Annotated in this window: 81 protein-coding genes and 2 pseudogenes; 41 read left to right on the top strand and 42 right to left on the bottom strand. The window is 69.4% G+C overall.

What is annotated here, in order from left to right; all coding sequences use genetic code 11:
* The 9 genes and pseudogenes from ACJMNC_RS15215 to nadB form a co-directional block, all read right to left on the bottom strand.
* Positions 1-549, bottom strand: a pseudogene (locus tag ACJMNC_RS15215) (NAD(P)(+) transhydrogenase (Re/Si-specific) subunit alpha); the annotation flags it as partial.
* Between the two features lie 254 nt (positions 550-803).
* Positions 804-2288, bottom strand: a complete 1485-nt coding sequence (locus tag ACJMNC_RS15210) for an FAD-binding protein (protein ID WP_408948810.1) — start codon at positions 2286-2288, stop codon at positions 804-806.
* Positions 2289-2456: 168 nt separating this feature from the next.
* Positions 2457-2999 (bottom strand): hypothetical protein, encoded by a 543-nt coding sequence (locus ACJMNC_RS15205; RefSeq protein ID WP_408948809.1) that lies wholly within the window; start codon positions 2997-2999, stop codon positions 2457-2459.
* An 89-nt stretch (positions 3000-3088) separates the two neighbouring features.
* On the bottom strand, positions 3089-5374 hold the full coding sequence (locus tag ACJMNC_RS15200) for a heavy metal translocating P-type ATPase (protein ID WP_408948808.1): 2286 nt from the start codon (positions 5372-5374) through the stop codon (positions 3089-3091).
* Positions 5371-5568, bottom strand: a complete 198-nt coding sequence (locus ACJMNC_RS15195; RefSeq protein WP_408948807.1) for a hypothetical protein — start codon at positions 5566-5568, stop codon at positions 5371-5373. The genes ACJMNC_RS15200 and ACJMNC_RS15195 overlap by 4 nt, the downstream gene beginning before the upstream one ends.
* 70 nt (positions 5569-5638) lie before the next feature.
* On the bottom strand, positions 5639-5845 hold the full coding sequence (locus ACJMNC_RS15190) for a heavy-metal-associated domain-containing protein (RefSeq protein ID WP_408948806.1): 207 nt from the start codon (positions 5843-5845) through the stop codon (positions 5639-5641).
* A 29-nt stretch (positions 5846-5874) separates the two neighbouring features.
* Positions 5875-6198 (bottom strand): metal-sensitive transcriptional regulator, encoded by a 324-nt coding sequence (locus tag ACJMNC_RS15185; RefSeq protein ID WP_408948805.1) that lies wholly within the window; start codon positions 6196-6198, stop codon positions 5875-5877.
* A 477-nt stretch (positions 6199-6675) separates the two neighbouring features.
* A complete protein-coding gene (locus ACJMNC_RS15180; RefSeq protein ID WP_408948804.1) occupies positions 6676-7683 on the bottom strand; it encodes a hypothetical protein in 1008 nt (335 codons plus the stop codon).
* A 56-nt stretch (positions 7684-7739) separates the two neighbouring features.
* Positions 7740-9347 (bottom strand): L-aspartate oxidase, encoded by a 1608-nt coding sequence (gene nadB, locus ACJMNC_RS15175; protein ID WP_408948816.1) that lies wholly within the window; start codon positions 9345-9347, stop codon positions 7740-7742.
* Between the two features lie 132 nt (positions 9348-9479).
* Between nadB and ACJMNC_RS15170 the strand changes: the two genes are divergently transcribed.
* Positions 9480-10847 carry an ABC1 kinase family protein gene (locus ACJMNC_RS15170; RefSeq protein WP_408948803.1) on the top strand — a complete coding sequence of 456 codons (1368 nt, stop codon included), beginning with the start codon at positions 9480-9482 and terminating at the stop codon, positions 10845-10847.
* A gap of 108 nt (positions 10848-10955) precedes the next feature.
* A complete protein-coding gene (locus tag ACJMNC_RS15165) occupies positions 10956-12692 on the top strand; it encodes a DUF3068 domain-containing protein (protein WP_408948802.1) in 1737 nt (578 codons plus the stop codon).
* A 45-nt stretch (positions 12693-12737) separates the two neighbouring features.
* Here ACJMNC_RS15165 and ACJMNC_RS15160 read toward each other — a convergent pair whose 3' ends face one another.
* Entirely contained in the window at positions 12738-14405 is a 1668-nt protein-coding gene (locus ACJMNC_RS15160) for an FAD-binding dehydrogenase (RefSeq protein WP_408948801.1), read from the bottom strand.
* Positions 14406-14709: 304 nt separating this feature from the next.
* Here ACJMNC_RS15160 and ACJMNC_RS15155 point away from each other — a divergent pair, with 304 nt between their 5' ends.
* The 8 genes from ACJMNC_RS15155 to ACJMNC_RS15120 all read left to right on the top strand — a co-directional run bounded on the left by ACJMNC_RS15155 (position 14710) and on the right by ACJMNC_RS15120 (position 25048).
* Entirely contained in the window at positions 14710-15669 is a 960-nt protein-coding gene (locus tag ACJMNC_RS15155) for an alpha/beta hydrolase (protein ID WP_408948800.1), read from the top strand.
* A 195-nt stretch (positions 15670-15864) separates the two neighbouring features.
* On the top strand, positions 15865-16881 hold the full coding sequence (locus ACJMNC_RS15150) for a Dyp-type peroxidase (RefSeq protein WP_408948799.1): 1017 nt from the start codon (positions 15865-15867) through the stop codon (positions 16879-16881).
* 88 nt (positions 16882-16969) lie between these two features.
* Entirely contained in the window at positions 16970-17764 is a 795-nt protein-coding gene (locus ACJMNC_RS15145; RefSeq protein ID WP_408948798.1) for a family 1 encapsulin nanocompartment shell protein, read from the top strand.
* 58 nt (positions 17765-17822) lie between these two features.
* A complete protein-coding gene (locus tag ACJMNC_RS15140; RefSeq protein ID WP_408948797.1) occupies positions 17823-19556 on the top strand; it encodes an ABC transporter ATP-binding protein in 1734 nt (577 codons plus the stop codon).
* On the top strand, positions 19553-21475 hold the full coding sequence (locus tag ACJMNC_RS15135; RefSeq protein WP_408948796.1) for an ABC transporter ATP-binding protein: 1923 nt from the start codon (positions 19553-19555) through the stop codon (positions 21473-21475). Before ACJMNC_RS15140 ends, ACJMNC_RS15135 begins: the two co-directional genes overlap by 4 nt.
* A gap of 97 nt (positions 21476-21572) precedes the next feature.
* Positions 21573-24284, top strand: a complete 2712-nt coding sequence (locus ACJMNC_RS15130) for a multicopper oxidase domain-containing protein (protein ID WP_408948795.1) — start codon at positions 21573-21575, stop codon at positions 24282-24284.
* Positions 24285-24383: 99 nt separating this feature from the next.
* A complete protein-coding gene (locus tag ACJMNC_RS15125; protein ID WP_408948794.1) occupies positions 24384-24647 on the top strand; it encodes a type II toxin-antitoxin system Phd/YefM family antitoxin in 264 nt (87 codons plus the stop codon).
* Positions 24644-25048 (top strand): type II toxin-antitoxin system VapC family toxin, encoded by a 405-nt coding sequence (locus tag ACJMNC_RS15120; protein WP_408948793.1) that lies wholly within the window; start codon positions 24644-24646, stop codon positions 25046-25048. The genes ACJMNC_RS15125 and ACJMNC_RS15120 overlap by 4 nt, the downstream gene beginning before the upstream one ends.
* A gap of 20 nt (positions 25049-25068) precedes the next feature.
* On the opposite strand, the gene ACJMNC_RS15115 is transcribed toward ACJMNC_RS15120, so the two are convergent.
* The gene (locus ACJMNC_RS15115) at positions 25069-25596 is read right to left on the bottom strand and encodes a DUF1697 domain-containing protein (protein ID WP_408948792.1); all 528 of its coding nucleotides are present in this window, start codon (positions 25594-25596) and stop codon (positions 25069-25071) included.
* Positions 25597-25654: 58 nt separating this feature from the next.
* Here ACJMNC_RS15115 and rnhA point away from each other — a divergent pair, with 58 nt between their 5' ends.
* Entirely contained in the window at positions 25655-26095 is a 441-nt protein-coding gene (rnhA, locus tag ACJMNC_RS15110) for a ribonuclease HI (protein WP_408948791.1), read from the top strand.
* A 31-nt stretch (positions 26096-26126) separates the two neighbouring features.
* On the opposite strand, the gene ACJMNC_RS15105 is transcribed toward rnhA, so the two are convergent.
* Complete coding sequence (locus ACJMNC_RS15105; RefSeq protein WP_408948790.1) at positions 26127-28133, bottom strand: YhgE/Pip family protein; 2007 nt, start codon at positions 28131-28133, stop codon at positions 26127-26129.
* A 1-nt stretch (position 28134) separates the two neighbouring features.
* Positions 28135-28866 (bottom strand): hypothetical protein, encoded by a 732-nt coding sequence (locus tag ACJMNC_RS15100; protein ID WP_408948789.1) that lies wholly within the window; start codon positions 28864-28866, stop codon positions 28135-28137.
* A 185-nt stretch (positions 28867-29051) separates the two neighbouring features.
* Between ACJMNC_RS15100 and ACJMNC_RS15095 the strand changes: the two genes are divergently transcribed.
* The 3 genes from ACJMNC_RS15095 (at position 29052) to ACJMNC_RS15085 (ending at position 32543) form a co-directional block, all read left to right on the top strand.
* Positions 29052-30218, top strand: a complete 1167-nt coding sequence (locus ACJMNC_RS15095) for an acyl-CoA dehydrogenase family protein (protein WP_408948788.1) — start codon at positions 29052-29054, stop codon at positions 30216-30218.
* Between the two features lie 62 nt (positions 30219-30280).
* Positions 30281-31027, top strand: a complete 747-nt coding sequence (gene fabG, locus ACJMNC_RS15090) for a 3-oxoacyl-ACP reductase FabG (protein ID WP_408948787.1) — start codon at positions 30281-30283, stop codon at positions 31025-31027.
* 61 nt (positions 31028-31088) lie between these two features.
* Positions 31089-32543 carry a hypothetical protein gene (locus ACJMNC_RS15085; protein ID WP_408948786.1) on the top strand — a complete coding sequence of 485 codons (1455 nt, stop codon included), beginning with the start codon at positions 31089-31091 and terminating at the stop codon, positions 32541-32543.
* A 13-nt stretch (positions 32544-32556) separates the two neighbouring features.
* Here the strand turns inward: ACJMNC_RS15085 and ACJMNC_RS15080 are convergent, their stop codons facing one another.
* Positions 32557-32988 (bottom strand): DUF5313 family protein, encoded by a 432-nt coding sequence (locus ACJMNC_RS15080; RefSeq protein ID WP_408948785.1) that lies wholly within the window; start codon positions 32986-32988, stop codon positions 32557-32559.
* 100 nt (positions 32989-33088) lie between these two features.
* Between ACJMNC_RS15080 and ACJMNC_RS15075 the strand changes: the two genes are divergently transcribed.
* Positions 33089-33559 carry a MarR family winged helix-turn-helix transcriptional regulator gene (locus ACJMNC_RS15075; protein ID WP_408948784.1) on the top strand — a complete coding sequence of 157 codons (471 nt, stop codon included), beginning with the start codon at positions 33089-33091 and terminating at the stop codon, positions 33557-33559.
* 64 nt (positions 33560-33623) lie between these two features.
* On the opposite strand, the gene ACJMNC_RS15070 is transcribed toward ACJMNC_RS15075, so the two are convergent.
* From ACJMNC_RS15070 to ACJMNC_RS15060, 3 genes are all read right to left on the bottom strand, one after another.
* Positions 33624-34511 (bottom strand): SGNH/GDSL hydrolase family protein, encoded by an 888-nt coding sequence (locus ACJMNC_RS15070; protein ID WP_408948783.1) that lies wholly within the window; start codon positions 34509-34511, stop codon positions 33624-33626.
* Between the two features lie 46 nt (positions 34512-34557).
* The gene (locus tag ACJMNC_RS15065; protein WP_408948782.1) at positions 34558-35778 is read right to left on the bottom strand and encodes an acetyl-CoA C-acetyltransferase; all 1221 of its coding nucleotides are present in this window, start codon (positions 35776-35778) and stop codon (positions 34558-34560) included.
* A 388-nt stretch (positions 35779-36166) separates the two neighbouring features.
* Positions 36167-36535, bottom strand: a complete 369-nt coding sequence (locus ACJMNC_RS15060) for a hypothetical protein (protein ID WP_408948781.1) — start codon at positions 36533-36535, stop codon at positions 36167-36169.
* Positions 36536-36774: 239 nt separating this feature from the next.
* On the opposite strand from ACJMNC_RS15060, the gene ACJMNC_RS15055 reads away from it, so the two are divergent.
* From ACJMNC_RS15055 to ACJMNC_RS15045, 3 genes are all read left to right on the top strand, one after another.
* Positions 36775-37965, top strand: coding sequence for an acyl-CoA dehydrogenase family protein (locus tag ACJMNC_RS15055; RefSeq protein WP_408948780.1), 1191 nt, complete (start codon positions 36775-36777; stop codon positions 37963-37965).
* Positions 37966-37996: 31 nt separating this feature from the next.
* Positions 37997-38341, top strand: a complete 345-nt coding sequence (locus ACJMNC_RS15050) for a YidH family protein (protein WP_408948779.1) — start codon at positions 37997-37999, stop codon at positions 38339-38341.
* A gap of 224 nt (positions 38342-38565) precedes the next feature.
* Positions 38566-40266: an FAD-binding dehydrogenase gene (locus ACJMNC_RS15045; RefSeq protein ID WP_408948815.1), complete on the top strand. Its 1701-nt coding sequence runs from the start codon at positions 38566-38568 to the stop codon at positions 40264-40266.
* Here the strand turns inward: ACJMNC_RS15045 and ACJMNC_RS15040 are convergent.
* Entirely contained in the window at positions 40259-41086 is an 828-nt protein-coding gene (locus tag ACJMNC_RS15040; RefSeq protein ID WP_408948778.1) for a TetR family transcriptional regulator, read from the bottom strand. The two genes, ACJMNC_RS15045 and ACJMNC_RS15040, sit on opposite strands and share 8 nt — an antisense overlap.
* Before the next feature lie 240 nt (positions 41087-41326).
* Here ACJMNC_RS15040 and ACJMNC_RS15035 point away from each other — a divergent pair, with 240 nt between their 5' ends.
* Together ACJMNC_RS15035 and ACJMNC_RS15030 are read left to right on the top strand one after the other, a co-directional pair.
* Complete coding sequence (locus tag ACJMNC_RS15035) at positions 41327-42181, top strand: SDR family oxidoreductase (RefSeq protein WP_408948777.1); 855 nt, start codon at positions 41327-41329, stop codon at positions 42179-42181.
* Positions 42178-43320, top strand: a complete 1143-nt coding sequence (locus ACJMNC_RS15030) for an acyl-CoA dehydrogenase family protein (RefSeq protein WP_408948776.1) — start codon at positions 42178-42180, stop codon at positions 43318-43320. The genes ACJMNC_RS15035 and ACJMNC_RS15030 overlap by 4 nt, the downstream gene beginning before the upstream one ends.
* A gap of 25 nt (positions 43321-43345) precedes the next feature.
* On the opposite strand, the gene ACJMNC_RS15025 is transcribed toward ACJMNC_RS15030, so the two are convergent.
* Together ACJMNC_RS15025 and ACJMNC_RS15020 are read right to left on the bottom strand one after the other, a co-directional pair.
* Entirely contained in the window at positions 43346-44170 is an 825-nt protein-coding gene (locus ACJMNC_RS15025) for an SDR family NAD(P)-dependent oxidoreductase (RefSeq protein ID WP_408948775.1), read from the bottom strand.
* 62 nt (positions 44171-44232) lie between these two features.
* Positions 44233-45894: a class I adenylate-forming enzyme family protein gene (locus ACJMNC_RS15020; RefSeq protein WP_408948774.1), complete on the bottom strand. Its 1662-nt coding sequence runs from the start codon at positions 45892-45894 to the stop codon at positions 44233-44235.
* Between the two features lie 78 nt (positions 45895-45972).
* On the opposite strand from ACJMNC_RS15020, the gene ACJMNC_RS15015 reads away from it, so the two are divergent.
* From ACJMNC_RS15015 to ACJMNC_RS14990, 6 genes are all read left to right on the top strand, one after another.
* A complete protein-coding gene (locus tag ACJMNC_RS15015) occupies positions 45973-46818 on the top strand; it encodes a TetR family transcriptional regulator (RefSeq protein ID WP_408948773.1) in 846 nt (281 codons plus the stop codon).
* A 176-nt stretch (positions 46819-46994) separates the two neighbouring features.
* Complete coding sequence (locus tag ACJMNC_RS15010; RefSeq protein WP_408948772.1) at positions 46995-47951, top strand: cyclase family protein; 957 nt, start codon at positions 46995-46997, stop codon at positions 47949-47951.
* A complete protein-coding gene (locus tag ACJMNC_RS15005) occupies positions 47948-49609 on the top strand; it encodes an AMP-binding protein (protein ID WP_408948771.1) in 1662 nt (553 codons plus the stop codon). Before ACJMNC_RS15010 ends, ACJMNC_RS15005 begins: the two co-directional genes overlap by 4 nt.
* 340 nt (positions 49610-49949) lie before the next feature.
* Positions 49950-50180 carry a hypothetical protein gene (locus ACJMNC_RS15000; protein WP_408948770.1) on the top strand — a complete coding sequence of 77 codons (231 nt, stop codon included), beginning with the start codon at positions 49950-49952 and terminating at the stop codon, positions 50178-50180.
* Complete coding sequence (locus ACJMNC_RS14995; RefSeq protein ID WP_408948769.1) at positions 50171-50893, top strand: hypothetical protein; 723 nt, start codon at positions 50171-50173, stop codon at positions 50891-50893. The genes ACJMNC_RS15000 and ACJMNC_RS14995 overlap by 10 nt, the downstream gene beginning before the upstream one ends.
* Complete coding sequence (locus ACJMNC_RS14990; RefSeq protein ID WP_408948768.1) at positions 50890-51435, top strand: hypothetical protein; 546 nt, start codon at positions 50890-50892, stop codon at positions 51433-51435. Before ACJMNC_RS14995 ends, ACJMNC_RS14990 begins: the two co-directional genes overlap by 4 nt.
* A 258-nt stretch (positions 51436-51693) precedes the next feature.
* Here the strand turns inward: ACJMNC_RS14990 and dnaB are convergent, their stop codons facing one another.
* Positions 51694-53910 (bottom strand): replicative DNA helicase, encoded by a 2217-nt coding sequence (gene dnaB, locus ACJMNC_RS14985; RefSeq protein ID WP_408948767.1) that lies wholly within the window; start codon positions 53908-53910, stop codon positions 51694-51696.
* A gap of 432 nt (positions 53911-54342) precedes the next feature.
* On the opposite strand from dnaB, the gene ACJMNC_RS14980 reads away from it, so the two are divergent.
* Positions 54343-54924 (top strand): hypothetical protein, encoded by a 582-nt coding sequence (locus ACJMNC_RS14980; RefSeq protein ID WP_408948766.1) that lies wholly within the window; start codon positions 54343-54345, stop codon positions 54922-54924.
* 130 nt (positions 54925-55054) lie between these two features.
* Here the strand turns inward: ACJMNC_RS14980 and rplI are convergent, their stop codons facing one another.
* From rplI to rpsF, 4 genes are all read right to left on the bottom strand, one after another.
* Positions 55055-55507, bottom strand: coding sequence for a 50S ribosomal protein L9 (gene rplI / locus ACJMNC_RS14975; protein ID WP_408948765.1), 453 nt, complete (start codon positions 55505-55507; stop codon positions 55055-55057).
* Positions 55508-55526: 19 nt separating this feature from the next.
* Positions 55527-55784, bottom strand: a complete 258-nt coding sequence (gene rpsR / locus ACJMNC_RS14970; RefSeq protein WP_408948764.1) for a 30S ribosomal protein S18 — start codon at positions 55782-55784, stop codon at positions 55527-55529.
* A 42-nt stretch (positions 55785-55826) separates the two neighbouring features.
* Positions 55827-56369, bottom strand: a complete 543-nt coding sequence (locus ACJMNC_RS14965) for a single-stranded DNA-binding protein (RefSeq protein ID WP_408948763.1) — start codon at positions 56367-56369, stop codon at positions 55827-55829.
* A gap of 128 nt (positions 56370-56497) precedes the next feature.
* The gene (gene rpsF / locus ACJMNC_RS14960) at positions 56498-56779 is read right to left on the bottom strand and encodes a 30S ribosomal protein S6 (RefSeq protein ID WP_408948762.1); all 282 of its coding nucleotides are present in this window, start codon (positions 56777-56779) and stop codon (positions 56498-56500) included.
* 137 nt (positions 56780-56916) lie between these two features.
* On the opposite strand from rpsF, the gene ACJMNC_RS14955 reads away from it, so the two are divergent.
* Positions 56917-58968, top strand: coding sequence for a GNAT family N-acetyltransferase (locus ACJMNC_RS14955; protein ID WP_408948761.1), 2052 nt, complete (start codon positions 56917-56919; stop codon positions 58966-58968).
* Positions 58969-59337: 369 nt separating this feature from the next.
* Here ACJMNC_RS14955 and ACJMNC_RS14950 read toward each other — a convergent pair whose 3' ends face one another.
* From ACJMNC_RS14950 to ACJMNC_RS14940, 3 genes are all read right to left on the bottom strand, one after another.
* Positions 59338-61053, bottom strand: coding sequence for a glycosyltransferase family 87 protein (locus ACJMNC_RS14950; RefSeq protein ID WP_408948760.1), 1716 nt, complete (start codon positions 61051-61053; stop codon positions 59338-59340).
* 7 nt (positions 61054-61060) lie between these two features.
* Positions 61061-63385, bottom strand: a complete 2325-nt coding sequence (locus ACJMNC_RS14945; protein ID WP_408948759.1) for a transglycosylase domain-containing protein — start codon at positions 63383-63385, stop codon at positions 61061-61063.
* 92 nt (positions 63386-63477) lie between these two features.
* Positions 63478-63867 carry a DUF5318 family protein gene (locus tag ACJMNC_RS14940; RefSeq protein WP_408948758.1) on the bottom strand — a complete coding sequence of 130 codons (390 nt, stop codon included), beginning with the start codon at positions 63865-63867 and terminating at the stop codon, positions 63478-63480.
* A 149-nt stretch (positions 63868-64016) separates the two neighbouring features.
* Between ACJMNC_RS14940 and ACJMNC_RS14935 the strand changes: the two genes are divergently transcribed.
* Positions 64017-64664 carry a PadR family transcriptional regulator gene (locus ACJMNC_RS14935; protein ID WP_408948757.1) on the top strand — a complete coding sequence of 216 codons (648 nt, stop codon included), beginning with the start codon at positions 64017-64019 and terminating at the stop codon, positions 64662-64664.
* Positions 64657-65751, top strand: a complete 1095-nt coding sequence (locus ACJMNC_RS14930) for an inositol-3-phosphate synthase (RefSeq protein ID WP_408948756.1) — start codon at positions 64657-64659, stop codon at positions 65749-65751. Before ACJMNC_RS14935 ends, ACJMNC_RS14930 begins: the two co-directional genes overlap by 8 nt.
* 180 nt (positions 65752-65931) lie before the next feature.
* On the opposite strand, the gene ACJMNC_RS14925 is transcribed toward ACJMNC_RS14930, so the two are convergent.
* Positions 65932-67488 (bottom strand): acetolactate synthase large subunit, encoded by a 1557-nt coding sequence (locus ACJMNC_RS14925; RefSeq protein WP_408948755.1) that lies wholly within the window; start codon positions 67486-67488, stop codon positions 65932-65934.
* Positions 67489-67499: 11 nt separating this feature from the next.
* Positions 67500-68900 (bottom strand): FAD-binding oxidoreductase, encoded by a 1401-nt coding sequence (locus ACJMNC_RS14920; RefSeq protein ID WP_408948754.1) that lies wholly within the window; start codon positions 68898-68900, stop codon positions 67500-67502.
* A 219-nt stretch (positions 68901-69119) separates the two neighbouring features.
* On the opposite strand from ACJMNC_RS14920, the gene ACJMNC_RS14915 reads away from it, so the two are divergent.
* Positions 69120-69968, top strand: coding sequence for a hypothetical protein (locus tag ACJMNC_RS14915; protein WP_408948753.1), 849 nt, complete (start codon positions 69120-69122; stop codon positions 69966-69968).
* A 30-nt stretch (positions 69969-69998) separates the two neighbouring features.
* Here the strand turns inward: ACJMNC_RS14915 and ACJMNC_RS14910 are convergent, their stop codons facing one another.
* From ACJMNC_RS14910 to ACJMNC_RS14900, 3 genes are all read right to left on the bottom strand, one after another.
* A complete protein-coding gene (locus ACJMNC_RS14910) occupies positions 69999-70403 on the bottom strand; it encodes a nuclear transport factor 2 family protein (RefSeq protein ID WP_408948752.1) in 405 nt (134 codons plus the stop codon).
* A gap of 86 nt (positions 70404-70489) precedes the next feature.
* Positions 70490-71398, bottom strand: coding sequence for a hypothetical protein (locus tag ACJMNC_RS14905; protein ID WP_408948751.1), 909 nt, complete (start codon positions 71396-71398; stop codon positions 70490-70492).
* Positions 71399-71454: 56 nt separating this feature from the next.
* Positions 71455-72456, bottom strand: coding sequence for a phosphotransferase family protein (locus ACJMNC_RS14900; RefSeq protein WP_408948750.1), 1002 nt, complete (start codon positions 72454-72456; stop codon positions 71455-71457).
* Between the two features lie 241 nt (positions 72457-72697).
* Here ACJMNC_RS14900 and ACJMNC_RS14895 point away from each other — a divergent pair, with 241 nt between their 5' ends.
* Positions 72698-73675, top strand: coding sequence for an NAD(P)H-dependent flavin oxidoreductase (locus ACJMNC_RS14895; RefSeq protein ID WP_408948749.1), 978 nt, complete (start codon positions 72698-72700; stop codon positions 73673-73675).
* On the opposite strand, the gene ACJMNC_RS14890 is transcribed toward ACJMNC_RS14895, so the two are convergent.
* Together ACJMNC_RS14890 and ACJMNC_RS14885 are read right to left on the bottom strand one after the other, a co-directional pair.
* Complete coding sequence (locus ACJMNC_RS14890; RefSeq protein ID WP_408948748.1) at positions 73676-74437, bottom strand: GntR family transcriptional regulator; 762 nt, start codon at positions 74435-74437, stop codon at positions 73676-73678. It lies immediately after the preceding gene.
* A 48-nt stretch (positions 74438-74485) separates the two neighbouring features.
* Positions 74486-75637, bottom strand: a complete 1152-nt coding sequence (locus ACJMNC_RS14885; protein WP_408948747.1) for an acyl-CoA dehydrogenase family protein — start codon at positions 75635-75637, stop codon at positions 74486-74488.
* A 157-nt stretch (positions 75638-75794) separates the two neighbouring features.
* On the opposite strand from ACJMNC_RS14885, the gene ACJMNC_RS14880 reads away from it, so the two are divergent.
* The 4 genes from ACJMNC_RS14880 (at position 75795) to ACJMNC_RS14865 (ending at position 79761) form a co-directional block, all read left to right on the top strand.
* On the top strand, positions 75795-76634 hold the full coding sequence (locus ACJMNC_RS14880) for an HpcH/HpaI aldolase/citrate lyase family protein (RefSeq protein WP_408948746.1): 840 nt from the start codon (positions 75795-75797) through the stop codon (positions 76632-76634).
* Positions 76631-77623 carry a MaoC family dehydratase gene (locus ACJMNC_RS14875; RefSeq protein WP_408948745.1) on the top strand — a complete coding sequence of 331 codons (993 nt, stop codon included), beginning with the start codon at positions 76631-76633 and terminating at the stop codon, positions 77621-77623. Before ACJMNC_RS14880 ends, ACJMNC_RS14875 begins: the two co-directional genes overlap by 4 nt.
* Positions 77624-77665: 42 nt before the next feature.
* The gene (locus tag ACJMNC_RS14870; protein ID WP_408948744.1) at positions 77666-78835 is read left to right on the top strand and encodes a CoA transferase; all 1170 of its coding nucleotides are present in this window, start codon (positions 77666-77668) and stop codon (positions 78833-78835) included.
* Positions 78836-79119: 284 nt separating this feature from the next.
* Complete coding sequence (locus ACJMNC_RS14865; RefSeq protein WP_408948743.1) at positions 79120-79761, top strand: TetR/AcrR family transcriptional regulator; 642 nt, start codon at positions 79120-79122, stop codon at positions 79759-79761.
* A gap of 22 nt (positions 79762-79783) precedes the next feature.
* On the opposite strand, the pseudogene ACJMNC_RS14860 reads toward ACJMNC_RS14865, so the two are convergent.
* Positions 79784-81016: pseudogene (locus ACJMNC_RS14860) on the bottom strand (FAD-dependent oxidoreductase); the annotation flags it as partial.
* Between the two features lie 461 nt (positions 81017-81477).
* Here ACJMNC_RS14860 and ACJMNC_RS14855 point away from each other — a divergent pair.
* Entirely contained in the window at positions 81478-82107 is a 630-nt protein-coding gene (locus tag ACJMNC_RS14855) for a TetR/AcrR family transcriptional regulator (RefSeq protein ID WP_408948742.1), read from the top strand.
* A 23-nt stretch (positions 82108-82130) separates the two neighbouring features.
* On the opposite strand, the gene ACJMNC_RS14850 is transcribed toward ACJMNC_RS14855, so the two are convergent.
* On the bottom strand, positions 82131-82445 hold the full coding sequence (locus tag ACJMNC_RS14850) for a DMT family transporter (RefSeq protein WP_408948741.1): 315 nt from the start codon (positions 82443-82445) through the stop codon (positions 82131-82133).
* Positions 82442-82834 carry a DMT family transporter gene (locus ACJMNC_RS14845; RefSeq protein ID WP_408948740.1) on the bottom strand — a complete coding sequence of 131 codons (393 nt, stop codon included), beginning with the start codon at positions 82832-82834 and terminating at the stop codon, positions 82442-82444. The genes ACJMNC_RS14850 and ACJMNC_RS14845 overlap by 4 nt, the downstream gene beginning before the upstream one ends.
* Before the next feature lie 134 nt (positions 82835-82968).
* Between ACJMNC_RS14845 and ACJMNC_RS14840 the strand changes: the two genes are divergently transcribed.
* Positions 82969-84165 (top strand): cation:proton antiporter, encoded by a 1197-nt coding sequence (locus tag ACJMNC_RS14840; RefSeq protein ID WP_408948739.1) that lies wholly within the window; start codon positions 82969-82971, stop codon positions 84163-84165.
* A gap of 42 nt (positions 84166-84207) precedes the next feature.
* On the top strand, positions 84208-85026 hold the full coding sequence (locus ACJMNC_RS14835; protein WP_408948738.1) for a class I SAM-dependent methyltransferase: 819 nt from the start codon (positions 84208-84210) through the stop codon (positions 85024-85026).
* A gap of 66 nt (positions 85027-85092) precedes the next feature.
* Here ACJMNC_RS14835 and argG read toward each other — a convergent pair whose 3' ends face one another.
* The 4 genes from argG to ACJMNC_RS14815 all read right to left on the bottom strand — a co-directional run bounded on the left by argG (position 85093) and on the right by ACJMNC_RS14815 (position 90383).
* Complete coding sequence (argG, locus tag ACJMNC_RS14830) at positions 85093-86508, bottom strand: argininosuccinate synthase (RefSeq protein WP_408948737.1); 1416 nt, start codon at positions 86506-86508, stop codon at positions 85093-85095.
* A 201-nt stretch (positions 86509-86709) separates the two neighbouring features.
* The gene (gene gndA / locus ACJMNC_RS14825) at positions 86710-88158 is read right to left on the bottom strand and encodes an NADP-dependent phosphogluconate dehydrogenase (protein ID WP_408948736.1); all 1449 of its coding nucleotides are present in this window, start codon (positions 88156-88158) and stop codon (positions 86710-86712) included.
* A gap of 209 nt (positions 88159-88367) precedes the next feature.
* Positions 88368-89669, bottom strand: a complete 1302-nt coding sequence (locus ACJMNC_RS14820) for a TrpB-like pyridoxal phosphate-dependent enzyme (RefSeq protein WP_408948735.1) — start codon at positions 89667-89669, stop codon at positions 88368-88370.
* 102 nt (positions 89670-89771) lie between these two features.
* Entirely contained in the window at positions 89772-90383 is a 612-nt protein-coding gene (locus ACJMNC_RS14815) for a DNA-3-methyladenine glycosylase I (RefSeq protein WP_408948734.1), read from the bottom strand.
* Positions 90384-90615: 232 nt separating this feature from the next.
* Here ACJMNC_RS14815 and ACJMNC_RS14810 point away from each other — a divergent pair, with 232 nt between their 5' ends.
* Together ACJMNC_RS14810 and ACJMNC_RS14805 are read left to right on the top strand one after the other, a co-directional pair.
* Entirely contained in the window at positions 90616-92082 is a 1467-nt protein-coding gene (locus tag ACJMNC_RS14810; protein WP_408948733.1) for a class I adenylate-forming enzyme family protein, read from the top strand.
* A gap of 68 nt (positions 92083-92150) precedes the next feature.
* The coding region (locus ACJMNC_RS14805) for a DUF3556 domain-containing protein (protein ID WP_408948732.1) at positions 92151-94233 on the top strand (2083 nt) is incomplete at its 3' end.

Here is a 94233-nt window from a genome sequence, read left to right as displayed (position 1 = left end):
GGCGCCGATCGCGGCGAGGCCGGCCACACCGGCGCCGACGACGAAGCCGCGGGCCGGCGGGATCTTGCCGGCCGCGGTCACCTGGCCGGTGAACATCCGGCCGAATTCGTGGGCGGCCTCGACGACGGCGCGATAGCCGGCGACGTTGGCCTGCGAGGACAGCACGTCCATCGACTGGGCGCGGGAGATACGCGGAACCGCGTCCATGGCCAGCGCGGTGACGCCCGCCTGCTCCAGCTTCTGCACCAGTTCGGGGTTGCGGCCGGGGGCCATCATCGAGATGACCGTCGCGCCGCGGCGCAGCAGACCGATCTCGGCATCGGTCGGCGCGTTGACCTTGATCACCACGTCGGCCGACCAGGTCTCCTGCGTGGTGCCGATGCGGGCACCGGCCTCGACGAAGGCCGCATCCGGCTGTTCGGCCCTGGCGCCGGCGTCGGATTCGACGATGACGTCGTAGCCGAGTTGCTGGAGCTGGCCGACCGTCTTGGCGGTCGCCGCGACGAGGGTCTCGCCGGCTTTCGATTCCCGGGGGATGCCGATCAGCATGTCACTGCCCCTCCCACCCTCATACTCACACCTTGATCTCGTGAAGGTCGCGCGAGTACGGCGTCGCAGTCAGACGATGCGCGGCAGCCAGCCTCGGGGAGGATTCCCGGTGCTGGGATGACGGGCAACGGCCGGTGCGTCGTCGAACTCGGCGCGCTTGCCGCGGGCCCGGACCTGACGGCGGGACCCGCTATGGAAAACGTGGCAAAAAGATAGCACGCGGCGTATCCGGCGCCGCGGGCGCGTTAGCTAGGTCACTCCGCATGGACCGCGGGCGTCGCCGACACAGCCGCGGCGGCGTGCCGCCCGGCCCGTCGACCGAAGTAGGAGCCTTCGCCGAGCTGCGTCCCGCTGGCGTAGCCCTTGCCGTCCTGGGCGATGTTCGCGGCGCAGGCGCCGACCGCGTACAGTCCGTCGATCACACTGCCGTCCTCGCGGCGCACCTGGCCGTCGAGCGTGGTGGCCATGCCGCCGATGGTGAAGCCGGCGTAGAGCGCCTTGCCCAGACTGAGGTTGAAGGCGGCCCAGGGGCCGGTGTCCTGCGCGGCGAGGAACTCCTCGCTCTTGTGGAAGTCCGGATCCTCGCCCTTGGCGGCGTAGTGGTTGTACCGGTCGAGCGTCGCGCCCAGCACCTGCGGGTCCAGGCCCAGATCGGCGGCCATCTCGTCGACGGTCTCCCAGCCGTCGATGAACTCGATGAGCGGCATCGTGGGCCGCTCCATGTGCGCCTCGTCGACGATCAGGTACGCGGCGTGGTCGGTCTGGTCCATCACGAAACCGGAGGTGCGCGAATGGTAGGAGTCCTCGGCGACGAAGCGCGTGCCCTCCTTGTTGACGATGATCCCGGTCAGCAGGATCGACGGCGGATAGACCGGGGCGGTGAGGAAGGCGCTGTCCATGTGCTTGAGCTGCGCGCCCACCGACGCGCCCATCCGGATTCCCAGACCGTCGTCGTAGGTGCTGCCGAGGGTGAACGGCTTCTCGGCGAGCTGCGGGGTGTACTGCGCCACCATGTCGGGGTTCATCACGAAGCCGCCGGCGCCGATGATCACCGAGTCCGCCCGGATACTGCCCTCGGTGCCGTCGGCGCTGCGCCAGCAGGCCCCCACCACGCGGTCGCCGTCGACGATCAGCTTCCGGCCGCCCACCTCGTAGCGGATCGGCACGTTCAGTTCGCCGAGCCGCTTGACCAGCAGCTCGATCACCATCCCGGCGCCGCCGGTGTCGCCGGGAACGGGCACCTTGTGCCCGCGCGGGGCTGGCACGGCGAGATCCTTGAACGGCCAGACCTTCTCGTTGCCGGTGTACATCAGCCCCTCGGTGTTGGGCTGGATCACGGCCTTCTCCGGGTAGTAGCTGCGCTCGAACTCGAAGCCGAGCGCTTCGAGCCAGTCGCAGTGCTCGACGGAGTCCTGGCAGTAGGCGTGGATCTTGTCCGGCTCCGGATCGCGGGAGACCGCGGTGATGTACTTCTCCATCTCCTCGGCGGTGTCGTGGTGGCCGGTGGCCCGCTGCACCACGGTCCCGCCGCCGAGATAGAAGTGTCCGCCGGCCATGCAGGTGGTGCCGCCGGCCGCCGCCGAGCGTTCCAGGACCAGCACCCTCGCCCCGGCCTCGGCCGCCTCGACGGCCGCACAGCAGCCACCCATCCCCGCGCCGAGCACGAGGACGTCGACGGTGTCGCTGAACTCCGCGACGTCGGACAGGTCAACGGTTTCCGGTAGATCCAGGCCACTCATGCGAGTCAGCCTAAACCACGAATAGAACATGTTCTAGTAAATCTGGAGCCCGATCTGGACAGCTGTCCATCCGATGTGCGGCGCGCGGCCCGGGATTCGCCGCGTTGTTTCGGGTTCGCTGCCTGAGCTCAGGCAGCGAACCCGAAACCAGGATGCGACAGCCGCCGGTCAGCGCCAGACCCAGAAGGCCACACCCTTCGCGTCGCCGATGAAGCCGTAGCCGAGGTAGACCCCGTTGGGCAGACGGCGCAGCTCGTCGTGCGCGAAGGCCAGCCCGGAGCGGCGGTAGTCCACCCGGATCACCTTCTTGCCGTCGATCACCGAGCGGGCGTAGTAGACGTCGGCCGGCAGGATCTCGCCGCCGAAGGCACGGTTGGTCAGCCAGCCCCGATGGAAGGTCTTGCCCGACCAGATCGCGGCGGCCGCCGCCGAGGCCGCGGCGTCCGGGCCGCCGACCGGCCGCACCTGCCCGCGGTAGACCCCGAGCGGAATCGTGCCGGCCTCCGCACGCCGGAAGAGTCCGGCGAACTGCGCGGACGTGCACGTCTCACGCAGCGCGTTCACGGTGGCGATCGGCGCGATGCGCGCCGTCGGATTCGGGATGCACGACGGCGCCGCCTGGGCGGGGGCGGCGATCACCCCGGCACCGAGCGTCGCCGCCGTCAGCCCCGCGGCCGCGGCCGCGCTCAGTCTGGTCTTCCAGCTGCTCATGACGGACCCCTCACTCGACTGTGTCCCACCTCACATCTCAGACTACGCCGCGGGAACGGCACACGGCAGGCCCCACGAGCACCCGGCCGTCAGCGCGGGAACGGCCTGAAGGCGCGCAGCCGCAGACTGTTGGCGACCACGAACACCGACGAGAACGCCATCGCCGCACCGGCGAGCATCGGGTTGAGCAGCGCCGCCGCCGCCAGCGGGATGGCCGCGACGTTGTAGGCGAAGGCCCAGAACAGGTTGCCCTTGATGGTGCTGAGGGTCTTGCGGGAGAGCTTGATGGCATCGCAGACCGCCCACAGGTCGCCGCTGACCAGGGTCAGATCGCTGGCCTCGATGGCCACGTCGGTGCCGGTGCCCATCGCCAGGCCCAGGTCGGCGCCGGCCAGTGCGGCGGCATCGTTCACCCCGTCGCCGACCATCGCCACCACACGCCCCTGCTTCTGGAGGCCGGCGATCGCGTCGATCTTGCCGTTCGGGGTGACATCGGCGATCACCTCGTCGATGCCCACCTGGGCGGCGACGTGCCGGGCGGCGCCCTCGTTGTCGCCGGTGAGCAGGATCGGGGTGAGTCCCATCTGCTTGAGCTGGGCGATCGCCGCCGCCGAGCTCGGCTTGATCTGGTCGGCGACCACGATCAGGCCGGCCACCGCGTCGTCGACGGTGACGATCACCGCGGTGGCACCGTCCTGCTGCGCGCGGGCCAGCTGCCCGCCGAGCTCGTCGCCGAGCGGCGAGGCCACATCGCGCGGGCCGCGCACGGCGACGGTCGCGCCGTCGATCCGGGCGGTGACGCCCGCCCCGGACAGGTTGCGGAAGTCGGTGACCGCCGGCAGCGCCAGCCCGCGTTCGCCGGCGTGGGCGCGCACGGCCACGCCGATCGGATGCTCCGAGCCGGACTCGACGGCCGCCGCGCGGGCGAGCACGTCGTCGGCGTCGTAGCCGTCGGCCGGGAGTACCTGCGTGACGGCCATGACCCCGGTGGTGACCGTGCCGGTCTTGTCCAGCGCGATGGTGTCGACACGGCGGGTGGACTCGAGCACCTCGGGCCCCTTGAGCAGGATGCCCAGCTGGGCGCCGCGGCCGGTGCCCACCATCAGCGCGGTGGGGGTGGCCAGTCCGAGCGCGCACGGGCAGGCGATCACCAGCACCGAGACGGCGGCGGTGAAGGCGAGTGCCGCGCCGCCGCCGACGCCCAGCCAGAAGCCGAGCACGCCCACGGCGATCGCGATGACGATCGGCACGAAGTACGCCGAGACCCGGTCGGCCAGCCGCTGCACGTCGGCCTTGCCCGCCTGGGCGTCGGCGACGAGCTTGGTGATCTGCGCCAGCGCGGTGTCCGAGCCGACTGCGGTGGCGCGCACCACCAGCCGACCGTCCGCGTTGACGGTGCCGCCGACCACCTGGTCGTCGACACCCACCTGCACCGGCACCGATTCACCGGTGATCATCGACTGGTCCACCGCGGAGTCGCCGGCCACGATGACGCCGTCGGTGGCGACCCGCTCACCCGGCCGGACGACGAACTCCTGGCCAACGGCCAGCCGGTCGATCGGCACCCGTCGTTCGATGCCGTCCTCGAGCAGAGTCACCTCTTTGGCGCCGACCCGGGCCAGCGCGCGCAGCGCATCGCCGGCCTTGAGCTTGGAGCGCTTCTCGAAGTAGCGTCCGGCCAACAGGAAGGTGGTCACACCGGCGGCGGCCTCGAGATAAATGTGTGAGGAGCCGTCGCCGCGGGACGCGATCAGGTCGAAGCCGTGGGTCATCCCCGGGGTGCCGGCCGCGCCCCAGAACAGGGCGTAGATCGACCAGCCGTAGGCGGCGATGGTGCCGACCGAGATGAGGGTGTCCATGGTGGTGGCGCCGTGGCGCAGGTTGATCCATGCGGCCCGGTGGAACGGCAGCGCACCCCAGACCACCACCGGCGAGGCCAGAGTCAGGCACAGCCACTGCCAGTTGGTGAACTGCCAGGCCGGGACCATCGACAGCGCGATCACCGGCACGGTGAGGAGGGCGGAGACGATCAGCCGCTGACGCAGGGCGGCCAGTTCGGTCTCGGCCCGGGTGGGCGCGGGCTCACCGTCGGCGTCCGGGCCGGCTTCGGGGACCTCCGGCGCCACCTCGGCGGCGTCGTAGCCGGCGGCCCGCACGGTCTCGATGAGGTCGGCGGGCGAGACCGCGTCGTCGAACAGCACGTGCGCCTGTTCGGTGGCGAAGTTGACGGTGGCCTCCACCCCGTCGAGCTTGTTGAGTTTGCGTTCGATCCGGTTGGCGCACGACGCGCAGGTCATGCCCATCAGGTCCAGATCCACCTGCTGCTGCCCGGCGGCGGTCGGATCCGCGGCGGGCTTATCGGCCGGGACAGTCATCGGTCGCCTCCCTCAGGTGTGTGCGAGTCGTCGTGCATCTGGTGGGTGCCGTGCGACGGGGCGTCGTCGACATCCCAGGGCCCCACCGCCCGGCCGATGCCGAACAGTGCCCCGAAGACCACCGCCAGGGCGGCGGTGAAGACCCCGATGCGGACCATCGGTCTGCTGGCGAGTTCCGCCGGCGTGCTGCTCATGAGATCGTTCTCCCCCTTCGGCCGGGACACGGCCGGGAGCGCTGCGGCGCCCGGCCGGCCCGGCGTGCGGTCAGGCCAGCGCGTAGCCGGCTTCGGTGACGGCGGCGGCGAGCTGCGCGCGGTCGAGCTCGGCCTCGCTGGTGATCACGACGGCGCCGCTGTCGACGTTCACGTCGACGCCGGTCACGCCCGGGATCTCGGAGACCTCCTCGCGGACCGAGGCGGCGCAGTGCCCGCAGGTCATGCCGGTGACGGTGACGGTGGCGGTGGTGCTCATGGCGATTCCTTCCGGTGTGCGGTGGCGGTTCAGCTCTTGACGAGCCGGGTGATGGCCTTCATGGCCTCGTCGATCTTCTCGGCGGCGGCCGCATCGCTCTCGCGCGCCGCCCCGACCACGCAGTGGCCGAGGTGATCGTCGAGCAGGCCGAGGCCGACGGCCTGCAGGGCGCGGGTCATGGACGAGAGCTGGGTGAGGATGTCGATGCAGTACTCCTCGTTCTCGACCATCCGCTGCAGTCCGCGGGCCTGGCCCTCGATCAGCTTCAGACGTCGGATGTACTGCTGTTTATCGGCGATGTAGCCGTGCCCGGCGTGCTGTTCGGCCGGGTCCTGATCGTCGTGCTCGCTCATATTTCGACCTCCTGACTTCCAGAGTGCGCCTCCATCGACGCCCTGTCAACCCATACCCCCTATAGGTATCAATCGGTAGTGCCGAATCCGCAGCGGGGGCGGTCAGGACGCGGACTGCAGATACTCGAGTACGGCGAGCACCCGGCGATGACCTGCGGCGTCGACCGGCAGACCGAACCGGAGGGACCCATCACCGCGACGAAGCCACTCCGGGGAAAGGTCAGCGAGACATCGTCGAGCGCGACGATCCGGGTGTCTGATTCCGCCGACCCGTACACCTTGGTCACCGACGCCAACCGTAGGGCTTCGTGTGCCGACTCCGCCCCGGATGCCTGCACCGTCATCGCCGTCATGAATTCGTTCCCGTCGTTGTGAAGTCTCGCTGACCTCTCTCACGCTAGGAGCGCCGGCCAATGGGAAACATGGCCCTGTGATGCGTCTTCCCGGTGGTGCCGGCACCACCATGACGGCACGGAATCAGTGCGGGTCGAGGCTTTCGGCGAGCTTCGACAGCGACTCGGCGACCTCGCGCAATGCCGCGCTGACCTCACGACGGGTCTCCGGATCGGCCTGCGGGTCCGCGGCCGCCGAAATCGACGGCGCCACCGCAGCGGCCGCGGCGGCGACGGCGGCCGCGGACGGTGCCGCATCGGCACGGTGCTCGATCAGCTGGTCCGCGGGGACGCGGTCGCGCTGGGATTCGGGCCGCCGCGGTTCCGGCTGCGCAGACACCGGCTGCTGTGCGTCCGGACGCGGCGCGTACTGCCAGTGGACGCCCGGATCCTGCGGATCCGAGGCCGGCGGCACGATCTCGATGAACGGGCCGCGCGGATCACCGGGAGCGATGGTCACCGACTCGGGTGGTGGCGGCGACGGCCTGGTCACCAGCGTCGGTTCGCTGGTCGGACGGCTGCGGTAGGTGATCGTCGACGTCTCATCGAGCGCCGGGGCCTGATACGGCGCCGACTGATACGACACGACCTGATGCGGCGCCGAGTGCGCCGGTGCGGGCTGGGGTGTCGCGGCGGGCTGCGCAGGCGGCGGGGAGTCCGGTGCCGGACGGTCCTCCGGCGCGGCGTGCTTCTTGCCCTTCTTCTTACCCATGGCAGGTCCTTCGTGAGCGCCCCTCTGCGCGGCGGGGGCGTCGTACCCGGCGCGGCCGGATCCGGCACCGTCGTAGACCGGACGGACCGGAGGCCGGTGGACCCCCGGATGACCGGCGAAGAGTTCACAGCGCCCGGCGCCCGGGCCGGTGCCGGGGCACGGCTCGAGTTCCCGGCAGGCCTGCGGCGCCCGCGCGTAGTCACCCCACAGCAGCCACGGCCGGCGGGCCACGCCCCCGCGTCCGCCGTCGGATGCGTGCATGCCGGGATGCCCCTGCCCGAGCTCACAGGCCACCAGCCAGGTGGCCGAGGGATCCATCCGCAGAGCAGCACGATCTGCGGGCCGGGCGACGATCGAAGACCAGCACCGGTCAACGCTCATAGCCACGCACCTCTCGTCGTCCCCACCACGTCCTCGTCCCCACCATGGTTTGCGCGTCAGTCTACGGTCGCCGCCCGCGCGCCGCTACCACCCGGCGTGGCATGAAAACCGGCGTCGTTCAAGCGGAACAGACGGGATTCTCCGACCGCTGCCGTCTGCGGATGATCCACCCGGTAATGGCACCCGCGCGACTCGGTGCGGGCGGCGGCCGCAACCACGACAGCCCGCGCCGCCAGGGTGAGCGCGGCGTCCTCGGCCGCCGCCGGATCGCTGGTCTCGCGCCGGGGCGCCGCCTCGAGCATCCGCGCCACCTCGGCCAGTCCGTCGGCACTGCGCCGCAGTGCGACCAGCCCCGACATGGCGTCCTGCAGGACCGTGCGTTCGGCGGCCGGTCTCGCGGTGGCCGACGGCGACGGCGGCTCGGCGACGGCGCGGCCGCGCCCGGACACCGCCACGGCCGCGGCCCGCCCACCCATCACGAGCCCCTCGAGCAGACTGTTCGACGCCAGGCGGTTGGCGCCGTGCAGGCCGGTGCGGGCCGTTTCACCGGCGGCCAGCAGCCCCGGCACGCTGGTGCGGGTGTGCACATCGGTCACCACGCCGCCGCACAGATAGTGCGCCCCGGGCACCACCGGCAGCAGGCCGTCGTCGATCGCCACACCGGAGGCGTTCACGCCTGCAAGCACCGTGGGGAACCGCTCTGCGAAGCGATCGACGGCGCCGATGTCGAGGTAGACGCAGGGCGCGCCGGTGCGCTCCATGGCGGCGGTGACCGCCCGGGCCACCACATCGCGCGGTGCGAGGTCGCCGAGCGGATGCACCCCGGCGGTGACCGACGCCCGGTCGGCGTCCACCAGCACCCCGCCCTCACCCCGTACCGCCTCGCTGATCAGGGTGCGCCGGCCGCGCGCGCCGGGGACGTAGAGCATGGTCGGGTGGAACTGGATGAACTCCAGATCGGCCACCACCGCGCCGGCGCGCAGGGCCAGGGCGATGCCGTCTCCGGTGGCCCCGGCCGGATTGGTGGTGGCGGCGTACACGTGCCCGAGCCCGCCGGCGGCCAGCAGCACGGTGGGTGCGGCCACCACCGCCGTCGCCCCGGCCGCATCGGTGTAGGCCACCCCGGCCGCGGTTCCGTCCACGGTCAGCACCTCCTGGACCAGCGCCTGATCGATCACCTCGATACCGGCCCGGTCCACGGCCAGCGACAGCGCCGCCTGCACCTGGGCGCCGGTGGCATCGCCGCCGGCGTGGATGATGCGGCGCACGGTGTGCCCGCCTTCGCGGGTGCGCAGGAAGCTCCCGTCGGCCCCGGTGTCGAATCGCGCCCCGGCGTCCACCAGCCGCTCGACCGCGGTCCAGCCGCCGGCGATGATCGACTCGGTGGGCCGGGGAAGGGTCAGACCGGCCCCGGCGACCACGGTGTCCTCGGTGTGCAGCGCCACCGAGTCCTCCGGGTTGTCCGGGTCCACCACGGCGATCCCGCCCTGCGCGTAAAAGGTGGCCGTGGACTGCTCGGTCCCGTGCGGGGCTTCGGGCCGCCAGCGCCGGCCCTTGTTCAGCACGGTCACCCGCAGGCCGGCTTCGGTGGCGGCGAGAGCGGCCGTCAGGCCCGCCACGCCGGCCCCGACGATCACCAGATCCACTCGCTGCTGCTGGTCCATGGTCACTCCCGCCATTGCAAAAGGCTTCTGCGCACACCGGTTATCGACCGGGGATCGAAAACCTGGCGCCCAGCGTAGTCCACCGTTCCGGGGCGATGATCGCGCGGCCGTAGCCGACTACACTGCGGAACGGTGACCACCAATACCCCTGCCGACCCCGGCCGGGCGCAGCTGCCGCCGGTGTCGCCGACGCACGAGGTGACCCGCTTCACCACCACCGCCGCCCATGCCGCCTTCGGCGTCGGACGATTTCTGGCCCACTCCGCCTCCGGCCTGCTGCGCGGGCAGACCCCGGACACCGCCGCCATGGCCCACGAGGTGCGGACCACCTTCGAACACCTCGGCCCCACCTACGTCAAACTCGGACAGCTGATCGCCTCGAGCCCCGGGGTGTTCAGCCGGACCCTCTCCGACGAATTCGAGTCGCTGCTCGACCGGGTGCCGCCGGCCCCGCCGGCTCAGATCCGGCAGGTGCTCATCGAGGAGCTCGGCGCGCCGCCGGAAGAGGTCTTCGCGCAGTTCGATCCGGAGCCGATCGCCTCCGCGTCGATCGCCCAGGTGCACACCGCCGTCCTGCCCACCGGCGAGAAGGTGGTGGTCAAGATCCAGCGGCCCGGCATCGCCGACCGGCTGGCCCCGGACGTCGCCCTGCTCGAACGTCTCGCCGGGCTGGCCGAGATCTCGTCCTACGGGCGGATGCTCAGCGCACGGCACGTGGTGGAGGACTTCGCCGACGGCCTCGACGCCGAACTCGACTTCCGCAACGAGGCGAGCACCATGGCCGAGTGGTTCGACTGCCTGCAGCCGGGCCCGTTCGGCGACCGGGTGCGGGTGCCCGAGGTGTACCACGAGTTCACCACCAGCCGGGTGATGACCATGGAGTACATCGACGCGATCCGCATCGACGATGTGGCCGCGGTCCGGGCCGCCGGCCACGACGGTGAGGCGCTCTGCCGGAATCTGCTGCTCTCGCTGCTCGATTCGGCGTTCCACGGCGGCCTCTTCCACGGCGACCTGCACGCCGGGAACGTGCTGGTGGACGAGCACGGCACGCTGGTGCTGCTGGACTTCGGCATCGTCGGCCGCTTCGACGCCCGCACCCGCCGCATCCTGCGCCAGCTGGTGGTGGACCTGATCGTCAAACAGGACTACGACTCGGCCGGCCGGGCCATCTTCCTGCTCGGTGCCGTACACAAGGGCGGCTCGACCGCCCAGGGCGGGGCCGACCTGAAGAAGGCCACCTCGTCGCTGGCCACCACCGAGATGGGCTCGATGAGCTACACCGACCTCGGCCGGCAGCTCGCCGCGGTCGCCAAGGCGCACGATGCCCGGCTGCCCCGCGAGCTGGTCCTGGTGGGCAAACAGCTGCTGTACGTGGAGAAGTACATGAAGCTGCTCGCGCCGCGCTGGAAGGCCGTCTCCGACCGGGAGATCTACGGCTACATGGCCGGAATCATGAAAGAGGCCCAGCGTGATCGCCGGGCCGATCAGCAGCGGTGAGCGCACGCCGGTGACGCGGCCCGGCTTCGTCGACCTCAGACGTCGCAACCGTCACACCTAATACCCTTGAAGACGCCCCGTCCACCGACCACCGGGAGAACCGATCCCATGAGACGTTTCTGGCTGGCGCTGCTGGCTTTCCTCGGCACCGCCTTCATCGCCGCGGCGATCGCGATCCCGACCTACCTGGTGCCCAAGCTCAAAGTGGTCCCGCTGGATCTGGACATCACCTCGGTGGCCAATACGGTCGACCCGGACGGCGGCAACGAGCGGTTTCCGGCGGTGGTCTTCGACCGCTGCTCGGTGGGTGAATCCAAGGCCCGCACCCTCGACGCGGATCTGACCCAGCAGCGCCGCTCGGTGATCGTCGAACCGTCGAACAGCGAGCAGGCCACGGTGCAGTCCGCGCAGACGGTGATGATCGACCGCACCCGCGACGCCGACGGCGAGGAGACCGAGCCCACCGCGGCCGCCGCGGACGAGGAGCGCGACTGCAACGACGCCCTGCTCAGCTCCACCATCGACCGCGTCTCGGTGAACCGGAAGACCTCCGCACCGAACGGCGAGGTGAGCAGCCTGCAGCTGGCGGCGGTCACCGGCGACGGAACGGTCGAGGACGTGTCCGTGCCGCTCGACGACCGTAAGGGCTTCCAGTACAAGTTCGGCTTCGACGTCAAGAAGAAGTCGTACTACTACTACGACCTGAACACCCGCAGTGACAATCCCGCCGAGTTCGTCGGCGAGGAGACCATCGACGGGCTGAAGGTGTACCACTTCGTCTCCGAGGTCCCCGAGACCGACCTCTCCGAACTGCCCGACGCCAACGACGACGCACCGCTGGGCACCATCTTGAACATGCCCGCCAAGTGGTGGGGAATCACCGGCAAGGGCGTCAAGCGCAACGACATGTATTCGCTGCATCGCTACGCGACGGCCACCCGCCACGTATACGTCGAGCCCGTCACCGGCACCATCGTCAACGGCCGCGAGGATCAGCACTTCTACTTCCGGTACCCGGATGCCGACGACGACTCCACCCCGAAGGCCGTCCGCGACTTCCGGATGGATGCGCTCAAGGCCACCTTCCAGTGGAGCGATCAGACCGTCTCCCAGCAGGTGGACCGCGCCGAGAAGTACGTGAACCTGCTCAAGTGGGGCGGACTGTACGTACCGATCATCCTCGGGGTGCTCGGCGCCGTGCTGCTGCTGACCTGGGCGCTGCTGATCTGGCGCGGACGCAAGACCACCGACGGCGACGACCCCGGCGACGACGGCGAGGAGAACGGCGACGGGCCGCGTGACGGGGGGCCGGCCGGTGGCGCCGACGGCCACGGCGACGACTTCTCGGACCTGCCCACCGAGGTCACCGATGCGCCGACCACCGAGTTCGACCCGGCCGGCGGCTACCCGTCGGCCGGCTACGGGACCCCGGGCTATGCCGTGGGCGGCGCCGCGGCGGGCGGCGCAGGCGCGGCCGGTTACGCCGGCGGACGGTATGCGGCCGGCGAGGCACCGAACCAGGACTACACGGATCAGGAGTACGCCGAGCAGGACTACGTCGATCCGGGCTACTACACCGAGCCCGCCGGCGGCACCGGCTACGCCGACGGCGGCACCGGCTACGCCGACGATCAGCTCACCGACGCCTACACCGAGCCGCTCGTCGATCCGCACGCCGCGTACCGCCGGCCGGTGTCACCACAGGAGTACACCGCGCCCGACGACTATCCGGAGACGACCACGGAGTACGTGACACCGTCGGAGTTCACCACCCCGCCGGAGTTCACCGAGCCGCACCAGGGCCGGCACTTCCGCCGCCCCGAGGACGAGCGCCCGCAGGACTGACCTGTGAGCGGTCCCGGCACCCGGCGCCGGGACCGCCCGCCCGGTTCACACCCGGCGGGCCACCGCCCGGCCGGCCGCCCGGCCGGAGAAGATGCAGCCGCCGAGGAAGGTTCCCTCGAGAGCGTTGTAGCCGTGGACGCCGCCACCGCCGAAACCGGCGGCCTCACCCGCGGCGTACAGCCCGTCGAAGGCGCCGCCGTCGGGCAGCATGACCTGTGAGTCCAGGTTGGTCTCGATCCCGCCGAGAGTCTTGCGGGTGAGGATGTTCAGCCGGACCGCGATCAGCGGACCGTGCTCGGGGTCGAGCAGCCGGTGCGGTTTGGCCACCCGCACCACCTTGTCGCCCAGGTAGTGCCGGGCGTTGCTGATGGCCATCAGCTGGGCGTCCTTGGAGTACGGATTCTCCACCTGGGTGTCGCGCGCCGAGATGACCCGTTCGAGCTGCTGCAGGTCGATGTGCCCGCCGCGCCCGATCTCGTTCATCCCGGCCACCAGGTCGGGCAGATTGTCGCGTACCACGAAGTCCACCCCGTGGTCGGCGAACGCCTTGACCGGGCCCGGCATCCCCTTCGCGAGCCGGCTCTTCGCCGCCACCCGCAGCGATTTCCCGGTCAGATCGGGATTCTGCTCGGACCCCGAGAGCGCGAACTCCTTCTCGATGATCGAGCGGGTCAGGATGAACCACGAATAGTCGAAGCCGGTCTCCAGGATCGCCTTCATGCTGGCGTTGGTGTCGAAGCCCGGGAAGTTGGGGGCGGGCAGCCGGCGGCCGTTGGCGTCCACCCACAGCGACGACGGCCCGGGGATGATCCGGATGGCGTGGTCGGGCCACACCGGATCCCAGTTGTGGATGCCTTCGGTGTAGTGCCACATGCGATCCCGATTGACCAGAGAGGCGCCAGCGCTCTCGGCGATGGCCAGCATCCGGCCGTCGACGTACGCCGGGACCCCGGCGATCATGTGCGCGGGCACCGGGCCGAGACGCTCGACCGGCCAGTTGTCGCGGACCATCTGGTGGTTGTGCCCGATACCGCCGGTGGTGACGATCACCGCGCCCGCGGTCAGCTCGAAGTCCCCGGCCCGGGCGCGCGAGCTGGCGACGCCGCGCGCGGTGTCGGAGGCCTCGAGCACCGTGCCGCGCACGCCGACGGCCACGCCGTCGTCGACGATGATCTCGTCGACCTGATGGCGGAAGCGGAACTCCACCAGTCCGTCGCGTTCGGCCTGCAGCACCGGTTCGGCGAAGACCCGCACCACCTCCGGCCCGGTGCCCCAGGCGATGTGGAAGCGGGGCACCGAGTTGCCGTGACCGTCGGCGAAGCCGCCGCCGCGTTCGGCCCAGCCGACCACCGGGGTGAACTTCATGCCCAGGCCGCGCAGATAGTCGCGCTTCTCGGTGGACGCGAAGTCCACGTAGGCCCGCGCCCACTGCCGCGGCCAGTAGTCCTCGTCCTCGCGGTCGAAACCGGCCGAACCGAGCCAGTCCTGCAGGGCCAGTTCCGGCGAGTCCTTGATGCCCAGCCTGCGCTGCTCGGGAGTGTCCACCAGGAACAGGCCGCCGAGCGACCAGAAGGCCTGTCCACCCAGGTTGTGGCGATTCTCCTGGTCGACGACGATCACCCGGCGGCCGGCCCGGGTGAGCTCGTAGGTGGCGACCAGTCCGGCCAGACCGGAACCGACCACGATCGCATCGGCCTGAGTCGTTGCGCCCACGGCATGTCCTTCCGCCTCACCGCACCGGGCCCGGATTTTCCGTCACCGAGGGTGAATGTTCCTTTTAGGGGGTTCCGGCCGCGCACCTGCAGCCTGCCGTCCAGCCTAGCCGCGGAAGAGGACTGCACTATCTTTTGCTCGTCCGTTATGGATCCGTTATTGTCCTTGACGAAGGAACCGCCGGGTACTTGTACTCTGTGGACGTTGCCGTAGTTGCGGCCGCTCCGGTCGGGGGCACGTCGGGACCATCGAATTGAACGAACGAGGCCGTCTGCGGCCGAGATCGCTGAAGGAAAAGACCTAAATGCTCTCCAGTGTCCGTAAACGCCTGATCGCAGGTGCCCTGGCCGTAGCCACCGCCGTCGGCGGCGCCACCCTGGTGGCACCCGACGCCGACGCCGCTCGCAACTGCAATGTCGAGCGCGTGTACTCCAAGTCGATGCACCGGTCCGTGCCGGTCTGCATCATCAGCGCCGGCGGCAAGAACAAGCCGACCCTGTACCTGCTCGACGGCCTGCGCGCCCCGAACAACAACAACGGCTGGCTGATCAACACCGACGTCTCCCGCTACATGCAGGGCAAGGGCACCAACGTCGCCATCCCGTTCGGCGGTGGCGGCAGCTTCTACACCGACTGGGAGCAGCGTGACCCGGTGCTGGGCGTGAACAAGTGGGAGACCTTCCTGACCCGTGAGCTCCCGGCCTACATGAAGAGCCGGCACGGCTCGGACAACCGCCGCAACGGCATCGCCGGCCTGTCGATGTCGGGCACCTCGGCGCTGAACCTGGCGTCGCGGCACCCGAGCTTCTACAAGGCCGTCGCCTCCTACAGCGGCTACCCGACGGTCACCATGCCCGGCTTCACGCAGGGCATCATGGCCTCGGTCGCCGAGATGGGCGGCAACCCGATGAACATGTGGGGCATCTACCCGGCCGGCCAGTGGGGCGCCAACGATCCGTTCCTCACCGCGGGCAACCTGGCCGGGAAGCGCGTGTACGTCTCGTCGGGCACCGGTGTGGGCAGCCGCTACGACTCGAGCCTGCAGCCGAGCAGCCCCAACTTCAACCCGGTGCACTTCGCGCAGATGGTGCCGCTGGAAGTGGCGGCGTCCACCTCCAGCCAGATGTACATCGCACGTCTGGCCACCGTCCCGGGCGTCAAGCTGACCACCAACATCTCGCCCGACGGCGCGCACTGGTGGGACTACTGGCAGGACCGCTTCAAGCAGTCGTGGCGGACCACCTTCCGTCCCGCGTTCTTCTGATCGCACCCCGCACCGCGGACTGAACTCCTTCAGGCCGGTCGCCCTCCCGGGCGGCCGGCCTGAAGTCTGTGGTCGGTGCGGCGTCGGCGGCTCCGCCGGGCGGTGACCTGTGCGGCTGCGCCGCGGCGAAGTGGCGGTCGCCGCAAGCTCTTTCACCCGGCGACCGGTGTCGCCGCCGACGGCTACAGTGGCAGCATGGGGACCGGACAGACCATCATCACCCGTAAGACCCGTTGCGCCATCTTCCTCACCCTGCTCATCGAGCCCGGCGGAGAGGGTGCGGTGCGCGACGGGCTCGCCGAGCTCCCCGGCCTGGTGACCGCGGTGGGATCGCGCGCGCCGGAGGCGGCGCTCACCGCCATCGCGGCCGTGGGCTCGGACGCCTGGGATCGGCTCTTCACCGGTCCCCGCCCCGCCGAACTGCGGCCGTTCACCGAACTCGTCGGCCAGACGCACACCGCCCCGGCCACCCCGGCCGATCTGCTGCTGCACATCAAGGCCGATCAGATGGACCTCTGCTACGAGGCGGGCCGCAAGATCACCGGCCTGTTCGGCGACGCGGTGCGCACCGCCGAGGAGGTGCACGGCTTCCGCTACTTCGATCTGCGTGATCTCATCGGCTTCGTCGACGGCACCGAGAACCCGGTCGGGCAGGAAGCGCTCGACGCGATTCTCGTCGGCGACGAGGACCGCGCCTTCGCCGGCGGCAGCTACGTGGTGATCCAGCGGTACATCACCGACTTCGCCGGCTGGGAGGCACTGACCGTCGAGGAGCAGGAGCGGGCCATCGGCCGCACCAAGCTCGAGAACATCGAGATGGACGATGAGACCAAGCCCGCCAATTCGCACATCGCCCTGAACGTGATCGAGGACGCGGACGGCAACGAGATCGACGTGGTGCGCGACAACATGCCCTACGGCGACATCGCCGGCTCCGGCGAGAAGGGCACCTTCTACATCGCCTACTCGCGCAGTCCGCAGGTCAGCGAGGACATGCTGCGCAACATGTTCATCGGCGACCCGCCCGGCAACCACGACCGGCTGCTCGACTTCACCACCGCCGTGACCGGAGCACAGTTCTTCGCTCCGCCGATGGAGTTCCTCGACGACCTGCCGCCGGCTCCGCCCGCCACGGCCGCGGCCCCCGCCGAGGACGACGTCCCGGCCGTCCGGCCCGCCGACGGCTCGCTGGGCATCGGCGCACTGCGCTGACCGGTCAGTCAGGCCACGGCGACCGACCCTCACATCCCCCTATCCCCGACCACCGACCGACCCGACAGGCACCTTCCGAGGAGAACCGATGAACAATCTGCACCGTGAACTGGCCCCCATCTCCGACGCCGCATGGGCGGAGATCGAGGAGGAGGCGAGCCGGTCCTTCAAACGCAACAGCGCCGCCCGCCGGCTGGTGGACGTCAAGGGGCCGCTGGGCCTGGACACCGACTCGGTGACGGTGGGCCACCGCGACAAGATCGATGCGCCTGCCGAGGGGATCCAGGCATTCCTGCGCAGCGCCCAGCCGCTGGTCGAGCTGAAGGTGCCGTTCACGGTCACCCGCGAGGCCATCGACAACGTCGACCGCGGCTCGTCGGATTCGGACTGGGATCCGGTGGTGCGGGCGGCCAGCGAACTGGCCCGGGCCGAGGACCGGGCAGTCTTCCACGGCTATCCGGCGGCCAAGATCAGCGGCATCATCGAATCCGCCGAGTCGCAGATCGACCTGCCCGACGAGGTCCGCGACTACCCGGAGGCCATCAGCTCGGCGATCAACCGGCTGCGGCTGGACTCGGTGGACGGGCCGTACTCGCTGGCGCTCTCGGCCGACCTGTACGGGAAGGTCAACGAGACCGTCAACGACGGTTACCCGGTGCGCGACCACGTCCGCCGGATCCTCACCGACGGCGACATCATCTGGGCGCCGGCCATCGACGACGCCGTGCTGCTGAGCACCCGCGGCGGCGACTTCGAGCTGACCATCGGTCAGGACGTGTCGATCGGCTACGACTCGCACGACGGCGACGCGGTGAACCTGTACTTCCTCGAGTCGTTCACCTACCTCAACTACACCGACGAGGCGGCCGTCGCGCTGCGCTGATCACGCCGACCACTCCGGGCGGGCGCCGTAACGGTGCCCGCCCGGTACTGTGTCGAGAGTGCTCGTCCGACTGATCCGCGCCTACGTCCTGAGGTATCGGGCAGCAGTGTCCGCGGTGATCGTCCTGCAGCTGATCGCGACCATCGCCATGCTGTATCTGCCCACTCTCAACGCCGACATCATCGACCGCGGCGTGGCCAAGGGCGATACCGGTTACATCCTGTCCACCGGCGGCATCATGCTGGCCATCTCGGCGGTGCAGCTGCTGGGCTCGGTGGCCGCCATGTACTTCGGCGCCCGTGCCGCGCTCGGCGGCGGCCGCGACATCCGGCACGATCTGCTGCACCGGGTCAACGACTTCTCCGCCCGCGAGGTGGGCCGGTTCGGTGCCCCCTCGCTGATCACCCGCACCACCAACGACGTCCAGCAGGTGCAGCTGCTGTCGGTGATGGCCATGTCGATCCTGGTGACCGCCCCGATCATGGGGCTCGGCGGGATCGTGATGGGTATGACGGTGGCGCTGCCGATCTCCTGGGTCCTGGCGGTGGCCGTACCGGTGCTCGGCGTGACGATGGGGCTGATCATCGCCCGGATGATTCCCGGCTTCCGGTCCATGCAGGAACGCATCGACGACGTCAACCGGGTACTGCGCGAACAGATCACCGGCATCCGGGTGGTGCGCGCCTTCATTCAGGAACGCCACGAGATCGCCCGCTTCGAGCGAGCCAACGACCGGCTCGCGGACGCCTCCCTGCGGGTCGGCCGGATGATGGCGCTGATGTTCCCGGTGGTCATGCTGATCACCAACCTGACCCTGATCGCGGTGCTCTGGTTCGGCGGACATCAGATCGCCGACGGCGACGTGGAGATCGGCGCACTGACTGCCATGATCAGCTACGTCATGCAGATCATGATGTCGGTGATGATGGCCTCCTTCCTGGCCATGATGGCCCCGCGCGCCGGAGTGTGCGCCGAACGCATCTGCGAGGTGCTCGACACCGAGACCTCGGTGACCGCCCCGGCCCAGCCGGTCCCGATCACCGGCGATCCGGCGGTGCTCGAGTTCACCGACGTCGGCTTCGCCTATCCCGGCGCCGACGAACCGGTGCTGTCCGGGATCTCGTTGCGCACCGCACCGGGGACGGTCACCGCGATCGTCGGCTCCACCGGCTCGGGCAAGACCACCCTGATCAATCTGATCCCGCGCCTGCTCGACGTGACGGCCGGCGCGATCACCATGGGCGGGGTGGATCTGCGCGATGCCGATCCGGCGCAGGTGCGCGCGCACATCGGTCTGGTGCCGCAGCGCGGCTACCTGTTCTCCGGCACCGTCGCCGACAATCTGCGGCAGGGTAAGGCCGACGCCACCGACGACGAGATCTGGGAGGCACTGTCGATCGCACAGGCCGCCGACTTCGTGCGCGCCATGCCCGACGGCCTGAACACCCCGATCGCGCAGGGCGGCACCACCGTCTCCGGTGGTCAGCGCCAACGCCTGGCGATCGCCCGGGCACTGATCCGGCGGCCGGCGGTGCTGGTCTTCGACGACTCCTTCTCGGCGCTGGACTCGGCCACCGACGCCCGGCTGCGGGCCGCACTCGCCCCGGCCACCGCGGGTTCGGCGATGGTCGTGGTGGCCCAACGGATCTCGACGATCACTCGGGCCGACCAGATCGTGGTGCTCGACCGCGGCCGGATCACCGGCCTGGGCACCCACGAGCAACTGCTCGACTCGTGCCCCACCTACGCCGAGATCGCCGAATCTCAGCTGGCGATCGGACAGACCTCGTGACCGCACCGGGGAATCCGGCGCTGCAGCGCGCCCACTCGTTCGGTCCCACCCTGCGCCGGCTGGTGGGGCAGCTGGGCCACTACCGCACCTTCATGATCGTGGTGCTCGGCTGTCTCGTCGGCTCGGTGACTCTGACCGCCCTGGCCCCGCGGGTGCTCGGCAACGCCACCGATCTGCTCTTCGACGGCGTCATCGGGTCGCAGCTCCCGGCCGGCCAGACCAGAGACCAGGTGGTCGAGGATCTGCGCGAACACGGTCAGGGAACCTTCGCCGACATGGTCTCGTCGATGGACGTCACCCCCGGCCAGGGTGTGGACTTCGACGCGGTGGCCCGGGTGCTGCTGACCGTGCTGGCGCTCTACCTCGGGTCGGCGCTACTCAGCTGGCTGGCCGCCTACCTGCTGAACAAAGTGGTCGTCGGCACCGTCACCCGGCTGCGGGCCCGGGTCGAGGAGAAGGTGCACCGGCTGCCGCTGTCGTACTACGACGCCTCGGCGCGCGGCGATCTGCTCAGCCGGGTGACCAACGACCTGGACAACCTCTCGCAGAGCCTGCAGCAGACCATCAGCCAGCTGCTGAACTCGATCATGATGGTGATCGCCATCCTGATCATGATGCTGACCATCTCCCCGCTGCTCTCGCTGATCGCGATCGCCACGGTACCGCTGGCCGTGATGGCGACCGCGGTCATCGCCAGACGCTCCAAACCGCACTTCGTGGGCCAGTGGACGTCGACGGGCGCCCTCAACGCGCAGATCGAGGAGGCCTTCACCGGGCATCAGCTGGTGCAGGCCTTCGGCCGCCGCGCCGAGGTCGAGGCGGTCTTCGACGACCAGAACGAGAAGCTGTTCGCCTCCAGCTGGAAGGCGCAGTTCGTCTCCGGGATCATCATGCCCACGATCATGTTCCTGGGGAACCTGAACTATGTGGCGGTCGCGGTGGTCGGCGGACTGCGGGTGGCGTCCGGGCAGCTCAGCCTGGGCGAGGTGCAGGCCTTCATCCAGTATTCGCGCCAGTTCACTCAGCCGCTCACCCAGATCGGCTCGATGTTCAACCTGATGCAGTCCGGGGTGGCCTCGGCCGAACGCATCTTCGAGGTGCTCGACGAGCCCGAGGAGTCCCCGGATCCGGCCGACCCGGAGTCGCCGGCCACCGACGAGGGGCACATCGTCTTCGACGACGTCTCCTTCCGGTACGTGGAGAGCCGGCCGCTGATCGAGCACCTGTCGCTGGCCGCGGAGCCGGGCCAGATGGTGGCCATCGTCGGCCCCACCGGCGCCGGCAAGACCACCCTGGTGAACCTGATCCTGCGTTTCTACGAGGTGAACTCGGGGACCGTCTACGTCGACGGCACCGACGCGGCCCGGATGACCCGCGACGATCTGCGCGACCGCACCGGCATGGTGCTGCAGGACTCCTGGCTGTTCGGCGGCACGATCTACGAGAACATCGCCTACGGCGACCCCGGTGCCAGCCGTGAGGAGGTGATCGAGGCGGCCCGGGTGAGCCATGTGGACCACTTCGTGCGGACCCTGCCCGACGGCTACGACACCGTGATCGACGACGAGGGCGGCGGGGTCAGCGCCGGCGAACGCCAGCTGATCACCATCGCCCGGGCCTTCCTGTCCCGGCCCACCATCCTGATCCTCGACGAGGCGACGAGTTCGGTGGACACCCGCACCGAGCTGCTGATCAGCAAGGCGATGGCCAATCTGCGGACCGACCGGACGAGTTTCGTGATCGCGCACCGGCTCTCGACGATCCGCGACGCCGACGTGATCGTGGTGATGGAGGACGGGCACATCGTCGAACAGGGTGACCACGATCAGCTTCTGGCCGCCCGCGGCGCCTACTTCCGGCTCTACAACGCCCAGTTCACCGCGGCACCGGACGAGGTCGCCGACATCACGTCCACCTGAGTCCCGCCCGTCCCCAGCCGAAGGCTGGGGTTCCGGACGAAGAACGTGACCAAAGGACCAGAGATTTATAGGAGTATTACTCCGTAAAATAGCGCGTGTGAGCCCCCAGTCCGCGTCCGGCCGTCCGGCTTCCTGGCATCGGCGGGCCGGCATGCCGGTCCGGCTGTGGATGGTGGTGTTGATCCTGACCGGCCTGGCGCACTGGGCGCTGCCGGACGCGCGCTGGCTGCTGGTGCACATCTTCACCATCGGCCTGGTGGCCAACTCGATCCTGCTCTGGTCGCAGACGCTGGCCGAACGCTTTCTCGGCTACCATCTTCCGCCGCAGCGCCGGCCGCTGCAGCTGGCCCGGATCTACGTCGTGAACCTCGGCCTGGTGGTGACCATCGCCGGCATGGTCGGCGCCTGGTGGCCGGTCACACTGGTCGGCGCCACGCTGATCGGCACCATGCTGGCCTGGCATGCCCTGGCCCTCGCCCGGCTGATCGTCCAGGCGCAGCGCCACCGCGCGGCCACCGGAGCCGGACCGGCCGAGAACGCGGTCAGCGTCTGGTTCTTCGTCGCCTCCGCGGCGATGCTGCCGTTCGGCGCGGCCTTCGGCGTGCTGATGGCCTACGGTTTCGCCGACCCGGAGCAGGCCGGTTTCCTGGTGACCCACCAGGCGCTCAACATCCTGGGTTTCCTGGGGCTGGCGGCGGCGGGCGTGCTGCTGGTGATGTTCCCGCGGCTGCTGGGCGAGACCCGGGCGCCCAACCGGCGGCGGCCGGTGGTGCTGGGCATCCTGCCCGCCGGTATCGCGGTGATCTGCGCCGGCGCCCTGACCGATCACCCGGCGGTGGCTGCGGCCGGTGTCGGCGTCTATCTGGTCGGCTGGCTGGTGATCGTGGGCCCCTTCGCCCGGATCGTCCTGCGCCACCCGCCGGACGGGTATGCACCGGCCTCCATCTGCGCCGCCCTGCTCTGGCTGATCGGCTCGCTCGGCGGCTACGCCGTGATGCTGCTGACCGGTCCGTTCGTCGCCGACCGGGTCACCGTGCTCACGGTCTGGTTCCTGGCCGGTTTCGCCGGGCAACTGCTCTTCGGGGTGATGAGCCATCTGCTTCCGACCATGATGGGCCCCTCGGCGGGCACCGTCGAGGGCGCGAACGCGGTCACCGCGGCCGGTAAGGCGGAGATGAATCGCTGGTGGCTGTGGCGGCTGCTGGTGATCAACGGCGGCCTGCTGCTGTGGCTGCTGCCGGTGGGCAGCTGGGGCAAGGTGGCGCTGTCGGCACTGGTGATGCTGGCGTACATCCTGTTCCTGCCGATCATGATCCGCAGCGCGCGGGCCGCGATGGCGGTCCGCAGGGACCTCGCCGCAGCCGGAACCGCATCCCACCCGGCGGGCGGACCCGACCCGGACGAACCAACTGCCGTCGACCAGGCTCCACGCTCCACCACACCGCAGCGCCCGGCCCGGCCGCAGCGCGGTCTGCAGGCCGTCGCCGCCGCCGCGGCACTGGCCCTGGTGCTGGCCGCGGGGACCGCCCTCGGCGGCGGGGGCGACGGCGCGGTGATCGATGCGGCCGGCTCGGCGGCACCCACCGGCCGCACCACCACCGTGGACGTCACGATCACCGGCATGCGGTTCACCCCGGACACCGTCACCGTCCCACGCGGGGACCGGCTGATCCTCAACGTGCACAACGGCAATCACCAGGTGCACGATCTGGTGCTCGCCTCCGGCCAGTCCACCGGCCGGATCGCCCCGGGCGCCGACGCGCGACTCGAGGTCGACGTGGTCGGCCGCGACATCGAGGGCTGGTGCTCGATTGTCGGGCACCGGCAGCGCGGCATGGTGCTGCACATCGTGACCGATGGAGACGAGGCGGGCGGGGACACTGCGGCGAGCGGCCACGACCACGGCGGCGGGCCGGCGACCGGCGCCACCGGATCCGTGGATCTGATGCGCGAGCCCGGCCGCGAATTCCGGGCCCGCGACCCGGAACTGGCGCCGGCCCCCGGCGGTTCCGTGCACCGGGTGCGCTTCGAGGTGACCGAGCAGCGCGGCGAGGTGGCGCCCGGGGTGAGGCAGACGCTCTGGACCTACAACGGAAAGGCGATGGGTCCCACGCTGCGCGGCCGGCTCGGCGACGTCTTCGAGGTGACGCTGATCAACCACGGCAGCATGTCGCATTCGATCGACTTCCACGCCGGGATGGTCAGTCCGGACACCAACATGCGCGACATCGCCCCCGGCGAGCAGCTGGTGTACCGGTTCCGCGCCGAGCACACCGGGATCTGGCTCTATCACTGCGCCACCGCACCGATGGCCGTGCACCTGGCCGGCGGGATGTTCGGCGCGGTGGTGATCGACCCGCCGGACCTGCCGGCGGTGGACGCCGAGTACCTGATGGTCCAGTCCGAGTTCTATCTCGGCGCCGACGGTGGTGAGACCGATGCCGGCAAAGTGCTGGCCGGCACCCCGGATCTGGTGGCGTTCAACGGCTTTGCGAATCAGTACGTGTACCGCCCACTGCACGCCGAGGTCGACGACCGGATCCGCTTCTGGGTGCTCGACGCCGGCCCCAACGCCCCCGTGTCGTTTCACGTGATCGGTGGTCAGTTCGACACCGTGTACTCCGAGGGCGCCTACCTGCTGCGCCCGGATGCGGCCCGCGGCGGTGCTCAGGCGCTGGCTCTGCAGCCCAGTCAGGGCGGCTTCGTGGAACTGACCTTCCGGGAGCCGGGCACCTACACCTTCCTCAACCACCGAATGGTCGACGGCGACCGCGGCGCCATGGGCACCATCGTCGTCGCTCCCCGCTGACTGGTCGGGTCCGCAGCTCACGTGTCTACAAAGTAGATACATGACGTATTCTGTCTACAGATGCAGTAGCCGCCCGGCGGCCGGTGAAAGGAGCAGCAGATGACAATGAGCATCTCTGTTGGAAAGCTGCGCCAGAATCCGACAGCCGCACTCGACGAGGTCGAATCCGGACACGAAGTGATTGTCACCCGCAACAACAAGGAAGTGGCCAAGCTGGTCCCCCTTCAGCGACGTGGCCCGGTCAGCGCTGACGCAGCAGCGGCCGTGTTCCGGGAGGCTCCCCTGGCCGACGGTTCCTGGAGTGAGGAGTTGAGGCAGATGCGGGACGAGGAACGCAGCGACCCCTGGACACCGGTCGAATGACGGCGGCGCTCCTCGACACGAGTATCCTCATCGCCCAGTTCTCCGGTGACGAAACACCACCCGACCTAACGGGATTCGACGACCTATTGGTCAGCTCGCTGTCGTACTCGGAGATGATGTTCGGTCTCGGCGCCGCGACCGACATCGACGTGTACCGCGAACGAGAGCGAAGACTGCGCAAGATCATCGAGGTATTCGGTGAAGGTCTGCCGTTCACGGACGACTGTGCGTTCCGAATCGATCAGATCACTCGGGACGTGGTGCGCTCCGGCAAAAATCCCCGCGGTCGCAGGATCGACCACATGATCGCGGCCGTAGCGATCGCCCATGACCTCACCGTGGTCACCCGCAATGCGTCCGACTTCCAGGAGATCGCCGGACTCCGTGTAGAAGTCCGTTAACGCGCGTTCCGCACGTCCGGTCAGGCCCGGGCGAGGTCGATGAGCGTGGCGACGGTCCGCAGATTCCGGGCGGTACCCGGCACTCCGAGCCCCTTCGCGATGACCGGGGCGGAGAGCCTGGTCGTGCCGGCGCCGCCCGGATAGTCCAGGTGCAGGTCCGCACCGATCACGGCGAGCTTCTCCCCCGCCCCGAAGTCGCGGGCGCAGAACTCGGCGGCCCGGTCCGGGTCCGGGACGCCGGAGAGGAAACAGATGTGCCCGGACACGGCCGGGGCGAAGGGATATGCGGCCAGGGCGGCGGCCAGCTGATCGGCGCTGCGGGAGATCACCTCCCGGAAGAAGCCGAACTCGTCCTGCACGGCCTGCTCGAGGGCGCGGTCGAAGGCGGCCGGATCGCCGGGCGGGACGCACAGCAGGTTGCCGGAGGCGATGTAGGTGCTCACCTCGGTGGCCCCGAGCCCGGCGGCCAGTTCCCGCAGCCGGGCCATCGGCAGTTTCGCCCCGCCCACGTTCACCGCGCGGAGCAGATGGATACGCGGTGTGCTCATGGCTCCAGTGTGCCCGCCGCTGCGGCCGCACACGCCCGGACCGGTAGCCTGGGACGCTGTGAGCGAGACGGTTGTGGAGATCTCCACCGACGGGGCGTGTTCGGGCAATCCCGGACCCGGCGGCTGGGGTGCGGTGCTGCGGTACGGGGACACCGAGAAGGAGCTGTCCGGGGCCGAACCGGACACCACCAACAACCGGATGGAGCTGACCGCCGCCATCGAGGCGCTCGCCGCCCTCACCCGGCCGTGCACGGTGATCCTCTACACCGACTCGTCCTATGTGCGCGACGGCATCACCAAGTGGGTGGCCGGCTGGCAGCGCAACGGCTGGAAGACCGCCGCCAAGAAGCCGGTGAAGAACGCCGACCTGTGGCAGCGCCTGATCGACGAGGAACGCCGCCACCAGGTGGAGTGGCGCTGGGTCAAGGGCCACAACGGGGACAAGTACAACGAGATCGCCGACACCCTGGCGACCACCGCGGCACGCTCGCTGCGCTGACCGGCGGCGGCCGCCCGGGCGGCGGGCCGGCTCAGACCTGGATCGGCGGGAACAGCTGCTCCATGGTGTACTGCCGGTTCCGTCTGGCGGCCAGACTGCTGACCAGCAGAGATACCGCCAGGATCCCGGCCAGAACGCCCACCGATATCCAGAACCGCGAGTCCACGCCGCCGCTGATCATCTGCCGCATGCCGGTCACCGCGTAGGCCATCGGATCGTAGGGATGCAGGATCTGGGCGGGTTTGGCCGTCGTCGGCACCGGATAGATGCCGCCCGATGCCACGATCTGCACCATCAGGAAGGCCAGTGACACCACCCGGCCCACGGCCACCCCGAAGACCGCGTTGAACATCTGTATGAGGGCCAGGAAGGTCGCGCCGATCAACAGCATGAACGCGGCCAGCCCCAGCGGATGCACCGCGCCCAGACCCACGCCGAAGTGCGCCACCAGGAACATGACGGTCACCTGAGCGAGCACGAGCAGCACGGCCGGCCAGTACGAGGAGAGCACCGAACGCAGCCCGCCCAGGCCGGTGATCACCGGCCGCGACTGCAGCGGCTTGATCAGCATCCAGATGATCATCGCGCCGATGAACAGCGCCAGGGGCAGGAAGAACGGCGCGAAGCCCGAGCCGAAGGTGGGGGCGGCGTTCTTGGTGACCGAGTTCAGTGCCACCGGCTGCGACAGATTGGCCGCGGTCTTCTCCCGCTGCTCGGTGTCGCCGAAGTCCGGGATCTGCTTGACGCCGTCGGCAAGCCCGTCGGCCAGCTGCTCCGATCCGGCGAGGAGCTTCGGGGTGCCGTCGGCGAGTTCCTTGGCGCCGTCGGACAGCTGCACGCTGCCGTCGGTGAGCTGGACCATGCCGCTGGCCAGCGTCGCCGACCCCTCCTTGAGCTGCTGTGCGCCCGAGACCAGCTGGTTCACCTCGCCGGCGAGACCGCCGCTGCGCAGCTGGGTGAGGGTGCTGCGCAACGGCGACTGCGGGTTCCCCAGCTGCGTCGACAGTTTCTGCGACTGCTGCTGCAGGCTCGAGATGCGCGCAGTGGTCCCCGGATCCAGGCCCTGGGTCTGCAGGACGCCGAGGACCGGCCGCAGCGCATCGGCCAGGGCGCGCTGATTGGGGTCGCCGCTGCCGCGCAGCGACGCGATCACTCCGGACAGGGTCTGGGCGGCCTGCGACTGCTGGTTCCCGGCGGCGCCGAGCGCGCCGAGGACACCGGACAGGTCGGTGCCCAGCCGGCCCAGGTCGTTCAGTTCGGCGTCGCTGATGTCGAGCGAGCCGACATCGGAGAGCAGCGGCATCAGCGGCCCGGTGGCGGCGGTGATGCCGTCGGCGAGCTGCGCGTTGCCGGCCGCGAGCTGCTGCGCACCGTCCCGCGCGGTCACCATGTTGGAGGCCAGTTCCTCCGACCCCGAGGCCAGTTTCTGGGCGCCCTCGTTGGCGGTCGCCAGATTGGTGGCCAGCAGTTCGGCACCGTCAGCGGCCGTCACCAGCCCCTTGCCCGCGCTCTGCAGACCCACCAGCACCTGATCCACCGCCTGGGATCCGATGTTCTCGTTCAGCGCCTCGGTGACCCGCTGCGCGGCCGTCGTGCCGATGACGGTGGCCAGGTAGCTGTTGGCGTCGTTGTAGGTGAAGACGATCTCCGCCTTGTGCGGGTCGTCGCTCATCGCCGAGGCGATGGACGACGAGAAGTCCTCGGGGATGGTGATGGTGAAGTAGTACTTGCCCGAGGCGAGACCGTCGGCGGCCTCGCCGGCATCGGTGCGATGCAGATCGAGCTCCTTGCTGGCGACCAGATTCGACACCACCTGGTCGCCCGCGTCGAGTTCCTGCCCCTGGGACTGCGCCCCGCGGTCCTCGTTGACCAGGGCCACCGGCAGCTTGTTCACCTCGTCGAACGGATTCCAGAACACCCACAGGTACATGGCGCCGTAGAGCAGCGGCAGCAGCACGATCGTGACGATGGCGATGCGCGGCATGGTGCCGCGCGAGTAACGCTTGAGCTCGGTGCCGAGCGACATTCCGGCCAGCATCTCAGCGGGTCCCTTCTCGATCTCCGGCGGCTTCCGACAGGTCTACGCTGATCTCCTCGCGAAAGCCCAGTGCCGGATCGACCTCGTTGACGGTGCACGTGATGACGGTCTGCTGCTGCCCCAGGGCGGCCAGCCGGCGCACCAGATGACGCTGGTTCTCTTCACTGGTCACCTGGTCGATGTTGCCGACGACCAGCAGCGGCGGCTGCCCGGTGTTGGCCAGCGCCACCCGCAGCAGCAGGCCGTCGAGCTCGCTCAGGTTCTCCACCCACTGGTGCAGATCCGGCAGCGGCAGGTCACCGAACACCGGCCGGCAGACGCGTTCGAGGTCGACCGGCCGGGCCTTGCGCACCAGCCGGTACCAGCGCTCATCCCAGCGCAGCTGCTCAGTCAGCAGATCCACCACCCGCACCGAGGTGTAGACGCTGTCCAGATCCTCGATGGCCGCGAGCGCCGAGATACCGAAGATCTGCTTGGCGGTGGTCGCGCCGAAGACCTCGAGGGTGCCGGTGCGGGTCTTCATCCGGCCGGCCAGGGTCATCTGCAGGGCGGTGCGGCCGGGACCGGCGGGGGCGCGCAGCACGGTCAGTCCGCCGGCGGCGACGGTCAGATCCAGCGGCCCGTAGACCGGGCCCCACGGCCCGCGCTGGCTGATGCCGCGGGCGATCACCGCCGCGGCGGGCGGCTCGGTGTGTTCGACGGCCGGGACGTCGGCCGAATTGTCCAGACTCATGTCTGGCAGCGTACTGCGCCCCGCGGTCAGTCGTCGGGTGCCGTGATGTCTTCGTCGTCGGTCACGGCGGCGAGGTCCGGCTCACCCGGACCCACGATCTCGGTGCGGACCGCAGCGGAATCCGCGCCGGGCTAACGTAGCCCGCGAAGACTGTGCAGCAGTGATTCCTGCCGAGGAGGGCGTCGATGTCGGAAGTCAGTGCCGAGGATTTCGCGGAGATCCTCGAGTCGGTACGGCAGTTCGTCCGCACCAAGGTGGTGCCGCGCGAACAGGAGATCGCCGACACCGATGCGATTCCCGACGATCTGCGCCGCGCCGCTGCCGACATGGGCCTGTTCGGCTACGCGATCGGGCAGCAGTGGGGCGGTCTGGGACTGGATCTGCGCCAGGACGTGGAGCTGGCGATGGAGTTCGGCTACACCAGCCTGGCGGTGCGGTCGATGTTCGGCACCAACAACGGCATCGCCGGCCAGGTGCTGGTGAACTTCGGGACGCCGGCCCAGCAGTCCGCCTGGCTCGAGTCGATCGCCGCCGGCCGGACCGTGGCCTCGTTCGCGCTCACCGAACCCGGCGCCGGTTCCGATCCGTCGGGGCTGCGGACCCGGGCGGTCCGCGACGGTGACGACTGGGTGATCGACGGCGACAAGCGGTTCATCACCAACGCCCCGATCGCCGACCTGTTCATCACCTTCGCCCGCACCCGGCCCAAGGACGAGAACGGCCCCGGCATCGCGGTCTTCCTGGTGCCCGCCGATGCGCCCGGCGTCACGGTGGCACCGCACGATCGGAAGATGGGCCAGGAGGGCGCCTGGACCGCAGATGTGAGCTTCAGCGGCGTGCGGGTGCCGGCCGACGCGCTGGTCGGCGGCTCCGAGGAGGTGGGCTACCGGGCGGCGATGACCTCGCTGGCGCGCGGCCGGGTGCACATCGCCGCGCTGGCCGTCGGGCAGGCGCAGCGGGTGCTCGACGAGTCGGTGGCCTATGCGGCGACCGCCACCCAGGGCGGGCAGCCGATCGGCGGCTTCCAGCTGGTGCAGGCGATGCTCGCCGATCAGCAGACCGGCGTGCTGGCCGGCCGGGCGATGGTCCGCGATGCGGCCGACGCGTACGTCTCCGGCCGGGACCGGCGTCTGGCCCCGTCGGCGACCAAACTGTTCTGCACCGAGATGGCCGGCCGGGTGGCCGATCTGGGTGTGCAGATCCACGGCGGCACCGGCTACATGCGCGGGGTTCCGGTCGAACGGATCTACCGCGACATCCGGCTGCTCCGGCTCTACGAGGGCACCAGCGAGATCCAGCGGCTCATCGTCGGCGGCGCGCTGGTGCGCGAGGCCGCGAAGAAGCTGTCCTGACCACCGCCGGCGGCGGACCATTCATCCTTCACGAACGTCATCCTTCACGAACGGAGAACACCATGACTCAGGGACTGCTGTCGGGCAAGACGGCGGTGATCACCGGCGGTGCACAGGGCATCGGCCTGGCGATCGCCGAACGGTTCGTCGCCGAGGGCGCCCGGGTGGTGCTCGGCGACGTGAACGAGGCGACGCTCGCCGACGCGGTGACCGCGCTGGGCGGATCCGCGTCGGCCGCCTCAGCGGTCTGCGACGTCACCGCCGCCGGACCGGTGCAGAACCTTCTCGACACCGCGGTGCGCACCTTCGGCTCCCTCGACGTGTGGGTGAACAACGCCGGAATCACCCGGGACGCCACCATGCGGAGGATGACCGAGGAGCAGTTCGACCAGGTGATCTCGGTGCACCTGAAGGGCACCTGGAACGGGACGCGGGCCGCGGCCGGGCATATGCGCGATCACGGCGGCGGCGCGATCGTGAACCTGTCGTCGATCTCCGGCAAGGTCGGCTTCGTGGGACAGACCAACTATTCGGCGGCCAAGGCCGGCATCGTCGGACTCACCAAGGCCGCCGCCAAGGAGGTGGCGCACGCCGGGGTGCGGGTCAATGCGATCGCGCCCGGTCTGATCCGCACCGCGATGACCGAGGCCATGCCCGAACGCATCTGGGATGCCAAGCTGGCCGAGATCCCGATGGGCCGGGCCGGTGAGCCCGCCGAGGTGGCGTCGGTGGCGGCCTTCCTCGCCTCGGACCTGTCCTCGTACATGACCGGCACGCTGCTCGAGGTGACCGGCGGACGGCACCTCTGACCCGGTGGCCTTCACCCTCGCCCAGGCCGGCGACGGTCATGTCGCACTGAATGACTCTCCCGTGCTGCGGGAGAGGTTCCGGCGATCGCTGGTGCTGGGGATGGCGGCGACGGGCGCGCTGCGGACAGTGCTGTTCGGCGCCGCGGCCGCGGTGGCGGTCGCCGTCCTGGTGGCCGGGTGGCCCGAGAGTCTGGAGCACGGCACGCGCCTCGTCATCGGCACCACCGTGCCGATGCTGTGCCTGGGGCTGGCGATCCAGGTCGGCGACGGTTTCGCGGAGCTGGCCGTTCGCGCGGTGGGGTCCTGCCGCCGGGCCGGGCCGCAGTCGCTGCGGCCGGTGGCCCCGCCGGAGCAGGTGCGCTCGGCCGATCGTTGCGTCTATCTGTGCTCGCTGGCGCTCGGGCTTCCGCTCGGCGCACTGATCGGGCTGGTCGTGGGGCGGCCACCGCTACTGCCGGCCGTCGGGATCGTCGTGCTCACCGCGCTCGTCGCGGCCCCCGCGGGCCGCTGGGGCCTGACCGACGCACGCCGGATCCGCTCCGGTCTGTCCGCCGCCCAGAACGCGACGGCCGCGCTGGCCGGCCTGCGCGAGTACGGCGAGGAGGCGACGGCGACGGTCACCGAGGTCCACCCCGGAGAGCGCGGGCTGGGCGCGCTGTCGGTGTTCGGCGTGCGGTGCACGGTGGACGGACCGCCGGCGGCCGGCGCGTGGGCGGGTGCGGTCGAGTTCGACTTCCTGGAGTATCCCCGCTGGGCGCCGGTGCCGGGCAGCCGATTCCGGCTGTGGATCGATCCGTCCGATCCCGGCGATCCGACGCGGGTGCTGATCGAACGCCGGTACAGCGCCGGACCCGGGACCGCCGGCCCGACGACCGCCGGCCCGACGACCGCCGGCCGGGCGGACGCCGACGGCGCGCGGGAACCGCCCTGGGCGCGCCTGCTCGACGGTCTGCCGCCGCGCACCGCGCTGATCCACCAGCTCGGTTCGGTGGTGGCGGTCACCGCGGTGCTGGCATCGCTGGTACTCGCCGGCGTGTGGGTGGCGCAGTTCGGCTGGCGTCCCGGGTGGATGCTGACGGCGCTGGCCGTCGTGCTGATCACCACGAGCGCCTGCGCCTGGTGGTGGCTGCGGGCCGGCCTCGCCCCGCGGCTGGTGATCGCCGAGACCGCTGCGCCGTGGTGGCGCTGGCCGGCGGTGATCGTCGGCGCGCTGGCCTGCGTCGCGGTGTTGTTCTTCGGGCTGGCGTGGGCCGACGACGTCGCCGCCCCCGATGCCGCACTGAGTTACTTCGGTTCGCTGTCTCTGGCGCTGTTGGTGCCGATCGCGATCGCGGCGGCCGGCTATGTGCTGGTCCGCTTCGACGAGGTCCCGGTGTACGCGGCGCTGGCCCGGAACCCGAAACACCTGCCGGCCGAGGAGATCCGGGAGGCGCTCACCTCGGCCGATCCGGGCGCCCTCGATCGGCTCGAACGCCGCCACGGTTTCCGCACCGGACCGCGGCATCTGCTCGATTGACCGGTCGACGTCCTCAGGCGGCCGGACTGCTGCCCGCGCCGGGAGCGCCGGCGTCCGCGGCATTGCCGCGCCGGGCCACGTAGACGGCCTCGTACTGCTTCTTCATCTTCTCCGCCTCCGCCTGCTGCTTGAAGGTGCGAGGGCTCGAGCCCAGTCCGTGTTTGATCAGCCGGCGCACCCGGTTCTGATTCATGTACGAGATGGAGAAGATCAGTGCCAGGCAGGCGCCGAGCAGCACCATCAAGGCGCGGATCCACCACGGCCCGGGAAAGGCGAAGTACAGAGTCAGGTAGATCGGCACGAAGCAGAACTGGGTGCGGAGCAGGTGCCGCGGGGTCGCGCCGCGCCCCATCAGATCGTTGGCCACCCAGTCGCGCTGGCTGTCGGGCAGTTTGGCGCCGTACGCATAGGCGATCCACTGGACGGGGTTCGGCCGGCTGCTCATCTGCATCTCCTGACAGAAATAGATCGTGCGCTACTTAATACTGCACAAGATATACCACGCTATTGAATAGTGCGCTATCTATCAGGTGTAAGATCCGGTCATGAGCCCGAACACAGTCGAGATCGACGGCAACCCCCTGCTGCTCGAACGGCAGGTGTGCTTCGCCCTAGCGGTGGCCAACCGCTCGGTACTCCGGATCTACCGGCGCCTGCTCGATCCGCTGGGCCTGACCCATCCGCAGTACCTGGTGATGCTCGCCCTCTGGGAGCACGCACCGTTGCCGGTCAAGGACATCGGGGCATTGCTGCAGCTCGACTCGGCCACCCTCTCACCGCTGCTCAAGCGCCTCGAGAGCAACGGCTTCATTCAGCGCCGCCGGCGCGACGACGACGAGCGCAGCGTCGACATCGCCCTCACCGAGGCGGGTGCGCAGCTGCGCACCCAGGCGCTGAAGATCCCCGGCCAGGTGGTCGCCGCACTCGGCGTGGAGCTGCCGGTGCTCGAGGAACTGCACGCCGTGCTCACCAAGGTCAATGCCGCTGCTCTCGCCGCGGAGGAACCCGCCGGCTGACCGGCCGGATACCGACCGAGACGGCATCGGCCGGGGCCGCCCCGTCGGTGCGTCGCCGGAGGCGTCAGGACAGCCGCAGCGCCTGACCGGCGACGGCGGCCATCTTGGCCGCACCGAGGGCATTCGGGTGCAGCGGCACCGGTTGCACCGTCGTCAGCGTCGGCTCCACCCAGCGCACGCCCTCCGGCGTGCAGGCATCGTGCCCCTTCGACGCGGCCGCCACGTCGACCACCTCGACGCCGGTCTCGGCCGCGGCCCGCGCCACGGCGTCGTTCAGTTCGGTCTGCAGCCGGTGGATGAAGGGTTTGTCGCCAGGCGAGGCCACCATCGCCGGGCAGGGCCGGGTGTCGTCGCCGACGATCATCGGGTAGTTCAGCACGGCCACCCGGGCGTTGGGCGCCGCGGCACGCACCGCCCGCATGGCCTTGACCAGGTCCGGGTAGGTCTGCGTACGGACGAGCTTGATCAGCTTCGCACCGGCCTGACGTTCACAGGGGTTGCCCCGCTGCCCGGACAGCACGCCGAGCGCGGTGCACTCGGCGATGGCGGTGGCGAACATGTCGCCGTCGTTGCCGCCGATCATGAAGGTCACCAGATCGGTCCGGTCGTTCAGCGCAGCCAGTTGCGGCTTGCTGGTCCCCGCCTGCGGATGGAAGAAGTCCTCGGTCTTGGCGCCGCCGCAGCTCACGTCGGTGAGCCGGTAGCGGTACTTCGCGGCGATCACATGCGCGGTGTTGCGCTGGGACTGCGAGCAGTTCGGCGAACCACCGGGAACCTGCGGGCTCACACCGCTGGCCGCCGAGAAGCTGTCCCCGAGGTTCACGTAGTTCACCGCGGGCCGGGCCTGCACCTGGGCCGGCGCGGCCACCGCACCGCCGACCAGTGCCGCCGCGGCGAGCACCGCACCGGCGACGCGCACCCGTCCACGCCCCCGACTGACAGAAATACGCATCACCATTTCCCCGCTTCCGTGTCGCAGTTCACATCCGGCGAGGACTCTACTCCGTCTCGTCGACCGCGCTGAACACCGCCGCCAGGCCCTGACCGCCGCCGATGCACATGGTCTCCACCGCGTAGCGGCCCCGGCGGCGTTCGAGCTCGCGCAGCATGGTCGCGAGGATCCGCACGCCGGTGGCGCCCACCGGATGGCCGAGCGAGATGCCCGAGCCGTTGACGTTGAGGCGGTCGACGTCGCCCGCACCGAGTCCCCACGCGGCGGCGCAGGCCAGGACCTGGGCCGCGAAGGCCTCGTTCACCTCAAGCAGGTCGACGTCGGCCATGGTCAGACCCGCCCGCTGCAGGGCGAGGTCGGTGGCCGGCACCGGGCCGATCCCCATCCTGGACGGCTCCACTGCCGCCACTGCCCAGGAGCGCAGCACGGCCAGTGGCCGCAGTCCCAGCCGGTCGGCGCGGTCGCGAGTGGTGACGATGCAGACCGCCGCGCCGTCGTTCTGGCCGCTCGAATTCCCGGCGGTGACGGTGGCGTGCGGGTCCACCCTGCGGCGCACCGGCGCCAGCGCGGCCAGCGAGGCGGCGGTGGCGTCGGGCCGCGGATGCTCGTCGCGGTCGCACACCACCTCGCCGCTGCGGCCGGTGACGGTCACCGGCACCAGTTCGTCGGCGAAGCGGCCCTGCTCGTGCGCGGCCACCGCGCGGAGATGCGAGTTCAGGGCCAGCTCGTCCTGCGCCTCGCGGGTGATGCCGTACTCGGCGCGCAGATTCTCGGCGGTCTCGATCATGCCGCCGTCTACCGGGCGATCCCGCCCGCCGGCGGTGATCCGGGCCCGGTTCAGCCGGTCGGCGAGTGCCGCATCCTTGCCGCGCAATCCGAAGCGCAGCCCCAGCGCGTAATGCTCGACCTGGCTCATGCTCTCCGCGCCGCCCGCCAGCACCAGTTCGGCGGCACCGGTCTGCACCCGCATGGCCGCGTCGATCACCGCCTGCAGACCCGAGCCGCAGCGCCGGTCCACCTGCACACCGGGAACCGAGACGTCCAGCCCGGCGTCGAGGGCCGCGATCCGTCCGAGCGCCGGCGCCTCGCCGTTGGGATAGCACTGTCCAAAGATCACGTCGTCGATGTCCGCTCCGGTGATGCCGGTGCGCCGGACCAGTTCGGCGACGACGGTGGCGGCCAGACCGGCCACCGGCACCGTCGACAGCATGCCGCCGAATCGCCCCACCGGGGTCCGCACGGGCTCACAGATCAGGGCCTCACGCACGCGTCTTCCTCCTCCTGCCGGGCCCGCTCGAGGGCCGTCCACACCGGTCGACGGTCGGCGTCGCCGGACTCACCGATCCGATCCTGCCCGTCGGGCGGGTCCGGCGCGGCGGTGTGCGCGAAATACGGGGTGAACGGGGCCGAAGGCCGAGACGCAGGGGATCCGGGATGTCAGGGAGCCGAGAAACAGGGGAGCCGAGAAACAGGGGAGCCGAGAAACAGGGGAGAAAAGTGAAGTGCCGCCGTGGAGTCGGGGGAGCCACGGCGGCACTTCGTGGTCGCCCAGGGAGACGGGCGACCAGTCTGGAAACGGACCAGTGTTCGGTTCCATTGTTCTATTGAATCACCCCGCCGCGCTGGGCGCTATGCCGGGATCAGTTGTCTACGTCTCAGGGCAGCGGCACCCAGGTGCCGAACAGCCAGAAGCCGTGCGGGGTGGGCGTTGTCCGGTGCTGCTGCCGCTTCGGCGCCGGCTGCTGCTTCTTCGGTGCGGGCTGCTGCTTCTTCGGTGCGGGCTGCTGCTTCCTCGGGGCGGGTTGCTGCCGCTTCGGTGCCGACTGCTGCTTCTTCGGTGCCGACTGCTGCTGCTTGGGCGCCGGCTGCTGCTGCTTCGGCTTGGCAGCCTGCTGACTCTGACCGGCGGGCTGGTCGGCCGAGGCGATGCCGGCGACCGCTCCGGCACCGGTCAGCACGGCACCGGCGGCGATCGCCCCCACGACACCTCGTTTGATCGCGGTCTTCGTCTCGCGCTTCTGCATTCTTCACTCCCCTGATCTCTCGCGGATAGTCGTGCCGGCAGGCGTCTGGGCGTCCCTGGGCGGAGCGCCGGCCTCCGACGAGCACTCACTCTGGTCGGCGAGGTTGCGAAAGACCTCCGGCTGCGCTGTCAGCGCGCTGTCAATCCGGCGAGTTTCCTGTGAAGCTGGTGGAGTGGACCAGAACCTGAAGCACGACGACGGCCCGGCCGCCGCCGGGGACATCGATACCGGAGTACGGCGTGCGCCGGCTGTGTGAGACCGCCGATCTCACCGAGCAGCAGCGGCAGATGCTCGCGACCGTGCGGGATTTCGTCGACCGCAGTGTGCTGCCGGTGGCCGGCGAGCTCGAGGCCGCCGACGAGTACCCCACCGAGATCGTGGCCGGCCTGCGGGAGCTCGGGATCTTCGGGCTCACCGTCGACGAGCACTACGGCGGACTCGGGGAGTCGCTGCTCACCTACGCACTCGTGGTCGAGGAGCTCTCGCGCGGCTGGATGAGCCTGAGCGGGATCGTCAACACCCACTTCATCGTCGCCTATCTGCTGGCCCAGCACGGCACTCCGGCGCAGCGCGAGCGATACCTGCCGCGGCTGGCGGCCGGCGAACTGACCGGCGCCTTCTCCATGTCCGAGCCGGCACTGGGTTCCGACGTCGCGGCGATCACCACCACCGCGGCGCCCGACGGCGACGACTACCTGATCACCGGCCAGAAGATGTGGGTCACCAACGGCGGCACCGCGAGTCTGGTCGCAGTGCTGGTGCGGACCCCGCAGGGTCACGACCGTCCGCACCGGAATCTGACCGCCTTCCTGGTGGAGAAGACGCCCGGCTTCGGCGAGGCGGCTCCGGGCCTGACGGTTCCCGGCAAGATCCACAAGATGGGTTACAAGGGGGTCGACACCACGGAGCTGATCTTCGACGGCTACCGCATCGGCGCCGGCGAGATCCTCGGCGGGCAGCCCGGCCGCGGCTTCTATCAGATGATGGACGGCGTGGAAGTGGGCCGGGTGAACGTCGCCGCCCGTGCCGTGGGGGTGGCTACCCGCGCCTTCGAGCTGGGGGTGTCGTACGCCCAGCAGCGAGAGACCTTCGGCAAGCCGATCGCCGACCATCAGGCGGTGCTCTTCCGGATCGCGGAGATGGGCACCAAGACCGAGGCGGCACACCAGATGGTGGTGCGCGCAGCCCGCGCCAAAGACTCCGGTGAGCGCAACGACCTGCAGGCCGGAATGGCCAAGTATCTGGCCGCCGAGTACTGCCATCAGGTGGTGGAGGACTCCTTCCGGATCCACGGCGGATACGGCTTCGCCGAGGGCTTCGAGATCGAGCGCCTCTACCGCGAGGCGCCGATGCTGCTGATCGGCGAGGGCACCGCCGACATCCAGCGGATGATCATCGGCCGCCGGCTGCTCGAGGAGTATCGGGCCTGAGAAGTACGGGAGCACCGACGAAGGAGCGACGATGACCACTGACGGCGAGGATCGGCCGCCCGGGGCGGTGGATGCCCGCTTCACCCTCGCCGCCGAGCGCACCATGCTGGCCTGGCTGAGGACGGCGCTGGGACTGATCGCGGCCGGCGTGGCAGTACTCCATTTGTTCGATCCGTTCGGGGCCGCCGGCACCCGGACCGCTCTGGGTGTGTCGCTGGTGGTCCTCGGAGCGCTCACCGCCGTCACCGGCTTCTATCGCTGGCGGCGCACCGAGCAGGCTCTCCGCTCGGGCGGCCCCATGCACTCGCCCTGGCCGATCGCCGTTCTCACCGGATTGCTGGTGGCCGTCGCGATCGGCTTCGCCGTCTTCTCCTGACCGCGCGGGCCGCAGAGGCACCAAGACGCCGGAATGGGCCACATGCCGGAAATATTCCGATACAGTGACGTATCCAAATGTCCCTTCGTCGCCGATTCGGAAGGCTGCCGGTGTCCGCACGCCCTCATCGCACAGGACCGACCACCCCGCTGACCCGTCGCCAGGCGCTGACCGCCGCGAGCGGCGTGTCGCTGGCGGCCGCGGCCGGCGGCCTGCTGCCGGGCATGCCCGGCTTCGCTTCGGCCGCGCCGAGCGAACACGCGGACGTGATCATCGTCGGCCACGGCCTGGCCGGCCTGGTGGCCGCCTGCGAGCTGACCGATGCCGGCCGCAAGGTGATGATCGTCGATCAGGAATCCGGGAAGAACCTCGGCGGGCAGGCCCACTGGAGCCTGGGAGGTCTGTTCTTCATCGACTCCCCGGAGCAACGGCTGATGGGCTTGCGCGATTCGCCTGAGCGAGCCCGGCGCGACTGGATGACCACCGCCGGTTTCGACCGGCAGCCGCACCGGCGCGGCAGTGAGGACTACTGGGCCTACCGGTGGGCGGAGGCGTATCTGGACTTCGCCGCCGGCGAGAAGCGATCGTGGCTGGCCGGCATGGGCATGGTCTGGATTCCCACCGTCGGCTGGGCCGAGCGCGGCGACGGACGGCCCGGCCATCCCGGCAACACCGTGCCCCGCTTCCATCTCACGCTGGGCACAGGCCCGGGCGTGGTCGAACCCTTCGTGCGCCGGATCCGGGCCGCCGCGGACCGCGGCCTGGTGACCTTCCGGTTCCGTCATCGGGTCGACGAGCTGGTCACCACCGGCGGTGCGGTCACCGGCATCCGCGGCACCCGGCTGGCACCGAGCACGGCGCCGCGCGGGGTCAAGAGCAACCGGACGGCCGTGGGCGACTTCGAGTTCCGGGCACCGTTGGTCCTGGTCGCCTCCGGCGGCATCGGCGGCAACCAGGAACTGGTGCGCCAGAACTGGCCCACCCGGCTCGGCAGCCCGCCGTCGTTCATGGTGACCGGCGTCCCCGCGCACGTCGACGGCCGGATGCTCGACATCACCGAGCGCGCCGGCGGGCGCATGGTGAACCGGGATCGCATGTGGCACTACACCGAAGGCATCCGCAACCATTCGTCGATCTGGCCCGGGCACGGGATCCGGGTGCTCGCGGCACCGTCGTCGATGTGGTTCGACGCGGCCGGCCGCCGCTTCGCCTCGCCGGGCATCCCCAGCTACGACACCCTCGGCACGCTCGAGCTCATCGCCCGCTCCGGCTACGAGTACTCGTGGTTCGTCCTGAACAAGCGGATCATCGAGAAGGAGTTCGTGCTCTCCGGCTCCGAGCAGAATCCGGAGCTCACGGCCAAGAATCTGCCGCTGTACCTGGCGAACCGGGCGATCGACGACGTCCCGAAGCCGGTGCAGGCATTCCTCGACAAGGGCCCCGACTTCGTCACCGCCCGCACGGTGGGCGAGCTGACCGCCAAGATGAACCGGCTCGCCGGCTCCGACCTGCTCGACGCGGCCTCGCTCAACCGGCAGATCAAGCACCGGGACCGGGAGTCGGGCAACCCGCGTTCCCGCGACGAGCAGATCCGCGGCATCCGCCGGTCCCTGGACTACCTCGGCGACTCGCTCATCCGCACCGTGCCGATGCATCGCATCCTCGATCCGGACGCCGGGCCGCTGATCGCGATCAAGATGAACATCCTCACCCGCAAGACCCTGGGCGGACTGCAGACCGACCTCTCCGGCCGGGTGCTCGGCAGCGACGGCAGTCCGGTCCCCGGCCTGATGGCCGCCGGCGAGGCGGCCGGTTTCGGCGGCGGCGGCGTGCACGGCTACCGTGCCCTGGAGGGAACGTTCCTGGGCGGCTGCCTGTTCAGCGGGCGGACCGCCGGCCGCGCGGCGGCCAAGGCGGTCAGGTAGCGGCGGACGGCGGGCGCTCCCGGCAGTCGACCAGCCGCAGCGCGAACTCGACGTACTCCGCGGCCACCGACTCGGGACTGAGCCGGCCGCCCGGACGCCACCAGTTGGACAAACCCGCACACATCGAGACCACCAGGCGCGCAGCATCTTCGGGCACCGCGGTGGCGAAGAGACCCGCACGGGTGCCGTCGATCACCATCGCGTCGACGATCCGCTGCTGCCGATCCCGGCGGGCGGCGACGGCCGCCCGGTTCTGCTCCTCCAGTGCCCGCACCTCGCTCACCCCGATGACACCGAGCTCCCGTCGATAGGTGTGAAAGAGCGCCAGATTCTCCACGGCGCAGCAGAATCGGCCGATCACGCCGGCCCCTTCCTGCGCTGCGGCGGCGATCCGCCACTCCAGATCGACCATGGTGACGTCGATGATCCGCATGAGAATCGACTGCTTGCTCTCGTAGTGGTCGTAGATGCCGGCGATGGAGACGCCGCTGCGCGCCGAGATCCGCCGCATGGAGGTGCCGTGGTAGCCCAGTTCGAGGAACTCTGCGAGCGCTGCCGCGAGGATCGCATCGAGTCGCAGCGGCTCGTACCGGCGCCAGTCGGGACCGGCCGCGCCCGCCGGTGCGCACCCCGGCCCGCCCGGCCCGGCCGCGGTCGGCGCCGGCGGGGTCTCGGCCGCCAGGATCTCGCCGGCCGTCGTCTGCAGCACGGCGGCCATCTGCTCCAGCCGCGGCACGGTGAGCTGCGCCTTGTCGTTCTCGATCTGGCTGATCGTCGCCGGACTCACGCCCAGGGCGGCCGCGAATCCACGCACGCTCATCCCTCGGGCCGTGCGTGCCGCTCGCACCCTCGCACCCGGCGACACCGCCTCGGTCACACCTCTCACGATGTTTAGTATAACTAAACTTATTGACTCACCGATCATATTTTGGCAGATTATTGGCCATACGGTCGGACGACCCAACCGATCGATCGTTTGTCGACGGTTATCGGCGACCACCGACGACCGGCATCGGACGCCGACCGTGAACGCACCGCTGCTCAGCGAGAAGGGACACCCATGACCACCACGACCGATGCGCTCCGCGGACGCACTCTGATCATGTCCGGCGGCAGCCGCGGGATCGGCGAGGCGATCGCGCTCGCCGCCGCCCGGGCCGGCGCGAACATCGCGCTCATCGCCAAGACCACCGAGCCCCATCCCAAACTGCCGGGCACCATCTACACCGCCGCGGAGGCCATCGAGAAGGCCGGCGGCCGGGCCCTGCCGATCGTCGGGGACATCCGCGACGATCAGCAGGTCGAGGAGGCGGTGGCCCGCACGGTCGCCGAGTTCGGCGGCATCGACATCGTCGTGAACAACGCCAGCGCCCTCGATCTCACGCCCAGCGAGAAGATCAGCATGAAGAAGTACGATCTCATGCAGGACATCAACGCCCGCGGCGCCTTCTCGCTGTCGGCGAAATCCATTCCGCACCTGCGGAAGTCGTCCCACGCACACATTCTGACCCTGTCCCCGCCGATCACCGTCGACCCCGAGTGGTTCGTCAAAGTCCCCACCGCCTACTCGATCTCCAAGTTCTCGATGTCACTGGTCACCGCGGGCTTGTCCGCCGAGCTCGCCGCCGACGGCATCGCCGCCAACTCGCTGTGGCCCCGCACCACCATCGCCACGGCCGCCGTCAGCAACGTGCTCGGCGAGCAGTTGGTCTCGCGCAGCCGGACCGTGGACATCATGGCCGACGCGGCGCTGTCGATCCTGAGCAAGCCCGCCGCGGCCGCCACCGGGCGTTTCTTCATCGACGAGGAGGTGCTCGCCGCGGACGGCGTCACCGATCTGTCCCGCTACCAGGTGGATCCGTCCGTCGCCATGCACGACCTCGAACTCGACTTCTGGATGGATTGGCCGGCATGAGCGTCGATCGTCTACTCCCCACCGACGAGGCCTACGACTTGATCGATCTCACCCGGGAGATCGCCGACAAGACGCTCGCCCCGATCGTCGACGAGCACGAGAAGAACGAGACCTATCCCGAGGGCGTCTTCGCCACGCTCGGCGAGGCCGGGCTGCTGAGCCTGCCGTATCCGGAGGAATGGGGTGGCGGCGGCCAGCCCTACGAGGTCTACCTGCAGGTGCTCGAGGAGATCGCGGCCCGCTGGGCCGCCGTCGGCGTGGCCGTCAGCGTGCACAGCCTGGCCTGCCATCCGCTGATGGCCTTCGGCACCGACGAGCAGAAGCAACGCTGGCTGCCGGAGATGCTCGGCGGCGCCACCATCGGCGCCTACAGCCTGTCCGAGCCGCAGGCCGGCTCCGACGCGGCCGCGCTGGCCTGCGCCGCCCGGCCGGCCGAGGGCGGCTACCGGATCACCGGCACCAAGGCGTGGATCACCCACGGCGGGGTGGCCGACTTCTACAACCTGTTCGCCCGCACCGGTGACGGCTCCAAGGGCATCTCGTGCTTCCTGGTTCCCGACGGCACCGAAGGACTCTCCTTCGGCAAGCCCGAGGAGAAGATGGGCCTCACTGCGGTGCCCACCACCTCGGCTTTCTACGACGATGCCTTCATCCCCGAGGAGCGGCGGATCGGCGCGGACGGCCAGGGACTGCAGATCGCCTTCAGCGCACTCGATTCCGGGCGCCTGGGCATCGCCGCCGTCGCCGTGGGCATCGCGCAGGCGGCTCTCGACGAGGCGGCCGCCTACGCCAATGAGCGCACCACCTTCGGCAGCGCGATCATCGACCATCAAGGGCTGGCCTTCCTGCTCGCCGACATGGCGGCCGCCGTCGACTCCGCGCGCGCCACCTACCTCGACGCCGCCCGCCGCCGGGATCGCGGCCTGCCCTACTCCCGGCAGGCGTCCACCGCGAAACTGATCGCCACCGATGCGGCCATGAAGGTCACCACCGATGCCGTGCAGGTCTTCGGCGGCTACGGCTACACCCGCGACTTCCGCGTCGAGCGTTTCATGCGGGAGGCCAAGATCACGCAGATCTTCGAGGGCACCAATCAGATTCAGCGGCTGGTGATCAGCCGGACGCTGCGCAACCGCTGAGGGGCGTCGGCCGGCCGGCGCAGATCTAGCGCTTCTTCTGCGATCTGTAGACGAAGCGTGCCACCTGCAGATACGAGATGCGTTCGGCGGCGCGCTTGCTGAGCCGGCCGAGTCCGTCGTAGAAGTGGGCGTCTTTGCCGATCACCACCCGGGTGCGGCCGCGCAGGGTGGTCTCGATCATCCTCCGGGCCGCGCGGCCGGCCGGCATCGCGAAGGTGCGCGCCACGACCTCCGGGGTGCCCAGCGTGTTCGCACTGGCCCGGACCAGCTCGGTCCAGACGGTGCCGGGCACTGCGGTGGTGACGCTGACCGCCGAACCCGCGTGCCGCAGATCCTGGCGAAGTCCGTAACCGAACTGCGCCACAGCGGCTTTGGAGGCACCGTAGATCGCGGCACCCGGGACGGGCACCATGGCGGCCAGGCTGGCGGTGTTCATGACGACCGCCCCGCCGGGCCGCCGCTCCAGCTCCGGGAGGAAGGACCGCACCATCGCGACGGTGCCGAAGAAGTTCACCTCCATGACGGTGCGCATCCGGGCCTCGTCGATCCCGGCCGCGGTCTCGAAGTCCTGGGCGATGCCGGCGATGTTGAACAGTCCGTCCACCTGGCCGTGCGCCGCGATCACCGCCGCGGGCAGCGCCGCGACAGCGCCCGCGTCGGTGACGTCGAGCCGGTGAGTCGAGAGCCGGCCGCCGACCGCGGCGGACTCGCTCAGTCGCTGCAGCGCCGCCTCGTCGAGGTCCACCGCCGCCACCCGCGCCTGACGCGCGAGCAGCTCGCGCACCACCTGTTCGCCGATACCGTTGGCGGCACCGGTCACCACGAACACCTTGCCTGCCGGCTGCATCATCGTCGTCTTCCCTCGTCCCCTCAATCAGACCGCACGTGCGTCGGCCTGATCGCACCGCGTCTTCAGCTCTCCCGCAGGTTCCGCCGCAGCAGCTTGCCGGTCGCCGAACGTGGCAGTGCGGCAACCAGTTCCACCTCGCGCGGGTACTTGTAGGCGGCGAGCCTTTCCCGGCCGAAGTCCACCAGGTCGGACTCGACCACGGTGGCGCCCTCCCGCAGCACCACGAAGGCCTTCACACTCTCGCCGCGATAGTCGTCGGGAATGGAGACCACCGCGGCCTCGAGGACCTCCGGGTGCCGCATCAGCGCCTGTTCCACCTCGTGCGGCCACACTTTGTAGCCGGCGGCGTTGATCAGATCCTTGCTGCGGTCGACCACGTAGAACCAGCCGTCGGCATCCATGAAGCCGACGTCCCCGGTGTGCAGATCGCCGCCGGCCAGCGCCTCGGCGGTGGCTTCGGGATCGTCCCAGTAGCCGGAGATGACCTGTGGGCCGGTGGTGATGAGCTCGCCGATCTCCCCGACCGGCAGATCCCGGCCGTCCTCGTCGACCACCCGGACCACCGTGTTGGACACCGGAACTCCCACCGACAGCACGCCGGTCTCGGCGTCGACCGGCGCCCGCCGGCCGGACGGGACCACGTGCGACGGCGAGGTGGTCTCGGTCTGCCCGTAGATGTTGTGGATGTAGCCGCCGAGCGCGGACTCGAGCCGCTCGGCCAGATCGGGGTCGATCGGGGCGCCGCCGGAGTAGCGCAGTCGCAGCGGCGCCATCTCCTCGGCTGTGATGTCGGAGTTGTCCGCGAGCCCGATGTAGGCGGTGATCGCCGCGACGGCGAAGGCCGGGCGCCACTCCCGGATGGCGTCGGCGATCACCGGCGGAAGGATCCGGTGGGTCAGGACCAGCGGCGAGCGCAGCAGTATCGACAGGGTGATCCCGCCCACCAGACCGGTCACGTGGAAGACCGGTGCCAGGGCGAGGACCGGTTCGCCCTCGCGCAGCCCGGTCCACTCCCGGTAGGTCTGCGTGTTGAAGCTCAGGTTGGCGTGGCTGATCTGTGCCGCCTTGGGAAAGCCGGTGGTGCCCGAGGTGCTCATCAGCACGGCGACGTCACCGGGGCCCACCCGGCGGCGGACCGGCGCCGTGGTACGGCGTCCGGCGATCAGGGCGGCGAGGTCGACGGTGTCGGCGGGCCGGTCCCGGACCAGCTCCGCGAAGACCCGCGGATCGTCGCGGGTCTGTCCGTCGAGGGCGGAGACGGTGAGGACGATCGGCACTGCCCATTGGGCGGCGGCCGCGTCGAGTTCGCCGGCCACGACGTCGCGGTAGAGGTCCTCGAGCACGAGCAGCGCACCCGGGGTGTACCGGCGCAGGACCCGGGCCAACTCGTCGGGTTCGCTCATCGGACTGACCGGCGCCGCGATCCCGCCGACCTTCCAGGCGGCGATCAGGCCGATCACGAAGGCCGGATCGTTCTGCAGGCACAACACCACCCGGCCGCCGGGCGGAAAGCCGCGCGCCAGCAGCAGCCCGGCCATCGCATCGGAGGCGGCGTCGAGCTGGCGCCAGGTGACGGTGCTGTCGAAGTAGCGGATCGCCGGCCGGTCGGGAACCGCGTCGACGGCGGCGTCGAACATGTGCAGGACCGTCGGGTACTCCACCCGCTGATGGGCGGGACGGTCGCCGTACTGCGCGAGCCAGGGGCGATCGTCGTAGGCGCTCACACCGGTTGCCCTCCTGCCCGTGGATCCGTGGTGTCCGGGATCGCCCGGGCGGCGTCCCCCGCCGGTACCGTGTTCAGTATGGCTGAACAGAACGGAACGGGGGCGGCGATTCGGCGGGCCCGGGCCGATGCCGGTTTGAGCCTACGCCAACTCGCTGCCGAGATCGGCGTGAGTGCGGGAACCATGAGCGCCATCGAGAACGGGAAGGTGGCGCTGACCGTCGAGAGGCTGCAGCAGATCGCCGACCGGCTCGGCACACCGCGCGCCCGGCTGCTCGAACCGCAGCAGGTACCCGAGCCCGCACCGCGGCGGGATGCCACCGGCCCGGGCCCGCGCGGCGGCGACTGGCGCCGGTTCGCCGCGCTGGATCTCGATCCGGGTCTGCGGGCGGCGGTGGAGGTGTTCACCGAGATCGGGTACCACGGCGCCACCATGCGGCAGGTCGCGGCCGCCGCCGACAGCAGCGTCGCCGGGATCTACCACTATCACCGCGGCAAGCAGCAGCTGCTGGCCACCTTGATGACGCGGACCGCCGACGACATGGAATGGCGGGTGACCAGCGCCGACGAAGAAGGAGGCCGGCCCGCGGAACGTTTCGCCCGGATGGTCGAGGCCCTGGCTCTGGCCCAGGCCGTGCGGCATGAGCTGGCCTTCATCTCGGCCACCGAACTGCGCAGCCTCGAGGAGCCGGAGCGGTCCCGGGTGGTGGCGGCGACCGAACGGATCCGGCAGCGGCTGGAGGCGGCAGCCGTGCAGGCGGCGGCCGACGGCGACTTCGGGGTGGCCGATCCGCGCGGCACCGCGCGCGTGGTCATCTCACTGTGCCTGGCGCTGCCGCACCGTCCCGACCGCGAGGAACTGGCCGATCCGCAGCGGGTGGCAGCCGAGTACGCCGAGCACGCGCTGTCGATGATGCGCGGCTGAAGTTCAGGGTGACTGAACACCGGGGTCGCACTCGACGACTCCGGTGAACCTTCTTCGCCGAACCCCTTGACGAATGTCGTCGGGGTTGTGATTCTGATCGCACTGAACAGCCCGAACGTTCGCTCGATCGCCGTTCAGTACCACTCTCGACCGCACCCGATCCCTGGAGGATTCCGATGACCAGTGCCCCCGATCTCACCGAGCTGCTCGCCGATTCGCCCAGCAACTGGGGCAAGTGGGGCCCCGACGATCAGGTCGGCAGCCTCAACTACCTCACCGCCGAGCAGGTACTCGCCGGCGCCGCCCTGATCCGTAAGGGCGAACTGTTCACGCTGCAGCGGTTGATCGGCGATCCGAAGGGCGACCCGGTGTGGCCCGGCCGCAGCCCCGCGACCCGCGAGGTGGTCTTCGACGAGTCGAGCTGGGACGAGGGCGGCGACGGACCGGCGTTCCCGGGCGGCCTGCACTACGCCGACGACAAGATCGACGCCTTCCTGCAGGGCTCCACGCAGTACGACGCCCTCGGCCACGTCTGGTACGACGGCAAGATCTGGAACGGCTACGACGCCCGCACCACCATCGGCAAACTCGAACAGGCCAGCGTCGAGCCCATCGCCGAGCGCGGGATCGCCGGCCGCGCGGTGCTGCTGGACATGGCCCGCTACTTCGGTGCCGATGCCCTGCCGGCACGGCAGACCTTCGATCACACCGACCTGGAGAAATGCGCTGAGGCCCAAGGGATCACGATCCGCCCGCGCGACATCCTGATCATTCGCACCAACCACCTCGAACTGTTCTTCCAGCAGGGCGAGGCGTTCTACGACGGCTTCTGCGAGCCGGGCCTGGTGTACTCCCCGGAGCTGGTGGAGTGGTTCCAGCGCATGGAGATCCCGAATCTGGTGACCGACACCATCGCCAACGAGGTGACCCACGACCCGAACAACGGTGTCGCACTGGTGCTGCACAACGCCCTGATGCGCAACCTGGGTGTCGCCTTCACCGAGATCTGCGATCTGGAGAAGCTCGCCGCCGACTGCGCGGAGGACAAGACGTACGAGTTCTTCTACGTCGCCGCACCGCTGAAGATCAACGGCGCCTCCGGCGCCCCGGTCAACCCGGTGGTGCTCAAGTGAGCTACGCCGACCGGCCGTGGCTGGCCCGCTATCCGGAGGGCAGCCCGGCAGACCTGGAGGTCGAATACCCAACCGCGCTGGCCGTCTTCGAGGCGTCGCTGGCGGCCGATCCGGATGCGCCGTTCCTGTACTACTTCGACTCCGCGCTCAGCTTCGCCGACGTCGACCGGGCGTCGACGGCACTGGCGGCGGCCCTGGTCGAGAACGGGTTCGCGCCGGGCGACCGGCTGGCGATCTATGTGCAGAACGATCCGTCGTTCGTCATCGGTCTGCTCGCCGCGTGGAAGGCCGGCGGCGCGGCGGTGGCGGTGAACCCGATGAACCGGCGTCGCGAGCTGACGTATCTGCTCGGCGACTCCAGGGCGACGGCGCTGCTGACCCTGGACGATCTGTACACGGATGTGGCCGAGGGGGTGATCGCCACCGGCGAGACGTCGGTGGACACGGTGATCACCACCTCCGCGCTGGACTTCCAGACCCGCGACGATCAGCGCCTGTTCGCCGGCACCACCCGCCTGCACCCGGACGGGACGCTCGACCTGGTGGAGCTGATCGAGAACTACGACGGAGGAGAGCTGCCGGCGCCGGCGCTCTCGGCCGACGACACCGCGGTGCTCACCTACACCTCCGGAACCACCGGAGAACCCAAGGGCGCCATGAACACTCACCGGAATCTGACGTTCAACGCGCAGACCTACCGGGAGTGGACGGGGCTGCGGCCCGGCGAGGGCGTGCTGGGCGTGGCCCCGCTGTTCCACATCACCGGCCTGGTGGGCCACATCATGACGGCCATGCTGGTGCGCGCACCGCTGACGCTGACCCACCGGTTCCAGCCGGAGGTGACGGTCGACGCGATCCGGGAACGCCGGCCGGTGTTCACGGTCGCGGCGATCACCGCGTTCAACGCCCTCTCGACGGCCGACGGTGCGAGCCCGGAGGACTTCGAGAGCCTGCGGATCCTGTACTCGGGCGGGGCGCCGATCGCCCCGGCGATGGGCGACCGCCTGGAGAAGATCTTCGGTGCCTACATCCACAACATCTACGGCCTCACCGAGACCGCATCGCCATCACACGGTGTGCCGCTGGGGGTGCGGGCGCCGGTCGACCCGGCCTCCGGGGCGCTGTCGGTGGGGGTGCCGGTGTTCAACACCGTCGTCCGGGTGATCGATGAGCAGGGCCGGGACGTTCCGGTCGGCGAGGTGGGCGAGTTCGCCACCTCCGGGCCGCAGGTCACCAAGGGCTACTGGAACAAACCGGAGAAGACGGCCGAGTCGCTGCCGGACGGCGAATTGCGTACCGGCGACGTCGGTTTCATGGACGCCGACGGCTGGTTCTACGTCGTCGACCGGAAGAAGGACATGATCAACGCCTCCGGCTACAAGGTGTGGCCGCGGGAGGTCGAAGACGTGCTCTACACCCATCCGGCGGTGCGGGAGGCGGCGGTGGTCGGTGTGCCCGACGAGTACCGCGGCGAGACCGTGAAGGCGTACGTCTCGCTCGCCGACGGTGCGTCGGCCACCGAGGAGGAGATCGTCGCCTTCTGCAAGGAGCAGATGGCTGCGTACAAGTATCCGCGGTCGGTCGAGATCATCGGCGACCTGCCCAAGACGGTCACCGGCAAGATCCTGCGGCGCGAACTCCGCGACGCGGCCGGCTGACCCGATAGACCCCGGCGGCGGGACTCATCCCCTCATCCCCCGGTCCCGCCGCCGGTTTCCACTCGGCTCTCCCACTCCCCCGCCTGAGCGCCGCTTCCCGAGACCGTTCGTCGTTCCCGAGACCGATCAGCCGGACTCGGGAACGACAAGCGGTCTCGGGAAGGAGAAGTATGCCGGACGCATCTGCGGCTATCGCCTCGAGCACTGTCCCGAGTACGCCGAAGAAGTGAGTGGACTACTACTTGCCACAGGATTCACGGTTCGAGCGGATCCTTCGCTGCTCCGCGGCAAAATTATCAGTCGCGACGGTGATGGCAATCTTCGATCAATTCCCCGGGGCGTGAAGGGGACGCTGCGTCCCGACATTATTATCACGCAGAGAATCAACGGACAGGAAACCATCGTCATGATTCTCGATCCGAATACCGGGAACAGCCGAATATCGAAGTCGTGGAGGTCCGGTTTGCAGAAACTCGTCTACGATACGAACGAGAAGATGGATGCCATTGTCGGTGCGATTCGGGTGAGCGGGTTCGTGGTGATTGAAAAAGGAGATCTGCCATGGGACTGACCGCGGCGGAATGGAAACAGGTCTCGGCCGCCGGCGTCGAGCTTCTCGGAGACGACTGGGTCGCTTTGGGTAGGGGGCGAAAGATCAACGTTTGGCGGGTCCCCGTCGACTGGTGGGCGCAGTACATCTACCACGAGAACTCGAGTTCGGGACGTTTCGTCGCCTGGGGTTGCCTCCTGGCAAAACCGATGAGCTATTCCCAGACCGGAGATAGCGGATATAACCTGAGTCGGATCAGCCGTGTCGCCAAACGAGATGTATACCGTTCAATGATTGATGTTCACGATCCCGAGGCATTGGTGAATTTCAGTAGTTTCGTCGAGACGGACAACTTTACAGAGGAACGGAACCTCGATCGAGGACTGGCGATCAGCGAGGAGAAATTCAACGGCTGGTGCGAGCGCGGGAAAGGTCACCCGTACTACGGGAATACGCGTCAACTCCTGGTTATGCGGCGCGTACTGACGGGATCGCGTTCACTCCCCGATTTGATCGCTGATCTGCGGTGGGTCGTCGAGGACGAGCACCTCGCAAACAGAAATGAGAAGAGTGCTGTGTTTTATCCAGCGTTGTTGGCCGCGTTGGAGGCGGCGGACCGGCCGGCGATGGAGGAGTTGCTTCTCGATATGCGACGCGAGAATCTTGTTGAACTCGGTGTACCCGACGAGTATGTGACTGATGTGACTGTTCCCGAACCGAAGGTGGCGTGGTGAGTACGTACGGACTGGTTGTTGTTGCCGATCTTCCCGACGAAGCGGCCGGCGAACGCATGGTCGAACAGATCCGGGCCGCACTGAACGCTGGCCCGGGCGGCGGCCCCGGCGACGACATCGACTACGAAATCGACCCGACCGAGTCGGGGGTGCGGGTCGGGGTGAACATCCAAGGCCAGGTCGCCGACCGACGGGAAGCAGAGTTCTTCACTGCACTACCCGACGGGCGTGCCGTGATCTGTGAAGACGGCGACGAATACGGCGTCGTCTTCCAGGTATGGCGCCTCGGCCCGGACGGCGGCCAGTGTCTTTATCGCGCCTATGTCCACGACCCGGACAGTGAACCCGAACCGGACACCGCCGCCCGCACGACGACCGGCCCACAGGCCGCCGCGGCCGCGACCGCCCTGTACGGCGTCGACGCGCAGCCGTTCCTCGACCTCGAAGCCGACCCCAGCCCCGTCAGCGACGAACTCGGCATCATCGGCACCCCCTTCGACTCCTGGATGAACCACCTCAACATCGACTGGCCCGAACCCTGACCCGGCCGCCGGCACCCGGCAGTCCTGACGCGCGTGACTGGCACGCATCCGAGACCGCGCCCGCCAGCCAGGTCGAGTCCGGTGATCAGCGGCTCCACAACACACCGAGCAATCGGCGCCTCGCTGTCGGTTCAACCTAAGCCACACTTCCGCGCTCCATATGCTCTGTGGGTCTCCGCGTGCATCTTTGAGATCGTCGACTTCAGCTCTTCATCGCGCACAGTCCCTTCCGCCGTAGAGGCAACGACGGCTAGCCGCTCAGCCGCGGGCCATGTCGACGAACTTGGAGAGGTGCAGTTGGTGGGCGACGGTGATCGTGGCCGTCGGGCCGTTACGGTGCTTGCCGACGATGATGTCGGCCTCGCCGGCGCGCGGATCGTCGCGTTCGAAGGCGTCGGGACGGTGCAGCAGGATCACCATGTCGGCGTCCTGCTCGAGTGAACCCGACTCACGCAGATCCGAGACCTGGGGCCGCTTGTCGGTGCGCTGCTCGGGGCCGCGGTTCAGCTGGCTGATCGCCACCACCGGGACCTCGAGTTCCTTGGCCAGCAGCTTGATCGAGCGGGAGAACTCGGAGACCTCCTGTTGACGGGACTCGACCTTCTTGCCCGAGGTCATCAGCTGCATGTAGTCGATCACCACCAGCTTGAGGTCGTGCCGCTGCTTGAGCCGGCGCGCCTTGGCCCGGATCTCCATCATGGTCAGGTTCGGCGAGTCGTCGATGAACAGCGGCGCATCGCTGATCTCGCCCATCCGCCGGGCCAGCCGGCTCCAGTCGTCGTCGCTCATGTTTCCCGAGCGCATGTCGCCGAGCTTGACCCGAGCCTCCGCCGACAGCAGACGCATGACGATCTCGGTCTTGCTCATCTCCAGCGAGAACATGGCGGAGGCCTGTCCGTTGTGCACGGAGGCCGAGCGCAGGAAGTCCATCGCCAGCGTCGAATTGTGGGTGGGCACCATCGCCTCACCGGCCAGGTACAGGTGGTCGCGGTTGTCCACCTGCACGCAGCGCACCGGCACCGAGGCCACATCGCGGACGGCCACTACCCGGCGCGGGTAGGCCGGCGCCCGCAGCTCCTTATGCCGCACCAGCTTCTCGTGGACGGTGAAGACGTCGTCCGGCGCGGCCATCCGCAGCCAGCCGGTCCGCTCACGCCGGAAGGTGTAGCCCAGGCTCGCGATAAGATCGGCGAGCACCTCGGACATGTGCCGGGTGGCCGACGGAATGGTGATCCAGCCGTCGTCGTCCACCCGTGCCCGGGCGTCGAGGATCCCGGACAGCAGTGCCCGCCGCTGCCGGACCGAGCCGCGCAGGTACTCCTCCGGGATCAGCCCCGCCAGATCGGCCATCAGGGTCATCACGTCGACGGTCCCCTCGGCCTCGATCCGCACGCCGATCTCCGGGTCGTCGAAGGCCATGCCGGCCAGCGCCGCCACCGTGTACGGGCCGTAGGCGAACTCGCGCTCGGGCAGCTCCATCGGCGCCGGGTTCGGCACCGTCGCCACCCCCACGACCGAGCGCAGCTGCTCGGTGGTCAGCACCCCGCGGGCGGTGTCGATGTCGACCGCCCACTGGTGGTCGCGGTCGGCCACCAGCCGCGCACCGTCGTCGAACTCGACCTCGTAGCAGGGCCGGTCGGTGAGCACCTCGGTGGCTGCGACCACCGTCGTGGGCCGCCCGTCGGCGCCGATCAGCCGATCGCCCACCGCCACCTTGCCCATCCGGGTCCAGCCGGTGGGGGTGGGCAGCGGCGTGTCCAGCGCCAGCGCCTTCCCCACGCCGGGGCGGGCGGCGACGATGATCATCTGCCCGGGGTGCAGCCCGTTGGTCAGCTTGTCCAGGTCGGCGAAGCCGGTGGGCACGCCCAGCGAGAGCCCGCCGCGCGAGGCGATGGAGTCGAGCTCGTCGAGCGTGGGCTGCATCAGTTCGTCGAGGATGACGTAGTCCTCGGATGCGCGGCGCTCGGTGACCTCGTAGATCTCCGCCTGCGCCCGGTCGACCACCTCGGCGACGTCCTGACCGTCCGAGCCGGCGTAGCCGTACTGCACGATCCGGGTGCCGGCCTGCACCAGACGGCGCAGGATGGCCTTCTCCGCCACGATCTCGGCGTAGTACCCGGCGTTGGCCGCCGTGGGCACCGTGGAGATCAGCGTGTGCAGATACGGCGCCCCGCCGACCTTGCGCAGTTCGCCCTTCCGCTCGAGTTCGGCGGCCACGGTCACCGCGTCGGCCGGCTCCCCGCGCCCGTACAGCTCCAGGATCGCGTCGTAGACGGCCTGGTGGGCGGGCTTGTAGAAGTCGTCCGGCTTGATGCGCTCGAGGACGTCGGCGATCGCGTCCTTCGACAGCAGCATGCCGCCGAGCACCGACTGCTCGGCCGCGGTGTCCTGCGGCGGCTGGCGGAGCGTCTCCTCGGGGGCGGGAGGAGGTTCCGGCAGAGACGCGTCGACGGTGCGGTCGCCCGTTTCGGTCACGCTCGGTCCCCTTCCCCGGCTCAAGGTGCCGCGCGGATGACGCGACGGCGAATTCGAATAACCCGAGAGGTTATGGCCCGCCACCGACAAGGACAACTGGAGCCTGTGGAGAAACCTGTAGACAAGATGTGGAGAATCAATGTTTCAACAGGTAACGGTGTGGAGAAGTCTGTGCACATACGACATTTTCTCAACTTTTTTCAGTATGTTCTCGCAGGTCAGAAGGGGTTTGCACAATCCACAGCCGAGAACTTGTTCCACGCTCGGCGTGTTGCGTTGCGCCACACCGCTCCGGGTGTCGAGCACGGCTTGAGGCTGCCCCCTACCCGGGAGTAGGGACCGCTTCGCCGACCACGGCCCAGCACGAGCAGAACGAGGGACAATTCGGCCGTTCGGGCCGCCCGGCACCACCGATCGTGTTGTCATGGACTCGTGTCTGCCATCGCCTCGAACCGACTCGCCCGCGTACTGACGGCGGTGGCCGCCGCAGCGCTGACCCTGGTCGGCGGTGCGCTCCTGCCGAGCACCGGGGCGGCCTCGGCCGCGCCCGCCGAACTGGACTTCGGCCGCTACACGCCGGTCAACCCGAACACCTTCCGGTCGCTGGCCTACGTCGACGACGGCCGGCACTTCTTCCGGGCCGGGAGTTTCCGCTGCCAGCTCGGCCCCAATCCGGGCGAGGTGGCCTGCCAGGGCAAGCCGGCCACCGCCCCGCCGCACACCACCGGCGTGGCCATCGTCGCCTCCCAGTCGGGCCCCTGGTGGGTGCCGCCCAATACCACGTTCCGGTGGGGTTCGCGGGCAGGCTTCCGCACCCCGGTTCTGCACGTGGGCGAGCGGGTGACCGTCGGCAACGTCGCCTGTGCGCGCCCGCGTTCGGGTGTGGTCTCGTGCGCCAGCCCCAACCGGGCGTTCATCATCGCCCGCGGGTGGCATAAGTTCTACTACCCCAAGGGCGCGACCGACCACAGCAAGAATCCGCCGGCCCGCTACCTGCCGAAGAGTCTGCGCTAGACCGGCCCACACCGCGCACGGTGGCACCTCCGGCGCGCCGCGGCACCGGCCCCAGCGGCCCCTGAAACCACTTTCGCCGGTCACCCCTGTTCAGGGGTGACCGGCGAAAGCAGTTGTGTCAGAAGACGACTCAGGCGGTAACGACCGCGAGAGCGACCTTGGCCTGCACCTGCGGGTGCAGCTTCACGACCACCGGGTACGAGCCGACGGCCTTGATGTGGCCCTTGGGCAGTTCCACGTTCCGCTTCTCCACGGACGGACCACCGGCGGCGCGGATCGCGCCGGCGACGTCGCCGGCGGTCACCGAACCGAACAGCTTGCCCGAATCGTGGGTCTTGACGGTCAGCGAGACCGACTCGAGGCCCTCGATGGCCTGCTTGAGCTCGTTGGCGTGGTCCAGGTCGCGCACGGCGCGGGCCTGCTGGGCCCGGCGAATGCCCTCGACCTGCTTCTCGGCGCCGCGGGTGGCGACGATCGCCAGGCCGCGGGGCAGCAGGAAGTTGCGGCCGTAGCCGTCACGCACCTCGACGGTGTCCCCGGCCTCGCCGAGGTTCTCGACAGCAGCAGTCAGGATCAGCTTCATGTCAGTGATTCCCTTCTGCTCAGCGGCCGGTCGAGGTGAAGGGCAGCAGGGCCACCTCACGCGAGTTCTTGACGGCCACCGCGATGTCCCGCTGGTGCTGGACGCAGTTGCCGGTCACCCGGCGCGAGCGGATCTTGCCGCGATCGGACAGGAAACGGCGCAGCAGCGCGGTGTCCTTGTAGTCGATCTCGGCGGCCTTCTTGTCCTTGCAGAAGGTGCAGGCCTTGGCCTTGGTGACCTTCTCGACGCGGGGCTTGCGCCCCTTTTGCTTTGCCATGTGTTTGCTCCAGTTAATGCTTCCGGGCCGGCGAGCCCGGTATCAGAAGGGTGGTTCGTCGTCGCCGCCGGCGAAACCGCCGGAGGCGGGCGGTGCGCTGCCCCACGGGTCGTCGGCCGGGGCGGCCTGGCGCGGCGCGGCGGCCGGGGCGCCCTGGCCCCCGCCGGCGTTGCCGCCCTGGTATCCGCCGCCGCCGAAGCCGCCGCCCCCGCCGCTGCCACCACGCGGAGTGCGGGTGACCTTGGCGGTGGCGTAGCGCAGCGAAGGACCGATCTCATCCACTTCCAGCTCCACCACGGTGCGACGCTCCCCTTCACGGGTTTCGTACGACCGCTGCTTGAGCTTGCCCTGCACCACCACACGGGTGCCCTTGGTGAGCGACTCGGTCACGTTCTCCGCCGCGTCCCGCCAGATGCTGCAACGCAGGAAGAGGGCTTCGCCGTCTTTCCATTCGTTGGTCTGACGATCGAAGGTGCGCGGGGTGGAGGCCACCGTGAAGTTGGCCACCGGAGCACCGGATGCGGTGAACCGCAGTTCCGGATCGGCGGTCAAGTTCCCGACGACGGTGATGATCGTGTCAGTCATGCCAGACTCCCTGCAATCGTGTGAGTGCACCGTCCATCCGGTGCGGCCTGCGGGTGGTTTCGATCTACCCTATCGGCCGCCACTGACGGGGCGCGCTCAGTTCAAGACTGTGGACGAGGTGCGCAGAATTACTTGCGCAGGACCTTGGTACGCAGCACCGACTCGTTCAGCTTCAGCTGACGGTCGAGCTCGTTCACCGTGTCCGGGGTCGCGTTCAGATCGACGACGGCGTAGATGCCCTCGCTGTTCTTGGCGATCTCGTAAGCAAGACGGCGCTTGCCCCAGATGTCGACGTTGTCGACCGATCCACCGTCCTTGCGGACCACGTTCAGGAACGTGTCCAGCGACGGGCCGACGGTACGCTCGTCCAGACTCGGGTCGAGGATGACCATCAATTCGTAATGACGCATGAGACCACATCACCTCCTATGGGCTATCGGCCACGGACGTTCCGCGGCAGGAGGGTCGCCTGCGTCGGCAACCCGTCCAAGATACATGAGCAGGCCCTGACCAGGGAAATCGCCGGGGCTGCCTCTAAAGTCGAACCATGCCCCCGGCCCCCTCCCCGGCGCGCGTGCGCCCGCGAATCCTGCAGCGCGGCGAGACCGCGCTGGTGCTGATCACCTCGCTGCTGTTCACCGCCGCCACGCTGACCTGGAGTTATCGGGTCAAAGCACTGTGCACCGGCGGTCCGTTCCATCCGGACGGACGCAGTTTCAACTTCCCCGTCGGCGATCCCCAGCAGATCATTCCCTGCTACTCGGACATCGTGCTGCTGTGGGTGGGCCGGGACATCGACAACCACGTCTTCCCGTACATCCACGGCGGTATCAACGAGCAGGGACATCTGTTCGGCGGTGTGGTCGAGTACCCGGTGCTGTCCGGACTGATGATGTGGGCCGGTGCGATCGGCGCGCACAACGATCAGCAGTTCTTCAACCACACCGTGTTGATGCTGATCCCGTTCGCGGTGGCGATCACCGTCATGCTGGCGCTGCTGACCCGCTGGTGGGTGCTGCTGTGGGCGGCCACCCCGCCGCTGGTGCTCTACGCCTTCCACAACTGGGAGCTGCCGGTGGTCTTCACCGCCGTGGCGGCCGTGGCGGTGCTCGCCTACGGCGGGAGCGTCCATCCCGCGACCGGGCGGCGACGATGGTCGCTGCGCACGTCGTCGATCATCGCCTCGGTGCTGCTGGCGATCGGCTTCTCGCTGAAGATCTATCCGGGCCTGTTCGTGGTGCCGCTGGCCCTGTACGTGCTCACCGGCGGATCGCCCTCGGAGGCGACGCTCGCCGCCCTGCGGGCCGGCCGGAGACGAGTGCTCGACTGGGCCGGCGCCGCCTGGGTGGTGGCCGCCGCCGTGCTCACCACCCTGGTGATCCAGGTGCCGTTCATGATCGCCGGATACCAGGGCTGGCGCGCGGCGCTGGAGTTCCAGGGCCAGCGCAAGGCCGACCTGGACACCAACTCGTTCTGGTACTGGAGTCTGCGGCTGCTGATGAACCGCGACACCTACAACACGGTGGTCGGAGTGCTCTCGCCGCTGCTCATCGCCGTCTCGCTGCTCACCGCGCTGTATCTGGCCTGGCGCCGGATGGGCGTGATCGGCCGATTCCCCTGGATCGGTGCGAGTTTCGCGATGCTGTCCGGGTTCATGCTCTTCCACAAGGTGCATTCGCCGCAGTACACGCTGTGGCTTCTGCCGTTCTTCGCGATCCTCGCGGTGCCGTGGCCGGCCGTGGCCGCCTACCTGGTGACCGACACCATCCTGGATCTGACGATCTTCCGGCTGCTCGGGATCAACACCTCCGGCGCGCCGATGAAGTGGTGGGTGATCTCGGGGGTGAACCTTGCGGTGTGGGTGCATGTGGTGCTGCTGGCCTACTTCGTGATCGCCGGCTCCCGGATGGCGCTGCGGGAGCCGCTGGGCTCGTATCTGCGCACCGCGCTGCCCGGTGACGGTCCACTCACCCGGCTGGCCGCGGCCGACGCCGCCCGCGCCGACGCCTGGCTGGGCCGGCCCGTGCTCTCCGGGTACAACGTGCTGCTGCGCCCACTCGAGCCCGCCGACGCGCAGGCGCTCGGCGCGCTGGCCGGTGACGCGCATGCGGAGATGAGCCGGTGGTCGCCGGGGGTGCCCGCAGGGACCGAGGAGGCGCTGGCATACATCGCCGCAGCCGCCGCCGACCCGGCCCGGGTGGCCTTCGCCGTCGTCGACGAACAGACCGGAGAACTGGTGGGCACCACCAGCTTCTACGACGTCGACGCCGCCGAGCAGACGCTCGCGATCGGCTACACCTTCTATACGCCGGCGGCGCAGGGCACCCGGATCAATCCGGCCGCCAAACTTCTGCTGCTCGACTACGCCTTCACCGGCTGCGATGCCGTGCGCGTGGTGTGGCACACACACGAGAACAACGACCGCTCCCGGGCGGCGATCGGCGCGCTCGGTGCGCGGTTCGAGGGACCGCTGCGCAAACACCGCCGGTTCACCGGCGGCTGGCGCACCACCGCACAGTTCGCGATGGTCGACGACGACTGGCCGCTCGCGCGCGGCGACCTGGAGTCGCGGGTCGGGACACGCAGCGTCCGTCCGTAGGCGGGGTGTCCGTCTTCGGCGGTCGAGTGCCCGGCGAGGCGCTAGCCGAGACGGGTGTATCGAGACCCGGCGCGGCACCGGCGGGGCCTCGATACACCGCCCTCGTTCCTCGGGCGGCACTCGGCCACCAAAGGAACGGAACGCCGGACAACAGGAACGGAACGCCGGACAACCAGAAGAGCACCGCACTCGGCCACCAAAGGAACGGAACGCCGGACAACAGGAACGGAACGCCGGGCAACCGGAAGAGCACCGCACTCGGCCACCAAAGGAACCGAACACCGGGCAACCAGAAGAGCACCGCACTCGGCCAGTGCGGAAGGCAACGCCGGGCACCGAAGAGGATTGTCGACCAGCCAGAAAGGCCGGTCAGCGAACGGCGGCGGCCGGGGAGGCGGTCAGCAGATCGTCGGCGGGCGGGACGTACTGGGGAGTGCGCGGCGCGCGCGGGCGCAGCATGTCGTACAGCACCACTGCGCACAGGCCCGCCACCACGACGGCGCGGACGATCACCGCGGCGTAGAACCAGTCATCGGGCAGCCATTTGCGGTCCTCGTCGAGGAACAGTCCCATCCGGGGCACCCACACCAGCGCGTCGACGACCATCCAGGCGATCAGCAGCCGCGGGTGGTTGCCCAGCGCCAGCACCGCCAGCGGCACCAGCCACAGCGAGTTCTCCGGCGACCACTCCTTGCCGACCAGCAGATAACCGGCGACCAGCAGGAACATCAGCTGCGCAGCGGTGGGCGTGCGCCGGGCCCGCAGCCCCGCATAGGCCACCCCGGCGACGACCGCGGCCAGCAACAGCAGCCACAGCGCGTTGAGCAGATCCGTCGACGGGCTCCAGCCGCCGAGCTCCTCGATGACGCGGTAGAGACTGTCGGGCTGGGCGCCGTTGCGCCACAGCTCCCGGTAGTACTCGCCCCAGCCGGTCGGATAGTTCAGCAGGATCGGCAGATTCACCACGGTCCAGGCGACCGCCCCGGTCACCACGGTGGTACCCCACTGCGCCACCCGCCGCTCGCGGACGCAGATCACGCCCAGCGCCACCACCAGCAGCAGCGGATACAGCGCCGACGCACAGGCCAGGCCCAGGAAGATCCCAGTGCCCAGCGGACGTCGCTCAGCCCAGCACAGCAACGCCAGCGCGACCAGCATCACCGGGATCACCTGGTACGCGGTGAACGCATGCACCATGGCCAGCGGCGACAGCGCCACCAGCGCGCCGAGCCACGGCCGGCGCCGGTCCGTGCGCATCGTCGCCCACACCGCGAGCAGCCAGAACACGGCCAGCAGCAGCGCGGCGATGTTGAAGAAGGCCACCACGTCGAGCGTGTCCGGGATCAGCGGGACCTGATCGGCCAGGTTCTGCCAGCCGCGCGCCAGCTGCGCGACGCCGTAGGCGAACATCCCCACCGCCACCGGCTCGGCCATCGACGAGCGCGTCTGTCCGTCGTTCTCGGTCCAGTACGTACGGAACGGCATGGTGCCGCGGGCCAGATCGCCCGGGGTGAGCCGGTTGGTCTGGTAGCCGGCCACCAGGTCGGTGTAGCAGAGCCCGTAGAACTGCCGCTGGTTGTCCCAGTTGAGCCGGACCTGCCCGGGCTGCCCCTCGACCGGTGCCTGCTGGATGCAGCCGGACTTGCCGAACCAGCTGAGCGACATCGCCAGCAGCGCCAGCAGCAGCACCACGCGCACCGGGGTCCAGGCGCGGCTGCGCCCGATCGCAGCGTGCCAGCCGATCGGTCCCCCGATCACGCCGCTCGCGGCCGCGGCCTGCGCGTTGACGCGGGTGGGCAACACCCGTTCGACGTCGATCTGCAGTTCGTCGTCCAGCGGGAGCGGGGACTCGTAGACCCGCTCACGGCCGGTCCGCGGATCGGTGAGCGTCGAGGTGATCACCGGCGGGGACTCGCTCGACGGCGCCGCGGCGTCCGGCTCGTCCCCCGCCCCGGTTCCAAGCGCCCCGGTTCCAGACTGCCCGGTCTCAGACGGCCCGGTCTCAGACGGCATCGCCTCCGGGGACGCCGCGGCGAACGGGGCCGTCGCGGCGTCCGCCGGATCGTCGGGCCGACTGGTGCTCACCCGGGTCCTAGGCGGCTGGGACCGGCGACTGATCGTCCGGGCCCATCAATTGGCCGCTCTCGCCTTCCGTGCCGTCGTCACCGGATCCGCCGCCGCTGTTGCCGCCGCCGTTGCCCGTGCCGTTGCCGTTTCCGTTGCCCGTGCCGTTGCCGTTTCCGTTGCCGCCGCCGTCACCCCATGGGATGGTCCAGCCCGGCGCGACGGTCACGTTGCCGTCGTCACCCTGCGTGGGCACCGGCACCCGCGGACGTTGCCGGGTGCGGGTGTTGGTCTGCGTCGGGTAGTCCTCGTAGGTGGTCACCGGCGGCGGCTCGTAGGGAACGCCGGCCTGTCCGCCGATCGGATCGGGATCCGGGAAGTTCTTGATCGGGTCACCCGCGAGCGCCTGATCCATGGCGGCCTTCCAGATCTGCGCGGGCAGACCGCTGCCGTAGATGGCGGCGCCGCCGTAGTTGCGCAGCGGCTCGTTGCCCTTCTCTGTGCCCACCCAGACGGCGGTGGACAGCTGCGGGGTGTAGCCGACCATCCACGCATACCGGTTGTTGCCGGTGTTGCCGAGCTGCGCGGTGCCGGTCTTGGAGGCCGACGGCCGGGCGCCGAGCGACGAGTCGTACAGCGAGTTGCCGTTGGAGTAGGCCGCGACCGGTTCGAGGGCGGCGGTCACGTTGTCGGCGACCGCGGCGGAGAAGACGCGCTTGCCCTTCTGCTTCTCCCGCTCGTAGCGCACCTCACCGGAGGAGGTCTCCACCTTCTGCACCAGGAACGGTTCACGGTAGATCCCCGAGGCGGCCAGGGTGGCGTACGCCGAGGCCAGGTCGAGCACCCGCGAGTCGTACTGGCCGAGGACCACACCGCCCTCACTGTGCCCGTTGGCATTGGCCAGCGTGTGCTGCACGTCGCCGAAGCTCTCGGCCACACCGGCCCGGTGGGCGGCGTCGGCCACGTCGTCGGCACCGTGCTTGAGGTCCATCATCAGCCGGTAGTAGACGGTGTTGAGCGACATCTTCATGGCGGTCGCCAGGTTGCAGGTGCCGCAGGATTCGCCCTCGGAGTTCTCCACCACCAGGCCCTGCGCGTTGGTGTACGGGTCCGACGAGTAGGTCTTGGACAGCGGGATGTCCTGCTCGAGGGCCGCGACCAGCGCGAACACCTTGAACACCGAGCCCGTCTGCAGACCCGTGGAGGCGTAGTCCCAGCCCTGACCGTCCTCGCCGCCGTAGTAGCCGACGATGCCGCCGGTGTTCGGGTCGATCGAGACAGACGCCGTGCGCAGATCGTCCGGTTCACCGGAGAGCTTGTCCCGGGAGGCGCTCACCAGCGCCTTCTGCACCTTCGGATCGATCGAGGTGGTGATGCGCAGACCGTCGGTGCGGATCTCCTGCTCGGTGATGCCCAGCTGGTCCAGCTCGGCGAGCACCTGCCGGCGGATGAGTCCGTTCGGCCCGCCCGCCGCACCGGTTTCGACGGCCTTGGGCTTGATGGTCTTGGGGAAGCCCTCGGGCACCCCGCCGTCGAGCACGGTCATCTCGTCGAATTCACTGCGCGGCAGTGCGCCGATCTTCACCATGCCGTCGAGGACGTAGGTCCAGCGCGCAATGGCCAGTTGCTCATCGACGGCCGGGTCGTAGAGCGACGGGCCGCGGATGATGCCGGCCAGCAGCGCGGACTGGGCGTCGTTGAGCGCCGGCTTGCCGTTCTTGGTGGGCTTGGTCAGGTCGATGTTGAAGTAGGCCTTCGCGGCGGCGGCGATGCCGTAGGCGCCGCGGCCGAAGTAGATGGTGTTCAGGTACGCGGTCATGATGTCTTCTTTGGCCCACTGCCGGGACATCTTGGTGGCGATCGCGAGTTCTTTGAACTTGCGCTTGTAGGAGACCTCGTCGCCGACCATCGCGTTCTTCACGTACTGCTGGGTGATGGTCGAACCGCCGCCGGCGTCGGTGCCGCGGAGTTTGCCGAGCGCGGCGCGGCCGAAGCCGGTGACCGAGAAACCGGAGTTCGAGTCGAAGTCGCGGTCCTCGGCGGCCTTGACGGCCTCGACCATCGAGGTGGGGATCTGGTCGTACTTGACGTCGATGCGGTTGCCCTCCGGCGGCACGACGCGGTCGATCACCCCGCCTTTGCTGTCGACGATGGTGGCCACCTGGTTCTGCTTGATGTCGCCCGGCGCGGGCACGGTGACGGTGAGATAGGTGATCAGGAAGGCGAGGACGCCGACGATCGCGACCAGCGGAACGATGCCGGCGGCCACTCCGGCCACCCACGCGATGATCTTGATGCGTCGACGCCGGGGCGCGCCCGGATCCTCGCCGGTCCGCTTAGTCTCGCTGGTCATCGTTCACCACTTCTCCCGCAGTCACACTGCTGACAACTCACTTGAAGGTCCTTAACAAGAGTGACGCACAGAGCCCGCATCGCCAACTGTGCTCACGCCTTGGCGGCACGGCGACGCGTCGCCGCAGGCGCCCTACCGGCAACGTACGAGGTGACCAATTGGTTCCACCGGCAGGTTCGGCACACCTCCACCACGTGCACGGTGAATTCGTCACACCGGCCGGCCAGGACTGCGATCTCGGCGTCGGTGCGGGCCGAACCCGCTGCCCGGCCGAGGTGCTCGCCGAAGACCCAGGACACCAGGGTGACCTGCTCCTTCCGGCAGACCGGGCAGGCCTCGTCGCCCACGGCGCCATGAAAACGCGCAGCTCGCAACAGGTAGCGATCGGCATCGCAGACCTGCTCGAGCGGGACGCGGCCGCTCCGTACGTCGGCCAGCCGCGAGCGCTTCACCAGCGCATAGTCCACGACCTGTCGGTACACGCCTTTCAGCGTAGTCGGGTGCCGGGCGGGCCGGTCCTGTGATGCAGATCAACCCTTCGCCCGGCCGCACTGGATCGACATCAGTTATATCGGTGCGATACATTTGCTGCTGCATCACGGCGAAGTAACGAGACGAGAGGAGTGCCGACGTGCTGGAACTGGCGATCCTCGGGCTCCTCCTCGAATCCCCGATGCACGGCTACGAGTTGCGCAAGCGGCTCACCGGACTGCTCGGCGCGTTCCGCGCGTTCTCGTACGGCTCGCTGTACCCGACGCTGCGTCGCATGCAGGCCGACGGACTGATCGCCGAGGACGAGTCGCCCGGTGCCGTCGGCACCAAGGTGCGGCGCGCCCGGCGCGTCTACCGGCTGACTCCGGCCGGTGAGGCCCGCTTCACCGAGCTGGTCGCCGACACCGGCCCGCAGACCTACACCGATGACGGCTTCGGCGTGCATCTGGCCTTTTTCAGCCGCACCCCCGCGGTGGCCCGGATGCGCATCCTCGAAGGCCGCCGGCGTCAGGTCGAGGAGCGCCGTGAATCGCTGCGCGATCTCCTCGGCCGGTCCACCAAGGCTTCAGACCACTACACCCGCCAGATGCACGAGCTCAGCCTCGAGTCGTCCGAGCGCGAGGTGCAGTGGCTGAACAAACTGATCGCCGACGAAGCGTCGGGATCGGTCCCAGAAGAACTCCCCGTCGCCGGCAGTCCCGCCGGCGACGGTGAAGAAGGAAAGAACCCGGCGGCACAGCATTCCGCCGTTCCGCCGCAACAAGAAGGAGAACCCGACCGTGGGTGACACCAATAAAGTGCGCGTGGCCATCGTTGGCGTGGGTAACTGCGCCTCATCCCTGGTCCAGGGCGTTCACTACTACAAGGATGCCGACGACAACGCCACCGTCCCCGGCCTGATGCACGTCAAGTTCGGCCCGTACCACGTCCGCGACGTCGAGTTCGTGGCCGCGTTCGACGTGGACGCCAAGAAGGTGGGCTTCGACCTCTCGGAGGCGATCAACGCCAGCGAGAACAACACCATCAAGATCGCCGACGTGCCCCCGCTGGACGTGACCGTCCAGCGCGGCCACACCCTCGACGGTCTGGGCAAGTACTACAAGGAGACCATCACCGAGGCCGACGGCGACGGTGTGGACGTGGTGCAGGCGCTCAAGGACAACCAGGTGGACGTCCTGGTCAGCTACCTTCCGGTGGGCTCGGAGCAGGCCGACAAGTTCTACGCGCAGTGTGCGATCGACGCGGGCGTGGCCTTCGTCAACGCCCTGCCGGTGTTCATCGCCTCGGACCCCGAGTGGGCCAAGAAGTTCGCCGACGCCGGCGTGCCGATCGTCGGCGACGACATCAAGAGCCAGGTGGGCGCCACCATCACCCACCGCGTGATGGCCAAGCTGTTCGAGGACCGCGGCGTCGAGCTCGACCGCACCTACCAGCTCAACGTCGGCGGCAACATGGACTTCAAGAACATGCTCGAGCGTGAGCGTCTGGAGTCGAAGAAGGTCTCCAAGACCCAGGCCGTGACCTCGATCCTGGACGGCCCGCTGGCCGGCAAGGTCTACGACAAGAATGTGCACATCGGCCCGTCGGACTACGTCCAGTGGCTCGACGACCGCAAGTGGGCCTACGTGCGCCTCGAGGGCCGTGCCTTCGGCGACGCCCCGCTGAACCTGGAGTACAAGCTCGAGGTCTGGGACTCCCCGAACTCGGCCGGCATCATCATCGATGCCGTGCGCGCGGCGAAGATCGCCAAGGACCGCGGCCTCGGCGGCCCGATCCTGCCGGCCTCGGCCTACCTGATGAAGAGCCCGCCGGAGCAGATCGCCGACGACAAGGCGCGCGCTCAGCTCGAGGCCTTCATCATCGGCGCCGAGTAGGAGCCCGAGCGACGGGCTGCGCCCGTCCCCGGCGCCTCGCCGATACTCCGACAACCCGCCCCGGACTCCTCCCGGGGCGGGTTGTCGCATCGCCGCGCTCGCTCGTCCGGAGACTTCGGCACAGTTGAGCGGATCTGGTGCACACTTCTGTGCCGAAGTTTTTCGGCCGAGCCGATCCGGTCAGAGCAGCGGCGGGATGCGGGCGTCGATCAGGTGGGGTCCGGGTGCGGCGACGGCCGCCGCGAACTGTTCGGCGAGCTCCTCGCAGGTGTTCGCGACGGTGGCCGGGACCCCGAATCCTTCGGCGATTCCGGCGAAGTCCATATCCGGGCGGGCCAGATCCAGCAGTTCGTTGGCCTTGGGTCCGCCGTTGCCGGCACCGGTGCGGGACAGTTCCAGCCGCAGGATCGCGTAGGCGTGGTTGTTCAGCAGCACCACGGTCACGTTCAGGTTCTCCCGCGCCATCGTCCACAGCGCGGAGATGGTGTAGGCGGCGCTGCCGTCGGCCTGCAGGGCGAGCACCGGCCGGTCCGGCTCGGCGACCGCCGCCCCGACGGCCACCGGCAGCCCCTGGCCGATGGCCCCGCCGGTCAGGGTGAGCACATCGTGTTTGGGCGAACCGGCGGTGGCGGCCGGCAGCAGCAGGCCCGAGGTGTTGGTCTCGTCGGAGATGATCGCGTTCTCGGGCAGCAGCGCCCCGATCACCTGCACCCAGTTGGCGGCGTCGAGCGGTCCCGACGGGAGCTCAGGCACCGCCGCCGGGGCCGGCCGGGGCTCGACGTCCGGGGCCACCAGCCCGGCCAGTTCCTCGAGAGCGGCCACCACGTCCACCCCGGTCTCGGCGAGAGTGTGCAGCTGCGCGCCCTCGGGCACCAGACTGCTGGCCTTGCCGGGGTAGGCGAAGAACGACACGGGGGCGGCGGCCCCGGCCACGATCAGATGCGCGGCCCCGTCGAGCTGAGCCTGCGCGGCCTCGGCCAGGTAGCCGAGCCGGTCCATCGCCGGCACCCCGGCGCCGCGCGTGTGCCGGACCGGGAAGGTCTCCACCAGCGGTGTGGCCCCGGTCGCGGCGGCGATGCGGTCGGCGGCCCGCTGTCCACGCTCCCCGGCGGCGGGGCCGCCGATCAGAAGTACCGCCCGTTCGCCGCTGCGCAGCATCTCGGCGATCTGCTGCACTGTCGCCCGATCCGGGGCGGTGGCCCCGGCGACGCCGGCCGGTGCGGCCGGCACACCGCCCTCGCTCCAGGAGATGTCGGCGGGCAGGATCAGGTTGGCCACCCGGCCCGGGGTGGCCTGAGCAGCGGCGACGGCCTCGGCGGTGTCGGTCCCGATGGTGGTGCCGTCGGAGATCCGGCGCACCCAGCCGTGGGTCCATTCGGCGAGCGGTTCGATATCGGATTCGAGCGGCGCGTCGTACTGCTTGTGATAGGTGGCGTGGTCGCCGATCACGTTGACCAGGGGTACGCGAGCTCTGCGGGCGTTGTGCAGATTCGCCAGCCCGTTGCCCAGGCCGGCACCGAGGTGCAGCAGCGTGGCCGCCGGCGTGCCGGTCATCCGGGCGTAGCCGTCGGCGGCCCCGGTGACCACCCCCTCGAACAGGCACAGCACGCCGCGCATCTCGGGGACGTCGTCCAGGGCGGCGACGAAGTGCATCTCGGAGGTACCGGGGTTGGCGAAACACACCCTCACGCCCGAGTCGAGCAGGGTGGTCATCAGCGCCTGGGCACCAGTGGTCATCGTGCGTCCCTTCAGTGGTGGTCCGGGAGGCTCAGCAGCGCCCCGGGGTTGAGGATGCCTGCCGGATCGAAGGCGCGTTTGACGGCGCTCATCAACTCCAGCACGGCGGGGTCTTCCAGATCGCGGTAGTGGCCGGCCTTGATCCGGCCGAGTCCGTGCTCGCCGGCGATGGCGCCGCCGAGTTCCACTGCGGCGGAGAAGATCTCGTGCAGCAGCTGGTGGCGTACGGCTTCGTCGGGGCAGAAGACGGCCAGATGAACATTGCCGTCGCCGGCATGCCCGCAGCCCACCACGCCGGCTCCCGCCCGCCCGGCGAGTTCCCGGGCCCGGTCGAGGAAGCCGGACATCTGGGCGCGCGGCACCACGGTGTCGATCACGTCGTCGGCCCCGGCCGCCTTGCCCATCCAGAAGGCCTTCTCCCTGGCCTCGATCAGGGTCCGCGCCGAAGGGCCTTCCAGGACGTACAGATCCAGCGCCCCGAGTGATTCGGCCAGCTCCCCAAGCAGTTGCACGTCGGCGTCGAGACGGTCGCGCTCCCGGCTTTCGAGCCCGACGACCAGGTAGGCCTGTGCGGCCTGCCGGACGTCCTCCGGAACCCCGAGGTCGAGGTTCTGTGCGGCACTGATGGCGGCGAGGGTGAAGGCGTCGATGTATTCGAGCAGGTCCGGGTCCACGCCGGTGCGCAGCACGGCCGGCACCGCGTCGGTGACCGCGCGCAGATCGGGGAATGGGACCAGCAGGGTGGCCGCATGCGCCAGGCGCGGGTACAGCCGCACGGTCACCTCGGTGGCCAGCGCGAGGGTGCCCTCGGAGCCGATGATGAGCTGGGTGAGGTCGTAACCGCTGGAGAGTTTGGTGATCTTGCCACCGAGGCGGATCAGCCGTCCGGTGGGCAGCGCCGCCTGCAGCCCCAGCACGTTGTGCCGGGTGACGCCGTACTTGACCGCGCGCATGCCGCCGGCGTTGGTGCCGACGTTGCCGCCCAGGCTCGCGCTCTGCTCCCCGGGGAAGACCTGGTACGCCAGGCCGTGTTCGGCGGTGGCGGCGTCGAGCCGGGCCAGGGTCACGCCGGGCTGGACCACCGCGACCTGGTTGGCCACGTCGATCTCGACGATGGAGTCCATCTTCTCGAAGGAGACCACCAGGCCGTCCGGCAACGGACGCGCGGCCCCGGACAGGCCGGTGCCGCTCCCGCGTGCGGTGACCGGCACCCCGGCCGACGAGGCGACCGCCAGCAGCGCCGCCACCTGCTCTGCCGTCTCCGGCCGGGCCACGAAGCGCGGGACGACCGGGTCGCCCACGAGGGCTTCGTCGTGGCTGTAGTCGGGACCGGCGTCCGTTCCGGTGAGTAGGTTCCCGGCGCCGACGACGGCGGCGAAGCTCTCGGCGATTCCGTCGGCTCCCTGGGACATCGGTCACCTCGCAGGTCATTGGGTACGGTCGTGTATCCGAACTGAACGTACGCCGACCCGCACGGCGGCGACCAGAGAATCTCGTCCCTCGTTACGGACCGATTCACCCGCGCGGCGCCTCCCGAACCGCCGAATCCTAAAGCCTATAGGTTAGTGTCGAGGTGGCCGCAGAACGTCGAGACGCCGGCGGCCGACGATGAACGCAGATCAGGTGAGACAGTGACAGCAGAGCAGACCCCCGTCCCGGTGCTCGATCCCGGGGACCCGATGATCGCCCGGATCGGCGCCGACTCGTCGTCACGCGTCCTGGGCGTGCGCTACCGCGGCCGGACCGCCGCCGGTGCGGCGGTCTGCGAACAGCAGATCACCGCCGCCCGCCTGGACCGGCACGGCTTCATCGGCATCGATTCGCTCGGCGTACTGATCGACGTCGCCGGCGGGGCGCCCACGTACGGTCTGATCTCCGCCGACGCCGAGAACGTGGTCGCCCGGCTGTCGGTGTCGCTGACGCCTGCGGTGGCCGGCCCGGCCACTGTGCTCGTCGCCGGTGAAACCCTCACCGTCGACAGCGTCCGGGGCAATGCGCTCGCCGCCGGGAAGATCTTTGCCGGCGGCGCCGTGATCGGTTCGGTCACCTGCCGGACCATGGCGGTCACCCGGTCGGCGGTCGCACCGCCGGTCGCCGGTCAGGCCGTCGCCGTCGACGATGCCCTCGACAACGGACTCGCGGCGACCGCACCCGCCGCGGACGGCACCGCACTGGCGACGCGCTGGCGGCCGCAGCCGTGGATGGACAACGGCATCGGCTCGGTGCAGGGCGGGGTGATTCTGGGCTGCGCTGCGGCGGTCGCCGACCAGGCCGCCGCACAGGCCTCGCCGCTGCGCCGGCAGGTGATCGATCTGTCGCTGGAGATCATGCGCTCACCGACTCTGTCCGAGACCGGCTACCGATGGGTCTCGACGGTGCTGCGCAGCGGACGCCGGCTGTCCGTGGTGGACTCGGTGCTCGTCGACGACGACGGTCACCGGTACGCCCAGTCGACGGCGACGGCGCTGACCCTCAACTGACCACTTTCCGTCCGCCCGGACGGGCCGGCGCTAGGACGCGTCCGAGGCCAACTGCAGACCCATCGCTCCGATCAGCGCACCGAGTCCCTTGTACGGCCGGACCAGGACGGTGAAGTCGACGATCCTGCCCTGCTCATTCCAGGTGATCACGTCCACGCCCTCCACATCGAGCCCGTCGACGACGGCGGTGAAGCCCAGGACGGCCGAGTCCTCGGCCGTCCACTGCCTGCCGTATTCGATCGTCGGCCCCAGCACCTGGATGGCTGCCCACAGATAGGCGAAGACCTTCTCCCGGCCGCGTTGCGGGGTGTGCACTGCCGGGGACTTGAACACCGCCGCGTCGTCGATCATCTCCCGGAGCCGATCGGGCTGCGGGTCGGCGACGAAGCCGTGCCAGCCGGCCACACCGGCCTGCACATCGATACCCGTACTCATCGGTTCTCCCGTCTTCCCGTCTGTCTGCCGTCTGTCGTACCAGCTCGGGGGCATCGAGGATGCGTAGATCTCGACCAGCCCTCAGATCAGACTGAGAGGCCCACCGGCACGGCGTCGACGATCTGATCCAGATACTCGGTCATCCCGTGGATCGTCTCGCCGCGCGGTGTGGTCCAGACGGTCGCGCCTTCGACGATTCGCGTGATGGCCCAGCCGTCTCCGTCACGCTTCCGGTTCCGCAGCGGAACACTGCTGTGAACGTCGCCCTCGAAAACCCATGCGCGATCCGCGCAGGACAGTGTGACCACGGTATTTCGCTGGTAATCCGACTCGTCTCGGCTGGTCGTGATCTCCACCGAATCGCACCGGATGAGCTCGCCGTCGTCGACGACGAATCCGCCACGGCGAGACGTACCGTCGGGATTTCCGAAGTAGGCCGCCATGAACGACACCGAGCCGCCGGTGCCGTGCGCCCAGCGGTAGAACCACGGCGCCTGCCACGACCGCGGCCCCCACGAGTGGTCCCGCAGTCCGTAACCGGCCACGGTCCTCGATTCACCGTCTATGGTCACATCGCCGGCCACTCGCATGGACTGCTCGTAGTGGTTCGGGGCGAAGGAACCCCCGTCGTCGTCAAAGGTCTCCGCGTACGGCGGACCGACCCGGGAGAAGGTCAATCGCGCAGTCACGCCGACGGTCGGGCTGGTCGACAGCGCCGCCTTCGGATCTGCCAGAGAATGGGGGTCTGCGAGCACGTTGACCTCCCCCTCGAAGGTCACTTCCAGTGACTCCATGGGCTCGAGAACCGTGACCGTCAGGCCACCGCTGCTGAGCCGGTCATTGCCGGTGATCGTCGGGCGGTCGTAGGAGAAGGCCACCCGCCCATCGGGCAGGTACAGGCAGACGGTGCGTTCCGCATGGCCTTCATTGGGCCTGTTCGCCAGACGCAGGAACCCGCCGAGTCCGGCATCGCCGTCGTAGAACTGGAAGTACATCGACTCGTTGAAGTTGGGCTCGTCGGTGACGTCGTGGGTGTAGTCGTCGTCGGGGGTCATGCGGCACTGCTCCTGAGGTGGATCTGCGACTGCTCGAGAAGTGCAGCCACACTGTTCTCTATGCTCTCGACGGTGATCCCACTGTGATCCTCGAACCGGCCTGAGCGGCGTCGATCGACCACCCCCTGCAAGAGGCTCGCCGCCCGCCAGGTGGTGAGCGCGCGGTAGAAGCCCAGACCGTCGAGGTACCTCGCCTCGATGCCCGTTGCGGCCGCATATCGCTCGATGAGCGCGCCTCGGTCCGGGAATCCGCCCGCCCGCGTCGGCGACGGCATGGCGATCGCCGGCTCGTCCGGTGCACGCCAGTCGTCGAGCAGCCAGGCCAGATCGACGAGCGGATCACCGACCGCAGCCAGCTCCCAGTCCAGAACTGCGCTGACCGCGCCGTTGCGGACGAGGAGATTCGAGAGCCGATAGTCTCCGTGGACGATGGCCGACGGCGGCTCCGGGGGCACCGAGCGATCGAGCCCGTCGCAGACCTCACGCCACAACGGATCGAGTGGGGACTGCGTGCCCACCCGGTCCCACATCTGCGCCGCCCGACGGATCTGGCGGCGGACATACGGCGTCGTCGAGGAGAGGTGCCCGAGCCCCACGGAAGCGGGGTCGAGCGTGTGCAGCCGGGCGAGCACATCGATGACATCCTCGCCGAGCGCCCGCCGAGTGTCCGGATCGAGCCCTTCCGCGTCGGCCTCGCTCTCCAGAACCACGCCGGGCATCTCGGTCATGACGTAGTAGAGGCGCCCGTTCGCCTCCGCCCGGTCTGCCACCACCTGCGGGACCGGCACGCCGGTGTTCCTCATCGCCTTGAGGAAGAGCACTTCGCGAGCCATGTCGTGAGCCGTCCCGCCCTCCCCGGGAGGAGGCTGCCGCAGCACCCAGGCACGCCCGGCCTCATCGGTCATGAGCGACGTCAGATTCGACTGCCCGATTCCGATGCGGCGCAGCGAGACCCCGCCCGAGACGTCGATACCGCTCTCACGCAGCAGGGCTGCCACCGTCTCCGGAGTGACCGGCTCGGCAGCGCTCTGTGACCGGACCATTCCGCCTCGCCTCTCGTCTCGCCGGGCAACGCATCGCCCGCCGGAGCGGGTCGATCCACCCGCAGCTCACGCTCAGTCGCGACATTCCCAGCGACAATTACTATTCGAACATAAATTAAATTTCTGTTAGCGTCAAGCCTCGGGAGGATCGCGCACCGATCCTCGGACACCCTTCACACCCACGAGGTCTACCGACATGACACTTCCCGACGTGCTCCGAACTCCACTCACCCTGCCGGTGATGGGCGCGCCGATGTTTCTCGCCTCCGGACCCGAGCTGGTGACCGCGCAGTGCCAGGCCGGAGTCATCGGCACCTTCCCCGCCCTGAACGCGCGGCCGGCGAGCCGCCTCGCCGAGTGGCTCGATCAGATCGACCGGGAGAACACCGCCTTCTCGGCCGCCCATCCCGACGCGATCGTGGCCCCGTTCGGCGTGAACCTGATCGTGCACAAGACGAACGACCGCCTCGAAGAGGACCTGGCGACCATCGTCGACCACCGGGTTCCGATCATCGTCACCTCGCTCGGGGTGAACACGGACGTGATCGAGGCCGTGCACTCGTACGGGGGGATCGTTCTGCACGACGTGGTCAACGACAGGTTCGCCCGCAAGGCCGTGGCCGCCGGCGCCGACGGGCTCATCGCCGTGGCCGCCGGCGCCGGCGGCCACGGCGGCAACATCTCCCCGTTCGCCCTGGTCCAGGAGATCCGTCAGTGGTTCGACGGCCCACTGCTGCTCTCGGGCGCCCTCGGTCACGGCCGGTCGATTCTCGCGGCGCTCGCCGCCGGCGCCGACCTCGCGTATGTGGGTTCGTCGTTCCTCGCCACCGAAGAGGCCACCGCAGTGCCCGAATACAAGGAGATGGTGATCGGTGCGACCGCCGCGGACATCGTCAACAGCGACAAGTTCACCGGGGTGCCCGCCAACTACCTGCGCGGGAGCATCGAGGCCGCGGGCATCGATCCTGCCTCGCTGAGCAGTCTGACACCGGGAGCGTTGACCGTCGACGGCGACGACGGCGCCGGCGGGCCCCGGCCGTGGCGGGACATCTGGGGATGCGGGCAGGGCGTCGCGACGTCGAACTCACTCACCACCGTGCGTGAACTGGTCTCCAGGCTGTCGCAGGAGTTCGAGAGCGCCTCGGACGAACTGGCCGCCCGGCTGCGCCGCTGATCAGGGCTCGCCGTGACGCGGCAGCGACTGGCGACGGAGGGTCACCCGGTAGGTGTACTGCTCCGGCAGGAAGTGGCTGACCGCCAGCTCGATCGCCCGATCGTTCGCATCGAAATACAGCCGGTCGACGCGCAGCACCGGTTCACCGACCGCGCAGCCCAGCGCGGCGGAGACCTCGGCATCGGCCCCGACCGCGGTGATCGACTGCGAGCAGGTCTCGATCGGCGAGTCGAGATGAGGTTCGAGAAGCCCGATCATGGTGTTCGGGCTGACCGCTCCGGCGTGCAGTTCACGTGCGCCCTCGACCAGTCGGCCGACGTCCTCCGGCCAGTAGACGGCGGTGATCACGAACGGCGTCCGGTCGTTGAAGCGACGCAGGATCAACCGGCACACCCGGTCGGTGTCCAGCCGCAGCCGCCCCGCCGCGGCCAGGTCCACCATGGTCGCCGGCGCCTGAGCGATCTCCATGTCGGTGTCGTCGGACAGGCTCATGAGGTCCTCGATGGAACCGAGCTGACGGAGATACCGGCCGTGACCGCGGGCGACGAAGGTCCCCCTTCCCGGGATCCGGTAGACCAGCCCTTCGGCGACGAGATCGACGAAGGCCCGGCGCACGGTCTGGCGGCTGAGCCCGAACTCGGCGGTGAGCTCGGACTCGGTCGGCAGCTTGTCCTCCACCCGGTAGTCGCCCGCGCGTATCCGCTCCCGGATCGTCGCCGCCAGAGCCCGGTACGCCGGTTCGGCCGATCCCGTCGATCTCATGACGCCCAGGATGTCATGGCCGTCGTCCCGGCCGTTCCCGCGGACCGCTCACAGCGCACCCCTGGACATGAGCTGCGAGGCGATGACATTGCGCTGGATCTCGTTGGTGCCCTCGCCGACGATCATCAGCGGCGCATCGCGGAAGTAGCGCTCGACGTCGTACTCAGTGGAGTAGCCGTAACCGCCGTGGATGCGCACAGCGTTCAGTGCGATCTCCATCGCCACCTCGGACGCGTACAGCTTGGCCATGCCGGCCTCCATGTCGCACCGATCGCCGCTCTCGTAGCGCCGCGCCGCATACCAGGTGAGCTGGCGTGCGGCCGTCAGCTTGGTGGCCATCTCGGCCAGATAGTTGCCGATCGACTGGTGCTTCCAGATCGGCTTGCCGAAGGACTCGCGCTGCGCGGCATAGGCCATCGAATCCTCCAGCGCCGCCGTGGCCACACCGAGCGCCCGGGAGGCCACCTGGATCCGGCCCGTCTCCAGCCCCTTCATCATCTGACCGAAGCCCCGGCCCGGCTCACCGCCGAGCACCGCCGAGGCGGGCACCCGGTAGCCGTCGAACGACAGCTCACAGGTCTCGACACCCTTATAGCCGAGCTTGGGCAGATCACGGGAGACCGTCAGCCCCGGACCGTGTTCGCACAGCACCACCGAGATCCCGCGGTGCCGCGGCTGCGCCGCCGGATCGGTCTTGCACAGCAGAGCGATCAGCCCGGATCGGCGGGCATTCGAGATCCACGTCTTGGCGCCGTTGATCACCAGATCCTCGCCGTCGGCCTTCGCCACGGTCGAGATGTTCTGCAGATCCGAGCCGCCACCCGGCTCGGTGAGCGCCATCGTGGCGCGCAGCTCACCGGTCGCCATCCGAGGCAGGTACTGCGCCTTCTGCTCCTCGGTGCCGAACTGCACCAGCAGCTTGGCGACCACGGTGTGCCCTCCCATGGCACCGGCCAGACTCATCCAGCCGCGGGCCAGCTCCTGCGTCACCTGCGCGTAGCAGGTCATCGACACCGGCGAGCCGCCGTATTCCTCGGGGACCGCCAGCCCGTAGATCCCGATCGACTTCATCTGGTCGATCCACTTCTCCGGGTACTCGTTCGCGTGCTCAACCTCCTGGACCGTCGGCTTCACCTCGCGATCGATGAAGGACCGGACGGTCTCGACGAGGTATTCCTCTTCCGGATTGAGTTCGCTCATGCGAGGCACCACACCTGTTTCAGTCGTCTCCTACTGTTTGTACGGCCAAAGTATGCTCTAATCCTGTTCCAGGTCAAGCCCCCTTTCCCCAACCACCGACAGGATGGTATGACTTCCATTGGACTCTTTGGCCGGATATTTACTCGAGAGGCACCCCATGACTAGTCCCAGCCGCGTGGCGCTGGTGGCCCCCGCATCCGATGAGCGCAAGGCACGCAAGGCGCTCGCCGGCGAGGCAGACCTGGTGATCCTCGACCTCGAGGACGCCGTACTGCCCGCGGACAAGGATTCGGCACGCCGCGCCGCCGGCACCCTGATCAGGGAGTTCGGCACCCGGCGTCCGGTGTCCGTGAGGATCAACGCGCTGACGACGCCGTGGGCCGGCGACGACCTGGCGGCCTGCGCCGCACTCGACGCACTGCAGAGCGTGGTGCTGCCGAAGGCCGAGACACCCGGACAGATCGTCGACGTCGACCGTGCACTCGGCGACACACCGACCACCGTGCACGCACTGATCGAGACCGCGGTCGGCGTCCGGGACGTCGACGCGATCGCCGGTGCGTCACCACGGCTGGAGGCCCTGATCATCGGCTACGCCGACCTGGCGGCGGAGCTCGGTCGCTCGGCCACCATCACCCGGTCGGCGTGGGAGCCCGTCCAGGACCGCGTACTCATCGCCGCCCGGGCCGCGGGACTGAGCGTTCTCGACGGACCGCATCTGACCATCGCCGACGACGCGGACTTCCGCGCCGCGAAGACCCGGGTGCGTGATCTCGGGTTCGACGGCACCTGGGTGATCCATCCTCAGCAGATCGCCACCGCACTGGAGATCTTCACTCCGGACGACACCGCCGTCCAGGAAGCCCGGCGCGTCCTGGACGCTCTGCAGACGGCCGCCGAACAGGGCGCGGGAGCCGCATCGCTCGACGGACGGATGCTCGACGAAGCGCTCGCCGTGGCCGCACGACGAACACTGAAGAAGGCAGGACAGAGATGACTGAACCCACTCACGTCGGCGGACCGTACTTCGATGAGCTCCGTCGCGGTCAGGTCTTCGACACCGCGCCGGCGGTGACCCTCACCGAAGGCATGGCCGCCACCCACCAGGCCATCGTCGGCGACCGGCTCCGCCTGCCCCTGGACGCGGTGCTCTCCGAACGGGTCACCGGGCGCCCGGGCCTGGCCCATCCGGCCCTGGTGACGGACCTGGCGATCGGACAGTCGACGCTGGTGACCCACCACGTCAAGGCCAACCTCTTCTACCGAGGCCTGCAACTGCTGCACCATCCGCATATCGGCGACACGTTGAGCACCCGGACCACGGTGGCCGGCCTGCGCCGCAACTCGCTCCGCGAGGGCCGGGCACCGACCGGTCTGGTGGCTCTGCACGTGCAGACCGACGACCAGGACGGCCGGCGGGTGCTCGATTTCCATCGCTGCGCCATGCTGCCGTTGTCCCCGGACGTCGACCCGGCGAGCTGTCACCACGCCGACGACCTGTCCGCGGTCGGCGACGACGGTCTTCCTCCGCCCCCGACGCCCGACTGGGATCTGCCGGCCTTCCGGTCTGCCGCCGGCGGTGCGCACTTCTCCCCGGATCTCGTCGGCCGGCGCTACCTGAGCAGCGGAGACGTGGTCTCGAGCGCGCCGGAGCTGGCCCGGTTGACTCTCAATGTGGCGGCCACGCACCACGACGAGCGAAACGCCGGTGCCCGCCTGGTCTACGGCGGGCACACCATCGGCGTCGCGCTGGCCCAGGCCTGCCGTGCCCTGCCGAATCTGGTGACGGTGCTGTCCTGGGATTCCTGCGACCACACCGGTCCCGTCCACGAGGGCGACACCCTCACCAGCGAACTGACCGTGCTCGCCGCCGAGCGCCGCGCGGCCGGCGGTGCGGTGCACCTGCGATCGGTGGTGCATGCCCACCGGTCGCCGGGCGCTGCCGAGCCGGTCCTGGACTGGCGGTTCTGGGCCCTGATGGCCTGACCTCACCCCTCATCTCCCAGCGCACACGCGAGAAGGACATCGATGACCACCTCCTCCGGCTTCATCCGCCCCCTCGACGGACTCCGCATCGTCGAGGTCTCCAGTTTCGTGGCCTCCCCCCTGTGCGGATTGACCCTGGCGCAGCTCGGCGCCGAGGTGATCCGCGTGGATCCGGTCGGCGGCGCCGCCGATGTGCATCGCTGGCCGCTCACGGACGGCCGGGGCGAGGCGCCCGCCGGGACCTCGATCTACTGGACCGGTCTGAACAAGGGCAAGCGTTCGGTCACCGCCGACCTGCGCAGCGAGGAGGGCCGGCGGCTGGTGCAGCGCCTGGTCGCCGACTCCGGCCCGGGCGGCGGGATTCTGGTCACCAATTCCGGAGGCCGGGACTGGATGAGTCACGCCAGGCTGTCCGCGGACCGATCCGATGTCATCACCCTCGAGCTGGTCGGCTCCTCGGACGGCACGCCCGCCGTCGATTACACGGTCAACGCCGGGCTCGGCTTCCCCGCTCTCACCGGGCCCGACGACCACGCCGGCCCGGTCAATCATGTCCTGCCGGCATGGGATGTGATCTGCGGTGTCTACGCCGCCCTGGCCGTGACGGCCGCGGTGCGCCACCGCGAGCGGACCGGCCAGGGCAGCGCGATCCGGCTTCCGCTGGAGGACTGCGCGCTCTCCGTCGCCTCGACACTCGGCTATCTGACCGAACCGCAGGTCAATGCGAGCAGCAGAACCCGCAGCGGGAACGACGTCTACGGCACCTACGGCACCGACTTCACCACCGCCGACGGCGCCCGTTTCATGATCGTGGCCCTGACCACACGCCACTTCCGCGACCTGGTCGACCTCACCGGGACCGGCGACGCCGTCTCCGCGCTCGAGACCGCGCTGGCGGCGGACTTCACCGCAGAATCCGACCGCTACACGCACCGCCGGGTGCTCTCGGCCCTGTTCGCGCGCTGGTTCGAGACCCACACCGCCGAACAGGCCGAGCAGGCCCTCGCCGAATCCTCCGTGCTGGCCCAGCGGTACCGGACATTCGAGGACGTGGTGTCCGCCGGCGTGCTCGAGGCCAATCCGCTGTTCGCCGAGCTCGACCAGCCCGGGATCGGCCGCTTCCTGGCCGCCGCGGCCCCGGCCACCTTCGGCGGCCATTACCTCGCGGTACCGCCCGCTGAGGACCTCGGCGCCTCGACCGGCCGCATCTGACCCGTTACGCACCTCCGCGGACCCACAGCCACCCCCTGCTCCTCGCTCTCCGCCGCACCCACCGATCTCGCGCCGTCGAGGCCGCGAGATCACCGACGAACCCAAGGAACCGTCGAGTCCGCCCCGCACGATGAAGTCGTGGATGGCCGGCGCCATCCTGTTCGCGCCCACCTGCACCGGACCGTCCCACCGGGAGACTCCGCCGGCCGCGCCGCGTTCGAGGCGTGAATCACACTGGCGACACGCACGGCAGCCAGGAATCGACGATGAATTAGAATTTAGGAATGGCATCGCGTAAGAGCCCGTCCACCAAGACTCCCGGAGAAGCAGACACCGTCCTGTCGAAGTCCGGGAAGTCGCGGGCCCGGATTCTGGACGCCGCGGCCAAGGTCCTCAGCGAGAAGGGTTACGCCGGGATGCGGCTGACCGATGTCGCCGAGGTCGCCGAGCTCCAGGCGCCCGCCATCTACTACTACTTCAAGTCGCGCGAAGACCTGATCGAAGAGGTCATGTGGGTCGGCATCGCCGATATGCGCACGAATCTCGAGAACGCCCTCGCGGAGATTCCCGACGGCACCGGCCCGGTCGACCGGATCATGGTCGCCGTCGAGGCGCATCTGCGCCACGAGCTGGAGATCTCCGACTACTCCACGGCGTCGATCCGCAATTCCGGGCAGGTCCCCGAGCATCTGCGGACCCGGCAGAACGCCGAGACCGCCGAGTACGGCAAGATCTGGCGGTCACTGGTCCGCCAAGCCTATGAGGATCAGGCCATCCGCCAGGACCTCGATCTCTACATGCTGCAGATGCTGATCATGGGCTGCATCAACTGGGCCGTCGAATGGTGGACGCCCAGGCGCGGCAGTGTCGACGACGTCGTCCGCAACGCCCAGGCGTTCATCCGGAGTGCGCTGGCCGAGAGCTGATCGGCTCCCGGCCGGCGTCGGATCAGGCCGGCGTTCCAGCACCGACCGGGAACTGTGCGGCGATCTCGCCGGCCACGATCTCCGCGGTCTCGGCGCAGGCCGTCGTGCCGCCGTTGGCGTACTGCTTCACCGCGTCGCCGACATTCCACAGCCCGGTGACCTCGGTGGTGTGGGGCAGATCGAAACCGGCCACGGCGCGCTGCGGCGGCCACCCGTCGCGGGTGATGGTGGTACTGACGATCCGGGCCTTCTGGTCGAAGCCGTCGATGTTCTCCCGCAGGTCCTCGAGCAGCAGCTCGGTCTCGGCCGCCTCGTCGAAATCGCCGATCGCGGGCTCGGGAACCGATGTGCCGACGTACAGGTGCCAGCCCTCCGGCGCCATCTCCGGGCACAGCTGGGTGAAGTTCGCGATGTACGCCAGCCGCTTCGATTTGGCAAAGCTCAGCATCCCCGGCGCCTCGATCAGCGGCTCGCGGCTGGCGAAGTTCACGGCGATCATCGCGCACGGACGGTTGCGCGCGTCGACCAGTTCCACGTACTCGGCGGGGAAGGCCTCCCGGCCGGCGAGATCGACGGTCGCGAACGGGCCGATGTCGCTGACCACCACCGGTGCGGTCACGGTCACGGTCTCGCCGCCACGGGTCAGGGTCACACCGCGCACGGCGCCGTCCGTCACGTCGATACGCTGCACCTCGCTGGAGAGCCACAGCTCGCCGCCCAGATTCTGGTAGGCCGCGGCGACGGCCTTCCACAGTCCGATGGTGCCCTCCGGATGGAAGCCGAATCGTTTGAAGGCGCTCTTGCGGGTGAAGTAGGTCAGGAACACGCGGGCGGGAAGGTCCTCCGAGCTCACGGCGAAGACCGAGGCGCACATGTTCCGGAAGATCCCCTGAACTCCCTCGTTCTTGGAGTACTTGCGGACCCAGTCCGCGGTGGAGAGCTCGTCCTCGGGCAGACCGGAATCGTTGCGCGCGGCACCGAGCCCCTTGACCAGCTTGGCGCCCTGCCGGGTGAGTTTGCTCAGCAGGAAGCCCCAGCCGCCGCCCGTGACGTCGACGTCCTTGCCGGCGATGCGGTAGAGGATCGGCGGCTGCGGCTCGCGGATGTCGAACTCGGCGCCGATCTGCGCGCACAGATTCTCGGTGGTGCCGCCGACCTCGATGACGATGGCTCCGTCGTTGACCTTGAAGCCGTCGATGTCCGTCGTCGACGCCCGGCCGCCGACCTTGTCGAGGCTTTCGACGGTTGCGGCTCGCCGACGAGGACTCGCCGGCCGTCGTAGAGGCCGCCGCGGCCAGAATCGCCCGGCCGAGCAGCAGATCGATCAGCGGCATGAGCCAGCCCGGATCCTCGTCGCCGTCCGGCGTGAGGCCGGAGGCGGTGACCGCTCGGCCTCCCTGCGACAGCAGGCTCACTCCGAACCGCACGTCCGGCGCGCAGGTGGGACCGGCCGGGCCCGATCGGCTCTGCTGTTCCACTGCTGAGTCCTCGCTGTCGACGTTGCACAAAGCATACATGGTGTTCTATTTTGCGCGGCTCATCCGACGCCTTCACCGCCGGCTCCGTCCGGGCCGGGCCGGCGCCCGACACCCGAGTCCGAACAGCATGTATTGGTTGGAATGTACATGCTGTTCGGGTTTCCGGCTGCGCGCGGCCGGTAGAATGCACGAGAGTCGCGCCCGCCGGGCGTATCGGCCACCTGCAGGAAGGACGGATATGAGCACCGCGCGGAAGAACGGCTCCACCAGCCCGGGACGTGTCCGTCAACGCGAGGCGACGATCCGGCGAGCGACCGAATCCGCGGAGGCGCTGCTCACCGAGGGCGCCTCCTTCGCCGATCTGAGTGTCGAGCAGGTGATCTCCCGTGCGGGTATTGCGCGATCGACCTTCTACTCGCATTTCGACGACCTCGGGCATCTGCTGCGCTCGCTGTGCGAGGGCGTGATCACCGAGATGATCACGGCGGCCAGGCTCTGGTTCGAGCACGACGACGGAATCACCCGGGACGAACTGGGTGCGGCGCTGGCCGCGGTGGTGAAGACCTATCGCGGAAGGGAGAAGCTGTTCGCCGCAATGGCCGAGGCCTCGACCACCGACCCGGTCGTCCGCGAGGAGTTCCACCGCATGCTCACCGCCGGACACACCGAGCTCACCCGTCATATCAAGGCCGGCCAGGCGAAGGGTTTCGTGCGCAGCGACGTGGATCCGAATCCCACCGCGGGCTGGCTGACCTGGATGCTCGAGCGCGGCCTCTACCAGCAGGTCCGGCTGGCGAATCCCCGGCAAGTGAATCGGCATACCCGCGCCTTGACCGAGATCGTCTGGCAGACGCTGTACGCCGTCTGACCCGGCTCTCCGTCCAGCCGGACTCAGCCGAGTTCGATCAGCACCACCCCGGCCATGATGACCACGATCCCGGCGATCATCCTCCAGGTCAGCGGGTCACGCCAGAGGGCACGCGCCAGCAGGGCCACCAGCGCGATGCCGATCGCCGTCCACACCCCGTAGGCGACGCCGACGGGCATCCCGGCTCGCAGCGCCAGCGACAGGAAGACGAACGAGGCCAGATAGCCCGCGACGATCGGCACGAGCCACCATCGTTTGCGGTAGCCGTCGGAGGCCCGCACGCACAGCGTGGCGCAGGCTTCCACGACGATCGCCAGGCTCAGCCACAGCCAGCTCATCGGCCCTCCCCCGGGGCCGGCCGGCGCGCCGGACCGGTGTCGAGCGGCACGCCGGTCTCCGCACCCGGTGCGCGTGGGGCGCCGGTCTGCACCAGCACCACGCCGGCGATCACCAGCACGATCCCGGCCCAGGCGGTGGGGCCGAGCTGCTCGTGAAAGAGCAGCACCCCGAAGGCCGCGGTCAGCGCGACCCCGGCCGCACCCCAGATCCCGTAGGCGACGGCCACCGGTATCCCCGCCCGCAGGGTGTAGCCGAGCAGCACGAAGCTGCCGAGGTATCCGGCCACGACCAGCGCGATCCAGGCGGGAGTGTCGACGGCGGCGCGCAGTGACAGGGTGGCGGTGACCTCGCTGACGACGGCGGCGGCGAGCCACAGCCATCTGCTCATGCTTCGCCTCCCGATCCCGGCCGTCCGACGGGCCCCCGACTCCCCGCCAGGGTATCGGTCCCCCGCGGCGGCATCGGATCCACCGGCGCACAGGCAGGTCCGCCGCCGCCCGGCGGATCCGCTACGTTCATCGGGTGGATGCGTCCAACAGCACTCTGCTGCTCGTACCGTTGCTGATTCTCGCCGCGCCGATCCTGGCCCGGCTGATCGGCCGCTGGGTGCGGATTCCGGTGATGGTCTTCGAACTGCTGCTGGGCATCGTGTTCGGGCCCGCCGTTCTGGGCCTGGTGCACGATTCGGCGTTCCTGGAGACGATGGCCGATCTGGGTGTGGCCCTGCTGTTCTTCATGGCGGGCAGCGAGATCCAGCTCTCCTCACTGCAGGGTCGCACCGGCCGCCGCGCCTGGGGCGGCTGGCTGCTGAGTCTGGCGCTCGGCCTGGCGGTGGGCCTGATCGTGGCGCCGGGACTGGACACGGTGATCATCGGTATCGCGTTGTGTTCGACGGCGCTGGGCACACTGCTTCCGGTGCTCCGGGACGCCGGTGTCCTGGACCGGCCGTTCGGGCACTCGGTGAGCGCCGTGGGCGCGGTCGGCGAGTTCGGGCCCATCGTGGCGATTTCACTCGTGCTCAGCGGACGGTCACCGGGTGCGGCGCTGGTCGTGCTGCTGGTCTTCTTCGTCATCGCGGCCCTGCTGATCTGGCGCTCGAACCTGCTGCCGCACGGCCGGCTGCACCGCTTCGTGGAGTCGACCCTGCACACCAGCGGCCAGTTCGCGGTGCGACTGGTCATGGCGATCATGTTCGCTCTGATCGTGCTCAGCCTGGAACTGGGCATCGACATGCTGCTCGGCGCCTTCGCCGCCGGGGTGCTCTGGCAGGCGCTGATCCGCGATGCGGCTCCGCCGACCCGGCACGCGGTGGAGAGCAAACTCGAGGGCCTCGCCTTCGGCTTCCTGGTTCCGGTGTTCTTCGTCTCCACCGGTGTGCAGTTCGACCTGCGGGCGCTGCTCGACGCACCCTTGACCCTGCTGCTGGTACCGGTGGTGACGCTGACCCTGCTCGTCGTGCGCGGTCTGCCCTCGATGCTGGCGGCCCCGGCCGGCGCCTCACGGTCCGAGCGGGCCGCGGTCGGGCTGCTCGGCGCCACCGGGCTGCCGATCATCGTCGTCGTCACCACCGCCGGGGTGCAGCAGGAGCTGATCTCCAGTACGGCCGCAGCCGTGCTGGTCGGCGGCGGCATGCTCTCGGTGCTGCTCTTCCCGCTGATCGGCATGGCGCTGGTGGGACGCTCGACCGACGACGAGGTGCCGGCGGGCGTCGGGGCGTAGAACGGAGGCAGCACTCCACCGCAGCCGACCGAAGGGAGCACCGTGTCCACGGGAGCCGACTCGACCGCCGTCCGGACCGCACTGTGGCGGGCGCTGCACACGATCGTCGACGACGAGCCGCTGATCCTCGACGATCCGCTGGGGCTGCAGATCGCCGGCGTCGGCGACGACTGGCGGTCGCGGCCCGACATGGATCCGGACCGGACCATGCCGAACCGGGCCTCGATCGTCACCCGCTCCCGAGCCGTCGAGGACGAGCTGGCGAGGTCCGGACTGAGGCAGTACGTGCTGCTCGGCGCGGGACTGGACACCTTCGCCCAGCGCCACTCCGGGACGGTGCGCGTCTTCGAGATCGACCAACCCGCCACCCAGGCATGGAAGCGAGAACGCCAGGAGACGCTGGACCTGCCGCTGCCGGCGCTGGTCCCCGTCGACTTCGAGGCCGGCGACTCCTGGCGCGACCGCGTCGTCGCCGCCGGTCTGGACCTCGGCGCTCCGGCCTTCGTCTCCATGCTCGGCGTCGCCATGTACCTCTCGCCCGACGCGCTGCACGACACCCTGTCCCAGGCCGCCTCACTCGCCTCCGGCTCGGTCATGGCGTTCACCACCTCGCGGCCGATCGAGACGGCGCCGCCCGCGATCCGGCCGATCCTCGCCGAGGCGAGCGCCGGGGCCGCGGCGTCCGGACATCCGTGGCTGAGTCTGCTCGGTCCCGACGATGCCGCCGCCCTGGCCCGCGGGGCCGGCTTCTCCTCGGTGCAGGTGCTGACCTCGCAGGATCTGCACGACCGCTATTTCGCCGACCGCCGCGACGGCCTCAGCCCGGTCGGCGGCGAAGACCTGGTCATCGCGACCGTCTGACCCCGGATACGGCTGCAGCCCGGTCTTCGGCTCCACCGAAGTCCGGGCTGCTGCCGTGCGGGATCTCTAGTCGACGCCGGAATCGATGGCGGCGCGGTCGAGCACCACCTCGGCGGCATCCTCGGGCTGGCTGCCGGCGATGGCCTGCGCGCCGCCCTCGGACAGCTCGCCCACCAGGTCGGCGGTGGCGCCGCCGACGATGCCCAGCGCTGCGTACTGCTCGAGGCGGGCCCGCGAATCGGCGATGTCGAGGTTGCGCATGGTCAGCTGGCCGATGCGGTCGGCGGGACCGAAGGCGGCGTCGCCGACGCGCTCCATCGACAGCTTGTCCGGATGGTACGAGAGCGCCGGACCGGTGGTGTTGAGGAAGTGGTAGTCGTCGCCGCGACGCAGCCGGACGGTCACCTCGCCGGTGATGGCCGAGGCCACCCAGCGCACCAGCGCCTCGCGCAGCATGAGCGCCTGCGAGTCCATCCACCGGCCCTCGTACATGAGCCGGCCGAGACGGCGGCCCTCGTTGTGGTAGTTGGCGACGGTGTCCTCGTTGTGGATCGCGTTGACCAGCCGCTCGTAGCCGATGTGCAGCAGCGCCATGCCCGGCGCCTCGTAGATGCCGCGCGACTTGGCCTCGATGATCCGGTTCTCGATCTGGTCGGAGACGCCCAGCCCGTGCCGCCCGCCGATCTCGTTGGCCTTGAGGACCAGATCCACGGGCGAGTCGAAGGTCTCACCGTTGATCGCGACCGGCCGGCCCTGGTCGAAGCGCAGGGTGACGTCCTCGGTGACCACGTCGACGTCCTCGCGCCAGGCGGCCACACCCATGATCGGCTCGACCACGTCCAGGCCGTGGTCGAGGTGCTCGAGGGTCTTGGCCTCGTGGGTGGCGCCCCAGATGTTGGCGTCGGTGGAGTAGGCCTTCTCCTGCGAGTCGCGGTACGGCAGCTCGCGTTCGGTGAGCCACTGACTCATCTCGTGCCGGCCGCCGAGCTCCTCGACGAAGTCCGTGTCGAGCCACGGCTTGTAGATGCGCAGGTTGGGGTTGGCCATCAGGCCGTACCGGTAGAAGCGCTCGATGTCGTTGCCCTTGTAGGTGGAGCCGTCGCCCCAGATGTCGACGCCGTCCTCCTTCATCGCCCGTACCAGCAGCATGCCGGTCACCACCCGGCCGAGCGGGGTGGTGTTGAAGTAGGCCTTGCCGGCGGTGCGGATGTGGAAGGCGCCGCACTGCAGGGCGGCGATGCCCTCCTCGACGAGGGCCTCACGGCAGTCGACGAGGCGGGAGATCTCCGCGCCGTACTGGCCGGCGCGGCCGGGCACCGAATCGATGTCCGGCTCGTCGTACTGGCCGAGGTTGGCGGTGTAGGTGCACGGGATCGCCCCCTTCTCCCGCATCCAGGCGACGGCGACGGAGGTGTCCAGGCCGCCGGAGAAGGCGATACCGACACGCTCGCCCTTGGGCAACGAGCTGAGCACTTTCGACATGCAACCAGGATAAATGTCGCCCGCACAGCGAAGCCACCCGGCCCGAGAACCGCAGCCCCGCCCGCGCGTCCCGAACTGTCCCAATGCGGCATCGCGGCCCCGAACCGCAGCGAGCCGTGACCCCGTCCGGTGTGGACGGTGTCACGGCTCGGTGGTCGGCGGGTAGGCGGGAGGCCGGCGGCCGCCCGTCTCATGGGCCGGTCAGGCCTGCACTTCGGAGCGGTCCTCGCTCCAGAGCGTGTGGAACGAGCCCGGCTTGTCCACGCGCAGGTAGGTGTGGGCGCCGAAGAAGTCCCGCAGACCCTGGGTGAGCGCCGCCGGCAGCCGCTCGGCGCGGATGCCGTCGTAGTACGAGAGGGACGACGCGAACGCCGGCACCGGCACGCCCATGGCGGTGGCAGTGACGATCACCCGGCGCCAGGCCTCGACCGACTCCTCGACGGCCGACCGGAAGTACGGGTCGAGCAGCAGGGCCGGCAGCTCCGGGTTGTCGGCGTAGGCGTCCCGGATGCGGTTGAGGAACTTGGCCCGGATGATGCAGCCGCCGCGCCAGATGGTGGCCAGCTTGCCGCGGTCGACGTCCCAGCCGTACTCGGCCGAGCCGGCCGCGATCTGATCGAAACCCTGCGAGTAGGCGACCACCTTGGAGGCGTACAGCGCCCGTCGGATGTCCTCGACGAAGGCGGCCTTGTCGGCCGGTGCCTGCGCACCCTCGGTACCGGCCTTGAGGCCCTGCGCGCTCGCGCGCTGGTCGGCGGCGCTCGAGAGCGCGCGGGCGAAGACGGCCTCGGCGATGCCGGTGGTGGGGATGCCCAGGTCCAGGGCCGACTTGACCGTCCAGCGGCCGGTGCCCTTCTGGCCGGCCTGGTCGACGATGACGTCGACCAGCGGCTTGCCGGTCTCGGCGTCGACCTGGGAGAGCACCTCGGCGGTGATCTCGACGAGGTAGCTGTCGAGATCGCCGGTGTTCCACTCGCGGAAGACGTCGGCGATCTCGCCCACGTCCATGCCCAGCACCCGGCGCATCAGGTCGTAGGCCTCGCCGATGAGCTGCATGTCGGCGTACTCGATGCCGTTGTGCACCATCTTGACGAAGTGGCCGGAGCCGTCCGGGCCGATATGCGTACAGCACGGGACGCCGTCGACGTGTGCCGAGATCGATTCGAGCAGCGGTCCGAGCGACTCGTACGATTCGGCCGGTCCGCCGGGCATGATCGACGGCCCGTTGAGCGCCCCCTCCTCGCCGCCCGAGATGCCGGCGCCGACGAAGTTGAGATTGCGGGCGGCCATGGCGGCCTCACGCCGGATGGTGTCGGTGTACAGCGAGTTTCCGCCGTCGATGATGATGTCGCCCGGCTCCATCAGGGAGGCGAGCTCCTCGATCACCGCGTCGGTGGCGTCGCCGGCCTTGACCATGATCAGTACCCGGCGCGGCCGTTCGAGGGCGGCGACGAACTCGGCCATCGTCTCGGTGCGGATGAAGTCGCCCTCGTCGCCGTGCGCCTCGAGCAGCGCATCGGTCTTGGCGATGCTGCGATTGTGCAGCGCGACGGTGTGCCCGTGGCGGGCGAAGTTCCGTGCGATGTTCGAGCCCATCACCGCCAGGCCGGTGACCCCGATCTGCGCCAGACGCTGTCCTGATTCAGCCATGAATACCTACTCCGTCTCGTCTCCGGCCGCACGTCGCGGCGACCCGCTGCTACTCGGTTTCCAGTAGTACTGCCCCTGATTCTCCCCCATCAGCGGAATGCGTGACTATCCGGATGCGAGGTGGATCACCCTGGCCGCCCGGCGGGCCGGGGAGGAGTCGTCCTCCCGGCCCGCCGGGGGCGATGGCGTGACCGGCGGCCGGCGGCCGGTCAGAACTTCCCGTCGAGGAACTCCGCGTAGGCCGGCAGATCCAGCTGGCCGTGCCCGGACAGCCCGATCACCACGACCTCCTCCTTGTCGCTGCCGGCCACATGCGCGGCGCAGGCGGCGATCGCGTGCGTCGACTCCGGGGCCGGGACGATGCCCTGCGTGCGGGCGAACTGCACCCCGGCACTGAACGCCGCGTGCTGGTCGATCGCGGTGCCCTGCACCAGCCCGAGTTCGACGGTGTGGCTCAGCGCCGGCGCCATCCCGTGGTAGCGCAGTCCGCCGGCGTGGATCGGGTCCGGCACGAAGTCCATGCCCAGGGTGTGCATCTTCAGCAGCGGGGTCAGGCCGGCCACGTCGCCGTGGTCGTAGCGGTACTCGCCCCGGGTGATCGACGGGCAGGCGGCCGGCTCGGCGGCGACGATCCGCGGATCGCTGCGGCCGGCGAGCTTCTCCCGCAGGAACGGGAAGGACAGTCCGGCCAGGTTGGAACCGCCGCCGGCGCAGCCGAAGACCACGTCGGCTCCGCCCGGCTCCACCGCGTACAGCTGGTCCACGGCCTCCAGGCCGATCACGCTCTGGTGCAGCACCACGTGGTTGAGGACGCTGCCCAGCGCGTAGCGGGTGTCGTCGTTCTGGGCGGCCACCTCTACGGCCTCGCTGACGGCCATACCCAGACTGCCGGTGGTGTCCGGGTCCTTGGCGAGCATCGCGCGACCGGCCTCGGTGAGGTCCGACGGGCTCGGGTGCAGGGTGCCGCCGTAGGTGCGGATCAGAAAGCCCCGGTACGGCTTCGAATCGTAGGAGGCGCGTACCTGCCACACCTCGACGTCGAGCCCGAACTGCGCACCGGCGAAGGCGAGGGCACTGCCCCACTGTCCGGCGCCGGTCTCCGTGGTGAGCTTCTTGACGCCGTCGATGCTGTTGTAATATGCCTGCGCCACAGCGGAATTGGTCTTGTGGCTGCCGACGGGACTGACCCCCTCGTACTTGACGTAGATGCGGGCCTTGGTGTTGAGCGCCTCCTCGAAGCGGCGGGCGCGGATGAGCGGCGACGGCCGCCACATCTGGTAGATCTCGCGCACCGGCTCCGGGATCTCGATGTACGGCTCGGCGGACACCTCCTGGGCGATCAGCCCGGACGGGAACAGGGCCGCCAGATCGTCGGGACCGACCGGTTCCTTGGTACCCGGGTGCAGGTGCGGCGGGATCGGCTCGTCGAGTTCGGCGGCCAGGTTGTACCAGTGCGTCGGAACGTCGACGGACACCAGATCGGGGTTGGAGGCATCCACATTGCTCGTCATAAACGGCCACTGTATCCCCGGTCCGATCGAGGCAGAACGGTAACCGCCCTGCTCCTGCTCGGCACCGGTCCGACGGCTGCGGCGGAGGACCGCGGAGGACGCTTATTGCGGCACGGTGAAGGCGCGGCGGGCCTGCTCGGCGAGCGGGCGGGTGACGCAGCCGGGAGCATGATCGTTGACCAGGCCCATGGACTGCATGTGGGCGTACACGGTGGTCGGGCCGACGAACTTCCAGCCGCGCCGCTTGAGCTCTTTCGACAGCGCCGTCGACTCGGGGGTGAGCGCGGGAACGTCCTCGCCGGTGGACGCGACGTCCGGGGCGTAGCGCCAGAAGAAGGCGCCGAGCGAGCCCTCCCGTTCCCGCATCTCCCGGGCCCGGCGGGCGTTGTTGATCGCGGCCTCGATCTTGCCGCGGTGCCGGATGATGCCGGCATCGCCGAGCAGCCGCTGGACGTCGTCGTCGGTGAAGGCGGCGACGACGTCCATGTCGAAGCCGGCGAACGCGGCCCGGAAGTTCTCGCGCTTGTTGAGAATGGTCAGCCAGCTCAGTCCGGCCTGGAAACCCTCCAGGCAGAGCTTCTCGTAGAGCCGGGTGTCGTCGTCGACCGGGAAGCCCCACTCGGTGTCGTGATAGTGCGTGTACAGCGGGCTGGCCAGGCACCACGTGCAGCGCGTGATGCCGTCGTCGCCCGTGGTCCCGGTGAACTCCGCCATGCCCTGCACTCTAGGCCCGGCGCAGCCCGCGCCCTCCACCCCACCGAATCGGGTCCACCCCGCCGACTAGTTGGCCGGGTGGACCCGATTCGGTGGGACTGACGTCTGCCGGCCACCGGATTTGTCTCCCGGGTACAAAGTCCCGGGCGAAGTTCGGCCTTTGCGGCCGTTCCCTTGTCTCAGCCGCGTTCTTAGTGTCATGAGTCACAACTACTCACGGAAGGTGGCCTCAATGACATCCGGGACCTATTTCGCCTGGGAACTCACCGATCGGGGCGACGCGCCCTGCGTCCGCGACGACCGGGTCGAACTCAGCTACAGCCAGTTCGCCGCACGCGTCGACGCGCTGGCCGAGCAGCTGCAGAGCCTCGGCGTGGGACCCGGCGACGTCGTGGCGACCTTCCTGCCGAATCGCGTCGAGCTGCTGCTCACCCTGATGGCCGCCTGGCGCCTGCGGGCCGTCGCCACCCCGGTGAACCCGGGCTTCACCGACACCGAGGCCGAGTATCAGCTGGCCGATTCGGGCGCGAGCGTCGTGGTGGCGCAGGCGCCCGTCGGCGACGCCGAAGCCCGCACCTGGCTGGACGTCGACGCCATCGCCACCGCCGCCTCCCCCGGCTGGAACCCGCCGGCCCCGGCCACCGCCTCCGACGACGCCCTGCTGATCTACACCTCGGGCTCCACCGGACGGCCCAAAGGCGTCCGGCTCGGGCACGACAATCTGCGGTTCCTGGCCGAGAGCAGCCGTGACTTCTTCGGCCACGACGCCTCCACCCACGCACTGCTGATCCTGCCGCTGTTCCACGTGAACGCCATCTGCGTCAGCTTCCTGTCACCGATCGCCGCCGGCGGGCAGCTGAGCGTCACCGGCCACTTCTCCATCCAACGGTTCTTCGACGACGCCGCCCGGCTGCAGCCGACCTTCTTCTCCGCGGTGCCGACGATCTACGCCATGCTGGTCGCCACGGTCGAACGCGAGCCCGCTCTCGCCTCGTCGCTGACCTCGCTGCGCTTCGCGATCTGCGGTGCGGCGCCGATCTCACTCGAACTGCTGAAGAAGGCCGAAGCCGTACTGGGCCTGACCATCGTCGAGGGCTACGGCCTGACCGAGGCCACCTGCGCGTCGACCTGCAATCCGGTCGACGGCCTCCGCAAGCCCGGCACCGTCGGGCCGGCACTGCCGGGGCAGACGGTCCGGATCGTCGACGCCGCCGGCCAGGACGTGCCCACGGGCGAGCGCGGTGAGATCGTGATCACCGGACCGGCGGTGATGCGCGGCTACCTGAATCGCCCCGAGGCCACCGCGCAGACCCTGGTCGACGGCCGGCTGCACACCGGCGACGTCGGCGTGCTCGACGAGGACGGCTACCTCCAGGTGGTCGACCGCATCAAGGACATGATCATCCGCGGCGGCGAGAACATCTATCCCAAGGAGATCGAGTCGGCACTGGCAGCCAATCCGGCGGTTCTCGAATGCGCCGTGGTGGGCGCACCGGACCCGCTCTACGGCGAGATCCCGATCGCCTTCGTCGTGCTCTATCCGGACGCGCAGACCTCCGCCGAGGAACTCGCCGCATTCGTCGAGCCCTCCTTGGCGAAGATCAAGCGCCCCAAAGACATTCACATCATCGAGACTCTGCCCCGCAACCCGGTGGGCAAGATCGACAAACCCGGCCTCCGGCACACCCTCGCCGGCTGAGGTCTGCGCGCCTACACGCGACGACGAACCACTACCCCGCACGATCTGACGAAACAGGAGTTCCCGCAATGGGATTCACAGAAGGAAACCTTCCGGAGGTCGACCCGGCGACGTTCTCCGAGCGGCCGCTGCGCGACCGTATCCGCATCCTCACCACACATTGGGCCGAGTACGGCTTCGGCAGCCCCACGATGATCCACGCCATCTACCTGGTGAAGGTGGCGCTGCTGTACATCGTGCTCGGTGTCTGCTTGGCCACCCTCACCTCCGGGATGAACCCGCTGGAGGTGAGCCACTGGTGGACCCAGCCGATCGTGTACCAGAAGCTGGTGCTGTGGACGGTGCTGCTGGAGGCGATGAACCTGGCCGGCGCCTGGGGCCCGCTGTGCGGCAAGTTCGCGCCGATGACCGGCGGCATCCGTTTCTGGCTGCGACCGGACACCATCCGCCTGCCACCGTGGCCGGAGACCGTCCCGGGCACGCGCGGCGATCGCCGGACCGTTCTCGACGTGGTGCTCTACGCGGCGCTGCTGGTGAACCTCGCCGTGGCGATCGCGCTGCCGGGGACGACGTCGTCGTCGTTCACCGACGCGATCGCCGAGAGCCGGCTCCCGGTGGACGCCTCGCAGGGACTGGTGGATCCGGCCGTTCTCTACTCGGTGATCGCGCTGCTGATCGTGATCGGTCTGCGGGACAAGATCATCTTCATCGCGGCCCGTTCCGAGCAGTACCTGCCGGCGATCGTGTTCTTCGCCTTCCTGCCCTTCGTCGACATGATCGTGGCCCTGAAGCTGCTCATCGTGATCGTCTGGATCGGCGCCGGCGTCTCCAAGATCGGCCTGCACTTCACCAACGTGATCCCACCGATGGTGTCGAACACGCCGTGGATCCCCTCCAAGGCGCTCAAGCGCGCCCACTACCGTGACTTCCCCACCGACCTGCGGCCGTCGCATCTGTCGACGTTCATGGCGCACGTGCTGGGCACCGTGGTGGAGATCGGAGCCCCCCTGGTGCTGCTGTTCTCCACCCACAAGTGGCTCACCGTGGCCGCGGTGGTGCTGATGATCTGCTTCCACGCCTTCATCTTCTCCACCTTCCCGCTCGCGGTGCCACTGGAGTGGAACGTGCTGTTCGCCTTCACCTCGGCCTTCCTGTTCCTCGGCTTCCCGGCCTGGGAGGGCTACTCCGTCGGCGACATGAGCTCGGCGTGGCTGACGGCGGTGATCGTGGTGGCGCTGATCGCCCTGCCGGTGCTCGGCAACCTCCGTCCGGACCTGGTGTCCTTCCTCCCGTCCATGCGTCAGTACGCCGGCAACTGGGCTTCGGCGATCTGGGCCTTCGCCCCCGGCGCCGAGGAGAAGCTGAACGCGGTGGTGCGGCCGACCGAGAACACCGTCGATCAGCTCAAGCACACCTATCCCGACGATGTCGCCGACGTGCTCATGATGCAGATCGCCTGCTGGCGGTCCATGCACAGCCAGGGCCGCGGCCTGTACTCGCTGCTCCACCGCGAGCTCGGCGAGGAGGTGAACAGCTACACGATCCGCGAGGCGGAGTACGCCTGCAACACCCTGATCGGATTCAACTTCGGCGACGGGCACCTGCACAACGCCGTCCCGCTAGTCGCGGTGGTGCTAGTGGCGGCAGTCGGTGCGGCTCGAGTACAGCGGCTGCCTCATCGGGAGGGTCCGGCCCTTCGGCTCCTTGTCCTTCCGGCTCCACTTCCGCTTGTCGTGCAAGGTGAGGTCACCGTGGCGCTCGCCCTTCCACCTCTTCTACTTCCGCACCTTCGTCTAGTAGTCGTGGTGGCGCCGGTGCCACTCGGTGAACACCCACCTCTTGTCGTCGTGGTCCCCCCGAGGCTAGAGGTGGTGCCACGGGTCGTGCACGCGGTACTTGCAGCTGTCTACGCTGCCGGCGTCCAGCCACCCCTTCAGTGCCATCACCCGCGCGAACTCGCGGAACCTCCCCTAGGTGCCGCACAAGCTGTGGTAGCCACCCTAGTGCAACCACTTCACGTCCGGCTAGAACCTCTGCGGCCGCGGCTAGGTCTGCTAGTGCTACTCGTCGAAGTCCCGGTGCTAGTACAGCTGCTTCCCGTCCTTCCGCTTCTTGTGCTAGCGGCCGTCCATGACGAGCCTTGCCCGGCGC

Source organism: Gordonia sp. VNK21 (genome assembly GCF_046098115.1).
GTDB lineage: Bacteria > Actinomycetota > Actinomycetes > Mycobacteriales > Mycobacteriaceae > Gordonia.
This window is presented reverse-complemented; position numbering and strand designations above follow the sequence as displayed.

Coding starts and splice junctions, on each gene's coding strand:
- ACJMNC_RS15210 (WP_408948810.1), bottom strand. CDS start 2,288: ATGAGTGGCCTGGATCTACCGGAAACCGTTGACCTGTCCGACGTCGCG.
- ACJMNC_RS15205 (WP_408948809.1), bottom strand. CDS start 2,999: ATGAGCAGCTGGAAGACCAGACTGAGCGCGGCCGCGGCCGCGGGGCTG.
- ACJMNC_RS15200 (WP_408948808.1), bottom strand. CDS start 5,374: ATGACTGTCCCGGCCGATAAGCCCGCCGCGGATCCGACCGCCGCCGGG.
- ACJMNC_RS15195 (WP_408948807.1), bottom strand. CDS start 5,568: ATGAGCAGCACGCCGGCGGAACTCGCCAGCAGACCGATGGTCCGCATC.
- ACJMNC_RS15190 (WP_408948806.1), bottom strand. CDS start 5,845: ATGAGCACCACCGCCACCGTCACCGTCACCGGCATGACCTGCGGGCAC.
- ACJMNC_RS15185 (WP_408948805.1), bottom strand. CDS start 6,198: ATGAGCGAGCACGACGATCAGGACCCGGCCGAACAGCACGCCGGGCAC.
- ACJMNC_RS15180 (WP_408948804.1), bottom strand. CDS start 7,683: ATGAGCGTTGACCGGTGCTGGTCTTCGATCGTCGCCCGGCCCGCAGAT.
- nadB (WP_408948816.1), bottom strand. CDS start 9,347: ATGGACCAGCAGCAGCGAGTGGATCTGGTGATCGTCGGGGCCGGCGTG.
- ACJMNC_RS15165 (WP_408948802.1), top strand. CDS start 10,956: ATGAGACGTTTCTGGCTGGCGCTGCTGGCTTTCCTCGGCACCGCCTTC.
- ACJMNC_RS15155 (WP_408948800.1), top strand. CDS start 14,710: ATGCTCTCCAGTGTCCGTAAACGCCTGATCGCAGGTGCCCTGGCCGTA.
- ACJMNC_RS15150 (WP_408948799.1), top strand. CDS start 15,865: ATGGGGACCGGACAGACCATCATCACCCGTAAGACCCGTTGCGCCATC.
- ACJMNC_RS15145 (WP_408948798.1), top strand. CDS start 16,970: ATGAACAATCTGCACCGTGAACTGGCCCCCATCTCCGACGCCGCATGG.
- ACJMNC_RS15125 (WP_408948794.1), top strand. CDS start 24,384: ATGACAATGAGCATCTCTGTTGGAAAGCTGCGCCAGAATCCGACAGCC.
- ACJMNC_RS15120 (WP_408948793.1), top strand. CDS start 24,644: ATGACGGCGGCGCTCCTCGACACGAGTATCCTCATCGCCCAGTTCTCC.
- ACJMNC_RS15115 (WP_408948792.1), bottom strand. CDS start 25,596: ATGAGCACACCGCGTATCCATCTGCTCCGCGCGGTGAACGTGGGCGGG.
- ACJMNC_RS15105 (WP_408948790.1), bottom strand. CDS start 28,133: ATGCTGGCCGGAATGTCGCTCGGCACCGAGCTCAAGCGTTACTCGCGC.
- ACJMNC_RS15100 (WP_408948789.1), bottom strand. CDS start 28,866: ATGAGTCTGGACAATTCGGCCGACGTCCCGGCCGTCGAACACACCGAG.
- ACJMNC_RS15095 (WP_408948788.1), top strand. CDS start 29,052: ATGTCGGAAGTCAGTGCCGAGGATTTCGCGGAGATCCTCGAGTCGGTA.
- fabG (WP_408948787.1), top strand. CDS start 30,281: ATGACTCAGGGACTGCTGTCGGGCAAGACGGCGGTGATCACCGGCGGT.
- ACJMNC_RS15080 (WP_408948785.1), bottom strand. CDS start 32,988: ATGAGCAGCCGGCCGAACCCCGTCCAGTGGATCGCCTATGCGTACGGC.
- ACJMNC_RS15075 (WP_408948784.1), top strand. CDS start 33,089: ATGAGCCCGAACACAGTCGAGATCGACGGCAACCCCCTGCTGCTCGAA.
- ACJMNC_RS15070 (WP_408948783.1), bottom strand. CDS start 34,511: ATGCGTATTTCTGTCAGTCGGGGGCGTGGACGGGTGCGCGTCGCCGGT.
- ACJMNC_RS15060 (WP_408948781.1), bottom strand. CDS start 36,535: ATGCAGAAGCGCGAGACGAAGACCGCGATCAAACGAGGTGTCGTGGGG.
- ACJMNC_RS15050 (WP_408948779.1), top strand. CDS start 37,997: ATGACCACTGACGGCGAGGATCGGCCGCCCGGGGCGGTGGATGCCCGC.
- ACJMNC_RS15045 (WP_408948815.1), top strand. CDS start 38,566: ATGCCCGGCTTCGCTTCGGCCGCGCCGAGCGAACACGCGGACGTGATC.
- ACJMNC_RS15040 (WP_408948778.1), bottom strand. CDS start 41,086: ATGAGCGTGCGTGGATTCGCGGCCGCCCTGGGCGTGAGTCCGGCGACG.
- ACJMNC_RS15035 (WP_408948777.1), top strand. CDS start 41,327: ATGACCACCACGACCGATGCGCTCCGCGGACGCACTCTGATCATGTCC.
- ACJMNC_RS15030 (WP_408948776.1), top strand. CDS start 42,178: ATGAGCGTCGATCGTCTACTCCCCACCGACGAGGCCTACGACTTGATC.
- ACJMNC_RS15025 (WP_408948775.1), bottom strand. CDS start 44,170: ATGATGCAGCCGGCAGGCAAGGTGTTCGTGGTGACCGGTGCCGCCAAC.
- ACJMNC_RS15015 (WP_408948773.1), top strand. CDS start 45,973: ATGGCTGAACAGAACGGAACGGGGGCGGCGATTCGGCGGGCCCGGGCC.
- ACJMNC_RS15010 (WP_408948772.1), top strand. CDS start 46,995: ATGACCAGTGCCCCCGATCTCACCGAGCTGCTCGCCGATTCGCCCAGC.
- ACJMNC_RS14995 (WP_408948769.1), top strand. CDS start 50,171: ATGGGACTGACCGCGGCGGAATGGAAACAGGTCTCGGCCGCCGGCGTC.
- rplI (WP_408948765.1), bottom strand. CDS start 55,507: ATGAAGCTGATCCTGACTGCTGCTGTCGAGAACCTCGGCGAGGCCGGG.
- rpsR (WP_408948764.1), bottom strand. CDS start 55,784: ATGGCAAAGCAAAAGGGGCGCAAGCCCCGCGTCGAGAAGGTCACCAAG.
- ACJMNC_RS14965 (WP_408948763.1), bottom strand. CDS start 56,369: ATGACTGACACGATCATCACCGTCGTCGGGAACTTGACCGCCGATCCG.
- rpsF (WP_408948762.1), bottom strand. CDS start 56,779: ATGCGTCATTACGAATTGATGGTCATCCTCGACCCGAGTCTGGACGAG.
- ACJMNC_RS14955 (WP_408948761.1), top strand. CDS start 56,917: ATGCCCCCGGCCCCCTCCCCGGCGCGCGTGCGCCCGCGAATCCTGCAG.
- ACJMNC_RS14945 (WP_408948759.1), bottom strand. CDS start 63,385: ATGACCAGCGAGACTAAGCGGACCGGCGAGGATCCGGGCGCGCCCCGG.
- ACJMNC_RS14925 (WP_408948755.1), bottom strand. CDS start 67,488: ATGACCACTGGTGCCCAGGCGCTGATGACCACCCTGCTCGACTCGGGC.
- ACJMNC_RS14920 (WP_408948754.1), bottom strand. CDS start 68,900: ATGTCCCAGGGAGCCGACGGAATCGCCGAGAGCTTCGCCGCCGTCGTC.
- ACJMNC_RS14910 (WP_408948752.1), bottom strand. CDS start 70,403: ATGAGTACGGGTATCGATGTGCAGGCCGGTGTGGCCGGCTGGCACGGC.
- ACJMNC_RS14905 (WP_408948751.1), bottom strand. CDS start 71,398: ATGTACTTCCAGTTCTACGACGGCGATGCCGGACTCGGCGGGTTCCTG.
- ACJMNC_RS14895 (WP_408948749.1), top strand. CDS start 72,698: ATGACACTTCCCGACGTGCTCCGAACTCCACTCACCCTGCCGGTGATG.
- ACJMNC_RS14890 (WP_408948748.1), bottom strand. CDS start 74,437: ATGAGATCGACGGGATCGGCCGAACCGGCGTACCGGGCTCTGGCGGCG.
- ACJMNC_RS14885 (WP_408948747.1), bottom strand. CDS start 75,637: ATGAGCGAACTCAATCCGGAAGAGGAATACCTCGTCGAGACCGTCCGG.
- ACJMNC_RS14880 (WP_408948746.1), top strand. CDS start 75,795: ATGACTAGTCCCAGCCGCGTGGCGCTGGTGGCCCCCGCATCCGATGAG.
- ACJMNC_RS14875 (WP_408948745.1), top strand. CDS start 76,631: ATGACTGAACCCACTCACGTCGGCGGACCGTACTTCGATGAGCTCCGT.
- ACJMNC_RS14870 (WP_408948744.1), top strand. CDS start 77,666: ATGACCACCTCCTCCGGCTTCATCCGCCCCCTCGACGGACTCCGCATC.
- ACJMNC_RS14865 (WP_408948743.1), top strand. CDS start 79,120: ATGGCATCGCGTAAGAGCCCGTCCACCAAGACTCCCGGAGAAGCAGAC.
- ACJMNC_RS14855 (WP_408948742.1), top strand. CDS start 81,478: ATGAGCACCGCGCGGAAGAACGGCTCCACCAGCCCGGGACGTGTCCGT.
- ACJMNC_RS14850 (WP_408948741.1), bottom strand. CDS start 82,445: ATGAGCTGGCTGTGGCTGAGCCTGGCGATCGTCGTGGAAGCCTGCGCC.
- ACJMNC_RS14845 (WP_408948740.1), bottom strand. CDS start 82,834: ATGAGCAGATGGCTGTGGCTCGCCGCCGCCGTCGTCAGCGAGGTCACC.
- argG (WP_408948737.1), bottom strand. CDS start 86,508: ATGTCGAAAGTGCTCAGCTCGTTGCCCAAGGGCGAGCGTGTCGGTATC.
- gndA (WP_408948736.1), bottom strand. CDS start 88,158: ATGGCTGAATCAGGACAGCGTCTGGCGCAGATCGGGGTCACCGGCCTG.
- ACJMNC_RS14820 (WP_408948735.1), bottom strand. CDS start 89,669: ATGACGAGCAATGTGGATGCCTCCAACCCCGATCTGGTGTCCGTCGAC.
- ACJMNC_RS14815 (WP_408948734.1), bottom strand. CDS start 90,383: ATGGCGGAGTTCACCGGGACCACGGGCGACGACGGCATCACGCGCTGC.
- ACJMNC_RS14810 (WP_408948733.1), top strand. CDS start 90,616: ATGACATCCGGGACCTATTTCGCCTGGGAACTCACCGATCGGGGCGAC.